Here is a 100,998-nt window from a genome sequence, read left to right on the forward strand (position 1 = left end):
GACGTCCTCAGCCGAGCCGCACTAATCGCCCGAGCTCTTCCGGAACCGCACCTCGCGGCCCGCGGGACTGAGCGCTCATGCGCGCGGTCCGGGCACGAGGATGCCCCCGAGTCACCTCCCCTATGCGCCATGCGGCCCCCAGGGCACGTAGATGAGACCCAGGACACCGTAACGGTGGGCGCCGCCCACCGGTCAGCGGCCAGAGCATGGGGGGCACGCCCGGTCCCGTTCCGAACCCGGAAGCTAAGCCCCATCGCGCCGAGAGTACTGCGGGGCCAGCCCGTGGGAGGCCAGGGCGCCGCTGACCGGTGGACGGCACCGAGCCGTCATCGAAACTGAAGAAGGGGGAGACCTCGCGGCCTCCCCCTTTTTTTGCGTTTTATAGAGAGCTGTAATACAAGAACTCGCCTTCTTTTAGCTTGTCTTACTGTTTGGCTGTATTTTGAGTCCTTCTTTTGTATTTGCGCGATAATAACTCCCATTGGCGTTAGGGAGGACTTGATGTTTACCGTTTTTGTCTTGGGCAATATTGCTTCGGGTAAGTCGACTGCCTGCCGCTATCTCGAATCTCATGGCGCCATGCTTATCGATCTGGACGAGCTTGCAAAATCGCTGTATGTGCCAGGCTCCGATATCGTCAATGCCCTCGCGGAAGAATTTGGCTGGGATATTTTGGATGAGGAAGGCGGCATTCGCCGCAGCATCCTCGCTTCTCGAGCTTTCGCTTCTCTTGATTCGGTCGCACGGCTCAATGGCCTTGTGCACCCCGTTCTCATTGAACAGCTTTCGCTTAGGATTCTCGATCCGGTTTGTTGTACGGTTTCGTCTCCCCGTTACCCCTTTGCGGTGGTCGAGGTTTCTGCCCCGACTGGTTTTGAGGATGCATTTGGCTTGGCTGATGAAATTCTGGTCATCAGCGCCCCTTTGTCAGTTCGTCGCGAGCGCGCTATTCAACGTGGTATGGAGCCATCTGATTTCGATGCCCGTTCTGCTTGCCAGCCCGATGAGTCTGCGCTGTGCAATCTCGCTACAACGGTGATTGATAATGCCGCAGGCGATAATTCGCTCTTTGAGCAGCTTGACTCATGGCTTGCATGCCATGGGTTTATAGACACTGCGAATAAGGAGGATGCCGATGCCTAAGACACGTTTCTTTGCGTGGTATCGCCTTATACCGCTGGCTGCCGTTTTTGCCTTCGGCCTTATCTCATTCGTTTACTCGTGTGCTCCTGCGGCTTTCTTTAAGCCGCTGTATCCCATTGACTACGAGGCGTATGTAAAGCAATCTAGTATTTCGCATAATCTGGATCCGTATCTGGTGTGCGCTGTCATTAAGTCGGAATCGAATTGGGATCCCGAGACTGAGTCGAATCAGGGTGCTCAGGGATTGATGCAGCTGATGCCCGAGACTGCCCAGGATATGATCGCCAAGGGTCTTGTCGACGGTGGGGGGTATTCGGCCGACAACCTTAACGATCCTGCTACGAATATCGAGTTTGGCTGCGCGTACCTCTCGTATCTCTTAACGTATTTCAACGGGTCGACGGATAGCGCTATTGCCGCATATAACGCCGGCATGGGCAATGTGGATGGTTGGGCGCAGCAGAGCACCTCGCTTCACAATGCGATTACCTTCCCCGAGACGCAGGCTTATCTGATTCGCGTCAATAATGCCTGGGTTCGCTATAAGACGCTCTATCCCGATCGGTTCGTATAGGACTAAGCCCACCTCCTGCGTATACTGCAGATGTATGAGTTAGGAGTATCCATGGCGGAATTTGAAGTAGAACGCGTTGGTGGTGAACTTAAGCGCTTTGGCGTTGAGGGCGCTGAGGTGCCGTTTGAAGTCGTTTCTCCCTATGAGCCTGCAGGTTCTCAGCCTAAGGCCATTGAGTCGCTTGTGCAGGGTGTGAGGGACGGAGATCGCTATCAGGTTTTGCTGGGCGTGACTGGTTCGGGCAAGACCTTCACGATGGCTAAGACTATTGAGGCCCTGGGGAAGCCGACGCTGGTCATGGCTCCCAATAAAACGCTCGCCGCTCAGCTTGCGAGCGAGCTCAAAGAGTTCTTTCCCAACAACGCTGTGGTCTACTTTGTCTCGTACTACGACTACTATCAGCCCGAGGCGTATGTGCCGCAAAGCGATACATATATCGAGAAAGACTCCTCGATTAACGAAGAGGTCGAGATGCTGCGACATCAGGCGACCGCCTCGTTGCTCTCTCGACGCGATGTAATCGTCGTTGCTTCGGTGTCCTGTATCTACGGTATCGGCTCTCCCGAGGACTATGCGGGGCTGGCGCCGAATGTCGACAAGAAAGTGCCGCTCGAGCGCGATGACTTTATCCATGCACTTATCGACATTCAATATGATCGCAGTGACTATGACCTAGCGCGCGGCACGTTCCGCGTGCGCGGCGATGTTGTCGACGTGTATCCGCCTTATGCCGAGCATCCGTTGCGGTTTGAGTTCTTTGGCGACGAGGTTGAGCTTATTGCCGAGATCGATGAGGTTACCGGTGAGATGCTTCGTGAGTACGAGGCCATCCCCGTATGGCCGGCATCGCACTACGTGACCGAGAAGCCGAAGGTCAAGGCGGCTCTGAAATCAATCAGTGAAGAGTGCGAGAAGCGTGTGGCCGAGCTCAAGGCGACCGACAAGTTGCTCGAGGCACAGCGTCTGCAGCAGCGCACCGACTATGATCTCGAGATGCTCGAGACCATGGGTTTTTGTAACGGTATCGAGAACTACTCGCGTCATCTGGACGGTCGAAAACCGGGCGAGCCGCCGTTTACCCTGATCGATTACTTCCCTAAGGACATGCTCTGCATCATCGATGAGAGCCATGTGACGGTGCCGCAGATTCGCGGCATGCACGAAGGTGACCGCTCGCGTAAGGTGACGCTGGTGGAACACGGTTTTCGCCTTCCTTCGGCACTCGATAACCGCCCGCTTCGTTTCGATGAGTTTGAGGCAAGGATCCCCCAGTTCATCTACGTTTCGGCCACGCCGGGCGACTACGAGCTGCGGGTGAGCCAGAACGATGTTGAGCAGATTATTCGTCCGACCGGCCTGCTCGATCCCAAGATCGATGTGCGTCCGGTTCGCGGTCAGATTGACGATCTTGAGGACGAGATTCGCGAGCGCGTTGCCCGCAAGGAGCGCGTGCTGGTGACCACGTTGACCAAGCGCATGGCCGAGGACCTGACCGACCATCTGCTTGATGCGGGCATTAAGGTCAATTACATGCATTCTGATACGGCGACAATGGACCGTGTCGAGATCCTGCGAACGCTGCGCGAGGGCAAGATCGATGTTCTCGTTGGCATCAACCTGCTTCGCGAGGGCTTGGATCTTCCCGAGGTCTCACTGGTGGCAATTCTCGATGCCGATAAGGAAGGCTTCTTGCGCAACCGCCGTTCGCTGATTCAGACGATTGGCCGCGCGGCCCGTAACGCCGATGGCGAAGTCATCATGTATGCTGACGTTGTGACCGATTCGATGAAAGAGGCCATCGAGGAGACGCAGCGCCGTCGCGAGATTCAGATGGCATATAACGAAGAGCATGGCATTGTGCCCAAGACGGTGCGCAAGGCCATCAACGACATCTCAAGTTTTATTGCCGAGGCCGAAAAAACCGTGGGTTCCAAGGGACGCTCGAAGGGCGACTCTCTTGGCCATGGCGCATTCTATACGCCCGATGAGTCGGGCGAGGGTGGCGTGCCGGAAACGGTGGCGCCCGAGCAGACACTTGCGGAGCAGTTGGAAGAACTGCCGCATGACGAGCTCGTGCGGATCGTCGAAACCATGGAAGAGGATATGCGTAACGCTTCTGCCGCCATGGACTTTGAGGAGGCGGCGCGCCTGCGCGATGCCGTCGTTCAGATTCGGGCGATGCTCGAGGGTGCGTCTGAGGACGAGACGATCGAGCGCTTACGTTCGCAGGCTCGCAAGGGTTCCACGTTCGCATCGGGCAGAAAACGCCAGGGTGCACGGTTTAAGAAATAGCGAACATGCCCCGAGTTCCCTGCGGAGCTCGGGGCATGCGTCTTTTGCGCGCTGGAATTCGTGCGTTAGAGGTCTGCGATCAGGGCTTCGGCACAACGGATGCCGTCGGTGGCGGCGCTCATGATGCCGCCGGCATATCCAGCTCCCTCACCGCAAGGGTAGAGGCCCGGGGTCGACACGGCATGGCATGTTCGGTCTCGGGTGACGGTGACCGGTGAGCTCGAGCGAGTCTCCACGCCGGTAAGGACAGCATCGGAGCGGTCGTAGCCTCGTAGCTTTTTTCCAAGTAGGGGAAGTCCCAGGCGGAGCGACTCGACGATATGCTGCGGCAGGGCTTCGTCAATTGCCGTCCAGGTCACACCGAGCGGATAGGTGGGCTTTACCTTTCCGGGCGCCTTGCTGGCGCGTCCTGCGAGGAAATCTCCGACGAGCTGTGCCGGTGCGTTCCAGTTGGAACCGCCCAGGCGGTAGGCGGCCGCCTCGCAGGCGCGCTGGAGCTCGATGCCGGCGAGTGGGTCATCGTTGGGAAGGTCCTCAGGCGTGACGTTAACGAGCAGGGCGGCATTTGCGTTGCGTCCGTCGCGGGCATTGAGACTGGCGCCGTTGACGCACAAGTGGCCCTGCTCGGAAGAGGCGGCGACAACCTGCCCGCCGGGACACATGCAAAACGAGAACACGCTGCGGCCGTTGGGAAGATGGGCGACGAGCTTGTAGGGGGCTGCTCCGAGGGCAGGATGTCCCGCCGAGGCTCCGAATTGGGCTCGGTCGATGTCGCGCTGCGGATGCTCGATGCGAACGCCCATGGCAAAGGTCTTTTGTGCGAGGACCACGTTGTGGTCCTTAAGGAGCTCAAAAATATCGCGAGCAGAATGCCCGCAGGCGAGGATGAGGTGCTTTGTCTCGATTAGCTCGCAAGCGGTGTCTTGGGACGATTGGACATCAATACCGGTGATGGCGCCAGACGCGTCGATGCGAATGTCGACGAGCTTCGTTCGATAACGGACGACACCTCCGAGCTGCTCGATGCGCTGGGATATAGCGGTGACGACCGTGGGAAGGATGTCGGAGCCAATGTGCGGCTTGGCATCCCACAGAATATCGCGGGGCGCACCCGCCTCGACGAAGGTTTCGAGGATAAGGCGATGGGCGGGATTTTTGGTTCCCGTATTGAGCTTGCCGTCCGAGAAGGTCCCCGCGCCGCCCAGGCCAAACTGGATATTGCTCTCGGGGTCGAGGATGCGCTCCTTTAGAAAGAGGTCGATCGCCTGCGAGCGGCGAAATGCCGGGTCGCCGCGCTCGATGAGCAAGGGCTTAAGACCTGCTTCGGCGAGCGTAAGCGCAGCGAAAAGGCCGGCGCATCCGGCGCCGACAACGACAGGGCGTTCTTGAGGTGCGTCGGAGGCGGGGGAGGGGAATGAAGGCTCATCGTCTTCTATCGCGCGTACGCGCGAGCGGTCACGCTCGGCAACGCTGTCGACCGCTTCTCGCTCGAGGTGGGGACTAGTCAGCTCAACACGAAAGCTCAGGATAAAATGGACGTCTCGTTTTTTGCGAGCGTCGATTGACTTGCGGTGGAGCTCGATGGACTTGATCTCGGAGTCCTTGCAACGTAGGACGCGCTTGGCGACTCGCTTGCCAACAATGAGACAGGCATTTTCATCGTCGGCTTCATCGAGCGACGCGTTGACTTGGGTGATTTCGATCATCGAGGTCTCCTTAGAGGCAAGAAAGAGGCCGTCCGGTATCCCAGACGGCCCGAATGCGTTTTTGATTATAGACTGCGCGGCTACAGGCTGCTTGCAGCGCGAATGCCCGAGATCCAGGCCCACGCAAGGTTAAAGCCTCCGCAATCGGCGTCGATGTCGAGCGCTTCACCGCAGACGTAAAGCGGGGCGTCGACAACGCTGCGCGCGCGTAGGCTGGGCGTTGAGATGCTCTCGACAGATACGCCACCACGCGTGACCTGCGCTGAGCGCTCCTCGGCTGTTCCCTTGACGAGCAACTTAAAGTGCTTGAGGATCGAGACCAGGTGGATGACATCGTTGGAGCCTGGATGGCACTGCTCGAACGCTGTGCAGACGACGCGGGAGAGTTGCGGGGCGAGCATGCCGTCGAGCCAACGGGGATCGCGGGGCGAAAAGCCGCCGAGCAGCTCAACGCGCCGGTTGAGCGTATCGAGCAACTCGTCTTTGGAGAGGTCGGGGAAAACGTCGAGCAGGATCGTATCGCCGTGCTGGATACGACGAGAGAGGTTGAAGACAGCGACGCCCGAGATACCGAAGGTTCGAAACAGCACTTCACCGTCTTCGTGCCAGAGCTCATTATGATTGCGGGCGAGCGTCAAGCGGGCGCGGACGCGCAGGCCATCCAACGTCTTGAGCGCCGCCCGATCGCCAAAGACCGTTGCCGATACGGGGCAGAGGATGGGGCGCAGCGAAGTGAGGGGGAGGCGAAACGTATCGGCGATACCGGTGGGGTTGCCGCCCGTGGCGATAATTACGGCATGTGCCTGCAGGGCCACGTTCTTGCGAGGGACATCAGCGAGCGCTTTCCGAAGCGAGCGGAGCTCCGATTTTCGGTCGTCGTGCTTTTTTGCCTTGAGCGCCCGCGCTGGACGGTCTATTTGGAGTGCCCAGCCTTCGGAAGCTTTGTGCGCCGAGGCAACGTAGGCTCCGCAGATTAAGGTGATACCTAGGCGGTCGCAAACGTTGAGAAGCGCGTCGCGCACCGATTCGGCGCGAAGGGAGCGCGGGTACAGCCGGCCTTCCTCGGAGGTTGTCATGATACCCAGCGAGGAGAAGAAACCCATAAGCTCTTGTTCGGGCTGGGGGCCCATGACGGATGTGACGAATGCTGGGTGGTTATACCGCTGAGGATCGATCGATTCGTTGGAGAGGTTGCAGCGGCCGTTACCGGTCGCAAGGAGCTTAAGGCCGCAGGCGACATCGCGCTCAACGATGCAGACGCTTTTGCCAACGCGTGCGGCCGTAATGGCGGCGGCGAGGCCTGAAGCCCCGCCGCCGATTACCAGGACGTCATAGAAGGCGCTCGCGTTCACTTAGGCCTCGTCGGTCTCGTGCGGGGTAATAGCCTCGACGGCAGAGACTGCCTTGGGCAACATGCCATCGGGCAGCGCGGTCTCGACCTCGCCCTTATCGCAGGCCTCGGCGAGTGCCGGATTAATGGGAAGCTGCCCCAAGATGTCGAGGTTATAGCGCTCTGCGACCTCGGGGAGCTTGCTCTTGCCAAAGACCTCGATCTTCTTGCCGCAGTCGGGGCACTCAATATAGCTCATGTTCTCGACAATGCCCAGAATGGGGACGTTCATCTTCTCGGCCATGTTGACCGCCTTGGCGACGATCATCGAGACCAGATCCTGCGGGCTCGTGACGATGACGATGCCGTCGACGGGCAGCGACTGGAAGACGGTGAGCGCGACGTCGCCTGTTCCCGGAGGCATGTCGACCAGCAGGTAGTCGATGGGGCCCCACGAGGTCTCGCTCCAGAACTGCCTAATGGCGCCTGCGATGACCGGACCGCGCCAAAGGACGGGGTCGGTCTCGTTTTGGAGCAGCAGGTTGGAGCTCATGACCTTGACGCCGTGCTCGGAGATTTCGGGCAGCATAAGGTTGCCAAGGGCATGGACGTGGCGTCCACTCATACCGAACATCTTGGGGATAGAGGGACCGGTGATGTCGGCATCGAGGACGCCGACCTTGTGGCCGTGACGGGCAAGCTCGGTGGCGATGGCACCGGTGACAAATGACTTGCCGACACCGCCCTTGCCGGAAAGCACGGCGATGACGCGCTTGACCTCGGACAGCGTGTTCTCCACAAATTGCGACGGCGACGTTTGTCCGCCGGCGGCCTGTGCGTGTTCGCAACCCATGTATGACTCCTTTGTATATGCTGGGGCCGGGGCCCCGCGATGTGACACGAGCGTCATTGTACCCTCGTTTGCGAGCGGGAGTCATTTGCGATGCGTTTGGGCCGAGCGTGCTTGCAATACGATGGGCCCAAGCGAATGGGCGGGCTTACTGAACTTTGCTGGCGAACTCGAGGTATTGCATGCGCTGCAGCTTGTCGATCGTCGAGGCGTAGGGGCTGTCTTCCGATTCCAAGTCGTAGCGCAGCCCGTCGGCACCGAGATAGCCGGCGACATTGATGGTGGGCACATCTGACCTTGTCGCAAGCAGGGCCTTTTGGTAATTGGTGAGCGGGGCGCCGATCTTATTAAGGGTAATGGCTGCAATCTCGTTTGCCCCGACGGTGTCGTAGACGTTGAGCTCGGTATTGCCGGCGATCTCATAGTTAGCCCAGACGAGATATGTCGACTGATAGATACGGAAAGCGTGGCTTGCCGTATCTTCCTGAGGGTACAGCTCGTCGTTGAGAGTCGTTGCGGCGCTCGGCTGATGGTCGCCAAAAAAGACAAGAACAACCGGTCTGCCGATGTTGCGGAGCTCGTTGATAAAGTACTCGAGGTCCCGGTCGGATGCGTTGATGCAGGTGAGATAGGTGTTGAGCGCGCTGTTGGCACCTTCGCTGGCTCCCTCGACCCAATAGTTTGTCAGCTCTTCGGCGGGAACGGTGCCATAGTCGTAGCCGCCGTGATTTTGCATCGTGACGTCAAAGATGAACTGCGGCGCTTCGTCGGTTCTAAGCAGGTCGAGTATCTTGTCGTAGGTGGCGTAGTCGCATACGCCGGCATGGTAATAGGGCGCACCTTCGAAATCGCCGATTGAAAGAAAGTCTCCAAAGCCCAGCTGCTGATAGATTTTATCTCGATGGTAGTTGACGGGGTTTTGCGGGTGCATAGCGGTAGTGGTATACCCAAGCTCTTTAAGGTCCTTTGCCAGGCTGTTTACGCCATTCATCTGATACAGCTGATAGGGGATCTTGCCTAATCCGACAAAGGCCGTTGTCGCTCCGGTCAAAAATTCGAATTCGGAGTTCGCCGTTCCGCCACCGGCGACCGAAGCGAGCATGGTGCCGCGAACAAGTGTGTCGGGAAGCGAGCTGTAGAATGCGGGGCCGGAGTACCCGGCCGCCTGGAGCTGCTCAAAGCACGAAAGGTCGCTAAAACTCTCGTTCATGACGGCAACAATCGTCGGCTTGATTTCATTGAACTGGGCAACGGCCGCCGCGCGCTGTTCGCTCGAGCCATATGTGCTGTCGTAGACGGCGGCGAGCTCCTGCTCGATGCTCTGCGCCTCATCGGGCGTATAGTCTTCGGGCTTCTCAATGGGCAACTCGTTGACCATTTCGGTGAACGAAGTGATAAAACCCTGAGACGCATACGTGGTGATGGGCTGCCAACGGTCAAATCCAAAATCCAGCGCCTGCTCCAAGTCGATGTTGGAAAAGCCTGAGAGCCCCACAACGGTCACTAGCAGAAAAGCACAGAGGTTAGCGGCGATAGCGGGGAAGACATGGGTGGGCGTACGGAGCTTTCGCGGTCGGATGAGCGAAAGAAGCCCCAGGGAAATCTCCAGCAGGGCGAGAGAGGTTACGATTCCGGCGGTAAAGGTAAACTCGTATCCCTCGCTCACTTCCATTGCGGTGCCAAGGGCCAAGATATCGCTTGGCAGGATGGCTTCGCCTTTAAACGTTATGACGAAGTGCTCGGCAATGCCAAGGACGCAACAGACGACGGGCACGAGGACCATGACGCCTCCATGACGCTGTCCCAGCAAATAAAGGGAGAGCAGAACCGTCGCGAGCAACCCGACGGAAAACCCGAATGAGTTGGCGGGAATGCGATAGAACGTTTCGTTGCAGGCAATTTCGATTGAAACGAACGAGAGCGCTGAAACAGCGGCGATGACAAGGATGTCGCGGCAAATACAGGCAACCGTTCCCGTCGCAAGGTCGGTTTGGTCGATAAGTCCCGAAACCAAGGGCTCGACAAGAAGCATGACGGCGGCAGCACCGAGCGCCGAATAAGAAAGGACCCATAGGGAGCTGCCCTCATTTACGAGCGATTGATTCGTAATCCATGCAGCTACCACGCCGAGCGGGATGAGGAGCGTCGCGCACCAAAAGACGCGGGCAATGGGTGGCTTTTCGTTGCGTTTGATTGAAAAATACACGCGCACGACGACGGCGGCCACGATAAGGACGGCGATGAATATGGGCAGATTGGCCATGTCGCTCGAAGTGATTTCAAGGGGGATATCTTCGGTCATGGACGTTCCTCTGGTACAGCAAATTAAGTTCAGTATTAGATTACTGTAACCTTTCCACGGCATTTCGAGAAACAAAGCGCCCGATACGCAAAGCTAAAGGTCTGCGAATCTTGTATTACGAACATCTGTGCGCGTCGAGTGCGCTAAACTCATCGGCAGTATGATTCGATGCAATAGGAGGCAAGGAGCTTCCATGTCTGATTCCTCTATCGTTATTCGCGGCGCTCGTGAGCACAACCTCCGTGATATCGATGTTTCCATTCCGCGTGACCAACTCGTGGTCATTACCGGTCTTTCTGGCTCGGGCAAGAGTTCGCTGGCATTCGACACTATCTATGCCGAGGGCCAGCGTCGATACGTCGAGAGCCTTTCGAGTTATGCGCGCCAGTTCTTGGGCCAGATGGACAAACCCGACTTGGATTCAATCGACGGCCTTTCGCCGGCGGTGTCGATCGACCAAAAGACGACATCTAAAAACCCTCGCTCGACGGTTGGCACCGTAACCGAGATTTATGACTATCTGCGTCTGCTGTTCGCCCGTGTGGGCACCCCGCACTGTCCCGAATGCGGCCGCGTCATTGAGCGCCAGACGACCGACCAGGTCGCCGATAAGGTCCTGGCGGCGGGGGAGGGCCGCCGCGCGTTTGTGCTGGCACCGGTGGTGCGCGGGCGAAAAGGCGAATACACCAAGCTGTTTGAGGACCTTCGCGCCGAGGGCTTTAGCCGCGTGCGTGTCGACGGCGAGGTTCGCTCGCTTGATGACCCTATCGATTTGGATAAGAAATTCAAGCACGATATCGAGGTCGTGGTCGACCGCATCGTGATTCGCGAGAACTCGCTGGGCCGTATTGCCGAGTCCGTTGAACAGGCGACTGCGCTGGCGCACGGCAATGTGAACGTATACTTGCTGCCCGACCGCGACGCTCCCGAGGGGACCGAAGGCGAGTTGCTGGAGTATTCGCTGGCGTTAGCGTGCCCGGAGCATGGACACTCCATCGATGACCTGCAGCCGCGTGATTTCTCGTTCAACGCGCCCTATGGCGCGTGCCCCGAGTGCGATGGCCTGGGCTTTAAGAAGACGGTCGATGCCGAGGCCCTAATCGAAGACCCCTCGAAGTCGATCGCCGACGGGGTCTTTGGCAGCCTGTTTGGCAACTCTAACTACTATCCGCAGATTTTCGCTGCGGTCTGCAAACACTTTAAGGTGAGCGTCGATACGCCGTGGGAGGATCTGCCTCCGCGGGTGTGTCGTGCGTTTTTAGACGGCATGGGCGACCGGAAGATCTCGGTCGACTATCAAAAGCTCGATGGGCGCCGCAGCCAGTGGGACACCAAGTTCTCGGGTGTGCGCAATATCCTGTACGAGCGCTATACCGAGACGACGAATGAGAACACCAAGGCGCGCTTGGAGAAGTACATCCGCGAGGAGCCGTGCTCGAGCTGCCACGGCGCTCGTTTGCGCCCCGAGATGCTCGCCGTCACCGTGGGCGGCAAGTCCATTTACGAGGTTTGTTGTCTGTCGTGCCGTGAGTCGCTCGAGTTTTTTGAGGGCCTGGAACTCACCGAGCGCCAACAGTTTATCGGCGGACGCATCGTCAAGGAAATCCTGGAGCGCCTGCGTTTTCTGGTCGATGTCGGACTCGACTATCTGACCCTCGATCGTGCCTCGGCGACGCTTTCCGGAGGCGAGGCCCAGCGCATTCGCCTGGCAACGCAGATCGGCGCCGGCCTCATGGGTGTCCTGTACATTTTGGACGAGCCATCGATTGGCCTCCATCAGCGCGATAACGAGCGCCTGATCAAGACGCTTGAGCGCCTACGCGATATCGGCAATACCGTCATCGTCGTCGAGCATGATGAGGATACGATTCGTGCTGCCGACTATGTGATCGACATGGGCCCCGGCGCGGGCGTGAACGGCGGACACGTAGTCGCGGCGGGAACGCCTGCCGATATCATGGCGTGTCCCGAGTCGATGACGGGCGCTTATCTGACCGGCAAACGAATGATCCGGGTTCCCGATGAGCGCCGCAAGCCCGGTCGCGGCTGCCTTAAGATCACGGGCGCCCGCGCCAACAACCTCAAAAACGTTACCGCCAAGATCGAGTTTGGTACGCTTACGGTCGTTACCGGCGTGTCGGGATCGGGTAAGAGCTCCCTGGTTACCGACACTATCGCACCTGCCCTTACGAATGCCATTCACCGTTCGACGCGCCCTGTGGGTCCGTATAAGAAAATCGAGGGCATCGAGTGTATCGATAAGGTTATCGATATCGACCAGTCGCCGATTGGCCGCACGCCGCGTTCCAACCCTGCTACGTACATTGGCCTGTGGGATGATCTTCGCGCGCTGTTTGCGAGTACGCCGGAGTCGAAGGCGCGCGGCTACTCACCGGGACGTTTCTCCTTTAACGTGAGCGGCGGTCGCTGCGAAGCATGCAAGGGCGACGGACAAATTAAGATCGAGATGCACTTCCTTCCCGATATCTATGTCCCCTGTGAGGTCTGCGGCGGCAAACGCTATAACCGCGAGACGCTTGAGGTCACCTACCGTGGTAAGACCATCTCGGACGTGCTCGACATGAGCGTCACCGAGGCACTGGCCTTCTTTGGGAATATCCCGCAGATTAAGCGCAAGCTCCAGACGCTGTACGATGTAGGCTTGGGCTACGTGAGCCTGGGCCAGCCCGCTACGACGCTCTCGGGCGGCGAGGCGCAGCGTGTGAAGCTCGCCAAGGAGCTTCATCGACGCCAGACGGGCAAGACGTTCTATATTTTGGATGAGCCGACGACCGGCCTTCATTTTGAGGACGTCCGCCAGCTGCTCGATGTGCTGCAGCGCTTGGTCGATGCGGGCAACACGGTGCTGGTGATTGAACACAACCTTGATGTCATCAAGGTTGCCGACCGCCTGATCGATATGGGCCCCGAGGGCGGTAACGGCGGCGGAACCGTCGTGGTTTCGGGCACACCGGAGCAGGTTGCGGACTGTCCGCAGAGTTATACGGGCAAGTTTTTGGCGCCGTTGCTCAGGCGTGACCGGGAGCGTCAGGCTCAACTTGATGCTCAATAAATAGGCGATTCAGTTTATGGGCGCCATCGACTCCTTGTGATTCGATGGCGCTTGCTGTGTCGAAGTGACGTATGCAGCCGAATTGGACATATACTTAATCCTTGCGTCCGAATGCGAGGGAAAGGATATGCCATGGCAAAGGCTGTAAAGACGCCAAAAACCAATGCGATGCGCGAGCTGGAAAGCGCCGGCATTTCCTATGTTCTACATACGTACGAAGACGATGGTGATGAGTCGGCGGGCCTGGGGGTCGCGATTTCGGAGCAGCTTGGCGAGGAGCCCGGACAAGGATTTAAGACCTTGGTCTGCGTGACGCCGTCCAACGACCACGTCGTGTGCTGCATCCCCGTTGCCGACGAGCTCGATCTAAAGTCCGCCGCGCGTGCCGCGGGGGAGAAGTCCTTGGCCATGATGCATGTGAAGGATTTGCTTGCGGCGACTGGCTACGTTCGCGGCGGCTGCAGTCCGGTCGGTATGAAAAAACGCTACCGGACGCTCATTGATGAGACATGTGTCCTTTGGGATACCATTTTTATTTCGGGAGGCAAGCGTGGTTATCAGCTTGAGCTTGCACCTGATGATTTAATTGCATTTTGCGGGGCGACGGTCGCCCCGATTACGAGAGAGGACTGAGCGATGCCGCAGGAAGAATTGAAGTGCGGAGCTCATTTTGCAAAAGAATCTGCGCCTCAGACACCCTCATCCGAAGCTTCTTCGTCGCGAGATGACACTGACGACATGGGCTCGTCGGACTACTCCACGGTTGGTCGTTCCGCCGGGCTTATGACCATCGTGACCATCGTGTCTCGCGTCACCGGTTTTATCCGCACGTGGGCAATGGCGGCCGCTATCGGCATGTCGCTGCTCTCGTCTTCCTATCAGGTCGCCAACAACCTGCCCAATATGCTCTACGAACTCGTGATGGGCGGCATGCTCGTGACGGCGTTTTTGCCCGTGTACATGGGCGTGAGGCGTGAGCAGGGTCGCGAGGCCTCTAACGAGTACGTGGGCAACCTGCTCGGTATTCTGCTATTGGTGCTGGGTGGCATTTCGTTGCTGGGGACCGTGTTCGCCCCGGGCTTTATCTGGACGCAATCGTTCCTTTCGGGTGACGGCGGCAGCATGGATACCGCTGCGTTCATGTTCCGTTTCTTTGCCATCCAGATTCTGTTTTATGGTTTGGGCTCGGTGTTTTCGGGCGTCCTCAACGCACACCGCGACTACTTCTGGTCGACGTTTGCCCCGGTCCTCAACAATGTGATCGTCATTGCGAGCTTTATGGGCTTTGCGCCCGTGTCCGCACAGTTTGGCGAACGTGCCGGCATCATCTTGATTGCGGCCGGTACGACCCTCGGTGTCTTTGTTCAGATGGCATGTCAGATCCCCGCGCTTGGCAAGCACGGCGTGCATCCCCATATCCATATCGACTTTAAGGACCCCGCACTGCGCCAGACGATTGCGCTCGGTATCCCGACGCTGCTCGCCACGGTGTGCATGTTTGTCTCGACTTCTATCACCAACGCTGCTGCGCTGGTGGTCCAGCCCGAGACTGGTCCTTCCGTCATCGCCTATGCGCGCCTGTGGTACACGCTGCCCTACGCGCTGATTGCCGCCTCGCTTTCGACGGCGCTCTATACCGAGCTCTCTCACGACGCACAGGAGAAGGATTACGACAGCGTCCGCACGGGCATTTCGCGTGGCGTCGCCCAGATGCTGTTCTTCCTGATTCCATTCGCGCTGTACCTGATTGTCTTCGCGCGTCCGCTCAACATGATCTACTGCGCTGGCAAGTTCGATGAGTCCGGTGTGGCGCTGGTGTCGGAGTTCCTTATCTACCTGGCACTTTCCCTGCCGCTCTACGGCGTGGTCGTGCTGATGCAGAAGAGCTTCTCTGCCTTGCTCGACATGAAGCCCTATAGCCGCTATTGTCTGTATTCCGCCATCGGCCAGGCCGGCTCGGTTCTGCTGTTTGGCGTTGTGCTGGGCTTCGGTATGCCGGCAATCGCGCTTTCGTATGTCGTCGACTACGTGATCTTGGTCGGTTGCTCGCTGTGGTGGCTGCGTCGTCGTCTGCGTGGTCTTCAGGTTAAATCTATCCTGCATGGCGGTTTCTTTGGCCTTTTGCTCGGTGGCCTGGGTGCTGCCGCAGGCGCCGGCGTCATGTGGGCGCTTGAGCACTTTGTCGGGGCACTTGGCGGCTCGATTCTGATTACTCTTGGCTACGTTTGCGTTGCGGGTGTCGTCTCGCTTGCTGTTACCTTTGGCCTTGCCGTCGTCCTTAAGATGCCCGAGGTCTCGGCACTGATTCGTCGCAAGTAGGTGCGCGTGGCCGGTCACGACAACATTCCAACGCTTGCCGAGCAGGTTTCGCGCGTTCCCACGCAGCCCGGCTGCTACCTTTGGAAAGACGCCAAGGGCGATGTCATCTACGTGGGCAAGGCGAAAAACCTGCGCGCCCGTATGCGTCAGTACGTGACGCTGCAGGACGAGCGCCAGAAGATCCCGCTGATGATGCAGCTGGTGGCGAGCTTTGACTATATCGTGGTGGAGACCGAGCACGAGGCGTTGGTGCTCGAGCGCAATTTGATTGGTCAGTACCATCCGTACTTTAACGTCGACCTCAAGGATGACAAGAGCTACCCCTTTATCGCCATTACAAAGGGCGACCTGTATCCCGCTATCAAATACACGCGTGAGCGTCATAAGCCGGGAACGCGCTATTTTGGACCTTATACCGATAGCCGCGCGGCACGTGAGACGATAGATACGCTGCGCAAGGTTATCCCCATCTGCTCCGCATCCTGTGCGGAGTGGCGTCGTTGTCGCCGTATCGTCGAGTCCCACAAGGGCGAGGAAGACATCGTCAATATGATTTGCGCGCAAAACGGGCGCCCCTGCTTTGACTACCATGTCGGGCGTGGCCCGGGTGCGTGTGTCGGCGCGATTTCCCCGGCAGACTACGCTAAGAACGTCAAGCGTGTCGAGCGCTTTTTGTCGGGTCATCGCAAGGATGTCGTCGATGAGCTGACCTCCGAGATGACGGATGCCGCTGAGGCGCTCGACTTTGAGCGCGCGGCACGCGTCAAACGTCGTTTGGAGGTCATCAGGGGTCTGGACGATCGTCAGCAAGTCGTTTTTCCCTCCAGTGTCGATATCGATGTCATCGGTTTCTATCGCGAGGAGACCATCTCCGCCGCTTGCGTCTTCGTCGTTCGCGAGGGCCGAACAGTTCGCACCTGCGAGTTCATTCTCGACAAGGGTCTTGATGTTGACGAGGAAGAGCTCCAGTCGGGCTTTCTTAAGCGCTATTACGACGAGACGGCTGATATTCCAGCTGAGGTCAACCTTTCCGTCGAGCTTGAGGATGCGGAGGCGCTGGGGGAGTGGCTTGCGGGCAAGCGTGAGCGTTCCTGCCATCTCCATAGGCCGCAGCGTGGCGAAAAGCACCGTCTGCTCGATATGGCATCCAAAAATGCGCGCCATGCCCTCATGCGCTACATGATGCGAACGGGGTACGCTGACGACCGCACCAATCAAGCGCTCCTGGAGCTCGAAAGTGCGTTGGCGCTGCCATCGCCGCCGTTGCGTATCGAGTGCTTCGATATCTCTACACTGCATGGCACCTTTACGGTCGCCTCGATGGTGGTGTTTACCAACGGGCGCGCCGACAAGAGTCAGTATCGTCGTTTTAAAATTCAGGCCGAATTGGACGAGGCAAACGACTTCGTGTCGATGTCCGAGGTTTTGGGACGACGTTATGCTCCCGAGCGCATGGCCGACGAGCGCTTTGGTTCGCGCCCCGATTTGCTCGTTGTCGATGGCGGTAAGCCGCAATTGACCGCTGCAATCAAGCAACTTGAGGCTCTTGGGCTCGATATACCAGTTTGTGGCTTGGCAAAGGCCGATGAGGAGGTTTTCGTGCCTTGGGACGAGACTCCCATCGTGCTGCCGACCGGGTCCGCGTCGCTCTATCTAATTAAACAGGTGCGCGATGAATCGCACCGTTTTGCCATCACGTTCCATCGCGAATTGCGCGATAAAGCCATGACGGTTTCGGTACTCGATGACGTTCCAGGCGTGGGACCCACCAGAAAACGTGCCCTTATGCGCCATTTTGGCTCGATGAAGCGTTTGCGCGCGGCGAGCGAGCAAGAGATCGCGGAAGTTCGAGGCGTTCCTGCCGATGTCGCCAAAGCGGTTCACGAGGCGCTCGTTGCATGGAATGCCGAGCGCGCCGAGGCGGCGGCAAAGCAATCCGAAAACTAAACACGCCTCTAAACAACTGATATACATGATTGCGTGATTTTCAATCATTTATTTCACGGCGATTACCAGCCGATTTCGGGTTTAATTAACGCTAAAACGTTTGACTAGCCATGGTGAACAACCCTGCTATCCTGCGGGTTGACGAAGACTGATATCTCACCTCGTCGATACATACTGTCTGGCGAATCGTTTGTCAATGAATTCGGTGAACGGTAGCAAATACCGTTCAAGCGTATGTATGTATCGGTCGCCGAGCGCGGCACCTCAGTTGGGTTCGTCGGTAGGTAAGGTATATATCGTCCGCAAGTTGCGCGGGGGCACGTCTAGGCGCTCCCGGGTAAGATTCTCTATTGATAGGAGAAGACATGGCCATCATCAACAAGGGTATGTCCAGGCGTTCGTTCCTCGGCCTCACCGGCAGCGTCGCTGCTGTCGCAGGGCTTGGTCTCACCGGCTGCGGTGGCAGCTCTAGCGACGAGGGTTCCGCTTCCGGTTCCACCGATTCCGCCAACCGTGGCGGCGGCGTGATCACCGCTGGTTCCGCTTACGCTCCGTCCAGCTTCGATCCCGCCAGCACCGGCTCCGCTGTGGGCCTGGGTGCTAACTGGCACGTCGTCGAGGGCCTCTACGGCATCGATTACCACGACTACAGCACCTTCAAAGAGCTCGCCACCGACGATCCCAAGTCTGTGGACGACACCACTTTCGAGGTCACCATCCGCAAGGGCGCCAAGTTCTCCGATGGCACCGAGGTCACCGCTGACGATGTCGTTGCCTCCTACACCGCTTGCGCCGCTTCCGCTACCTATGCTCCGTTCTTCCAGCCCTTCGAGTCCATCGAGGCCAAGGACGCCAGCACCGTGACGGTCAAGACCAAGGTCCCCAACTTCTCCCTGCTCAAGGATCGTCTGGCCATCGTCCGCGTTACCCCGGCCACCCAGACCGAGGAGGATCGCGCCAAGCAGCCGATCGGCTCCGGCCCCTGGATGTACGACTCTATCTCCGATACCGAGATCACCCTGGTTCCCAACCCCGAGTACAACGGTGAGTATGCTGCCGAGGATAAGAAGATCCAGTACAGCATCCTGACCGACCCCACCGCTCGCGTTACCGCTCAGCAGGAGGGCTCCACGCTCGTTATGGAGCTCGTTACCGCTGACGCCGTCGACCAGCTCGAGAGCGCCGGCTGCAAGATCGATAACGTTCAGGGTTTCGGCACCCGCTTCATCATGTTCAACGTCGCCAAGGAGCCTTGGAACAACGTCAAGGTCCGTCAGGCTGTCATGTATGCGCTCGACACCGAGAAGATGGTCAGCAACACCTTCGCCGGCCTTGCCACCGCTGCCAGCTGCTACCTGCCCAAGAGCTTCACCAACTATCATGAGGCTTCCACGGTGTACAAGACCGACGCCAAGAAGGCTAAGAAGCTCATCGAGGAGTCTGGCATCACCCCGGGTGCCATCACCCTGCGCACCACCGACAACGAGCAGATTAAGGGCATGGCCGCCCAGGTCAAGAATGACCTCGACGCTCTCGGCTTCGATGTGACCATCCAGACCGATACCTCGCCGGCCACCTACGCTGCCATCGACGGCGGCGAGGCCTACGATATCCTCCTTGCCCCTGGCGATCCTTCCTGCTTCGGCGCCGACCCCGACCTGCTGCTCAACTGGTGGTACGGCGACAACGTCTGGATGCAGACCCGTTGCCCGTGGAAGGAGTCCGCTGAGTGGCAGAAGCTCCACGGTCTCATGGACGAGGCTCTTGCCGCTGAGGGCGATGAGCAGCAGAAGAAGTGGAACGAGTGCTTCGACATCATTGCCGACAACGCCGTTCTGTACCCCGTTGTCCACGTCAAGACCGTCTCCGCTTCCTGGGACGATCCGTCCACTGCGCCCAACGGCGAGGCCCTCGATGGCTTCAAGGGCATCGGTACGACGAGCATGTCCTTCAGGGGCGTTGCGACCGTCAAGGCGTAAGACTCGCTTGAGTCTGTATGCAGGATGTCGGTCGTTGGGACCGTATCCTCATAGTTGAAACAAAGACCCGGGCGACCTCGATGTCGCTCGGGTCTTGTAATGAGTATCCGTACTCATATACCAGTTGGTCCTACCGACAAAAGAAAGGGGAGAGAACGTGAACAACTTGCTACGTTTGATTGGAAGGCGTCTTGTGGCGCTGCCGATCATGGCATTGGGCGTCACCGTCCTGGTGTTCTTCCTTATGTCGTTCTCCAAGACCGACCCCGCCTACACGGCGTTGGGTGACGGTGCCTCGCCCGAGGCGGTTGCCGAGTACCATGAGAAGTATGGTCTGGACGACCCCTGGCCTGTGCGCTACGTGCGCTATATGGGCGATTTGATCCATGGTGACATGGGCACCTATGGTGCTGCTCGCAACTCCGTTGCCAAGCGCATCTCCACGGCCCTGCCCGTCACGATGCAGCTGACCTTCATCGGCCTTGCCATCGGTGCGGTCGTTTCGTTTTTACTCGGCGTCATTGCGGCACTGTATCGCGACAAATGGCCGGACCAAGTGATCCGCGTCTTTTCCATCGCCGGCTTGGCAACCCCGTCGTTCTGGCTTGCCGTTCTGTTGATCCTGCTGTTCTCTTCCTACCTTAAGGTGCTTCCGGCATCGGGTGCTCTGCCTCACTTCACCACGAATCCGGCTGGCTATCTGGGACGTATGATCATGCCCGCTATCGCCTTGGCATTTCCGCTGACGGGTCAGATGACTCGTATCGTGCGTACCGCCATGGTCGAGGAGCTCGATAAGGATTATGTCCGTATGGCTCGCGGCGCCGGCGTTCCCGAGAAGGTCGTCGTCGGCATCAACGTTCTTCGCAATGCGCTGATCACCCCGGTCACCACCCTCGGTCTTAAGATCGGTTACCTCATGGGCGGCGCCGTCGTCATCGAGGTTATCTTCAACCTCCCCGGCATGGGCACCGCGATTCTGCAGGGCGTTCAGGGCAACGAGGCGAACCTGGTTCAGGGCGTCGTTATCGTCGTTGCTCTTGCCTTCATCATCATCAACATCGTGGTTGACATGCTCTACCTGCTCATCAACCCGCGCATCAGGACGGTGTAGATTATGGTAAAGATTCGAGAGAAGCAAACCGAGCAGCTCGAGAAGGCTGCCTCCAAGGGGCTCAAGCTCGGTGGCTGGAAGAAGATGACGCTGTCTTCTAAGATTGCCGCCGTCGTGTTGGTGCTGGTCGCCCTGACTGCGATTCTGGCGCCCCTTCTTGCCCCCTATAGCCCGGTCGAGATTTTTACGGCTCGCCAGGCTCCCGGCAACGGATTTATCTTCGGTACCGACGATAAGGGTCGCGACATTCTGTCGCGCATGCTCTACGGTGGTCGTTACTCGCTGATTATCGGCTTTGGCGCCACTGCCATGGCTCTGGTCTGCGGCTCGGTCGTGGGCGCCCTTGCGGCGGTTTCGCGCAAGGCCGTTTCCGAGACGATCATGCGTATCCTGGACATCATCATGTCCATCCCGGGCATCGCCCTCGCGGCCGTCTTCGTCTCCATCCTGGGCAACTCCGTGCCGTCGATCATCTTCGCCATCGGCTTTATGTACACTCCGCAGATTGCCCGTATCGTGCGCGCCAACATCGTGTCCGAGTACGGCGAGGACTATGTCCGCGCGGTCATCGTTTCCGGCGCCAAGGCTCCGTGGATTTTGATCAAGCATGTTCTGCGTAACTGCATCGCCCCGATCATGGTCTTCACCGTTACCCTGGTCGCCGACGCCATCATCTTCGAGGCCTCGCTGACCTTCATCGGCGCTGGTATCCAGGAGCCCACCGCTACCTGGGGCAACATCCTCGCCGACGCCCGCGGCGGCGTGCTCGCCGGCCGTTGGTGGCAGGCGCTGTTCCCGGGCCTGGCCATCATGATCACCTGCCTGGCGCTCAACATCCTCTCCGAGGGCATTACCGACGCCATGGCCGCTGCTCCCTCCGCCGCCCTGGATCCGACCGATTCCTCCAAGCGTCGCGAGGCCGACCTGCTGGTCTCCGACCCCGTTCGCGCCTACAAGGAGCAGGCCCAGTCCCTCTCCGCTCGCCTTGGCGCCCTGCGCGATGTCGAGCTCAAGCGTGACGATCGCCATGTGCCCGACGAGTCTGTCGAACCGATTCTCTCGGTCCGTGACTTCTGCATTCAGTTTGAGCATCACGGCGATATCAACGTCGTCGACCATGTCAACTTTGACGTCCGTCCTGGTCAGACCATGGGCCTGGTGGGCGAGTCCGGTTGCGGTAAGTCCATCACCACGCTGGCCATCATGGGCCTGACCGACGATGACGAGCACCTTTCCGGCGAGGTCCTCTGGGAGGGCCGCGACCTGCTCAAGATGAGCAAGAAGGAGTGGTTCGGCCTGCGCGGTACCGATATCGCTATGGTCTATCAGGACGCCCTGTCCTCGCTCAACCCCTCCATGCTCATCTCTGCCCAGATGAAGCAGCTCACCAAGCGCGGCGGCACCCGCAGCGCCGAGGAACTCCTGGAGCTCGTGGGCCTCGACCCCAAGCGTACGCTCGAGAGCTACCCGCATGAGCTTTCCGGTGGCCAGCGTCAGCGTGTCCTGATCGCTATGGCCCTTACCCGCGACCCCAAGCTGGTCATCTGCGACGAGCCCACGACCGCTCTGGATGTTACCGTCCAGAAGCAGGTCATCAAGCTGCTCAACGACCTTCAGGCCAAGCTCGGCTTTGCCATGATCTTCGTCTCGCATGACTTGGCGCTGGTCGCCGAGGTCGCCCATAACATCACGGTTATGTACGCCGGTCAGGTTATCGAGCAGGCGCCCACCAAGGAGCTGCTCACTAACCCGATCCACGAGTACACCCGCGGTCTTCTGGGCTCCGTTCTGTCCATCGAGAGCGGTTCGGGCCGTCTGCACCAGGTGCCCGGCGCCGTTCCGAGCCCGCGCGATTTCCCCAAGGGCGATCGCTTCGCGCCCCGCTCGAGCCATCCGCGCATTGGCCTGGACACCCGTCCGGTCTTCAAGCGCGTGCCCGGCACCGAGCACTTCTATTCCGAGCTCCCCGACGAGGTGCTCAAGGCAAATGGTTTGACCCCTCACGCGGAGGTGATGTAGATGAGCGAGACCGCAGTCAACGGCGTCGAGCCGATCATCTTCCTTGATGACGTCCACGTCACCTTTAGGACCCGTACCGGCTCGATTCTGCACCCCAACCTGGTTCACGCCGTCCAGGGTGTAACGATTAGGCTCATGCCCGGTCAGACGATCGGCATCGTCGGCGAGTCCGGTTGCGGTAAGTCCACCACCGCCAACGTCATGTGCGGCCTGCAGGCCCCCACGAGCGGCAAGGTCTACTTTAAGGGCAAGGACGTAACCAAGCGTACCGCCGAGGACCGTCGCCACATGGGCCGTGTCATCTCGGTCGTGTTCCAGAATCCGGCTACGGCGCTCAATCCCCGCATGGTCGTTCGCGAGCAGCTGCTCGACCCCATGCGCGTCCACAACCTGGGTACCGAGGCCGAGCAGGAGAAGCGCGTCAAGGAGCTCCTGGAGCTCACCGGTCTGCCCAGCTCCGCCGCCGAGGTTCTTCCCGGCCAGCTTTCGGGCGGCCAGCGCCAGCGCGTCGCAATTGCCCGTGCCCTGTCGTTGAACCCCGATGCCATCATCGCCGACGAGCCCACCTCGGCTCTGGACGTTTCGGTCCGCGCGCAGATTCTGAACCTGCTGACCGACCTTAAGAAGGAGCTCGGCCTGGCCATGGTGTTCATCAGCCATGACATCCAGACGGTCCGCTATATCTCTGACGACATCATCGTTATGAATGGCGGCAAGATCGTCGAGCAGGGCGAGGCCAAGCAGGTCTTCCAGCACCCTCAGGACCCCTACACCAAGATGCTGCTCGGTGCTGCGCCGTCGCTGCTGCATCCCAAGCTCGGCGAGTAGCCTCGCTTTCCCTCCCGTGCGCCCGGTTCCCTTGCCGGGCGCACCTCCGTTGCGATTTCGAAAGGTTGGGTTCACGAGCCATGCCAAGTGCTCAGGAGCTACAACAGCAATTTGGTGGGTATCGGGGCGCCATGCCCCGTCCATCAGATTTCGATCTCTTTTGGAAGGACCGCATGGCCGAGGCCGACGCCGTCGGGCTTGACTATGCGATCGAGATGGCATCGGTCACCGATGCCGTGACCTGCCAGCTTTTCGACCTCTGGTATACCGGCATGTGTGGCGCTCGCCTGCATGCCAAGTACCTTAAACCCGTCTCGGACGAGCCCGTGCCATTGGTACTTCAGTTCCATGGGTATCCGGGTGCAAGCCGCAGCTGGTTTGAGCAGGCGTCGTTTGCGGGCATGGGCATGGCACTCATCGCCCTCGACTGCCCCGGCCAAGGAGGTCCCTCCGAGGACATTGGTGGATTTGAGGGCACAACGGTCGCGGGCCATATCGTCGCCGGTATCGACGGCGATCCGGCCAACCTCTACTATGTCCGCTTGCACCAAGATATTCGCATCCTGTGCCGCATCGTTCGCGAGCTCGAGGGCATCGATCTTGCCCGTGTGTTTGTGAACGGCGCGTCGCAGGGCGGCGGTTTGGGCATTGCGACCTGTGCACTTAACAGCGAGCTTATCAATCGCGCCGCCATCCTCTATCCCTTCCTGTCGGATTTCCGCCTGGTCTGGGATTTGGATGCCGACGACATTGCCTACGAGGGCCTGCGCTATTGGTCTCGCTGGTTTGACGAGGACTCGACTCGTATCGACGAAGCCTATGCCAAGCTGGCGTACTTCGATTCCAAGAACTTTGCCCCTATGGTCAAATGCCCCGTGCTGTTTGGCACCGGCACAGCCGATACCGTCTGTCCGCCAGCGACGCAGTTTGCGGTCTATAACAACCTGACCTGTGAAAAGCGTCATGAGTTCTTTGAAGGCTTTGGCCACGAGGAGATTCAGGATTTTGACGATCTGATCATTCCGTTTTTCTGCAAGGGAGGGGAGGCTCATGTCTAAGTGCGAGAGCAATGTCAATGAGCTGATTGTCTCCGACCTTGTGGGGATTCCCGGAACGGTCTCGTCAAGGCTCGCTGATTTCCGGGATTGGCGCGGTGATGCTTCTGCGGATGTTTCCGAATTAGAGATAGCCGCTTCGGACCTTGAGGTTTGCGGGCCGAGTATTACGGCGATCGATTTCGCCAATCCGTATGCCCGCTACTCCGAGGTTTCCTTTGAGCTTGGTGGCGATGTGGTCCACGCACGTTTGATCGAGCCTGCCGGTCGCGCCCGAGCATCCGAGCTTGTGCCGCTATGTCTGATGTTTCACGACATCGACCGACCCGTGCGGGGATGGCATCACATGACGAGGTTTGCGGCCATGGGATATGCCGTGCTTGCGCTGGACGATGAGGCGATTGGATCCAGCGAGCTGCAGCAGGGGATTGCCTCTCCTGCTTTTGTCAAGCGCGTCCGTTGGGGTTGCGCGATGGCGAAGGTGGCGCGCAATCTTGATGGCGTGGACCCCGACCGCATCTTTGCATGGGGCGAGGGCCTTGGCGGCGGAGTCGCGCTGGCGGTTTCTGCTCTGGACGAGCGGGGCCTCGCCTGCACGGCGGTTGCCAATCCAATTCCCGGTGGCCTCGAGGCGTTGTCGTCTCGGGTGCGTGGATCGGTGCTCATGGGCACATCGCTCATGGATGCCGTGAGTGATCCCAAGGGCCAGTTTGCCGTATTCAACGGTCTTGAGTGTGACCGGAGGCATATCATCTATGCCAAATACGCTCACGAGCGCATCAACGCGTTTGAAAACGAAGTCATCGACTTTTTTAACCAAACGTTCTACCCGTGTTCTTTGGCCTAGACGGCCTGGACACTGCCAACAAGAGTGGGTGGCATAGGGCCGCCCGCCAGACAACTAAGGAGATTCTTGTGGCAACTCAGAAATTCACCGGCGTTATCCCTCCCGTCGTTGTTCCCGATACCGAAGACCACCAGCTCGACGTTGCCTCCTTTGAGCGCAGCATCAACCGCATGATCGATGCCGGCGTCGATGGCCTGTTCTTCCTGGGCTCTTCGGGCGAGGTCGTTTTCTCCACCGATGAGCGTCGTCGCCAGATCATCGCCGAGGCCGTTCGTATCGTCGACCACCGCGTGCCCGTCCTGGTCGGCATCATCGATACCGAGACCGAGCGCATGATCGAGCACGGTAAGGTCGCTCAGGAGCTGGGCGCCGATGCGCTTGTCGCCACCTGCCCGTTCTATGCCCTGCAGGGCATGACCGAGGTCGAGGAGCACTTCCGCATCCTGCACGAGGAGCTCGACCTGCCCATCTTTGCCTATGACATTCCCGTCTGCGTTCACACCAAGCTCCCCTGGAAGCTCCTTGCCAAGCTCGGCGCCGAGGGCGTCCTTGCTGGCGTCAAGGATTCCTCGGGTGATGACATCTCGTTCCGCTATCTCGTTCAGGAGAACGAGAAGAACGGCCATCCGATGAGCATCCTCACCGGTCACGAGGTTGTTGTCGACGGCGCTTACCTCGGTGGCGCCGACGGTTCTGTCCCGGGCCTTGCCAACGTTGAGCCCGAGGGCTACGTGCGCCAGTGGAAGGCCGCTCAGGCCGGCGACTGGGCTACCGTCAAGGCCGAGCAGGATCGCCTCAATGAGATTTCGCACATCTGGGACGTCACCTCGGGCGTCCAGGGCTATGCCGGTGGCGTCGGCGCCTTCAAGACCGCTATGAACCTCATGGGCATCTTCGACAGCCCGACCATGCCGCGCCCGGTGAAGGCCATGACCGGCGAGAACGTCGAGGCGATTAGGAAGGTCCTTCAGGACAACGGTCTCCTGTAAAGCTTCCCAGGCACCCGACCTCGCCGTTCAACCGTGTGGCCATGACCCATTAGGTCAATGGCCACACGGTTTCTCGGCGATCTCGGACACCTGGAAAACCTTTACTGCGCTGTGACGGCTAGCCTGACGGCGCATTTCCTGTAGTTGTTTTTATCTCCGAAGGAGAGCGACATGGAGAACAAGTACGTCTGCTCTGTCGATATCGGCGGAACTAAAATTGCGACTGCCGTCATGGAGTACCCGGCTGATGGTAGTGTGCCCCATCCCGTTTTTGAGGCCGAGGTTCCTACCGAGGCCCAGGAGGGCGGCGAGGCCGTCTTCCAGCGTATCGAGGCGTCTATCAAGGCCGCTCTTGAGGCGAATCCCGATGTCGAGGTTCTCGGTGTCGGTATCGGTGCCGCAGGCGTCGTCGATCCCAAGACGGGCACCATTGCTTATGCCAATGAGATCATGCCCGGCTGGTCCGGCGTTCAGTTGGGGCCGCGTCTGCGCGAGGACCTTGGTCTTCCCGTTGCCGTTGTGGGCGACGTGCAGGCTCATGCTCTGGGCGAGGCCCACTGGGGCGTCGGCAAGGGCAAGTTCTCCGTCTTGTGCCTGGGAATCGGTACGGGCATCGGTGGCGCATATGTCGAGAACGGCCGCGTGATGCAGGGCTTCCATGGTGCTGCTGGCCATATGGGCCACATCGAGTGCTCGGCTGCCGCCGGCATTCCCTGCGCCTGCGGGCGTTCCGGCCATCTTGAGTCTGTTGCTTCGGGCACCTCGATTGGCCGTATGTACGACGAACGCTTCGGTCGAGTTGACCCCAGCCGTCCTTCGGTCGGTCGCGACGTGAACGACCTGTGTCGTGCTGGCGACGCAAAGGCGACCGAGGTCATCCATGACGCCGGCTTTGCGCTGGGCGCCAGCTTGGGCTCGCTTGCCAATATTCTGGATCCAGAGGTCATCGTGCTTTCGGGCGGCGTAATTCATCAGGGTCCCGATTGGCGTTCGCAGACGTGGAAGGATTCGGTGCACGAGGGCTATGCCAGCCAGGCGCTCGATCCGCTCCAGGACACGCCGATTCTCATCGGGTCTCTGGAGGGCGATGCTCCGCTCATCGGTGCCGCCGAGCATCTTCTCGCTTCGTTAAAGTAAACGTATCTGCTGTAGGAGCCTCCCGAGACAACACGCCTCGGGAGGCTGTTCTGAGAAAGGTTGCAGCCTTATGACCGTCGATCCTTTGATTCAATCCCTGAAGGGTAAGCTCGTCGTGAGCGTTCAGGCGTATATGGGCGAGCCGCTTCGTACGCCCGAGACCATGGCTCAAATGTCTCGCGCTTGCGAACTCGGCGGCGCCGCCGCCATTCGCTGCCAGGGCCTTGCCGACATTGCCGCCATTAAGGGTCGCTGTGAGGTTCCTGTTATTGGCCTATGGAAGGATGGACACGAGGGCGTTTACATCACGCCGACGCTGCGTCACGCCCGCGCCTGCGTTGCTGCTGGTGCCGATATCGTGGCGATCGACGCCACCGATCGTCCGCGCCCCGATGGCAAGACGGTCGAGGATACCTTCCGTCCGCTGCACGAGGAGGGTGTGCTCCTGATGGCGGATTGTGCCACCATCGAGGACATTCGCCGTGCGGTTGATATGGGCTTCGACCTGGTATCTACCACGCTCTCTCACGGTGTCGCCGCCATCGACTGCACCATGGCCGATGGCCCCGACCTGCCGCTCCTGCGTCAGGCGACCGAGGAATTCCCCGGCCTTCCCATCATTTGCGAGGGTCGCGTGCATACGCCCGAGGAGGCTCGCGCCGCGATCGATGCTGGCGCCTGGGCCGTTGTCGTCGGCACCGCCATTACGCACCCCACGAGTATTACAAGTTGGTTCAAGGCTGCGCTTGAGGCGTAAGACAGGCCTCGTATCCGCTCGGGGCGGTATACTCAATAAAGGCAATTGACCGCGCGGGATCCGGGTTGCTGGGTCCCGCGCTTGTTTTCGGGAGGCAGCACATGCAAAAGGGAGATGCCATGGATGCGGCGGAGCGCTCGGAGCGCATCCCCGATATCGTCATCATCACCGGAATGTCCGGATCGGGCCGCACACAGGCCATGCACGTGTTCGAGGACATGGGCTATTTTTGCATTGATAACCTACCTCCGCGTCTCATCGCCCAGCTTGCCGAGCTCGTCGGCATCAATACGGGCGTGGGCAGGCATCTCGCCGTCACCTGCGATTTGCGTAGCCAGGGACTGTTTGACGAGTTGCTCGATGCGGTCGCCGCGCTCGAAGAGCGCGAGATGAGCTGCGACATCGTGTTCCTGGAGGCTTCTGACGAGGTGCTGATTCGTCGCTACAGCGAAAATCGCCGCCGTCATCCCATTGCCAAGCCGGGGGAGACTACGGCCGATGCCATTCAGCGCGAGCGCCTTCAGCTGCAGGGCGTGCGCGATCGAGCCGATATGATTATCGACACGAGCCGCCTGCGCACCTCTGCCCTGCGCAACAAATTGCGCATGGCGTTCTCCGAGTTGTCCGACCAGCAGCTCATGGACGTTCACGTGTTCTCGTTTGGCTTTAAGCACGGTATGCCCGTCGAGGCGGACATTATGATCGACGTTCGCTTCCTGCCCAATCCGTTTTACGATCCCGAGATGCGTACCATGACCGGTCTCGATAAGAAAGTCTCCGACTTTGTTCTGGACCATCCCAAGACCCAGGAGTTCTGGAAGGCCTGGACGCAGCTGCTCGATACGGTGATGCCGGGCTATATCGCGGAGGGTAAGCCGCAGCTTTCTATCGCCATCGGCTGCACGGGCGGACAGCACCGTAGCGTCGCCATTGCCGAGGCCACGGCCCGTTACCTGGAAGGCGCCCAGTATCACGTGAGCATCTCCCACCGCGACCTGTCGCGCGCCAACACGAAGGCATAGGCCTGCATGTCGTTTACCGCCGAGGTGCGCGACGAGCTTGCGCGCTGCGAACCCGAATGTGAATACTGCGATTTGTCGACGCTTGCCGCCCTGACGCGTGTGAGCGGTACGCTCTCGCTTACCGGCTCTGGGCGGTATCGTTTGACAGTTGCGACTGAGACGGGAGCCGTCGCGCGCACGATGATCACGCTGACGCATCGCATCCTTAAGCTCAAAACGGAATTCACCGTTCGTAAATCGGTCTTGCATAAGGTCCGTAACTATCTCATTACCCTGCCCGATCAACCCGACCTGGACAAGGCTCTGGTGCTGCTGGGCATTCTAGACCGCAGGGGAGGGCTCGTTGCTGGTGTTCCCCGACACATCGTTGCCCGTCCCTGCTGCAGGCTTGCCTACATCCGCGGCGCGCTCATCGCGGGCGGCTTCGTGGCCGATCCACGCGGCGATTTTCATTTGGAGATCGCGGTGCAGGGCGAGCAATATGCCAAGGGGCTTTGCGACCTGTTGGGGCAGATTGGGGTCCATGCTCGTGTTAATGCGCGGCGGGGGTCATATGCCGTGTACATTAAGAGCGCCGAGGAAATCGAGCATTTATTAAAGCTGATTGGTGCCAAGCGCAGCGTTGCCGAGATTGAGGAGGCGCGCGCGGTCAAGTTGGTTAAGAACGATGTGAACCGTCGCGTGAACGCCGAGCTCGCCAACCAGACCAGAAGCGCCGGTGCTGCCCAACATCAGCTTGCGCTTATCGATGAGCTCGAGCAGCGCGGCCTTCGCGATGCGCTTCCGGATGCCTTGGCGGTCTTTTGCGACCTGCGCGAGCGCTATCCCGATCTGTCGCTGCGTGATTTAGGGGAGATGGCTGACCCTCCCTTGTCGAAGTCGGCCCTCTACCATCGAGTTTTGAGGCTTGAAAAGCTCATTGAAGCAAATCGGTAGTTTAAAGTATCGACTTATATACGGATTTAGCTGCTATTTTATTCTTTAAAACGTTTTAACGTAAATTTGATTTTCAATTTCGACTATTCTCGTGAAATTCAAGTCAAAAAAAAGGTATATTAGGCGAGTGGTTAGTTTGTGGGCCTCAACGGCGGGCGCTGTAGCTTGCGGGGGCCTTACGAAAGGAGACACAATGGCAGTAAAGGTTGCTATTAACGGCTTCGGTCGCATCGGTCGTCTGGCTTTCCGTCAGATGTTCGGTCATGAGGGCTCCGAGATCGTCGCTATCAACGACCTCACCTCTCCCGATATGCTCGCTTACCTGCTGAAGTACGACTCCACGCAGGGCAACTACGCTCGCGATCACGAGGTCGTTGCTGGCGAGGATTCCATCACCGTTGACGGCAAGGAGATCAAGATCTACAAGGAGGCCGACGCCAACAACCTGCCTTGGGGCGACCTCGACGTCGACGTCGTTCTCGAGTGCACCGGCTTCTACACCAGCAAGGCTAAGGCTCAGGCCCACATCAACGCTGGCGCCAAGAAGGTCGTCATCTCCGCTCCGGCCGGCAGCGATCTGCCCACCATCGTGTACAACGTCAACCACGAGACGCTGACCGCTGAGGACAACATCATCTCCGCTGCTTCCTGCACCACCAACTGCCTCGCCCCGATGGCCAAGGGTCTGAACGACTTCGCTCCCATCGTGTCCGGCATCATGACCACCATTCACGCCTGGACCGGCGACCAGATGCCGCTCGACGGCCCGCAGCGCAAGGGCAACAAGCGTCGTAGCCGCGCCTGCGCCGTCAACATCGTCCCCAACACCACCGGTGCTGCCAAGGCTATCGGCCTGGTTCTCCCCGAGCTCAACGGTAAGCTCATCGGTGCCGCCCAGCGCGTCCCGACGCCGACCGGCTCCATCACCAACCTCTACGCTGTCGTTGACAAGAAGGTCACCGTCGACGAGGTCAACGCCGCTATGAAGGCCTACGCTTCCACCATCTCCGAGACCTTCGGTTACAACGAGGACGACATCGTCTCCACCGACATCATCGGCGAGACCCACGGCTCCATCTTCGACGCCACTCAGACCATGTGCTCTGACCTCGGCAACGGCCAGACCCTCGTTCAGGTCACCTCTTGGTACGACAACGAGAACTCCTACACCTCTCAGATGGTCCGCACCATCAAGTACTTCGAGAAGTTCGTTGCTTAATTTAGCTTTTAGCGAATAGCTCGTTGAGCGTCTAAAGAAGGGCGCGGCCTCATAGGGCTTACACCCTAGGGTCGCGCCCTTTTTATAGGAAATCGTCTGCCGTAATGGGAGGCAGACACGTACGAAAGGTAGAAGCAAACATGGCCTTTACCAAGAAGACCGTCCGCGACATCGATGTCGACGGCAAGCGCGTTCTCGTCCGCGTTGACTTCAACGTGCCTATCAAGGATGGTGTCGTTGGCGACACCACCCGCATCAAGGCTGCCCTGCCCACCATCAACTACCTCGTTGAGCACAACGCTCGCGTCATCCTCATGAGCCACCTCGGCCGTCCCGATGGCACCGGCTTCCAGCCCGAGCTCTCCCTTGAGCCTGTCGCCAAGAAGCTCGCTGAGCTCTCTGGTCTCGATGTTGCCTTTGTCGCCGACACCTACGGCGAGAAGGCTGCTGAGGCTGTTGCCGCCGTCGAGCCGGGCAAGGTCCTCGTTCTCGAGAACGTCCGTTTCGACAAGCGTGAGAAGAAGAACGATCCCGAGATCGCCAAGAAGCTCGCTTCCTATGGTGACGTCTTCGTTCTCGATGCTTTCGGTACCGCTCACCGCGCCCAGGGTTCCGTCGTGGGTCCCGCCGCTTACCTGCCTGCCGTCGCCGGCTTCCTGCTCGAGAAGGAGGTCGACACGCTGACTGGCATCTTCGCCGAGCCCGAGCGCCCCTTCGTCGCTATCGTCGGCGGTTCCAAGGTTTCCTCCAAGATCGGCGTTCTCGATCACCTCATCGACTCCGCTGATACCCTGATCATCGGTGGCGGCATGGCCTACACCTTCTTCCTGGCTCAGGGCCTGACCGTCGGTCAGTCCCTCAAGGAAGAGGACTGGGTCGAGCGCGCTGGCGAGATGCTCAAGAAGGCCGAGGAGAAGGGCGTCAAGATCCTGCTCCCCATCGACAACCGCGTTGCCGATCACTTTGGCGAGGACGCTGTCCCCGAGGTTGTCGCTTCCGACGCTATCCCCGACGATCGTGAGGGCATGGACATCGGCCCCAAGACCGAGGAGCTTTACGCCGAGGCCGTCAAGGGTGCCAAGACCGTGTTCTGGAACGGCCCCATGGGTGTCTTCGAGTTCGACAACTTCGCTCACGGCACCCAGGCTATCGCCGAGGCCGTCGCCGAGGCCGACTGCACCTCGATCATCGGCGGTGGCGACTCTGTCGCGGCTGTCAACAAGTTCAACCTGGCCGACAAGATGAGCTGGATCTCCACCGGTGGTGGCGCTTCCATGGAGCTCGTCGAGGGTAAGGCCCTGCCCGGAGTGGAGGCGCTTCTCGATGCCTAATCGCACCCTTCTTATCGCTGGTAACTGGAAGATGAACAACGACGTCGCTGAGGCCGCCAAGCTCGCCGACGAGCTGGCTCAGGCTCTGCCCGAGGTTCCGGCTGGCGTCGAGGTGCTCGTCTGCCCTCCGACCATTGACATCACCACGGTTCATGACCGCATTCAGGCTGCCCCCATCGCCCTCGGTGCACAGAACGTGTACTGGGAGGCCAAGGGTGCCTTCACCGGTGAGTCCTCTTGCGACATGCTCAAGTCCGCTGGCTGCACCTACTGCATCATCGGCCACTCCGAGCGTCGCGACTACTTCCACGAGACCGACGAGGACCAGAACAAGAAGGCCAAGGCCCTCGTTGCCGCCGGTCTTGTTCCCGTCTTCTGCTGCGGCGAGTCCCTCGAGGTCCGCGAGGCTGGCACCTATGTCGAGCACGTCGTGAACCAGGTCAAGGCTGGCCTTGCTGGTCTTGAGATCACCTGTCCCAAGCAGGTCGTCGTCGCCTACGAGCCCATCTGGGCCATCGGCACCGGAAAGACCGCTACCGCTGAGGACGCCCAGGAGGTCTGCGGCGCTATCCGTGAGACCCTCAAGGAGATGTTTGGCGAGGAGCTCGCCGACGGTATCCGCGTCCTGTACGGTGGTTCCGCTAAGCCCGGCAACATTGCCGAGCTCGTCGCCAAGCCCGACGTTGACGGCGCCCTCGTGGGCGGCGCTTCGCTCAAGGCTGCCGACTTCGCCTCTATGGTCGTCAAGGCAGGCGAGTAGGACATATGGCACAGCGTCATCTTCCTGCACTCCTGATCATCATGGATGGCTGCGGCCTTGCTCCGGCCGATGGCGAGAACGCCGTCGCCGCTGCCAAGACGCCCTTCCTTGATAGCCTGTACGAGAAGTATCCTCACACCACGCTCGGTGCTTCGGGCGAGGACGTGGGCCTTCCCGACGGTCAGATGGGCAACTCCGAGGTAGGCCACCTCAACATCGGTGCCGGCCGCATCGTGTTCCAGGAGCTTTCGCGCATCAACAATGCCATCAAGGACGGCTCCATCGCCAAGAACGAGGTCTTCGTCAAGGCTATGGACGACGTCAAGGCTGACGGCAAGACTCTCCACCTCATGGGCCTTATGAGCCCTGGCGGTGTTCATTCTCACATGAACCACGTCGAGGCTCTGGTCAAGATGGCTGCCCAGCATGGCGTCAAGACCGTTCGCGTCCACGCCTTCATGGATGGCCGCGACGTTGACCCGCAGTCCGGTGCCGGCTACATGAGCGAGTTCTGCGCCTTCCTGGCTAAGATCTCCGAGGAGACCGGTTGCGACGCTCGCGTTGCCACCGTTTCGGGCCGCTATTGGGCCATGGACCGCGACAACCGTTGGGAGCGCATCCAGCGCGCCTACGACGTCATGGTTAACGCGTCCGATGCCGATACCGACCCCGTTGCCGGTATCAAGGCCTACTACGAGAAGGATCCGCGCGGCGACGAGTTCGTCGAGCCTTTCGCGGCCCACAACGAGGGCATCCACGAGGGCGACGCGGCCATCTTCTTCAACTTCCGTCCCGACCGCGCTCGTCAGATGACCCGCGTGTTCACGGACAAGGAGTTCGATGGCTTTGAGCGCGAGCAGATTAAGCTTTCGCACTTCGTGACGATGACCGAGTACGATCCGACGTTTGACGTCGAGGTCGCCTTCCCCAAGACGTTCCCCGAGAACGTCCTGGCCGACGTTATCGCCGCCAATGGCCTGAAGCAGCTGCACACCGCCGAGACCGAGAAGTACGCCCACGTGACGTTCTTCCTCAACGGCGGCATCGAGGAGCCCAAGGAGGGCGAGGAGCGCGTGCTCGTCGCTTCCCCCAAGGTCGCTACCTACGATCTGCAGCCCGAGATGAGCGCTCCCGAGGTTACCGAGAAGCTTGTTGCCGCTATCAACGAGGATCGCGCTGATTTCTACATCGTGAACTTCGCAAACTGCGACATGGTTGGTCACACCGGTGTCTTCGACGCTGCCGTTAAGGCCGTCGAGGCTGTTGACGATGCCCTGTCCAAGGTTGTCCCGGCGATTCTCGCCAAGGGCGGCTTTGCGCTGATTACCGCCGATCACGGCAACGCCGATCACATGTTTGACGTTGCTTCCGACGGTTCCAAGCATCCGTTTACGGCTCACACCACCAACCGTGTGCCGTTCATCATCGTTGATGAGAAGGCGCAGCTCACCGGTATCGAGGACGGCCGTCTTTCCGATATCGCTCCGACCATGCTCACCATGGCTGGCATTGAGCCTTCCGCCGAGATGACGGGTCGCGTACTCGCCACCGAGGCCTAATAGAAAACAAATACCGTTTTCTAGTAAGGGGGTTGTCCGCAACCGGACAACCCCCTTTTTGGTATTTCTGCCATTTCTACCCCGTCCCCAAATGGCAGGTGGGGGAGTGCTGGGGGTTGTGGTACAGTACTGGAGTTTGAATTGTTCTATTAAGGAGCTTATCTATGGGTCCGTTTCAGATTCTTCTGTTTGTCGTTTGGGCTGTCTCTGCCGTGGCGTTGACGATTCTCGTCCTGATGCATTCCGGTAAGGGCACCGGCGTTTCGGATATGATCGCTAGCTCGCTGTATAACTCCAGCTCTGCCACGGGCGTCATGGAGCAGAACCTCGATCGCCTGACCGTCATCATGGCTGTCGTATTTGCCGTGTGTGTCGTTCTGTGCATGTTCTTCTTCCCGCAGGGCATCGTCGGCTACTAAGCATCGGCGTATATACGTTTGTAAAGGGTCCCGCACGTGCGGGACCCTTTTTGTTTACAGACTTGTAACAGAGTCAAAATATCCCCACATACTTCGCCCAACTAAAGAAATTCTCGACCGTTAACCGGAATTAGCCCCAAATCGTGAATAAAATGCGCTACTGTATTGCAAAACGTTGGCCTGTTGTGCATAACCAGCCATAGCAGCGGGCGGCGTTTTGATGGTTCGGATCGGATTGTCTCGACATGTGTCCGACTGAACATTTCTTTGTCCTATCTCATAAGGAGGATGGCATGGCTGATTCTATGTTCCACCAGCCCGTTATGGGTCGTCGCGCCTTTGTCGGCGGTACCCTTGCTGCGAGCTCCATGGCTTTTCTTGCCGCATGCGGCAAGAAGGGCGGCGACGCTTCCGGTTCTGAGTCCGGTTCGACGCTGAACTTCTACATCAACAACCCGGTCTGCATCGACCCCTACAACGTCCAGGAGGATCAGGGCACTCAGGTCGAGTACCAACTGTTTGATGCTCTGACCTCTTACGACGCCGAGAAGGGCAAGATCGTCCCGCTGGCTTGCGAGTCCTTCGAGGCCAACGACGACGCCACCGAGTTCACCTTCAAGATCAAGAAGGCCAAGTTCCACAACGGTGACGACGTTACCTCCAAGTCCTTCAAGCTCGCTTGGGAGCGTCTGGTCAACACCAAGTCGGCCATCGCTACCGAGTACGGTCCTTCCGAGGTCTCCTATCACCTTTCCATGGTCGAGGGCTATGACGATCTACTTGCCGGTAACGCTACCGAGCTCAGCGGTGTTACTTGCCCCGACGATGAGACCCTCGTCGTTAAGCTGTCTTCCGCTTACGCCGACTTCCCCTTCGTCGCCTCTCACCCGGCTCTGTCCCCGGTTCCCGAGTGCGCCGAGTCCGATGTTAAGAGCTTCTACCTTGCCCCGATCGGTAACGGCCCGTTCATGATGGACGGCAAGTGGGAGGATGGTCAGGAGATCAACCTCAAGAAGTTCGACGATTACTATGGCGACAAGGCCAAGATCGATGGCATCCACTTCCAGGTCATCAAGGACGTGGAGACCGCCTACAAGGAGTTCCAGGCCGGTAACCTTGACATCTGCGACGTTCCCGTTGCTCAGATCGACGCTGCCAAGAAGGATCGCGGCGTGTCCAAGGACGGCTACACCATGGGCGACGGCGAGCGCATGCTGCTCGGCGCCGAGCCTTCCACCTACTACCTGACCTGCAACACCACGGCCGAGCCGTTCAACAACGCCGACCTGCGCAGGGGTATCTCCCTGGCCATTAACCGTGAGGCCATCTGCAAGACCATCTTCAAGGGTACCCGTACCCCCGCCGACGGCATTGTTCCTCCGGGCATCGATGGCTACAAGGAGGGCGCATGGGAGTTCTGCGCCTACGACGTCGACAAGGCTAACGAGTACCTCGACAAGGTTGCTCCCGCTGGCGCTAACGGCGATCGTGGCATTAACGTGACCCTTTCCTACAACCAGGACGGTGGCCACAAGGAGATCATGGAGTCCATCATCGGCGACCTCGCCAAGGTCGGCGTTACCGCCGTCTCCGATACTCCTGAGTGGTCTGCGCTGCTCGAGCAGTACCAGAACTTCAACTATCAGTTCGGTCGTCTGGGCTGGATTGCCGACTACCCGATCATGGACAACTTCCTGTATCCGCTGTTCCACTCCGACTCCCTCGGTGGCGACAACCGCTCTGGTTACAACAACCCCGAGTTCGACGCCAAGGTCGACGAGGCCCGTACCACGGTTGACGACGAAGAGCGCGTCGCTAAGATGCAGGAGGCCGACGCAATGGTCGCTGCCGACTGCCCGGTCATCCCGGTGATGTTCTACACGCACACCATCGCTGGCTCCGACCGCGTCAAGTACCTCTACGTTGATCCGCAGAAGCACGCCGAGCTGGGTACCGCCGAGCTCGCCTAAGAGTTTGCAGCTTCCGTGAGGGTCAAGTATTTACGTAGACCTCATGGGAAACATACAGTTCTCCCTAACCTGGGGTAAACTGGCTGATGGTAATTTTGGGATGCCGGTCTGGCGATCGGCATCCCATTTAGGTTAATCCCTAGATAGGGGAGTGGTATGGGTAAGTACATCGTTAAACGTGTGCTTCAGTTCATCCCGGTATTTTTGGGCGTTACGCTGATTCTGTTCGCCCTCCAGAACATCGTGCCGGGAGATCCGATCAAGCTGATCGGTGGAGACAAGGCTCTGTCCCCCGAGGTGGAGCTTCAACTTCGCGTGCGCTATCACCTGGTCCAGGCGGACGAGGACGGCAACGCGATCCTTGACGAGAACGGCGATCCCGTTCCAACGTCGCTTGTGGACCAATACTTGAATTACATGAATGGTCTGCTTCATGGCGATCTGGGCAATTCGTATCAGCGCAAGCTGCCGGTTGCGGAAATCTTTGCTCAGAAGTATCCGTATACGGTTAAACTCGCCGCGTGCGCCATCGTGCTCGAGGCAATCATGGGTATCGGTGCGGGTATCATTTCGGCAGTAAAGCGTTACTCCTTCTGGGATATTTTGGTAACGCTGACCACGTCGATCCTCGTTGCCGTTCCTGCCTTCTGGCTCGGTATGCTGCTGCAGCTGTTCTTTGGCGTCATCCTTAAGGATGCCACCGGCGGCGCTTTCTCCATGCCGATTTCGGGTGCCGGCGGTACCAGCTCTCAGTATCAGGATTGGATGCACTATGTGCTTCCGACCATTACGCTGGCTTCGGTTTCGACCGCCTATGCTGCCCGCATCATGCGCTCGCAGCTGCTCGACGTCATGAACCAGGATTACATCCGCACGGCAAAGGCTAAGGGTCTCTCCAATCGCGCGATCATCATCAAGCATGCGCTTAAGAATGCACTCATCCCCGTCGTTACCTATATTGGTGTCGACTTCGGTGGCATGCTTTCGGGCGCCATCCTGACCGAGACGGTCTTTAACTGGCCCGGTATCGGCTCTGAGGTCTACCGCGCCATCAGCATGCGTGACTGGCCTATCGTTATGGGCGGCGTTACGCTCATCGTTGTCGTCGTTATGGTGATCAACCTGCTCGTCGACATTAGCTATGCATTCCTCGACCCGCGCATCCGCCTTGGCGGTCCGTCGGATAAGGCCTAAGGGAGGTACGTCTCATGCAGGAAACTGATTCTCAGTCTCAGGGGCAGGCTACCGCCACTAAGGCCGCATCTGCTCCCGCTAAGTCCCGCACGATGTGGGGCGACGCTTTTAAGCGTCTTCGTAAGAACAAGCTCGCTGTTATCGGTGTTTGCTGGATCATCATCGTCGTTGTGGTTGCCCTGACCGCCGACCTGTGGGCTAAGCCCTGGCTCGGGTCGCCGACGGCTTCCGACTCGACTACCATGGCCGAGACTTCGTTGCTGGCTCCGTGTGCCGAGCATCCGTTTGGTACCGACGCCCTTGGTCGCGACATTCTCGTCCGCGTTATCTACGGTGCACGCGTTTCGCTGTCCGTCGGCATTATGGCCACCGCCATCTCCACGGTGATCGGATTGGTCATGGGTGCTCTGGCCGGTTTCTACGGCGGAATCTGGGATACGATCATCATGCGCTTTGCGGATATCTTCCTAGCGTTCCCGTACGTGCTGTTCGTCGTCGCCATGATCGCCGTTATCGGCCGTGGTCTTCAGAATGTCTTTATCGCCATCGGTATTCTCGGCTGGCCTTCTATTGCACGCGTCTTCCGATCCGCGATCCTGACGGTCAAGGAAAACGACTATGTTGACGCTGCGCGCGCGATGGGTGCATCCGATGCTCGTATCGTCGTGCGTCACATCTTCCCGAACTCCGTTGCCTCCATCGTGGTCTACGCGACCATGAACATTGGTGGTGCCATTTTGACCGAGTCCGCTCTGTCCTTCCTCGGCATGGGCGTTATTCCGCCTACGCCTTCGTGGGGCTCCATGATTCAGGACGGTCAGCAGTATCTTCTGACTGCTCCCTGGATGATGATCATGCCCGGTCTGGCAATTCTCTCGACGGTGCTCGCCTTCACCCTGCTGGGTGACGGTCTGCGTGACGCCCTCGACGTCAAGATGAAGGACGCATAAGGATGAAGAAGAATAAGAACTATGTGGACCTGAAGGACCAGCCGGTTCCCGAGGGCCAGCATCTGCTCGAGGTCGATGACCTTAAGATGTATTTCCACACCGAGGATGGCGTCGTTCGCGCTGTCGACGGTGTTTCCTACACGCTCGATCGCGGCGAGACCCTGGGTGTCGTCGGTGAGTCCGGCTCCGGTAAGTCCGTGACCGCCATGACCATCATGGGTCTTATCTCGATGCCTCCGGGAAAGATTGAGGGCGGCGACGTTCGCTATCGCGGTCGTTCTATCCTCGAGATGACCGAGGAAGAGATGCAGCACATTCGCGGTAACGATATCGCGATGATCTTCCAGGATCCTATGACCTCCTTGAACCCGGTCTATAAGATCGGCAAGCAGGTGGGCGAGGGCCTTCGTCTGCACCGTGGCTACTCCAAGCAGGAGGCGCTCAAGCGCGCCACCGAGCTTTTGGACCTCGTGGGTATCCCCGAGCCCGAGAAGCGCGTCAATGAGTATCCGCACCAGTTCTCCGGCGGTATGCGTCAGCGCGTCATGATTGCTATGGCCCTTGCCTGCGATCCCGATATCCTGATTGCCGACGAGCCCACGACGGCTCTGGACGTTACCATTCAGGCTCAGATTATCGAGCTCATGCAGGAGATGCAGCAGAAGAACGGCAACGCCATTATCATGATTACCCATGACCTGGGCGTTGTCGCCGATATGGCCGACAAAATCATGGTTATGTACGCCGGCCGTCCCGTCGAGTTCGGTACTGCCGAGGAAATCTTCTACGAGAGCCGCCACCCCTACACCTGGGGCCTTATCCGCTCCATCCCGGAGCAGGCCATCGAGGAGAAGAAGCCGCTAACGCCGATTCACGGCAACCCGCCTTCGCTCATGAACTTGCCTGAGGGCTGCGTATTCTCTCCTCGTTGCCCCTATGCGACGGACAAGTGCCGCAAGCAGCGCCCCGAGCGCGTTGTCACCGAGTCCGGTCACTATTCTGCGTGCCATTATTCCGGTGACCCCGAGTTCCTCAAGAACGCCCCTGAGACGTCCCGCACGCGCAAAGATTCCAAGAAGGGAGGCGAGGCGTAAATGGCAGACAATAACGAGCGCACTCCGCTGCTGAAGGTCGAGCACCTTTCTAAGGAGTTCCCCGCAGAGTCCGGCATGTTCGCCAAGCGCTTCTCTAAGCGTGTCGTCTCTGCTGTGAATGACATTTCGTTCGAGATTTATCCGGGCGAGACCTTTGGCCTGGTCGGCGAGTCTGGTTGCGGTAAGTCCACCACGGGCCGCACCATCATGCGTCTGACCAAGCCGACGGCAGGTAAGGTGTTCTTCCAGGGCAAAGATGTTGCCGAGATGAGCAAGCATGAGATCAAGGACATGCGTCGTGAGATGCAGTTTATCTTCCAGGATCCTTATGCTTCGCTCAACCCTCGTATGACGATTGGTGAGATCGTCTCCGAGCCCATGACCATTCATGGTGTGGGCACCAAGGAAGAGCGTATCGAGCGCGTCCGTGAGCTGCTGGATGTCGTCGGTCTGAACCCCGAGCACATCAACCGCTATCCGCATGAGTTCTCGGGCGGCCAGCGTCAGCGTGTCGGCATCGCCCGCGCTTTTGCGCTGAAGCCCAAGCTGATTATCTGTGACGAGCCGGTATCCGCTCTGGATGTTTCCATTCAGGCCCAGGTTCTGAACCTGCTTAAGGAACTGCAGGACAAGTTTGGTACGGCGTATCTCTTTATCGCCCACGACCTGTCCGTCGTGCAGCACATCTCCGATCGCGTTGCCGTTATGTATCTGGGTAAGATGGTCGAGGTTTCGGATTGGAAGACGCTCTATAGCGAGCCTCACCATCCGTACACGCAGTCGCTGCTGTCTGCCGTGCCGGTGCCCGATCCGGATATCCAGAAGACCCGCAAACGCATCATCCTCGCTGGCGACCCGCCGTCGCCGCTGGATCCGCCGACCGGCTGCCGTTTCCACACGCGCTGCCCGATCGCGCAGGGCATCTGCTCCGAGAAGCTTCCTGAGTTTAAGGAAGTTGCCCCGGGCCACTGCTGCGCCTGCCACTTCGCGGAGCCGTTCCCGATCAAGGAATCGCACATCGACCTGTAGCCGGTTGTTATCGTCCGGGCCCGTGCTGGACTTAGTTTTCAGAACGTCCTCGACCATGGAAACCCCCTTATCCTGCTCCTTCGGAGCTGCGGATAAGGGGGTTTCCTGGTCTGCGGAATGTTCTGAAAACTAAGTCCAGCACGGGCCCTGTGTTACCACTGTAGAGGGGTGAGATTCCTTGATCGCTCACTTAATCTAATAGGAAATTGAGGGAGGCCGGAGCTTTAGCTCCGGCCTCCCCATATAAGGGCTCGGCTTTGCCGAGCCACCAAATTTGCATCAGCCCCAGAACATGTTTGAGAACTGTGCCTGGAGTATGTGTTGGTAGGCCCCGAATCGGTGCTGCCTCCCGGCGCATTCCGCAGGGGGAGCGATATTTTGCAGCACGAAGTGCGCAGCAAAATATCGCTCATGCCCGAGGACGTGCCGGGAGGCAGCACCGATTCGGGGCCGGACATGCGGATCTACCTGCGCAATTACAAATTCGTAAACTTTTTTGAAAAAAGTGCTTGCACAGTTCTCGAATCATAGGTTATTATCTTCCTCGTTGAACGCGCGGGTCCAACAAAACGAAGCGCGAATCAACAACATAGCATGTCGGAGTGGCGGAATTGGCAGACGCGCTAGCTTGAGGTGCTAGTGACCGCTTTTTGGTCATGCGGGTTCAAGTCCCGCCTCCGACACCATCGCATTTGAGAAGCCTCTTCGGAGGCTTTTTTGTTACCGATAGACGGTGGGGTCCACGATGGAAACGCTTGAACGCAACGAGTGGGCAGACGTTGCCCAACTAGTCGAGATCACGAGCGATGCTGTCATCATCTGCGAGCTCGACGGAACCATTCTGCATGTGAATAATCGCTTACTTGGTTTTATGTGCGAGGAACGCGCCGACGTCATCGGTGGAGATGTTAAAGACGTCCTGTACTCGTCCTCTTTTGAACGTGCGACGGAACATCGTCTGCCATTTGAAACTGATGGCTCCGAGAACGAACTGATGCTCAAACTGAGTGACGGCTCTTTTATTCCCGTCTTGGTTCGTGCGGGCTCCGTAACGCCTCCACGCATCTTTGGGCGCCGCGCACCACGTGTCCTGGTGGCGCTTCACAGTATCGAGGAACAGTATTCTCACGACCGGCAACTCAAGCGTGCGTTATCGGAGCTTAGAGTGGCGAACAAGCGTCTCTCTGGCACGCTCTCGGTCATTATGAGCACTGTGGGCTCCGATGAGTTACCCAGCCTGCTTGATACCGTTTTGAACCAGCTTGTAGGAACGCTCGATGCTTCGGGTGCCGCTATCTATTTTTCTGAGAGCGGCGGCTTTAAGCTTCGCGGTGTTTCCAAGGAGCTGCTCGACAGCTACCTGCCCGAGTTTTTGCCGTATGGCGCTGGCATTCCGACGTATGTTCTTCGCGAGTCGCGTGCTTGTCGCTTGTCGATTCAACAGGACCTTGAGGGCGATAAGGCCGCCTCCGGTATGTTCATGGACCTGGATAATCGTTCTAAGCACCTGTTGCGCATGCAGGATATGCCTCCGTACCGCAGTGAAATCTGTCTTCCCGTTTTTTACGGTACGCAGATCCTTGGCGTGCTGGAAGTTGGTTGGAAACGCCCCCAGGCACCGCTCGCCTATGACGTTAATGTGCTCGAGGTCATTTGCGATTACCTGTCTATCCAGCTGGTCGGCATGGCATCGAGCCTTCGCTCCCGTCGCACGGCCGAGCTTGGTCGTTCCCTCAATGTGCTGCGTGATGAGTTGTTTACCTTTCTAGACGATTCCGCCGCGGCTACCCAGGCGGTGTCGTCCGAGATCTGCAATATGCTCAACTGCCATTTTTGCCCTGTTGAGTATGACGCCAGTCTGGATTCCTACGTCATAGATTTTGAAGGCGGCAGTCGCGTTGCTTTGCCGGACGATCCCGAGAAGTTTTTCTTTTCCACGACGGCGCCAGCGGCACGTCTGGGGGCTGCCCCTGATGGCTTTGAGGCATCTGTTTTGGGCGGCACGAGTGCCGAGGACCTTAAACACGTCCGTATAACTCGCGTTGACGAATCGATGCCTATGGGAGGCTGGCTTAGAGCGCATGGCCTGCCTTGCCAGGGTCTCTACGTCGACGCCGGCATCGAGGCGGGGCGCCCACGCCCTGAGGGCGATGGCAAGCACAGTAACGACGCAATCGTTCCTGCTTCTGTTGCGAAGGGGCCGACGACGCGTGCGCTGCTGCTTCGTGATGGTAGCCAAGAGCCGATTGATGACCTTGAATATGACTACTTGGTGCACTTGGCTCATGACTTTGAACTGATCTATGAAGGCGAATCTCAAAAGCGTGAGGAGCGCCATATCGCTCAGACCCTCCAGATTGGCATGAGAAATTCACTGGGGGATGTTCCGGGAATCGCCGCCGATTCGGTGTACCTGTCGGCCACGAACTCGGCGTTGGTCGGCGGCGATTTCTATACGCTCATCCGTCTTCCCGACGATTGCGCCGTCATGATTCTGGGCGATGTGTCTGGCAAAGGCATTGAGGCTGCATCGATGTCCGCACTCGTCAAGACGGCCCTGACGGCATATGCCTGGGAGGGCGCTGGACCGGCCCGCATGGCACGCTCCCTTAACAGCATGCTTATGGGCTTTTCGAGGGTCGAGACGTTCGTGACGGCCTTTATCGCCAAGATTGACCTTAAAGCCGGACGCGCAACGTATTGTTCGGCGGGCCATCCTCCGACCATGGTCATCAGGCCAGAGTCGATGCCGCTGGGTGGCGGCGAGGCTCGTGGGGGAGAGGTCGAGCTGCTTGGATGCCAATCGGGGGTAATCGGTGCCTTTGAGAGCATGGTGTACGAGACAGGCGTGTTTACGTTCGCTCCTGGTGACATGCTATTTATGTACACCGACGGAACAATCGAAGCGCGTGACCGCTCGGGTGCTTTCTTTGGCGAGCAGCGCCTTCGCGACCTTCTGCTCTCTGTCTCGGGTGAGGGCGTGTCGGGCATTTGCGGCAAGGTCTTGGGCGAGCTTGACCGATTTACCGAATCGGCGCTGGACGATGACATTGCATTGGTGTCCCTTGAGTTTTTACGGGGTCGTTCATAGACGACGCTGGGCGGGCTGAATCCGTACGGTTGGGGAAACGAATGCATCGAGTGGGCTTTTTTGGGGAACCATGGTCGTATGAATGAGTGGAATGACATAGCGGTTTTGACGCCACCAGGCGATATCGACATCGCCACGGTGCCTGCGCTGCGTCGGCGGTTGGATGCTTTGATTGGCCGCGGCGTGCGTCGTGTCGTCATCAACTGTCAGGCTGTTAGCTTTATCGATTCGACGGGCTTGGCATTCCTGCTTACGCGCGCTCGTGAGCTCATGAGGCGAGAAGGCCTGCTTTCGCTCGTCAATGCATCGGGTGAAGTTGTTCGCTTTTTGGAGATTGCTCGTCTTGTCGATATCCTTCATGTCGCGGGGCCGGCACGGGAGTCTATTCCCGCCATTCCGGTGGGGGAGCTGCCTCGCTGGAGTAAGAGCGTCGAGGTCCGTCAGGGTATCGAGAATCTTCCATACTACCGACATCGCATCGCCGAACTCCTTGAATCGCTTCCGTTGCGCCGTGACGAGCGCTACGATGTCGCATTGGCGTCGGGGGAGGCGCTGGGTAATGCCTATGACCATGCGGGCGGTATCGGGTGCGTCCTGACGGTTCAGGCCTATGGCGATCGCGTTGTGGTTGAGGTACTTGATCGAGGTGTCGGCTATTCTATCGATGAAACGAGCGAACCGGTCGCATCAGAGGAGCGCGGCCGTGGTATCAAGCTTATGCGTATGCTCGTCGATAACGTGGAGGTTGCTCGTCGTACGGACGGCGCCGGCACGCGCGTGCAGATGGTGAAGCTGTTTAGCGGAGCGCTGGAGTCGTGTGCCTAGCCAATCGCTTAAGCGCGTTTAGCTACTAAGAACATGCGGCAGACAAGTTTTTTGAAAAAAGTACTTGCGTCTTTTGGACAACTCGCGTAAATTAATAACCCGCAAGCGGACATGGCTCAGTTGGTAGAGCACAACCTTGCCAAGGTTGGGGTCGCGGGTTCGAGCCCCGTTGTCCGCTCCATTGCATTTCCGGATCGTTTAGGCGGTCCTTTTTCGGCGAAGTGGCCAAGTGGTAAGGCAGAGGCCTGCAAAGCCTTTACCCCCGGTTCGAATCCGGGCTTCGCCTCCAAGCAACATCCGGGCGCTCCGGCGCCCGTTTTGTTTTACATATGCGGACATGGCTCAGTTGGTAGAGCACAACCTTGCCAAGGTTGGGGTCGCGGGTTCGAGCCCCGTTGTCCGCTCCAAACGCAGCAGCCCGACTACTACGGTAGCCGGGCTTTTTCGTACCCATCGCTTGGGCTCGAACCCGAGAGGGAGCGAGCGTTAAGCAAACGCGGAGCGTTTGTAGCGAGCTGGCGAGGACGCCGGCAGGCGGCCGAAGCCGGTGCGGATCCGCGAAGCGGATGCGCGGACGCCCCGTTGTCCGCTCCAACTATCTTACGCGGTTCTAACGAACCGCGTTTTTTGTTGACGCTGCGCGAGCCCCGGGTACCCCATCTTGCCCCTTAATCGTCGGTCGCGTACATAAAGTACGCTTCCCTCCTCTTTCGCGGCAACCTGGGGCACCCGGAGCCCGCTCGCTGTCGTGGCCGGGGGAGTGGGTCTTCCGTTCTTTTCACTAATCGGTCGATTCGTCCCGGGAGGTTCGAACCCGAGAGGGAGCGAGCGTTTTGGGGCGTGGCTGTGGCGTTGTTTGCCGCGAATGTCCGCTTTGGGCGTATCATCGTGGGCATCTCGCAAAACCTCGTTGCAAGGGAGTCGCACCCCATGGCTACAGAAAAGTCCTCTTCGCGCCCATGGATGTCCGATGCCGCGATTTATCAAATCTACCCGCGCTCGTTTAAGGATTCGACTGGTTCGGGTCTGGGCGATATCGCGGGCATTACCCAGCAGATGGACTATCTTGAGCGGCTGGGTATCGAGGCCATCTGGCTGAGCCCGTTTTACCCATCGCCTCTCGTCGATGGCGGCTATGATGTGGCGGACTACTGCGATGTCGACCCACGTCTCGGGTCGCTTGACGACTTCGATGACATGATCACTGCGGCTCACGCGCACGGCATCAAGGTCATCGTCGACATCGTGCCCAACCATTCGTCCAACCAGCACCCCTGGTTCAAAGCCGCTCTTGCCGCCGGCCCCGGATCGCCCGAGCGCGCCCGTTATATCTTCCGTGATGGTCGCGGCGAGCATGGCGAGCTGCCTCCCACCAATTGGAATGCCAACTTTGGCGGCCCCGCCTGGACGCGCGTCGCGGACGGTCAGTGGTATCTGCACATGTTTACGCCCGAGCAGCCGGACTTTGACTGGTCGTGCCCCGAGGTTCATGCGTTCTTTTGCGACGTCCTGGCGTTTTGGAGCGATCGAGGCGTCGATGGCTTTCGCATTGATGTGGCGCACGGTCTCGCCAAGGATCTCGACCGCGATGACCTCGACCGGTGGCATCTCGCCGAGGGCGATGACATGGTTGACGACGGCACCCATCCGCTGTGGGACCGCAACGAGGTCCACGAGATCTATCGCGAGTGGCGCCGCGTGTTCGACCGCTATGATCCGCCACGCAGCGCCGTTGCCGAGGCGTGGGTGCTGCCCGAGCGCCAGTATCTCTACGCGCGTCCCAGCGAGCTTGGCCAGACATTCAACTTTGAGTTTGCCAAGGCCACTTGGACCTATGATGACATGCACGCTGCAATCGAGGAGGGCTTGAAGGCAGCTATAGAATCCGATTCCGCCTCGACCTGGGTGCTCTCCAACCACGACGTGCCGCGCGTGGCGACGCGCTATGCCCTGCCGCAGATCAAGGCGACGCGCTACCACCAGATTGCGCTCGACTGGCTCTTACGCGACGGGTCGTCTTATGACGAGGACCGTGAACTCGGCGAGCGCCGCGCGCGGGCGGCCCTTTTGCTCGAGCTGGCGCTTCCGGGCTCGGCATACGTGTATCAGGGTGAGGAGCTCGGCCTTTTTGAGGTGGCCGATATCCCGTGGGCCGCACTCGAAGATCCTACTGCGACCAATACGCACGGACCGAAGCGCGAGAAGGGGCGCGACGGCTGCCGTGTGCCCCTGCCGTGGGTGGCGGCGGACGATCCCGCGCAGGGCGGATCGTTTGGGTTTTCACCGGCGGACGCCGATGCGGCGCCCCATCTGCTGCAGCCTGCATGGTTTTCCGATTACGCTGCCGATAGGGAAGAAGCGGACCCGACATCGATGCTTGCGCTCTATCGTGACGCCCTCTGGCTGCGGCGCAAGCTGCGCGGGTGCGCCAACGATCTTAAGTGGCTTGATCTTGACGGACGCACCGGCCTTGCGGATGGTGCCGAGGGCGCTGAGGGTGGCGTCATCGCCTATCGCCGCGACAACGGCTGGGCGTGTGTGACGAACTTCGGTGCAGCACCCGTGGAGCTGCCGGCGGGCAGGGTCCTGCTCACCTCATCACCGCTTGTAGACGGCAGGCTCGCGCAGGACAGTTCTGCCTGGATCATGCTCGCTGAGTTGTAGGGGCCTCTTGCGGCGAGTTTGCGTTTGCCTGTGCTTTCCGTGGTGGCTGATGTCTTTGCGAGGTTCGCGAGGGCGTCGCAAAACTTTTCAAAAAAAGTTCTTGCATAGGATGCGGGTATCACGTAAGATTAATCCTCGTAAGCGGACATGGCTCAGTTGGTAGAGCACAACCTTGCCAAGGTTGGGGTCGCGGGTTCGAGCCCCGTTGTCCGCTCCATTTGGGCGTTTAGCTCAGGGGGAGAGCGCTTCCCTGACACGGAAGAGGTCAGAAGTTCAAATCTTCTAACGCCCACCAAATGTTCGCAGCCCAGAGGCTATGTCCTCTGGGCTGTTTTGTTTTGGTCGCCAAATGGGTCGCCAAATCGTCGGCAAAAGGTACCTCGATTCATGAAAGAGCGGTTCTGAGCGTCAGTTTAGCCTTGTCATCTCAATCGAGTGGGGTTGACCATTTTGAACATAACCGTGCACCTCGTTGACGTTTCTGCGATCGATCCCGGCGAGACCGTTGATATGGCATCAATCGCGGGACGTTATGCCTCGCGTGCCTCCAATGGTGATCTCCCCATTGCGTCTCGGAGGGAAGCTGCGGGCGTGGGTCTGCTGCTTCGCGACGCCCTGGGTGTCTTCGACGACACCCAGCTTGCGCGTTCTGCTTTCGGCAAGATCGAGCTTGCGGATGGGGAGGCCCCCTCTATTTCCATTTCACATGGCGGAAGCGTGGCCGTCCTCGCTGTTTCCGATGTTGCTCGGTCGGTCGGAGGACCTATTGGCGTGGATATCGAGGCGGTCGATGAGATTGTACCTATTGCGGTTGAGCGTATGGCGAGCTCAAGGGAACGGGCGTGGATTGACGCTGCGGCAGATTCGCAGGAACGCGCCTTTCGGCTGTGTCGGGTTTGGACGCGTATCGAAGCCGTCCTGAAAGCGGAGGGGTCCGGCTTTTCAATCGATCCCCGCAAAGACGGGTTGCCGAGCGGATGGTTTACTTCCTCGGTGGTGTTTGGCCAGTGTGTCATCTCTTGTGCAGCGCGTTCTATGCCCCATATCGCCATTGAGGAGCATGCCTTTCGGGTAGCATAGTAGCCAATCGCCAACAGGGGAGGCCTTCTATGTCACTGAACGCTAAAAACGATATTGCTTCGCGGATCGAAGGCGCCGTCTTTGAACTTATGGCGACAACGCCTGTGCAATCGATTAAGGTCACCGACGTACTCCGTCTTGCCCATACATCAAAATCAACCTTCTATCGTTGTTACCGCTCTGTCGATGATGTGGTCAAGCGCTTTGAAGATGAGCTGCTCCAGAACATGCAAGACATTAACGACGTTGCCCTTGAGGCTCGTTTTGGTGATGCGCAGCTTGATCCCACGCCCACGATGATCAAGCGCATGGAAATCCTCAAGGCCAATCGCTCGAAAGTCCTGGCGCTTAACAGCGATAACGGTGATCCCGTGTTTGCACACAAGGCAACGATCTTCATGCATGACTATTTTCGCGATCGTTTGCGGCCGACGTTTTCAGATGAGACGGACCTCGATCTGTATCTTGCTTTTGCGCTTGCGGGCCACCATAACCTCATCCAGTATTGGCTCGAAGTCCGGCCTGACCTTGAGGCACGAACCGTTGCCGCCGCGCTCAATCGCATGTTCTACGCACCGCTCTTTGTCGACGATGCATCGCGCCATTGGCATCCGCGGATCCCTGATTTCGATAATACGCTCGGATGAACGGTCGCTATTTACGGGTAAATGGTTAGATCTATGGCGGTGTCATAATGATTTGCCGAATCCTTGCATTATTGATAAGACCATTTACCTGCTATTTGGAACGTTTTTGCCCTATGGGTCTCAAATGATGGGACACATAGGGCCTTTTTGTCCCATACGTCCTGTCTTGCCCCTCGTAAACTAAAGTCACGTTCAAGAGAACCACTGCAGTAGTTCAACGTGTGACGGCACAGAAAAGCCGCGAGCGCTCTCTCACCTTCGCTCGCGGCTGGACTGCGCCATCACTCCGTACACCTTCACATGATTAGGATGTGATATTCAGTGGTTACGCTCGGAAAGAACATGCGCAGCGTCTCGATTGTAGGCGTGGGCTGCACCCCGTTCAAGGATTTTGAGGAACATCCCGAGACCCAGGGTATTGGCGAGGGCGAGGCGTTTGGCTATGCGGCCCTCGAGGCAATTACCGATGCCGGTCTTGAGCCCCGCGATATCGACTTTTTCTATCACGGCAGCGCCAATCCCTATCTCGTTGGCGATTGCATTACCCCCAACATGCAGGTTGCCGATTGGTTTGGCGTTCGCGCCAAGGGTTCCGTCCATCATTCCGAGGCTTGCTGCACGGGCTACGTCGCCCTTGAGCAGGCCGTGATGGCAGTCGCCTCCGGTGCCTACGATGTCGTCCTTACGGGTGCCTGCGATTTGGCTTCGACCCTTCCCGTTGAGCATATGCCCTCGCATATTCGCCAGGACTTTACGCTCGACGTCATGATTCCCTCGCTCGATAAGATCTATGACCGCGCGTATGGTCGCCCGCTCGATGGCGCCTTTGGCGTGTCGTTCGACAACTGGATCAACGAGTATTCGATGCAGTACGACCTTACCGCCGATCAGATCGATGACGCCCTGAACGGCCTTACCAAGAGCCTTCGCCGCGGTGCCGTCCTGAATCCCCTTGCGTGGTATGAGACCACGGTCGAGGAGGATGCGAAGGCAGCTGGGTTCGATACCGCCGACGAGTATCTCAAGAGCATGTACAACCCGCGCGTTACGCAGTACCTGCGCGTTACCGGCTTTGAGAAGAAGTGCGACGGTGCCGCCGCTGTTGTCGTGATGCCCACGGAGAAGGCCAAAGCCATGGGCATGCCGTATGCGCCTATTGAGGTGCTGGGTACGGGCGCCTCTGCCGTCGAAGCCGGCCTGCTTCACAACGAGCACTGGGCTACCGAGCTTGCTGCCAAGCAGGTCTACGACCTTACCGGCGTGAGCCCCGATGAGATCGACCTGTTTATGTGCAATGACTTCTTCCTGGCTTCCGAGATCGTCTCGGCCGAGGAGTGCGGCTATATTCCGCGCGGCGAGGCTTGGAAGTATGCGATCGATGGCCGCACCGCTTTTGACGGCGATAAGCCCATCAACCCGCACGGTGGCCGTTGCAACTTCGGCCACGCTCATGGCGCATCCGGTATCGCCGATATCGTCGAGGCCGTCAAGCAGATGCGCGGCGTCGCCGGTGCAACCCAGATGAAGAAGATTCCTGAGACGGCCTTCCTGCGCGGTTTTGGCGGTTCTCAGAATGTGCGCTGCCAGATTCTTCGTACCGTCGCCTAAGCGACCGCGGTTTTCGATTTCCCATAAGGAGTATTCTCATGCAACTCAAAGATATGGAGCCCGTGGTCAAGAAGTTCTACACGGGTCTTGAAGAGGGCATCTATTGGGCACGTCAGTGCCCCGAGTGCGGAGCCGTCGAGTTTCCGCCTCACCTTGCCTGCAATGCCTGCGGCTACCACAAGACCGATTGGGTCCAGGTTTCCGGTCACGGCCATCTGATCGATTTTACCCTGCCTGGTCCGCAGAACGACAAGCCCTACCTCAAGGAGTATGGCAAGTACGCCTACGGCGCCGTCGATATTGACGAGGGTTCTCAGTACACCTACGTCATCTACGGCATTACCAAGAAGAAGGCCCCCGAGATCCGCGCCAAGCTCATGGCGGGCGAGACCGTGGGCGTCCATGCCAAGGTCATCGACCGACCGGGCTACAAAGAGCTCACGTTCGAGCTTGACGACTAGGCTTTCACACTAGGCTTTCACCCCTATAACAATTCGCTTCCTCTCTTAGGCCACGGCGGGACCCATGTCTCCAGCCCGCCGTGGCTACCCCTCTTTTTAATTAGAAAGGCGCCATCATGAACGAAGAACTCACTCAGCAGATCTGCGATTTTGCCAAGTCCGCTTACAACTATGACGGTGATGTGACCCCCGAGACGACGTTTGAGACCCTGGGCAAGGGCTCGATGAAGATGATCGCCCTGACCTCCATGATCGAGAACGAGCTCGATGCCGAGGTCCCCGTTCGCGAGGTCATGGTCATGAAGACCGTCGGCGAGCTTATCGAGCGCACTGCCGAAGAGATGGAGTAGCTGCCATGGACCTGATGCAGACCCTGCGCGAGCGGGCTGCCGCCAAGCCTATGCGCGTTGCTTTTCCCGAGGGCGAAAACGAGACCATGATGCAGGCGGTCGCAAAGATCGCCGCCGAGCATCTTGCCGAATGCGTGCTGGTCGGCGACGGCAGTAAGCTCAAGGAGCTTGCCGACGAGCGTGGTATCTCCCTTGACGGCATCGAGATTGTCGATGTGACCGACGAGGAGGCGAACGCCGCTTGCTGCGAGCGCTATCTTTCGCATCCGGATTGCAAGTTTAAGCCCAAGGGCGCCGCGCGCCGTATGACGCGTCCGCTTGAGCGCGCCCTGATTTTGCAGGTACTCGGCGATGTCGACGTAATGTTCGCCGGCATCGATAACGCCACGGGCGATATTATCCTGGCGGGACAGACTATCGTCGGCCTTGTCGATGGCGTCGATACCGTAAGCTCTTGCGGCATTGCCGATATTCCCAACTGGACTGGCGGCGAAGGCGGCCTTTTGGCTTTTGGCGATTCTGCCGTTTGCGTTGACCCCACGAGCGAGGAGCTTGCCTCAATCGCGATTTCGTCGAGCGAAACGGTGCGCTCGCTGACCGGATGGGATATCCGTTGCGCGCTGCTTTCGCATTCGACTGACGGCTCGATGGATAACGAGCTTGTCGACAAGGTACGCCGCGCTCGCGAGATTGCCAACGATCGCCGTCCCGACCTTGCCATCGATGGCGAGTTCCAGTTTGATTCGGCGATTAACCCCAAGGTTGCGGCCAAGAAGGTACATCGTGAGTCCGCTGTTGCGGGACAGGCCAACGTGGTCATCTGGCCTGATATCAACGTGGGCAATATCGGCGTCAAGATCATCCAGAACCTGACCGGCGCCAATGCTTACGGCCCCATGCTTCAGGGCTTCAAGAAGATCGTGTGCGATTGCTCGCGCTCTGCGCCCGTCGACGAGATCGTCGGCAACGTGGTGATGAGCTGCGTGCGCGCCCAGGCGCTTAAGGAGGCTTAGGGTATGTCCGATAAAAAGACTCCCTGGCGCGTCCTGGTAATCAACCCGGGTTCCACTTCCACAAAGGTGGGCGTTTTTGAGGGTGACGAGTGCAAGCTCAGCAAGAACGTTGCACACGACGCGAAGGACCTCGCCCAGTTCGATGGGGTTTCGGCTCAGATGCCGTATCGCTGCGATCTGATTCTTGGAGCACTGGATGAGGCGGGCCTGAAGCTCGAGGACTTTGATGCATTTGTCGGTCGCGGCGGCGGCTTGCTTTCGCTGCCCGGCGGCACGTATGCCATCAATGAGGTCATGCTCGAGCATGCCCGCGTCGGTGCGAACGGCATTCAGCACCCGGCGCAGCTGGGTCCCCAGATTGCCCATGAGTTCGCTTCAAAGACGGGCAAGCCCTCTTTTGTGGTGAATCCTCCCGATACCGATGAGCTATGCGACCTCGCACGTATGACGGGCATTAAGGGCGTGTATCGAAACGTGCACCTGCACGCCCTTAATCTTAAAGAGACCGCCATCCGCTATGCGGCAAAGCTCGGTCGCGCATATGACGAGTGTAACTTTATTGTTTGTCATATCGGCGGTGGCATTTCGATCTCTGCTCACCTTAAGGGCAAGATGGTCGACGGCAACGACATCGTCGGCGGCGAGGGCCCCATGGCGCCGACGCGCTGTGGCTCGGTCCCCGCAATCGAGGTCGCGAAGTATACGGCGGAACATGGCCTCGACGTTGCCCGCGCCCATTGCATGAAGACCGGTGGCTTCGTTGACCTTTTGGGTACGTCCGATGCCATCGAGGTGTGTGAACGTGCCGCTGCGGGCGATAAGGCTGCAGCACGCGCTTGGGATGCAATGGTTTACCAAATCTGCAAGTGGATTGGCGAGATGGCCTGCGTGCTGAAGGGCGACGTCGACGGCATCTTGCTCGGAGGCGGCATGGTCCACAGCAAGGAGCTCGTTGCCTCGATTGAGGAATGCTGCTCTTGGATCGCTCCCGTATCGGCTTATCCCGGCGAGTTTGAGCTCGAGGCGATGGCGTCTGGCGCCTGCCGCGTGCTCGATGGTGTCGAGGAAGCGCTCGTGTACAGCGGAGAACCCGTGTTCACCGGATTCAACGACTAATAGTGCTGTGTTTGGGGCGGCCGCTGGTGATGTCTGGCCGCTCCGACCCTTTTCTTTAAGTGTAAGGATGGATCATGGATAAAACCAAGATCAAGTACCTGGTGGGCATTTACGCAGCCGCCATGTGCATCATGGGCATGCTCGTGCCCGTCCCTATCGTGGCCTCTGTTGCGGCGGCATTTCCCAACGAAAACATCGCTGCCGTCCAGATGATCATCGGCATCATCCCGTTGATGATGGCGTTGTCCGCCATGCTCGTCTCTTCACAGCTTGCCTCTCGCGTGTCCAAGAAGAAGACGACGCTCGTCGGTCACATTATCGTGATGCTGGCAGGCGCCTCGGTGCTGGTGTTCCACGACTCGCTCGGCCAAGTCTTAGCGGCTTCTGCTGTCATGGGCCTTGGTCTCGGCGCCGTGCAGAATTCAACGGACGCTCTTATCGCGGATTACTTTGGCGGAAAGCAGCGCTCGTTTGTCATGGGCATCTACTCCACTTTTGTTGCACTGGGCGGCATTATCTGGACGATGGTTTCCGGCATCTTGGGTTCTGCCGAGTGGTTCCACAGCTATGCGGCGTACTTCATCATGATCATTTTCATCGTAATCGAGGCTGTTTGCCTTCCTGAGGGTCGTCTTGAGCCCAAGCGCAAGGTCAACGTGTTTGCCAATATGCCTAAAGAGGTCGCGATTATCACGCTCATGAGCTTTGTGTTCGTACTTACGTTCCAGCTCTTCAGCTCCAACGTTTCGCTGCTTGTTGTAGGTCGCGGCTTTGGCGGTACCGTGGAGGCCGGTCTTGCCTCTACCGTTATGACCGTTGCCGGTATTGCGGCTGGTCTTTTGGTCGGTCCGCTGTTTGCCAAGTTTAAGAACCTGGCTATGCCGATCGCGTGGGGCGTGACGCTCGTCGGCCTGGGCCTGACGCTGGTTGCGCCCGCCTTTATGGTGCTGTGCGTTGCGGGTTTTGTCGTTGCGCTGGGCAAGGAGACCTACGTGCCGCTGGAGGGCAATTTTGCCGCCGGCAACTCTGCCCCCGAGGGACGTGCGTTTAACCTCGCCATTGGCATGGCAGGTATCAACTTTGGCATGGCATTGTCTCCCATTGTGTTTGAGGCCGTGACGTCGCCGTTTGGTGCAACGATTGACCAGAAGTTCATCGCCGGCATGATCGTCTGTGCGGCTTGTGTCGTCTTTGGCGCCATTAAGTATCGCAAGCTCACCCCGGCCCAGCTTGCCGAGGCCGAGAAGATGGCGGCCGGCGGCGAGGCGGAGTAGCCGCTCGAGTAGTTGCTTTGCCGTACATCATGTTTTATCGGGGCCGCCGACATATGCCGGCGGCCCTCTTTCTATCAATGACTTTGAAAGGCTTACGGCTATGAAGTTACCTGTCAGGCGCGTTATCGGTATTCTCAACGGCTTCTTTAACCCGCTATTGCTCTGCGCGTTTCTCCCCATCATTGAAGGGGCGCCTGGCTTGGATCTGACGGGCCCCACGGGCTTTTGGGGACAACTCATCGTGGCCACGGTGATCGCCGAGGTTCTGAGCGCACTCCCGCTGTTTGGCAAAACGGTTGGTATGTGCCTGGACTTTTTTGGTTTTGAGCAGGGGAGTGCATCACACAAGATCGCCGGTACGGTCATCGGTGCCACGCTCCTTTTTATGGTGATCGGTTTTGGCGAGATTGCCTTCCAGGGAGGATTCGGAACGATTGAAGGCCGTACGTTCTTCGCGCGTTGGGCCGGCCTCGTCACAAAGGGATGGGCCTTTGTGGTTATCGCCGGCGTGCTGCTCGATCCCTTTACAGCGGCTCTCGGCCGCATGATGGTTCGCGAAGAGAGGTAATAGATCCTCGCCTATCGAATGCCGGCGGACGGGGCGCCGGGGCTGTAGTCTTCCGAGCGTTTACAGTCCTGTCGCTCTGTCCGCCGGCATTCGACCGCAACATGTTGGTCAAGCATAATCTTTTGGATTCTTTTGGCGTGAGCGGCTTGGTTTTGGTAGGATTTGTCGGCGGCGCGGTTGAGGGGGTTTCAAAACTGCCGTGCAGGTAGTCGAGCTGATAACGTTTTAGCACTCTGCCAAGAGCCCTTCATTTTTAATGCGTTTGCAAAATGACTAATTGCTTTGACCTGCTGAAACACTATATGTTGTGTTTGACCTAAAAAAAGAATACAGGATATAGATGCCTCTTTGTCGTATGATAGATGGCGGACAGAGAACGAAGACCTTAACTGCCTCTTTTGAACGTGTCCTTGAGCCGCTTGATCGGCTTCTGGGAATGTCCGCATGGAGGCTTATGGTTTATCGAGAACACAGATTGCGCGACGGCGCCGCAAGACAGGGACAGGCCCTGCCGGGCATCGTTTGGCTCTGAAGCGCAATGAGGCTACGATGCGAAAGAGGCAAGAGGATGAAGATCATCAAGCGCAGCGGCACCGAGGTTGTCTTTGACATCGATAAGATCGTCAATGCCATCCGCGCCGCCAACTTGGAGGTCGAGGAGAGCTCTCGTCTAACCGACCGCCAGGTGGTTTACGCGGCACAAAACGTCGCCGAGGCATGCGAGAACGCGGGCCACACCGTTTCGGTCGAGGAGATCCAGGATTTGGTCGAGGACGAGATCATGCGTCTCGACTGCTACGAGGTTGCCCGCCACTACATCATCTATCGCTATGTTCAGAGCCTGAAGCGCCAGAAGAACACGACCGACGACAAGATTTTGTCGCTGATCGAGTGCAATAACGAAGAGGTCAAGCAGGAGAACTCTAACAAGAACCCGACCGTCAATTCCGTCCAGCGTGACTATATGGCCGGCGAGATTTCCAAGGACCTGACTCAGCGTGTGCTGCTGCCCCAGGAGATCGTGGATGCCCACAATGAGGGCCTGATCCACTTCCACGATTCCGACTACTTTGCCCAGCACATGCATAACTGCGACCTGGTGAACCTGGAGGACATGCTCCAGAACGGCACCGTTATCTCGGGCACGCTGATCGAGAAGCCGCACAGCTTCTCGACTGCCTGCAACATCGCGACGCAGATTATCGCCCAGGTTGCTTCCTCCCAGTACGGCGGCCAGTCTATTTCGCTGACCCATCTCGCCCCCTTTGTTGAGGTGAGCCGTCAAAAGATTCGCGGCGAGGTTGCTCGCGAGCTCGAGGAGCTCGGTGTTTCGGCATCTGCCGAAAAGGTCCGTGAGGTCGTTGAGGACCGTCTGCGTGACGAGATCCGTCGCGGCGTCCAGACGATTCAGTATCAGGTCGTGACCCTTATGACCACAAACGGCCAGGCGCCGTTTGTGACGGTCTTTATGTATCTCAACGAGGCTCGCTCAGCGCAGGAGAAGCACGACCTTGCCATGATTGTGGAGGAGACGCTTCGTCAGCGCTATGAGGGCGTTAAGAACGAAGCCGGTGTGTGGATTACCCCGGCATTCCCCAAGCTTATCTATGTACTCGAGGACGATAACGTTCACGAGAATTCCCCGTACTTCTACCTGACCCAGCTGGCTGCCAAGTGCACCGCCAAGCGCATGGTGCCCGACTACATCTCCGAGAAGAAGATGCGCGAGCTCAAGCTGTCTAAGGGCGAGACCGCCGGCAACGGCGATTGCTACACCTGCATGGGTTGCCGTAGTTTCCTGACGCCCGACCGTTCGGGCAACGGCTTTAACAATGTCGCCAACGCGCTGAACTATGACCCGACCAAGCCTAAGTACTATGGTCGCTTTAACCAGGGTGTTGTGACCATCAACCTGCCCGATGTCGCGCTGAGCTCGCATCAGGACATGGACAAGTTCTGGAAGATCTTCGATGAGCGCCTTGAGCTGTGCCATCGTGCCCTGCTGTGCCGTCATGAGCGCCTGATGGGCACGCTTTCGGATGCCGCACCGATTCTGTGGCAGTACGGCGCCCTGGCGCGTCTGAAGAAGGGCGAGACGATCGATAAGCTGCTCGTGGGCGGCTATTCCACCATCAGCCTGGGGTATGCCGGCCTGTATGAGTGCGTCAAGTACATGACGGGCCACAGCCACACCGAGAAGGAGGGCACGCCCTTTGCCATGGCCGTCATGCAGCGCATGAACGACAAGTGCGCCGAGTGGAAGGCCGAAAGCGATATTGACTTCTCGCTGTACGGTACCCCGCTTGAGTCGACGACCTACAAGTTCGCCAAGTGCCTGCAGCGTCGTTTTGGCATCATCCCGGGCGTGACGGACAAGGGCTACATCACCAACAGCTACCACGTCCACGTGTCCGAGGAGATCGACGCATTCGACAAGCTCAAGTTCGAGGGCATGTTCCAGCAGCTTTCGCCGGGCGGTGCCATTTCCTACGTCGAGGTTCCCAACATGCAGGACAACCTCAAGGCTGTCATCCGCGTGATGCAGTACATCTACGACAACATCATGTACGCCGAGCTCAACACCAAGAGCGACTACTGCCAGGTGTGCGGCTACGATGGCGAGATCAAGATTGTCGAGGATGACGGCAAGCTGGTGTGGGAGTGCCCCAGCTGCGGCAACCGCGACCAGGAGAAGATGAATGTCGCCCGTCGCACGTGCGGCTACATCGGTACCCAGTTCTGGAACCAGGGTCGAACCGAGGAGATCCGCGACCGCGTGCTGCATCTCTAATACCGCTCCGGGGCTGAACCGAGAGGGCCGCTTGGGCATTTGCTCGCTATTTCGGACAGTCCTGCGCAAGACGAAGGCCACATTAAGTGGCCTTCTTTGCGTGCGGAACTCATATCGAGCAAAAGCCCAAGCGGCCCTCTCGGCTCAGCCAAGTTGACGTAGCTGAGATGCAGCGCGCGGTCTGCTCACTCCTCGAAGTTCTTAGCGGAAATAATTCGAGCTGCAGCTGCGATTTACTTGCGATAGCGGTTGAGCCGCAACCCAGTTTTTATTGGACCTCGAACCCTATGCTCGATGTTCGCTTCGTTCATTGAGTTACCCTTTGCATGAGGCCGGGACATATCGTCCCGCCCGCAGTTTCGCAGGCCGAAGGCCGAGAATGTTTGAGGACGGGATGATATGCCCCGGCCTCCCGGGAGAGTTACCTATGAACTACGCGAACATTAAGTATTTCGACATTGCTGATGGGGAAGGCGTTCGTACTTCTCTGTTTGTGAGCGGGTGCCGTCGTGGGTGCAAGAATTGCTTTAACTCTGTTGCGTGGGACTTTGCTGCGGGCGAGCCCTTTGATCGTGCCGTCGAGGACAAGATTATCGAGAGCCTCGATCATCCCTTTATTGACGGCCTGACGATTCTGGGTGGGGAGCCCATGGAACCCGAGAACCAGGCGGGGCTCGTTGAGTTTGTCGAGCGTGTTCGTGCCGCTTATCCTGCGGGGTCAGGAAAGACCATTTGGTGTTTTACCGGCGACGTGCTCGAGGAGCTTATGCCGGGTGGTCGTCACCATACTGAGGTGACGGACCGTATCCTTGCCTGCCTCGACATGTTGGTGGATGGCCCGTTTGTTCAGGATCTTTATGATATCTCGTTGCGCTTTAGGGGCTCGAGTAACCAGCGTGTGATCGATATGAACGCTACGCGCGACCGCGCTGTGCGTGAGGGCGTTGCGCTTTGCGACGCTGTGCAGCTTTGGCGGGACGATCCAGTCTATTCGACCCATACTATGTAGCTTGTGGTCGATGCCGGAGGGCGTGGTACCATAGCGCGAACGTGAAATCGGAAAAGTGAGGCCCAGATGGTCGATCAGGAAAAAGTCGAGGCCGCCATTAAGCTGTTGCTTGAGGGCATAGGCGAGGACCCAACTCGTGAGGGCCTGCTGGAGACCCCGGCGCGCGTTGCCCGTATGTATGGTGAGATCGCCGGCGGCATGGACCAGAGTGCCGAGGAGCACCTGTCCAAAACCTTTGCCGTCGCTTCGAACGATTTGGTTATCGAGCGCGACATTACGTTCTACTCGCTGTGCGAACATCATCTGCTGCCGTTTTATGGCAAGGCCGCCATTGGTTATATCCCTAACGGTCGGGTGGCTGGGCTTTCCAAGCTCGCCCGCACGGTTGAGGTTTATGCCCGCCGTCTTCAGCTGCAGGAGCAACTGTGCACACAGGTTGCCGATGCCCTCATGGATTATCTCGCTCCCCAGGGAGCGATTGTGTTGATGGAGGCCGAGCATATGTGCATGACGATGCGTGGCGTGCAAAAGCCCGGCACCAAGACCGTGACGCTTGCTCGCCGCGGCGTCTTTGAGACCGATCCCGCGCTCGAGGAGCGTTTCTTTAGGATGCTGGGCCGCTAACCATGAGAGTCGTCAACGACTTTACATCGAAGACCGATGAGGGGACGTCGCGTCGCGGCTTTATGGCTTCGGGCCTGGCCCCCTTTGGTGCCATGCCTCGCATTGATTACATTTGTGCCAACGGGCTGTTCCGGCGGCACCTGGGCAACATCGTACAGTTGGAATCGGGGCGCATCTTCTGCCGCCACGGTATTGACCATCTGCTCGATGTCGCTCGCATTATGTGGATCAAGAATCTCGAGGAGCAGCTCGAATTTGACCGCGAGGTCATCTACGCCACGGCACTTCTTCACGATATCGGCAAAGATGAACAGTATGAATTGGGTATATCCCATGATGTTGCAAGCGAACGCGTCGCTGATGCGATTCTCGGCGGCATGCCCGATGACGTGGCGTTTGAGCCGGCCGATGCCGCAGCCATTAAGACGGCCATTCTGGGCCATCGAAAGCTGCGCGTGAACAGCCAACCGCTTGAGCGTCTGCTCTATGCGGCCGACAAAGCGTCGCGCGCCTGCTTTGCATGCCCCGCGCGCAATGCTTGCAACTGGAGCGATGATAAAAAGAACCTGTCGATTCGCGTGTAGTTAGTTTGCGCGGTCGGGGTTCTAAACGAAGGAGACGATCGCGATGAGTAACAAGAAACTGCCCGAGAATGCAACCAAGACTGAAGGCGCCGAGCTCGCCCGCCGTGGAAGGGGCGAAATATCCACCGCAACGGCGGTGCCCCATGTGAGCTATGACGATTTGCGCCATGCCGATCGTATTGTCATTGACGGCCTTGAGGTTTTTGCCAACCACGGCGTGTATCCCGAGGAGAACGCGCTGGGCCAGAAGTTCATCGTGTCCTTGGTGCTCTATGCCGACCTGCGTGCAGCGGGGGAGCACGATAACCTGGACGCCTCGATTGACTATGGCTCGGTGTGCCACGATGTCGATGGCTATCTGCGCGAGCATACGTTTAAGCTCATCGAGGCTGCAGCCGAGGGTGTGGCCTCGATGCTGCTACGTCGTTACCCCCTGCTGCTTGGCGTGCGTGTTAAGCTCGATAAGCCTTGGGCGCCCGTCGGTCTTCCCCTGGCAAGCTGCGGCGTCGAGATCGAGCGCGTGCGCTAACCGACGCTAGAGCTCGTTGGCGGGCGGTTTTTTGAGCCGCTGCGACAGAACCCTATTGTTGGGACAGTACGTGTCGAGCAGGGCATGGAACCGCTGATTGTGGCTTGGCTCGAGCAAATGGACGAGCTCGTGGGCGACAACCATGTCAAGGCACTCGACGGGGTAGGCGGCAAGTTCGCGTGCAATGCGAATGGTGCCGGTTTTGGGCGTGCATGAGCCCCAGCGCGTTTTCATGCTGCGTACGGAAACGCGGGAAATGGCGACACCCATTGCGATTTCGTATGCGTGCACCATATCGCGCAGCGCCGATATGACTTCGGACGTATAGAGCTGGTCGATGTGGATCTGGAGTTCTTTGGGCGTTAGGCCGTCGAGGGCTGTGCGCTGCTTTGCCTGCGTGCACCCACTTGGCTCGTCGGTACCCATAAAACTTGCGAAGGTAGCCTGCTTGGGCCGCGGTGCGGGTGGCTCAAAGTTGTGATCGAGTGCATCCTGAACGGTGATGGGTTTGCCCCAAAGCGCAATGATGGACGAGGGACTGAGCGGCTCTCGCGCCGTCGCCTGACGTTGCTCGCGCTGGGCAAGTCGGCTGATAATCCAGGCGCTGTTGCGCTTCACAAACGCTTCGATACGCTCGCGGCTGGCGCCGAGCGGTGCACTGGCGTGGACCTCACCGCTCGATGTGACGCGTAGGTTGAAGTTCTTGACGCGCTTTTTGGTAACGATGACGGGGATGGGCGTCCCATCCGGTCGGGATGCGGAAATCGTAAACTGCTGCGTCAAAAGCGGTCCTTCAGATTGGGGATGGGCCGGCATGTCGACCGTTCGGCATGCCGGCCCGCTCAAGGGATGTGAAATTAATAACGCTCAAAGAAGGCAAGCGCGTTGTCGCTGCAGAGCTTCTGCATCACGGTCTTGCCAAAGTGCTTGGAGAGCATGTTCTGGAACTCGGGCATCTTGCTGGCATCGGAGAGGAAGGCGGGCACCGTGGCACCGTCCCAGTCGCCGCCGAGCGCGATGACGTCCTCGCCGCCCAGGTCGAGCCAGTGCTCGATATGTGCCGCTAGCTGGTCGAAGGTGACGTCTGCGGCGGTCTTGTCGGTTGCGTCGTTGAAAAGGAACTCGCTGCAGTAGTTGAGGCCGACGATACCGCCCATGTCGCGAATGGTGCGGAACTGGTCGTCGGTAAGGTTGCGTTTGACGCCGCAAACCGCACGGGAGTTGGAGTGGCTGGCGACGAAGGGACGTGTGGCGTGGGCGACAACCTCGTCAAAGCACTCATCGTTGAGGTGGGAGACGTCAAGCACCATGCCGGCGTGCTCCATCTGCGTAAGTGCCTCGATGCCGGCGGCGGTGAGGCCGACGTGGGTATCGTGTCCGCTCGCGAGCGGTCCCTGCGCATTCCAGCTGAGCGATGACATGAGTACGCCCAAGCTCTTGAGCACCTCGATCAGCGCGGGGTCCTCGGCAAAGAACGTGGCGTTTTCGATGGTGTGGATGCAGGCGACCTTGCCGTCTTTGAGCGCGGGGCGAATGTCTGCGGCGCTGCGCACGTTGACCATGCGGTCGTGGTTGAGCATTGCCTGGCCGCTCATATGCGCCATGATCTGCGCCTGGAAGCGCGCGGCGTGGGCGGTGGGAATCTCGTCGGGGACAAACGTGGCGAAGCACTGTGCCCATGGCGTGTTGCCGATCTTTGCGAGCGAGATGGCGCAGGCGTTGCCCTCGATGAGGTCGAAATCTTGCGGATGCGTTTCGTCGCCGGGGAAATAACCGTCGGTGCCGGCGGTAAAGCGCAGGTCGAGATCGAGCGTGGCCCAGCCGATGCGGTCGGCGGTGTCGCAGTGTAGGTCAAATACGGGATATGCCATGGTTCCTCCGGTTGCAGCGTTTCTTTGCAAACTGTCATTGAATTGTATGACTAGGGTATAGTTAGCGCCATATGTTCACGGCGGCCCGCGTTGTGCGCCGCCCTTATCACGGAGGTTACCATGTCCAACCAGGGCAAGAAGGTCAAGACCCATTATCGCGGCACGCTCGATGACGGCACGCAGTTCGATAGCTCCTACGATCGCGGCGAGCCGCTGGAGTTCACCTGCGGCGCCGGTCAGATGATCAAGGGCTTCGACGCCGCTGTTGTCGACATGCAGGTGGGCGAGAAGAAGACCGTGCACATCCCGGCTGCCGATGCCTACGGCGAGCACAATCCCGAGATGGTTATTACCTTCCCGGCCGAACAGGTTCCCAACATCGAGCAGATCGAGAAGGGCATGAAGCTTTTCCTGTCCACGCCGAGCGGTATGCCCGTCCCCGCCGTGGTCATCGACGTTACGTCCGAGGCCGTGACGCTCGACGCCAACCACGAGCTGGCCGGCAAGGACCTCAACTTTGATATCGAGCTCGTCGAGGTCGAGGGTTAGAGTATGCCCGAGCGCTTGGTTTCGACGACATGCTTGGGAAATCTCAACGATCCGTCCTATGAACTCCTGCTCCGCCGGAATTTGGGCGGCGTCTTTGAAGTTGACGAGCTACTGCTCGATTGGGACCAGGCTGACACGCGCGCGTTTGTGGGTGTGACGGAGCTGGGGCGCACGGTCGATGTTCGGCTGGATGCTGCCGACGGCGGTCGTCTTACCGACGGCGACGTGCTCGCCATCGACCGTTCGGGCATGGTGCCCGTGGCGGTTGTCGTGCGCCTGCGCAGTGCCGAGGTTTATTTGGTCGAAGTCGACCGCATGGACCCGATTGCGCTCGCGCATGCGTGCTGGGAGATCGGCAATATGCACGCGCCGCTTTTCCGAGGCGATTCGGACGAGTATACCGTGCGCATGTATACGCCGGTGCAGCCTGTTTTGGGCCGCATGCTCCGGGGCGTCGAGGGCGTTCGGCTCTCGGTGGTTACCCGTGAACTCGATGCGGACCGGCGCTTTGCGTCGAGTGCGGCGGATGCCGTTGTGAGTATGGCTCCCGACTTTACGATCGTAAAAAAGGCGCGCGGTTAACGTGCGTATGAGTAAGACGGACTTTGAGAGGCAGCTATTCAAAGTCCGTCTTACTGTTGATGAGGTGCTTTGGGGGGAAAGCATATGGGTCTTGAGGGGATCAAGCTGATTGCATGCGATTTGGACGGCACGTTGCTGCATCCGGGGGAGCACGAGCCGCGTTCCGAGGCCTTTGAGCTCATCGATGAACTGCATCGTCGCGGCATTGTGTTTATGCCGGCGAGCGGTCGTCAATATGCGAGCTTGCGCCATCTGTTTGCCCCGGTGGCCGATGAGCTCGCCTATGTGTGCGAAAACGGAGCCCTGGTGATGAGCGAGGGACGTGCCGTTGTCAAGCGTTCCATGAAGCGTAGCCTTGCTATGGATGTCGCGAATGCCGTGGTTGCGTATCCCCATGCCGACGTGACCCTTTCGTGTGAGGGACATCTCTACACCATGAGCGGCAACGATGCGTTCGTCGACCATTTGCGCTATGAGGTCCACTGCGATGTGGCGGTGGTCGACCGCCCCGAGGACATCGACGAGGACGTCATTAAGATTGCCTTCCAGACGCCCGAGGCGGATCAGCCGGCGGCCCTGGAGTATTTCGAGCGCCTCTTTAGCGACCGTGTCGACGTGATGACGTCGGGAACCGAGTGGACGGACTTTATCGGCTTTGATTCGGGCAAGGGTTCCGCGCTTGCCGATTACGGTCGCGCCTTGGGTATTTCGCCCTATGAGATGATGGCGTTTGGCGATAACGAAAACGATCGCGACATGCTCAACGTCGTGGGCCATCCCTATCTGATGGAGAACTGCAACCCCACCATGCGCGACATCAACGACCGCGTCCGTTACGTGCACACGGTCGAAGAAGAGCTGCGTCGCCTGCTTGCCGAGTAGGCACGTCCCAAACATCTACCGGCAGTCGGGGCAGAGACCCTCGAAGATGGTGTAGTGCGACGTGACGTGCCAGCCGATTTGCTCGGACGCCTTGGCGTCGAGCTGGGCATCGAAGGGGAGCGGTACGTCGATGACGCGGCTGCACGAGGTGCAGATGATATGTGCGTGCGGCTCGATGGTGCGATCGAAGCGGCTGCCGCCCGGCGTCTTAATAGAGAGAATCTCCCCTGCGTCGGCTAAGAGATTGAGGTTGCGGTAGACCGTGCCGCGGCTGATCTTGTCATCCTGTTCGCGTACGGCGTTGTAGACTTCGTCGGCGGTGGGATGGTTATAGCTTTGGCGCACAGCGTCAAGAACCAGCTTTCGCTGCCTGGTATTCCTTCTTTGCACCGCCATGCGCCTCGCCTCTTTTCTATCAACGGTCGTAGATAAATGATACCGTATTTAGCACACAATACTAATAACGAGGAATGAAACCGTCTTCATTCGTAAGTGGGGCTTGGGCTTGGGCGTCTACAAGGCGAAAACGTGTCCCCATGCGCTCGTAGGAGGCATGAAGCGCCTCGAGTTGAGACACGATGTTTGTCGGCGTGCCTTGTAGCTCCATCTCAACCGAGCCGTCTTCCATATTGCGCACCCAGCCGGTGAGGGAGCGCGCCTGCGCGAGGTTGGTGTTGGTGAAGCGGAAACCGACGCCCTGGACCTGCCCTTCCCACCGCAGGAAATAGCGCTGCGGGGCGTCTTGAGTGGCCTCGTCACTTGCGAGCACGGTGAGCCTACGGCGCAGCTCGAGCTCGACGCCAGAAGGCTTTTGGGGTTCGCGGCTGCCGCCGGCGACGCCCGAGAAAAGCTTGTCGAAAAAACCCATCGCTATGCCTGCTTGCCTGCGTCGGCCGGGAAGGCGATACCCGCCTGCTGACGCACGGCATCCATGATACGCAGCGACACGAGCGTGACATCGCGGTAGTGGCCGAGCTCGTGGCGTCCCGCCGGGGTCTCCCAAATCTCTTCCTTAACGTTATCGATGCCGCCGATGGCGCTGATAAAGTCTGTGAGTTCGTATTCCATAGTGTTGCTCGATTTGGGAAGGTCGAGCACGCGGCTGTTGTCGCCCTGTTCGCGCGGTGCCTCGGTCGCCGAGCCGCGTACGACGTCGCCGCGATAGTCGATGCGGACGTTGCGGGGCGTGGACAGATGGTCGATCTGGATAGTGCCACGCTCGCCTTCGATCTGCGAGGGCAGCAGGTCATTCGTTATTTTGGAGTGCGCAAGCTCGACGGAGATACGGCCACCGCCGTAGCTGGCGAGGATGGAACCGCAGCCGTCGATGGGGCCGTGTGTGAGCTCTTGCGTTGAGGGGTCAAGCAGCGTGGTCATGCTGGTGAGACCGGAGGGCATGCCGAAGATCTCGACCATGGGCTCGACGGTGTAGACGCCGATGTCCATGAGGGAGCCCGAGGCCATGTGGCAGTCGAAGATATTGGTGGCGCGCCCCGCGAGAACCTCGTTGTAGCGCGAAGAATACTTGCCAAAGCGCAACGATGCACGACGAATGGGCGCAATCTCGCCCAGGGCGTCCTCGATGGCGTGGAAGGCGGGGTCATGGAGCGGGCGCATGGCCTCGAGGGCTACGACGCCCGCCGCCTCGGCTGCGCGAAAGACCTCGAACGCCTGCGCCTCGGTGGCACAAAAAGGCTTTTCGACGATGACGTGCTTGCCGCCTGCGATACAGGCGAGCGCCTGCTCGTAGTGGAGCGCATTGGGGCTGCCGATGTAGACGGCATCGACGTCGGCGGCTGCCGCAAGCTCATCGAGTGAAGTAAAGTTTCGCTCGCCACCGCGCTCGGCGGTAAAGGCGGCACCGCGATTGGCATCGCGTGAAAGCGTGCCCACAAACGCGGCTTGGTCGTTGGCGTTGACGACTTGGATAAAGTCGTCGGTGATCATGGATGTGCCGATGGTCGCGATGCGCAGCATACGTCCCCCTTGCGTTGTTTGGTCTACAGGATGAGTGTAGCGCGTGGGGATATAAAGCTGCGCGAAAACGCTATTACAGGTCGCTCTCGTTAAAGCCGGCGTCGATATCGAGGTTGCTGCCGTCGGCCGCCGTGGTGGCGAGCTCATCGCAGCGCTCGTTGAGCTCGTGACCGGCGTGACCCTTAACCCAGATGAACTCAACCTTGTGCTTGCTTTTGGCGGTGAGTAGGCGCTCCCACAGGTCGCGGTTCTTGACGGGTTGCTTGTTGGCGGTTTTCCATCCGCGCTTTTTCCAGCCGTCGATCCAGTGCTTGTTAAAGGCGTTGACGACATACTGCGAATCGGAATGGACTTCGACCTCGCAAGGGCGGTTGAGCGCCTCGAGCGCCACGATGACCGCCATGAGTTCCATGCGGTTGTTGGTGGTCTTGGCATAGCCGCGCGAAAGCTCGGAGGTGAAGGTCTTGCCGGCGGGGTTGGTGTATTTGAGCACGGCGCCGTAGCCGCCGCGTCCCGGATTTGATCGGGCCGAGCCGTCGGTATAGATGATGACCTTCACGGGCTTCCTTTCGTTGAGTGCATTTCGTGTGAGTGACCATTGTAGCGCCATGCCCGCCGGGGGCCAGCAATCTACGATTTCTACCCCGTCTTCCGACTGTTAGTTGGCATGGATGATGCGGTTGAGCTCGTCGAGGTATTGCTGCAAGAGGAGAGAGGGCTTGCGCTCGTCGTGCATGATGTAGCCAACGTGCATCGTTGGGGCGTCTGCTAGCGGGATCGATGCCATGCCCCATTGCATTTCATTGGAGAGGACACCGGTCGACAGGGTGTAACCGTTCGACGTGATAAGTAAGTTAGTAAGTGTTCCGCGGTCCGAGATTCGTATGTTGCGGTCGCAAGGGATATAGCTAAAAGGTTCCTCGGCGTAATAGAAGGAGTTTGAGGTTCCCTGCTCAAAGCTGTAGCGCGTATAGGGCGTGAGGTCGGCAAGGGACAGCTGCGGGCGGCGTGCGAGCGGGTGGCGCTCGCTAACGAAGACGTGGACCGTCGCGTCGAATAGGGGATGGAAGCTTGCGCGGGCATCGGCGAAGGCCTTCTGCAGAACGCGGGCGTTAAAGTCATCCAGATACAGAATGCCGATATCGCTGCGAAACGCACGGACGTCATCGATGATCTGCGATGTGGTGGTCTCGCGCATGATGAACTCGAACTTGCTGTCGCGGCAGCGCTCGACTACGTTGACAAAGGCCTCGACCGAAAAGGCGTAGTGCTGGGCGGAAATGGCGAGGCGGGCTTGCGGGGTGCCACCGTCCTCGTAGCGTGCCTCGAGCATGTCGGCCTGCTCTACGACCTGGCGCGCATAGCCCAAAAGCTCGGTGCCGTCGTTGGTGAGCGTGACGCCGCGGCTGGAGCGCGTAAAGATCTCCAGATGGAGCTCTTGTTCTAGGCTTTTGACGGCGTTTGAGATGTTGGACTGAGCGGTATAGAGGCGCTGAGCTGCGGCGTTGATTGAGCCGGACTCTGCCACGGCGATAAGAAAACGAAGCTGCTGGAGTGTCATCGGTGCCCGTCCTTTCGATAGCTATCTAAAAAACCGATAACAGGTTAGCGCTTTTAAGTGATTGACCGAGTGAAACAATGCTCGTACTATTCAAAACACACAAAGGCGGTAGGTAATTAAGCTGACCACGGAACCGGGATGTCAAAAGGAGGACCGCATATGAACTGCTTACCAAGACGAATGCCGGGCTCCTGTTTGCGCCCGTCGGCGTGATCAGGAGACAGCGACTTACTTCTCTCTTATTTATTTACTTTCGTTCGATCAAGGAGATCATCATGAGCCAGTTCATCAACAACCCCGAGCACACCTTTGGTTTCGATACCCTGCAGCTTCATGTTGGCCAGGAGAGCGCCGACCCCGCATCCGACTCCCGCGCCGTGCCTATCTACCAGACCACGAGCTATGTGTTCCGCAACTCCCAGCACGCCGCCGATCGCTTTGGTCTTGCCGACGCCGGTAACATCTACGGCCGTCTGACCAACTCCACCCAGGGCGTCTTTGAGGACCGTATCGCCGCGCTCGAGGGTGGCGTGGCCGGTCTTGCCGTCGCCTCCGGTGCCGCTGCCATCACCTATACCCTGCAGGCTCTTGCCCAGGCTGGTGACCACGTGGTGGCTCAGAAGACCATCTACGGCGGTTCCTACAACCTGCTCGAGCATACGCTCTCCCAGTTTGGCGTCGAGACCACGTTTGTCGATGCTCATAACCTGGAAGAGGTTGAGGGTGCCATCAAGGACAACACCACGGTCATCTATCTCGAGACGCTCGGCAACCCCAACTCTGACATCCCCAACATCGACGTCATCTCCGAGATCGCCAAGAAGCACGGTCTGCCGGTTGTCGTCGACAACACTTTCGGCACCCCGTATCTGTTCCGTCCGCTGGAGCATGGCGCCAACATCGTTGTCCACTCCGCAACCAAGTTCATCGGCGGCCACGGCACCTCGCTGGGCGGTGTGATCGTCGACGGCGGTAACTTCGATTGGAAGGCGAGCGGAAAGTACGCCCAGATCGCTGAGCCCAACCCCTCCTACCATGGCGTCTCGTTTGCCGAGGCTGCCGGTCCCGCCGCCTTCGCAACCTATGTCCGCGCCATCCTGCTGCGTGACGAGGGTGCCTGCATCAGCCCGTTCAACGCCTGGGTCCTGCTCCAGGGCACCGAGACCCTGTCGCTGCGCGTTGACCGTCATGTCGAGAACACCAAGAAGGTCGTTGAGTTCCTTGCCGGCGACAGCCACGTTGCCAAGGTGAACCACCCGAGCCTGCCTGAGCACCCCGATCACGAGCTCTATCAGAAGTACTTCCCCAACGGCGGCGCTTCGATCTTCACCTTTGAGATTAAGGGTGGCCAGGAGGCTGCCTGGAAGTTCATCGATCATCTGCAGGTGTTCTCGCTGCTCGCCAACGTGGCCGACGTCAAGTCGCTCGTCGTGCACCCGGCTACCACCACGCACTCCCAGCTCTCTGCCGAGGAGCTCGCCGAGCAGAACATCACGCCCTCCACGATCCGTCTTTCCATCGGTACCGAGAACGCCGAGGACATCATTTGGGATCTGAAGCAGGCCTTCGCCGTGCTGGACGAGTAAGGCGACTTGTGCAAGGACCCCTTGCGACTCGATAGGTATAACTGCATAAATGCCTGCTCAAGGCGCCTGCGCAAGCAATGGTTGCGCAGGCGTCTTTTTTGCATAGGAAGGGCGCTATTACAGGGTTTTTGGCATGCTTTATGCATTTGAGTTGTGGAAAACTCCTGTTGAGAGGATGTGAGTTTTACGCAATTGACGTGCGCCTTTTGAGTAAAACCTCAGGTCGCGATTTGCTCGAGGTACTATGCAGCGCGATCGAATCACACGCAGCTCAAACGCAGCAAAAACGCACTACGGAGGTTTCCAGCTACATGAGGATCGATTCACGAAAACCGAAAGCCGCTGCCCTTTCCGCCGCTCTGACCGTGGCACTTTTGGCAGGCGCCGGCGCAACTGATGCCCACGCGGCAACACTGTCCGATACGGTTGGATCTACGCCGTCCGAGGCGACGCTGGTACAGCCCGTTGATTATCGCGGCGATGGTTATGGTTCCATGCAGGAGTGGAACGCCTCGATGGAGGCCAAGCGCGATTCCCTTGAGATGCGCGCTCAGATCATTATGAATATGTATGGCGACTATGCTACCGATGACGAGCGCGCTGTGCTGCAGGGTTGTATCGACGGTGCGGGTAGTCTGTTGACGATGGGGGAGGTCGACACGAAGTCGACCGAGCTCGATGAGCTGCGCACTGCGCTTGAGAATGCCAAGCGCGAAGCGCTCGAGGCCGCCGCAGCCGAGGCCGAGGCCGCCGAGGCCGCCCAGGCTTCGTATTACAACGCCTGCTCCGGCTTGTCTTACACGTCTGCTGCGTATTACGCGAACGGCTCGGGTCTGACGCGCTCGAGCGGCGTCAATAACTATAACGGCCGCCGCGAGACTTATTACAGCAGCAACGTGTTGTATCACCACCGCACGGGCGAATGGACGCAGGATTCCGAGGGCTTTTGGCGCGATTCCGATGGCTACTACGTCGTTGCCGCGGGCGATAAGGCCCAAGGCTCCACGTTTACCGGTTCCAAGGGCGAGTGCAAGGTCTATGACTCCGGCTGCGCTGCCGGAACCACCGACTACTATACCGGTTGGTAATCTGCCATCAGAGCAAAATAGGCACATGATGGGCGGGCGTCTTTGCTGAGCTTTTAGGCAACGTAAAGCCGCCCTTTCTTTATGTGCGTTTGAGTTAACAGAGCCCTTACCGTGGCGGTACGCTGGGCGTATGCATGCGGGGCACACTGGTTCATGAGAAATAAGGTCTTTCTCGTGGAGGAAGTGGTCTCATGAACGCTCGAGATATCGCTATCGCCGCCGTCGCATTGGTACTTGGCTGTCTTGGCCCTACAGCTGCGTTTGTCGCAGGCATGCAGGGCTCGTGCGGGGCTGCTCCTATTGTGGTCGGCGCGCTCATCGCAGCAGCGCTGCTGGGAAGTGCGGGCGTGACCCTTTGCCGCGATGACGAGGACGAGACGCCGCAGGTGCGGCGCTAGCCGTTGTGAAGCTGGTTTTGCCCATAGATGAAGAAGGAAGCCGCCGCAAGGGGAGTGCCCTTTGCGGCGGTTTTTGCTATTGAGACTGTTGGATGCGGTACGGCGGCGTTACCAGCTGGCCTCGATTTCGCGGATGCGCGAATAGAGCCATTCGTTTTGCGGCACCTGGATACCGTGCTTGGCCGCGAGGCGGCAGATGGTACCCGCAAATTCCTCGACCTCGGTTCTGCGTTGAGCGATGCGGTCTTGCGCCATCGAGGGCATGCCGGCGGGATCGAGCCCTTTTATGAGACGCACCATCTGCGTTAGGTCTGCCTCGGTGAGCTCGATGCCCTCGGCATTGGCGACTGCAAGCGTCTCGCGCATGGCGGAGACAAAACTGCGGAGCTGCTCGGAGCCCTGCTCCGTAGCGCTTCCGTAGGTGCCGCCGTAGGCCATACAGGTCTGGTTGATGCCGTCGTTGAGCATGAGTTTGGCCCACATGCGATGTGCGATGTCGTGCTCGACGGTATGGGCGATGCCGCAACGCGTGTAGAGCTCGTCGATGGCGATAACGGTTGCGGGGTCGGTGCCCGCTGCCGCACCAAAGCGGATCTCGCCGGCATTGGTATAGGTGAGCTCCCCGTTGAGGAATACGGCGTCCATGCCCTGGCAGATACCAAGGACGGTGTGCTCCCAGCCAAAGCGCTCGGCAATCTTCTGCTCGCTCGTGATGCCGTTGCACAGCGACGCGATCAGCGTGTCGGGTCCCACGACGCTTTCCAGGGTTTTGAGCGCCACATCGAGCCCGGTTGTCTTGACCGTGAGGATGACCAGGTCGACGGGCGTCGCCTCGCTCGCGCGGACGGACTTGAGCGCGCAGGGCTTGCCGTTGACGGTGAGCGCATCACCCGCGTGGCGCTCAAAGCGCGCGTCGTCCATAACGTATTCGACGGCGTCGTTGCCGAGCGCTTGGGCGATCATGCTGCCGTAGAGCAGGCCCACGCCGCCCTTGCCGATGAAGGCGACCTTGTTGATCTGCATGTGAATCATCTCCCCATAAAAAGGCGCCCGCGTATGGGGCGCCTGATGGATTGTATGCCGCCGGGCCATGTCGCGTGCACCGGATGGCCGTATTTAGAAGAACAAACGCATGGGAACTTATGACGCGGGGCAGACCGCAAAGACACGTGCGGGATATCCGACGCCATCACGCACCTTGGGGAAGGTGCAGAAGATGACGGCGCCCGTGGCGGGAAGCTCGTCTAGATGGTCCATGACCTCGATCTGATAGCGGTCGACCGAGAGGATGTACTGTTCGCCGGGGTAGGGGTAGGCGTCCTCACGCGTGGTCACGCTCGCCGGGTCGGTGTCAGCCGGCTCGTGGCCGATGGCGCCGATGTCGCGCTCTTCAACGAGCCACTTGATGGCGCCGAGGTCCCAGCCGGGGTAGTGGGGCTGGCCGTCCTCGTCCTTGTTCTCGAGGTCGGCGAGCTTGGACCAGTCGGAGCGGAAGGCGACGAAAGCGTCCTCGGGAATGCGACCGTGCTCATCCTCCCAGGCTTTGAGGTCCTCGATGGTCAGGATAAAGTCGGGATTCGCGGCGCACTCCTCATGCTTGTCGATCACGCAGAGCGGATGCATAAACTCGATGGGTTCAATCTCTCCAAGGGAACGACCCTCGACATGGAAGTGGCGCGGCGCGTCGACGTGGGTGCCGTACTGCGAGGCGACCGAATACTGGAAGCAACGCATGGGCGCGAGCATGTCCTCGGGCGTGCCGGGCAGGTAGTCGAAGAGCTTGGTGGACTCAAATGGCTTAAAGCCAAACCAGTGCGGGGTGTCGCATGAGAGCGTGTGGGTGAGGTCGACCCAGCGATAATCGTTGCTTTTGAGCTGGGAGGCGAGGTTCCAAAGGTCGAGCGCGGGCATGGGCGGCTCCTTTCATCGGGCTTTTTGCTGATGTTAAAGCGGTGCCGTGACAGCTCGATTTCTGCTGCGTTACGATACGTTCTCGATTGCGATTCCACGATGTTTCGGCCGCGTGACCATTGTGTTTCGTCTTGCCGGGGTGCTGATGGCGAAAGGAGGGGCCGTGCAATACCGCGTTGACCCCAAAAGTGGTAACCGAATATCCGCTCTGGGTCTGGGCTGCATGAGATTTCCCGGTGCGCCGGGACACCCCGATGCGAAGACATCCGATGCCATCATTTCCCGTGCGGTGGAGCAGGGGATTAATTATCTGGATACCGCGTATCTCTATCCCGGTAACGAGGTGTGCGTGGGCGCCTCACTTGAGCGCTTGGGGCTGCGCGACCGGGTGTTGCTGGCGACTAAGTTGCCGCACGCTTCGTGCAAATGTGCGGAGGATTTCGACCGCTTTTTTGACGAGCAGCTGCACCGTTTGCGGACCGACCATATTGACTACTACCTTATGCACAACATCACTTCGCCCGCCCAGTGGGAGCGCGTGGTGGCGTTGGGCATCGAAGACTGGATTGCGCACCAAAAGGCTGCGGGGCGTATTCGCCAGATAGGTTTTTCGTATCACGGCAGTGCGGCGGACTTCCTGACGATGCTCGACGCGTATGACTGGGATTTTTGCCAGATTCAGTACAACTACGCTGGAGAGCGCTACCAAGCGGGAACGGCGGGACTTATAGCAGCCGCCGAGCGCGGGCTCGCGGTGTTTGTGATGGAACCGCTTTTGGGCGGACGCCTGGCGGGCAAGCTGCCTCCGCGGGCCCGCGCCGTGCTCGATGACGTACGCGATCCGTACCTGAAGACGCCGGCTGCTTGGGGCCTTTCGTGGGTGTGGAACCATCCTCAAGTCACGATGCTGCTTTCGGGCATGACCGATACCGCGCAGGTGGACGAGAACGCGGTGCTGGCCGATCGGGCCCTGCCGGATTCGATGACAGCCGCTCAGCTCGATACCATCGCACGCGTGCTGGCGGAGTTTGAAAAATCGAATCGCGTGCCCTGCACGGGATGCGGCTACTGCATGCCATGTCCCAAGGGTATTAACATTCCCGGCTGCTTTGCCGCTTACAACGCGAGCTATGCGCACAGCTGGTTTACGGGGCTGTCGCAATACTTTACGGCGAGCGCGGTGCGCACGAGCGAGCCCAAGCTCGTGAGCAATTGCGTCAAGTGCGGCAAATGTGCGCGTCACTGCCCGCAACACATCGATATCCCCGAGCGTCTCGACGACGCGCGCCGACGTTTCCAGCCTGGCCCCGTAACGGCCGCGCTTAAAGTCTTCAGCAAAACTCGCTCCTCATGACCCTTTTATATCTTGTGATGGAATAGTTCCTGTTTGCGGCAGAATAGGGCGATAGCAGGAACTATTTCGTCGCAACTGAAGGGGGCTGTCGTGGGCCATCGGGATTCATGTGATGATTTGCGCGAGGTTCGTTGGGGCGTTTTGGGCGCTGGGCACATTTCGCATCGATTTGCATCGTCGCTCAAGGAGGTGGACGGGGCGCGGCTTGTGGCTGCCGCCGGTCGCGCCCCTTCGCATGTTGAGGAGTTTTGGAGGGCGTTTTCGATTGATGCCGCGCACAGCTATGCCACGACTGACGATAGCGGCGATGCGGCTTATGATGCGCTGATTGCCGACCCCGATGTCGACGCAATCTACTTGGCTCTTCCACATGGCATGCATGCGCATTGGGTCTGTCGGGCACTGCGCGCGGGAAAGGCCGTGCTGTGCGAAAAACCGGCCGTTTTGAGTGAGGAAGAGGCTCTATCGATTGCCTCCACCTCTCGCGAGCGCGGCGTACTGTTTATGGAGGCGATGAAGAATCGGTTTTGTCCGATGCATACTCGCGTGAAGGGTTTGCTTACGTCGGGCGAGCTTGGCCGTATCGTCTCGATCGAAAGCGTGCAAAAACTCGATTATGGTCAGCCGCCTTCGAGTTATCTGCTCGATCCGTTGCAGGGTGGCTGTCTATATGACATGGGCTGCTACGCGGTCGGGTGGTTTGAGGATCTTCTTGCGGGTGCGTGCGATGTTTCGTCTCGTGAAGTTCGCTGGCGTGACGTATCGGGTGGCCGCGTGGATTGGGCCGATGAGATCCATATGAGTGTCGGCGGTATACCCATTCATATGGTGTGCGACGGCAAAGCAGCATATGAAAGCCGCTTAATGATTGCCTGCGAACGGGGTTCGGTGGAAATCGAGCGCCTCCATCGCCCCGAGCTCGCCCATGTGAAGTACTCCGACGGACGAATGCTCGAAATTAATGCCCCGTTTGAGGTCGATGATTTCTACGGCGAAATTCAGCATGCGACGCAGCTCGTCCAGACGGGAGAGCTTGAAAGCCCCGTTATGCCTCTTGCCGCCACGCAGCGCTGCGCGCAGATTATCGATGCGATTCGCTTGACGCTCTAGGCTGCGGTGCTGGTGCTCAAGGGGGCTCGGCGGACCTTGCCCCTGATGCCCCTTTTATATCTTGCGGTGGAATACGGTCTGTTTGCGCCAAAATAAGGCACCAATAGACCGTATTTCACCGCAACTGATGAGGGGGAGTTGGAGATGCTAACGATCGGGTGTCATCTTTCGACGACGAAGGGCTATCGGGCAATGGGGGAGACGGCGTTGTCCATTGGTGCCAATACCTTTGCGTTCTTTACGCGCAACCCGCGCGGTGGCAAGGCAAAAGACCTTGACATGGATGACGTGGCGGCTCTGCGCGAGCTTATGGCGCAAAACGACTTTGGACCGCTAGTGGCGCATGCCCCGTATACCTATAACCCCTGCTCCGCTAAGGAGCGGGCGCGGGAGTTTGCCTTGGAGGCTATGGCGGAAGATTTGCAGCGTCTGGAAGCACTGCCCGGCAACTACTACAACTTCCATCCCGGTGCGCATGTGGGACAGGGGGCAGACGCCGGCATTCAGATGATTGTCGACACGCTGTGCCAGGTGATGTTTGAGGGACAGCAGACGACGGTATTGCTTGAGACCATGGCGGGCAAGGGCACCGAGGTGGGCCGTAGCTTTGAAGAGCTGGCGCGCATTATCGAGGGCGTTGCCGCCAAGTGCCCGGAGCTGTCCGATAAGCTGGGCGTTTGTTTGGACACCTGCCATGTGAGCGATGCTGGCTACGACATCATCCATGACCTGGACGGCGTACTCGACGAGTTCGACCGCGTGGTGGGTATCGAGCGCTTGCGCGCCGTGCATATCAATGACTCCAAGAACCCCTGCGGCGCCCATAAGGATCGCCACGAGTGCATCGGCAAGGGCTACCTGGGTAGTGAAGAGTTTGGCGGCGGTATGCAGGTTATGCAGAATATTGTATCGAATAGCCGCTTGCGTGCACTTCCATTTATTTTGGAGACGCCGAACGAACTTGCAGGTTATGTAGCTGAAATCAAACTGCTAAGGTCATTGCAGCAGTAATGACTGTCACAAAGTAGAGTATTCCATTCACGTTATGGGTTTGTTTCAATCAGTTTTCTAATTGCGGATTCTTCCAAGCGGGTGCATAATAACCCTCAGTTTTTGCAGGCCCCTGAATCACGTGGGGTCATTGGAAGGAGACTGATTATGAAGCTCAAGAAGCTTGGCGCATTTGCCGCCACGGGCGCCATGGCACTCGCCCTCGCACTGACGGGCTGCGGCTCGTCCAACGCCACCTCTGGTTCCGATGCCGGTTCCAGCAGCTCTGACGACGCGAAGGTCGAGAAGGTCGATGGCTCCAAGGAGTACGCGCTCGTCAAGGACGGTACGCTGACCGTCGGCACCTCTGCCGAGTACGCTCCGTTTGAGTACAAGGACGACAACGGCGACTACCAGGGCTTTGACCTTGAGCTCATCAAGGCTATCGGTGACAAGCTGGGTCTGGATGTCGAGTACGTCAACAACGACTTCGACACGCTCGTCCCCGGCGTTGCTTCGGGCGCCAAGTATGACGTTTCCATCGCGGCTATCACCGACACGCCCGAGCGTGAGAAGGAAGTCGCTTTCTCCGATTCCTACTACATGGACGATCAGGCTATCGTGACCAAGGTCGATAACACCGACATCACGGCCGACAACTACAGCGAGAAGCTCAACAACGCCGACGCTACCATCATCGTCCAGTCTGGATCGACCGCCGAGGCCTTTGCCCAGGAGAACTTCCCCAAGGCCAAGATCGTCCCCTACAAGGACGCCACCGAGTGCTTCAGCGCCCTGCAGTCCGATAAGGGCGATGCCGTAGTCACCAACCGCTCCGTTGCCAGCCAGCTGACCGCCGAGCAGTTCAACACCTGCCAGACCATCAAGCAGGTCAGCACCGGCGAGGAGTACGCCATCGCCATCAACCAGGGCAACACCAAGCTCAAGGACGACATCAACCAGGCCATCAAGGACCTGACCGACGACGGTACCGTTGACGCCCTCATGGCTAAGTACAACATCAAGTAAAATAGTCACTTGATTGCGCGCGGGCCCTTTCCGTTTTGCGGAGAGGGCCTTTGCGCTTTTCTTGACGGAGAGCGTTTCCGTCTCGTTTTGCCGGCAACTTCTACGATAGGAGCCACCTTGTCTCGACTGAACAAAGGAGCCGCGGAGCAGCGTTTTCCACTGCCCGCCTTGCTCAAAAAGCTAGCCTGCGTCATGGCCGTGGCGCTCGCGCTGGTGTGCGCGGGGGCATATGCGCCCACGACCGCCCAGGCGCTTGAGACCGCAAAGATCACCGCCCGACCCAATACCGGTTCGGGCAGCGCTGTGGTCGGCGGCACCGAGACGCGAATTACCTGGGAAGTTCAGGCCGATGCCGACGAGGAGCTGAGCGGTCTTTCGCTGACGTTTGTCGACGGCACGACGTTTGGTGCCGATGACACGCGATTGACGATGCTCTCGGGCGATGACCTCATGGACCGTACGCCCATGAAGCCTACGTGCAAGGTCGACGGCCAGACGCTCAAGATCGATTTTGGCGAGACGGCTCCGGCCGGCGGCTATTTTCGTGTCGAGGTCTACGGCGTGACCTTCCCCGTCGAGGGCGGCGACGAGGCTTTTAGCGGCACCTACACGTTGGCTGACGGTTCAACCAAGAAGATCTCCAAGATTCCTTCCGTCGAGATTAAGGGCGTGACGGCATTCGATAACTTCCTGGCCGACCTTAAGGAGCAGCCGTGGGTCGAGGCATGGAATTCCAACATGTTCCTTCGCCTGTTCCTGAACCCGGTCATTTTGGTTCAGAGCCTGCCGATCGTCTTCAAAGGCTTCCTCATGTCGCTCTCGATCGTGCTCGTGGCATTTCCGTTGGCCATTCCCTTTGGCTTTGCCTTGTCACTCATGCGCATCTCCAAGTCGCGCATCCTGCGTTGCCTTGCCGGCATCTATGTGAATATCATCCGCGGTACGCCGGCGTTCCTGCAGATCTACATCGCGTTCTTTGGCCTGCCGCTGGCCGGCGTCAAGGTTGACGATTATGTGCTGGGCGTCATCGTCATGGCCATGAACTCGTCCGCCTACCTGTGCGAGATCTTCCGCGCCGGTATTCAGTCGATCCCCAAGGGCCAGAACGAGGCCGCGCGCTCGCTGGGCATGAACGCCTTCCAGACGCTGCTCTACGTTATGATTCCGCAGACGTTCCGCAATGTCCTGCCTACGCTGACCAGCGAGTTTATCCTGCTTTACAAGGATACGTCGCTGCTCGCGGCCGTGGGCGTGGTCGAGATCGTCATGAACGCCCGTACCATCGTGGCCACGACGGGTTCCATTACGCCGTATGTGGTTGCCGCGCTGTTCTACCTGGTCATCACCCTGCCGCTTGCTCGCTTGGTGAGCGGTCTTGAGGCGAGGCTTCTGGGGACGGCCGAAACCAAGAAGAAGCGTCCCGCCAAGAGCGCTGGACAGGTCGTCGCGACGCCCGCCGACCACATCGCCGGTCTGTAAGGAGGTCCTATCATGAGCGAAACCAATAACTCGAACGAGGTCGTCGTCAGCATCAAGAACCTCCAGAAGGCCTTCGGCGATAACGTGGTCCTGCGCGACATCGATCTGGATGTGCACAAGGGCGAGGTCGTCGTAGTCCTGGGTCCTTCGGGCTCGGGCAAGTCGACGATGCTTCGCTGCATCAATCGCCTGGAGCATCCCACGAGCGGCTCGATCGTCGTTGAGGGCGTGGACGTTTGCGCCAAGGGCGTCGACCTTAACAAGGTACGTACGCATCTGGGTATGGTGTTCCAGCAGTTCAATTTGTTCCCGCACCTGTCAGTCAAAAAGAACGTCATGCTCGCACAGCAAAAGGTACTCAAGCGCAGCAAGGAAGAGGCCGAGAAGATTGCCGTCGAGGAGCTGACCAAGGTCGGTCTTGCCGAGCGCATCGACTTTATGCCGAGCCAGCTCTCGGGCGGTCAGCAGCAGCGCGTGGCGATCGCCCGCGCCCTGTCGATGAACCCTCACGTCATGCTCTTTGACGAGGCCACGTCGGCGCTCGACCCCGAGCTTGTTCGCGACGTCCTGGGCGTCATGCGCGACCTGGCACGTGATGGCATGACTATGATCGTGGTGACGCACGAGATGGGCTTTGCCCGCGACGTCGCCGACCGCGTCGTCTTTATGGACGGTGGCGTTATCGTGGAAGAGGGTACGCCGAGCGAGGTCTTCGACCACCCCAAGAGCGAGCGCACCAAGGCGTTCTTGGGCAATATCTCGTAGCGGCGCGTCGAAATTGTCGATATAACAAACGGGGATCGGATAGTATCCGGCCCCCGTTTTTGTTTGGGCATGAGCGACTGTTGTTGTGCGGTGCTCGGCTGTTAGTTGCCTTGCGACTTTCTGGCGGCTTCGTTAGGCCAGCTCCGCTCCCAGGGCCTTGCAGGCCGCCTCGCCCTCATCGTCGGGCGCATCGTAGCAAATGACGGAGTCCACGACGTTGACGCCGGCCTCGTCGGCGTCGGCCTTCCAGTTGTCCATCCACTCGCCCTCGGCCCACGAATAGGAGCCAAAGAGGACGACCTTCTTGTCGCCGAGGGTCTCCTTGACCTCGTCCCACATAGGCTGAAACTCGTCATACTCAAGCTCCTCGGAGCCCATGGCGGGGCAGCCGAAGGCGAAGGCATCATATTCGGCGGCCTTGTCGGCAGAGAAGTCGGCGCAGGGGATGACCTCAGTCTCGGCCCCCGCGGACGTGGCGCTTTCGGCGACGAGGTTTGCCATGGCCTCGGTATTGCCCGTGCCGCTCCAGTAGACGACGGCGATCTTGCTCATGTTTTGTCCTTTCGGTCGTGCGGCGCTTGCCGCGGCTTGTACGTTCTATCGGGTTGCCTGGGCAAGTTGCGCCAGGCTGCAGCCCTGCTGATAGATAAAAGTGAAGTATTGGGTGCAGGCACGGTAGGCATCAAACGTCGCAAGCGCCTGCTCGACATTTGCGTAGACCTTCCAGGCCCCAAAGACCTTGTAGTTCTCGCCGCGCTGGACGATAAACTCGTGCACGTCGTCGTAGGGATATCCAAGGAAGTAGCCTATTTCGTGCGGAAACTCGCAGGTGCAGTCTTTGCTGCAGCTAGCTTGCTGGGGTAGTGCGCATCGAGTCTGGCTGCAGGCGCATTCCGCGACGTTATTGCTCGCGAGCGTGATGCGTGATGCCAAATGCACAAGGCATGCCGAAAGGTCTCTCGTGTCGTAGCCTTCCGAGGTGAGCGCCGTTTGGACGCGAGGGTCTGCGAAATAGGTGGTGAGGTTTTTGGCTTGGTACGCGTACACGAGCGCTCCGCAGGGCCGCCAGACCAAAACACTCAGGTGGATGCCGAGCGGGTCAAGCTCGCGATTGCACTGGGCGATAACGTTGAGCAGGCGTGCTCGGCGTTCTGCAATGGTTTCGGTTGTGGTCGAGCCGTCCCCGTGGGCGTAGGTGCCTGGATAGGTAAAGAGCGATGCCGGCTTGATGCCCGCGAGCGTGGGAGAGCAGTTGCGCACGACTGCCGCCTGAAACGTTGGGATGTCTATGGTTCGAGTCACGGCGCTCCTTACGGATCTAAACTGTTAGCCTAGGAAAACTTATACACGAAAGTAAGCCATGGTCAACAAAAAAGTTTGAAGAGGGAAACTAATTGACCGAACAGACATGATTTTGGGTTAAGATGGGGGCACCCCATGGGGGTATCTAGATAGTGCTACTTGAAAGGGGAGCGCATGAGTGACTTGCTCAACCCTGCGAATCTCATCGTGCTGGCCGTCATTGCCGTCGGCATGTTTTTTGGACTGCGTCGCATTGCCGCTTCGACACACGGGAAGAGTTGCTGCAGCGATGGTACGAGCGGCAAGAAGGCCAAAAAGGTTGTTGTGGTGGATACCGATGCATCGCACTATCCCTATAGCGATGAGCTGCTCATCGGCGGCATGAACTGTGACGGCTGCGCTCAGAACGTAGCCAATGCCCTCAATGCGCTGGATGGCGTGTGGGCAACGGTGACGTATGCGGACCACACGGCACGCGTGCGCTCTAAGCAGCCGGTTGATCGTGATGTCCTCGAGACGGCCGTGAAAGACGCGGGCTACTACGTCATGACTCTGTAAGCGCCGCCCTGGATGCGCTTCCTTGGCTAGGCTCGTCCGCGCAGTTCGATGTCTTGGATGTCGTCGAAGTCGATGGCGATGTCTCGGAGTTTGAGGAGCTTGAAGGCGGGGAGCGCCTCGTCGAGGATGCCGGTGCGGCTGCGATAGCCGTATGTATCGTAATAGGTGACACGAATCAAGTCGCCACGTTTGAGACCCTCGAGCTTTTTAGAAAGCGCGAGGGCTTTTTCTTCCGTGAGCTCACGTTTTGGCTCGACGGTGATTTCCTGCTTGCGCACGAGTTCGTAGTATCCCGTGAGGGCGGCAAAGGGCATAAACTGTGCGGCGCGGTTGGCGCGCACGGCACCGTTGGCAGTGAGCTTGGGGTCGGCGGCGCGGCGTCTGCCCTCGGGGTCCGCCAGGCGCTCGAAGGCGGTCGGCGGGCGCACGGGCTGCTGCTTGGGTTTAGGCACGATGTCCTCCAACTTGGCCGTTGCGTTCGCGCGCGGTGGCGCCGGCGGTAAAGCTTAATCCCTTGACGAGCGCGTTCTTGCCGTACTTGCCTTTCACGGCCAGGACGGCGCGCGCCAGGTCGCGCTCGCGCTCATCGGCCTCGATATCGCTGAACAGATCGATGGTGGCAAATTCCTCGGGCATGAGGTTGCCAAATCCCAGGTTGATGCGCTTGACCGGTCGTTTGGGATCGACTGTTTGTGCCCAAAGGTCATCGAAATACCCCATGATTTTCTTAAACGAATTAGTGCGCTCGGGCAGCTTTCGCGAGGCGTTGGAGTGCGCAAAGAGCGCGGCATAGCCACCACGCGGTTTGCCGCCGTGTTCGCCCACAAAGATGCCATCGATTGCCTGCGCTTCGCGCACCAGACGACGCCTTTCGTCATCGCGCTGGACGGGCTTGGGAGCACGGGGCGCGAGCTCGGGGCCGGCGGTTGCGGTGGGTTCGATGCTCGATGTGCTCGAGCGCAGGTGCCCGCAGCCGTCTATATACTGCGCCGTGCCGCTGGCGTTGAGCCGGCGTATGTCGGCGCGCTCGCTTGCATAGCCCACAAAGAGCGAGATGCTGTCGCACACCACGTGCTTGTCGACTAGATCCAACACGGCGTTGTCGACCATTTCGCGCAAGACGGTGTAGGCCTGCTCGTAGGCATAGCCCTTCGAGAGCACCTGTCCTGTGGTGGTCGAGGTCGCTTGCGGGCGATAGGCTTGGATATCGGCGATGGTTGTCGGCTCGCGCCCGAAGGCGTGGTCGATGAGATATTCGGCATTGACGCCGAGTTCGTCGTAGAGCAGGTTCTCGTCGAGTGCGGCGACGCCCATCAGGTCGTAGACGCCGTATTTCTCGAGACGGGCCGCCACGCCGGGGCCGATGCCCCAGATGTCGGTGATGGGGCGATGGGGCCAGATCTCCTTGCGAAAGATCTCGTCGTCGAGTACGCCAATGCGGCTGGCTACGTGCTTGGCGGTGATGTCGAGCGCTACCTTGGCCTGGAATAGGTTGGGGCCGATGCCGACCGTCGCCGTGATGCCGGTGCGCGCCAAGACCTCGTCGCGCAGCGTGCAGGCGAACCCTTCCGCATCGGTGTGATAGAGGTCCAGATAGGGCGTCACGTCGATAAAGCATTCGTCGATGGAGTAGACGTGAATGTCTTGCGGACTCACGTATTCCAGATAGATGCCGTAGATTTTCGCCGACACCTCCATGTAGTGCTGCATGCGCGGTACGGCCTTGATGCAGTCGATGCCGTCGGGAATCTCGAACAGACGGCAGCGGTTGTGTATCCCAAGGTCCTTCATAGCCTGTGTGATGGCGAGGCAGATGGTCGTGCGCCCGCGCGATTCGTCGGCAACGACCAGGCATGTAGTGAGTGGGTCGAGTCCGCGGTCGACGCACTCGACACTGGCGTAAAACGTCTTGAGGTCGATGCAGATGTAGGTGTGCTGCTCGTGCGCCATCCGTGCCTCCCATCAAACACATGTTCTTATCGAATACCTGTTCGATAATACCTGCTCGACCGGACACCGTCAAAACCTGTCCCTATTTGGCAGGTATGGTCGTGCGGTTGCATCGGGTTTTTAACGCAGCCCTAAAGAGCGCGAAACAGCTCGGAAAAGCTCGCTTCGTAGCATGAGCCTATTGAACGATACCGCCTATACGCACGGAAGGGTTGTGGGAAAGATGGTCAATTATGGGTTTGGTATGCCGACGCGCCTTGTTGCGGATGGAGATGTGGCTCGCTGGTGCGGGCGATTGGTCGCTCACTACGGTGGCACCAAGGCGCTGGTTGTACTGGGCGGTGACAAGCATACGCGCGATGAGCTCGTCTCGGCAGCACTCGGCTCGCTTGATCGAGCTCTGCTCGAACGCGTGCTTTTTCGCTGCGGCTCGGTTGAAGGCGACGGGGGAGACGAGCTGATCGACGAGGCCGTGGCCCTGGCGACCGATGAGGGCGTGGACTTTGTCCTGGCGATCGGCGATGCCGATACGGCGGGCTTTGCGCGCGAACTCGCTCGTCGCATGGCCGTACTCGATGCCGGCGAAGACGGTTTTGCCCCTTATGGATGTATCGTCTCGGAGGGCAAAGTGCCTGCCGTCGTGGGGGCCGGCGAGGTTCCCGTTTTTGCCATCATCGCGCCCGAACTGCTGGAGGGCATCGGGTCTCCTCTGCGTGAGTTGCTCGGTAGCGTCTGCGCTGCGGCCTAATATTTGGCATAAAGGGATAGGTTATTTTTGATTGGTAAAGCGTTTGACCTGCCAAATTAAACCTGTCCCTTTTTGGTCGGTTGCCGTTTGGGGGCCGATTGGCAACGCTCGCTGATTATAGTCTTGACCTGCGCTAGAATAGTGGCATCTGAATGTCCGGGCGCATGGAGGCGTGCGCCCGTATGCTGAGGAGGACTCTATGGCAACTGTTGCCGCACCTATCGATGCTACGTCGACTGCCGCTTGGAAGGCGCTCGAGGCCCATCAGGAGAAGCTCGAGGCCGAGGGTATCGACCTCAAGGCCTGGTTCGCCGCCGATGCCGAGCGCGTGAACAAGCTGAGCTTTGACGCCGGTGACCTGCACTTCGACCTGTCCAAGAACCTGGTGACTGATGAGACCGTCAAGCTGCTGTGCGATCTTGCCCGCGAGGTGAAGCTCGAGGAGCGCCGCGACGCCATGTTCTCCGGCGAGCACATCAACACCACCGAGGACCGTGCCGTCCTGCACACCGCGCTTCGCCGTCCGGCAAGCGAGAAGGGCCAGCTCATCGTTGACGGCCAGGATGTCGTCGCCGACGTGCACGAGGTCCTCGACCGCATGTACGCCTTTGCCGAGCGCGTGCGCTCCGGTGAGTGGAAGGGCGTTACCGGCAAGAAGATCGAGCACCTGGTGTCCATCGGCATCGGCGGCTCCGACCTGGGCCCGGTCATGGCCTACGAGGCCCTGCGTCCCTATGCCGACGCCGGTATCGACTGCCGCTACATCTCCAACATCGACCCCAACGACCAGGCCGAGAAACTCAAGGGTCTGGACCCCGAGACCACGCTCGTGATCATCGTTTCCAAGACCTTCACCACGCTCGAGACGCTTACCAACGCTCGCGAGGTCAAGACTTGGATGCTCGAGCAGCTCAAGGCCCAGGGCGCCATCGACGGCTCCGATGAGCAGAACGCCGAGGCTGTGGCCAAGCACTTTGTCGCCGTCTCCACCGCGCTCGACAAGGTCGAGGCCTTCGGCATCGACCCGGCCAACGCCTTTGGCTTCTGGAACTGGGTCGGCGGCCGTTACTCCGTTGACTCCGCCGTGGGCCTGTCCCTGATTGTCGTGCTCGGTCCCGAGCGCTTCCAGCAGTTCCTCGAGGGCTTCCATGCCATCGACGAGTACTTCTGCAACACTCCGCTCGAGAACAACGCCGTTGCGCTGATGGGCCTGCTCAACGTCTGGTACGTCAACTTCTTCGGCTCCAAGAGCCATGCCGTGCTGCCGTACTGCCAGTACCTGCATCGCTTCCCGGCTTACCTGCAGCAGCTCACCATGGAGTCCAACGGCAAGCACGTCCGCTGGGATGGCAGTGCTGTGACCTCCGATACCGGTGAGATTTTCTGGGGCGAGCCCGGCACCAACGGCCAGCACGCGTTCTATCAGCTGCTGCATCAGGGCACCGTGGTGGTTCCGGCCGACTTTATCGCCTTCGCCAACACTGCTAACCCGGCGACCGACGGTGGCCAGGACGTCCATGAGCTGTTCCTGGGCAACTTCCTCGCTCAGACCAAGGCGCTTGCCTTTGGTAAGACGGCTGACGAGGTCCGTGCCGAGGGCACGCCCGAGCAGATCGTCCCGGCTCGCTGCTTTGAGGGCAACCGCCCGACGACCTCGATCTTCGGCGACACGCTGACCCCGTTCGCGCTTGGTGAGCTCATCGCCCTGTATGAGCACATCGTGTTTGTCGAGGGCACGGTCTGGGGTATCGACTCTTACGACCAGTGGGGCGTCGAGCTGGGCAAGCAGCTTGCCAAGCAGATCACGCCTGCCTTCCACGACGACGCTGCCAAGGACGAGCAGGATGCTTCGACCCAGGCGCTCATCGAGTTCTATCGCGCTCACCGCAAGTAGTCTTTGCCTGCTGAGCTAGCTCATTTAAAAAAGGGCCCGTATCCGTTGGGATGCGGGCCCTTTGCTATGTGCCATTTGTCCGCAATCGTCTTGTGTTTTGCATTCGTCCTCAATTAATCCGTATGAGGGATGCCCGCCTCGGATATGATGGAGCGCGATAAAAACAATGCAAGGAGGCATATATGGCAATCAAAGCCATCGCGATGGATATCGACGGTACGCTCACCAACGACCAAAAGGTCATCAGCCCGCGCACGCGCGAGAAGTTGCTCGCGGCGCAGGAGTCGGGCATTAAGCTCATCTTGGCTTCGGGCCGCCCCGCATGGGGGCTGCATGCCTTGGCGCAGGAGCTCGACCTTCAAAACCACGATGGCCTGCTGGTCGCCTTTAACGGTGCGCATGTGGTCGACGCCCAAACCGACGAGGTGCTGTTTGACCAGGCTATGCCGGTCGACGAGCTGCACCGTCTGCTCGACCACCTGCGCAACTTTGACGTGATTCCCATGATCTCGCTCGGTCGCGACCTGCATGTCGTGGACTCGTATCGTTGCATGATCACGTTGCCGGACGGTTCGCAGAAGAACATCGTCAAGTATGAGCGCGACGCGTGCGATCTTAAGATTCGCGAGGTCGAGAGCCTTCATGAAGTCGCGGATGCTTACCCCGTAGACAAACTGCTCACCGCGGGCGATCCGGTCTATCTGCAGGCGCATCACGAGGAGATGTACGCGCCCTTTACCGAGACGCTTTCGGGCATGTTCACGGCCGATTGGTACTTTGAGTTTACGGCGCCCGGTATCGATAAGGCCCGCGCGCTGCAGGGCGCTCTGCCCAAGCTGGGTATCGATGCCAGTGAGGTCGTTTCGTTTGGCGACGGTCAGAACGATAAGTCCATGATCGAGTGGGCCGGCACCGGTGTCGCCATGGGCAACGCCGTCGATGAGGTCAAGGCCGTGGCCCAGATGGTGACCGCCGATAACAACGAAGACGGCATCGCGGTGGCACTCGATAGGCTGCTGGGTTAGAATCGCCGATAGTGCATGGTTCGGGCGTCCGCTTGCGGGCGCCTTTTTGTTAGGGAGGGTGCCGTGTCCGCATTTCCGTTCGACGCCGTTATCTTTGACATGGACGGTGTCATCGTCGATACCGAGTATTATTACCTGGGGGAGACCGCTGCGTTTGCCAAAGAGCTTGGGCTGAACCTGACCCAAGAGGAGTTGAACGGGCAGGTTGGTACCTCGCACCAGTTCTTCTTGCATATGCTGGTCGATTGGTTTGAGCGCGCCGGAAAGGGACACTTTACCGGCGAGGAGGCGCTGGCCCGCTGGGATGAGTGGGCGCATAAACGCCCGCGCGATTATCAGACCTTGATCAATCCGGGCGCCGTGGAGACGATTCGCGAGCTCCCGCGTCGCGGCGTTCGCGTGGCGCTGGCCAGTTCGTCTCCCATGGACAGCATCGAGGAAGTGCTCGATGCGTGCGGCCTGTCGGATGCCTTTGAGTACGTGGTGAGCGGCGAGCAGTTTAAGGAGAGCAAGCCCGAACCCGATATTTACCTGCATGCGCTGGATCTGCTGGGATTGCCTGCGGACCGTTGCTGCTGCGTCGAGGACTCCGTCCCTGGCATCACTGCCGGCAAGCGAGCGGGTCTGACGGTGATCGCCAAGCGCGAGGAGCGCTTCGGCTTTAGCCAGGATGCCGCTGACAAGATCATCGACCAGCTGCCGGAGCTGCTGGAGCTTGCGTAGGACTGGCGATGCGTAATCCGCACCGATTATTGATTCCATATTTGCTAGGGGAGGGCAAATGCCATCGACTGAAGGGTTGACCGACGGAAAAGCGGCAATCCCGCTATATCAACAGGTTATCGATATCATCAAAAATGACATCAATTCTGGTACCTATAAGGCGGGCGCTCGGATACCGAATGAATTCGAATTGGCCGAAAGCTACAAAGTTGGTCGCGTTACCGTTCGGCGGGCCATTGAGGAGCTCGTGCAGCAGGGCTACCTAACCAAGCAGCAGGGGAGGGGCACGTTTGTAAACGCCCCCAAGCTCAAGCGTAAAATCCGCCAGAAGGACGACGTTCAGAGTTTTTCGGACGCCTGCCGCGTCAACGAGATGGAGCCCGGGGCGCGTATTGTCTCAAGAAAAGTGTTGCCGGCCGATGCTACCGAAGCGCAGTTTTTTGGCGTTCCCGCTGGGTCGGAGCTGATCTGCATCGAACGCGTGCGCACCGCCGATGGCATCCCCGTGATGCTCGAGAACAACACGTACGTTTATGAAGACAACGCCTTTTTGGCGAAGGCGGACCTTACCGATCAATCAATTTTCGAGGTCGTGCGCGAACAGACGGGTCGCGGGCCTGCTCGCACCGAGCCGTGCACGCTTGAGATCGCGTGTGCGTCACCCGAAGTCGCCCGGCTGCTGTCCGTTCCCACGGGAGAGCCTCTGTTTTATATGGAGGCATATTTCTATGACGAGCAGCAGCGGCCGTTTATCATCGGCCGACAGCGGATTGTAGGATCGCGCTACGTTTTTGATATTTAGGACGTTGATCAAGAGAACGCCCGGCAGGCTAAATTGCCTGCCGGGCGTTTTTGCCGTTCGCCGCCGTTGAACGACCGTTCACCCGAGTCCTCGTAATCTGTCCGAAATATCCTTGAAGTGCTAAAAACACGCTGATAATCTATAGAACGTCATAGGACGTTTGCATTGCGCGAACGTTAAAGCGAGACACGATAAGGTCTCGGGTTCTTTGGAGGTATCTATGTCAGATACGAAGGCGAAGAAGACAAACAGACGTTTCAAATTCAAATTACCGCACGTCTATACGATCATGTTCTTGCTGATCGTGGTTTTTGCAGTTTTAACCTGGGTCGTTCCTTCTGGCCAATACCAGCGCAAGACGATCTCGACTGCGGCAGGCGAGCGCGAAGTCGCCGTTGCCGGAACCTATGAACAGGTCGATAAGAACTATACCGATTCCGAGACCGGCGAGACCGTTAACCTGGGCCAAGATATCTTTGCGGTCCTGCAGGCGCCTACTAAGGGTATTCAAGAGGCCGCCGACGTCGTTGCGTTCGTCTTGCTGATCGGCGGCTCGTTCGCGATCATCACCAAGACCAACGCGCTTAACGCCGGTATGAGCCGCGTGATTAAAAAGCTCAAAAACAAAGACATCCTCATCATTCCTATTACCATGACGCTGTTGTCCATTTGCGGCACCACGTTTGGCATGTCTGAGGAAGCCCTGCCGTTCTATGCCATCTTCATCCCCATCATGATGGGCATCGGATATGACTCCATGACGGCATTTATCATCTGCTTCCTCGGTCCCAACTTGGGCTACTGCGCCTCGACGATTGACCCGTTCAACGTTTTGATCGCGCAGGGCATCATTGGCATCGAGGGCAACCCGCAGCTGTGGTTGCGTGCCGTTGCATGGGTTATTTTCACCGCCGCCGGCATCGCATGGGCCATGCGTTATGCCATGCGCGTCAAGAAGAACCCCAAGTCGTCCGTTACGTTCGAGGACGACAAACTCAAGCGCATTGAGTTCTCCGTGACCGATGCTTCCATCGAGGAAGAGTTCACCACTCGCCAGAAGCTCGTGCTGATTGATTTTGCCGGTGGTATGGCGCTTATCGTGTGGGGTCTTGTTACGCAGGGCTGGTATATGAACGAGATCTCTGCCGTGTTCCTTGGCATGGGGCTGCTCGCCGGTATCCTGGGCGGTCTTGACCAGCAGACCATCGCCGATGAGTTCGTTAAGGGTCTTGCCGACTTTGCCTACGCAGCCGTCGTTATCGGTATCGCTCGCGGCATTCTGGTCATCGCCGAGGGCGGCATGATTATCGACACCATCCTTCAGGCACTTGCCACTCTGCTTGCTGGAGCCCCTGCCGCCGTGTACACCACGTTCATGTACGTTGTCCTTGGCCTCCTGTCCTTCCTGGTTCCTTCGAGCTCCGGCCTGGCCGCGCTTACCATGCCTGTCATGGGTCCTTTGACCGAGCTTATGGGCCTCAACCCCGAAGCCGCCGTAACGGCGCTGCAGTTTGCCAACCAGACCATTAACACCATTAGCCCCGTGGCAGGTATGACGGTGGCGGGCCTTGCCGTGGCAAAGATCTCGTTTGGCCAATGGTGGAAGACCATCTGGAAGTTCTTCATCTTCATGGTCGTGTTTGGCTTGGTCATTACCGCCATCTCCGGCATGCTTCCGGCGTAAGGAGGTCGCGATGTCCGATCGTTTGACGGTGCTGACGTCCAAGAGCGTCTTCACCGGTACGGAAGACCAGCCGTTTGAAGGTTTTGTCGCGGTACGCGGCAATCGGATTGAAGCCGTCGGTAGCGCTGGCGAGGCAGACTCGTTTCTCGCCCAGGCAGATGAGGTGATCGATTGTGGCGACAGAACGGTCATGCCTGGCTTGGTCGATGTGCATACGTTCTATACGGGCTGGGCGTTGCGGAGCTTGGGAGCCGACTTATCCGAAGCCTCTGACGTCGACGAAGTGGTAGCGCTTCTGCGTTTGTGGAAGGATGTCCATCTCGATTGTGCCGCCGCCTTTGGGCACGACCTTCCCGCATCGCTCGCCGAAGGCGCCGAGAATGAAAAAACGGCGGCAGCGCTCGACGACGCCTTCGGAGACGTTCCTGTTGTTTGCTTTACTCCGGGTGCCGAGACGTGCGTTCTCAACGCCGCCGCCAGCGAGCGCTATGGTTTTACGCCCGAGGCCTGCTACGCCGAGAAGACCTGGCGTATGATGCGGGACTTCCTGGCGCTTCCCGAGGTACGCGCCGGGTATTCTGATTACATGGCGATGCTGAACGCTCGCGGTGTCACGGCTATCAAAGAGATGGCCTTCGACGACTATTACGGATTTGCCGACGAGATGGCGCGTCGTGAGGAATCTGGCGAGATGACGGTTCGCGTCTCCATGATGTCGCAGCCGGTGGGCGCCGGGGCGAATCTGTCCTATGCTCGTGCGGCGCGCGATCGCTTCCAGGGACCGTTTGTTCGTTTCTCGGGCTTCAACCGTATGACCGATCGTGGCGTGTGGGCAGGACTTGCCGAGATGATCGATCCTTATGAGGAGACGGCCGATGCAGGGGCTGCCGGCAAGACGGTTGTCGAGGAGCCCGAGTGGGGTTTGATTGAGGACGAGCTGCGCGCGATTGATGCCGAGGGCTTCCGTTACTCGCTTCATTGTCAGGGTGACGGCGCCGTTCGCCACACCGTTGCGCTGTATGCTTCGCTGCCGCGAGATGAACACGGAGTCATGCTTCGACGCCATGCGATTACCGACCTCGAGAACTCTGATCCGGAAGACCTTGCCCTGTTTGGCAAGCTGGGCGGAATCTGCGAGGTCTACCCCCAGATCCTCACGCTCGATAAACGCGAGGACTGCCTGTCGATGATGCGTCGGCAGATCGGCGAGGTCCGACTGCTGCACAGCTGGAACCGTCGCGGTATGGAAGACGCGGGGTGCACGGTGTGCTGTGGCACCGACCTCCCGCTCTTGATTCCGAGCTTGGGCGAATCAGTATTTAGCGCATGCGGCGGTTTCTTTGCCGACGGTTTGTCCGTGAATGAGGGCAATGCGCTGACGATTGCCGAGCTCCTTCGTGCGTGGACGGCAGGGGGCGCATATGACCTCATGCGCGAGGATGAGCTGGGGACGCTCGAGGCCGGTAAGCTTGCCGACATCTGTGTGCTCGATCGCGATGTGTTTGGCCTTGACTACCATGATGCTTGTGACCTTGCTGTTGATATGACCATGTCGGACGGACGTATCGTGTTCGACCGAAATAAGGAGGTTTAGCATGCCTGAAACCAAACCGACGCTGCGTCGCGAGCAGATCGCGGGCATGAACATCCACTACATCATGTGGTCGCTCGACTATTTTTTGGATACGCAACAGCGCCTGGGCTTTGAGTCCATCGAGCTGTGGTGCGCCGAGCCCCATGTGACGCTCGATCACACTGGGTATTTTGAGGCCGAGGTTCTGGCGAAAAAGGCCGCCGACCGTGGTCTGCGCTATCGGACGCTCTGTCCCGAGAACGTGGTCTACCCATGGCAGTATTGCGCTCGTAAGCCGCTCCATGAGCAGCGGAGCCTGGCGTACTTCAAGCATGGCATCGAGCTTGCCGAGGTGCTGGGATGCGACTGCATGTCCGTAAACTCGGGTTGGGGTGACTGGGACGAGGATCGCGAAGAGGCGTGGAAGCGCAGTCGCGAGCACCTATCCATCTTGGCGGAGTATGCCGGCGAGCACGGTCTGGTGCTAACGATGGAGAGCCTGCGTCCCGAGGAGAGTAACCTTGTGACGACCGTCGCCGACGCCAAGCGCATGATTGATGAGGTCGCGAGTCCGTATCTGCAGCCTATGGTCGATACGACCGCAATGGGCGTTGCGGGCGAGACACTCGAGGACTGGTTTACCGCATTTGGCGACGGTGCGATCCACGAGATGCACTTCATCGACGGCGACCCCTATGGCCATCTGGTCTGGGGCGACGGCAAGCACGATATGGATGCCTTCGTCGCCACGCTCAACGCCCATGATTTCGATGGCATGTTGGGTCAGGAAATCACGGACGGTCGTTACTACGATGACCCGGCGGCGGCAGATGCCAAGAACATGGCCGCCTTCGAGAAGTATCTGATTGACTAATTAGGAATCATGCTCGGCGATGCCGTTTACACCAGGCATCGCCGAGTAAACGAGAAAGGAATTGAGCATGAACGCACACGACCTCATTAAAGAAGCAATCGCCGAGAAGGGTAAGTTTGACAGCGTCTACTGGATTGCCTGCGGCGGCTCCATGATCGACTTGATTCCGGCTCATGAGCTCCTGCAGCGCGAGGCGACGACGTTCACCTCGTATATCTATACGGCCCGTGAGTTCGACATCATGCGTCCCCGTCGCCTGGGCGAGAAGTCTCTGGTCATTGCCTGCAGTCACAGCGGCAATACCCCCGAGGTCGTCGAGGGCTGCGAGATTGCCCTTGCCGCGGGCGCGACGGTGATCGCGCAGACCGATAACGCCGGTTCCAAGATCGATAATGGCAAGTGGGTCACCTGGGTGTACCCGTGGGGCGAGGGCGTTCCGCAGGCCGAAGTCCCTGCCGGCATCTCGCTGTCGCTCGCGGCCGAGCTGCTCGACCAGCAGGAGGGCTACGCCGATCTCGCCGACATGTATGCCGGTATTGCCGAAATGGATAAGATTTTGCCTCCCGCACGCGAAAAGGTAAATGCTGAGCTGGGCGATCGTTTTGCCAAGCTTTGCCAGGAGCATGAGTTCTTCTATATCCTGGGCAGCGGTCCCAACTTTAGCCAGACGTACGGCTTCGCCATCTGCTCGCTCATGGAGATGCAGTGGCAGCACTGCAGCTATATCCACTCTGCCGAGTACTTCCATGGCCCCTTCGAGGCTACCCAGGATGGCGTCTTCTACTTCTTGCAGATGGGCTCGAGCGAGTGCCGTCCTATGGACGAGCGCGCCCTGGCGTTCCTCGAGACCCATACCGACACGCTGATGGTGCTTGATGCCAAGGAGTACGGTATGGAGGCCGTGCCGGCGAGCGTTCGTTCCTATCTGGATCCGGTGCTGTTCTACGCTATGAACTGCGAGCTGCGTGCAGCGCGCGGCAAGGTGTTCGATCACGACCCCGATTTCCGCCGCTACATGGGCGTTGTTGAGTACTAGGAAGGATAGATACCATGGCTTTTAACGTTAATGCGCTCGGGTTTGGTGACAACGTCGTCGACCGTTATGAGCATATCCATACCATGTATCCCGGCGGCAATGCGGTGAATTTTGCCGTTTACGCCAAGAAGTGCGGCGCTGAGCGCTCTGCATATATGGGCATCTTTGGTAACGATGCCGCTGCCGAGCATGTGATTGCAAGTCTCGAGGACGAGGACATCGAGCTCGATAAGTGCGAGCAGCTCATTGGCGAAAACGGTGCGGCACGTGTGACCGTCATCGACGGCGACCGCGTATTCCTCGGCTCCAACGAGGGCGGCATCCGTGGCGATGCGCGCTATGTGCTCGATCGCTTTGATCTGGCATACATGAAGCAGTTCGACGTAGTCCACTCGGGCAACTACTGCTTTACCGAGCGCGAGCTCCCCAAGCTGAAGGCTGCGGGCATCACCGTATCGTTTGACTTCTCGGACGATTCCACCGATGAATACTATGAGCAGATTGCCCCGTTTGTCGACTTCGCCTTCTTTAGCGCCGCGGACGCTGCGAGCGAGGATGAGATTCGCGAGCGCCTCGCTTGGGTTAAGAACTTGGGCCCGCGCTTTGTGTCCGCAACGGCGGGCGCCGAGGGCTGCATCGCCTATGACGGCGAGCGCTACTATCGTCAGCTGGCAAAGCCCGTAACGGACATGAAGGACACCATGGGAGCCGGGGACTCGTTCCTGACTTCATTCCTGATGTGCTACCTCGATTCCGCCAAGCGCGGCGAGGACGGACCTGAGGCCATTGAGCGTGCGCTCGATTTTGCGGCAGGTTTTGCCTCGACCGTGTGCAGCATGGAGGGCTCTTGGGGTCACGGAGCTCCGATCGCCGAGTAGCCTGAGAAAGCGCTGGGCGGCTTGGGGCTGAGGCCTTGGCCGCCTGACGCGAGATTACATCGGAATTCGGATAGGGGCTCACCTTGGGTGGGCCCCTTTTTGATTGCTGGAGAAGACTATGGATATCAAAGCATGTGCAGCTGGCTTTTGCTGTGCGGACGTGTACCAAAACATCGGCGTGTTCTATCCGACTGGCAATGGCATCGACTGGGGTATCCACCTGGCGCGAATGGGCATATCGGTATCTGCGGTGTCGGTCGTCGGAAAGGACGAGTACGGAGACAAGATGCGCGAGGCGCTGGCTGCCGAGGGGTTCGACATCTCGCATCTTCGCGTGGAGGACGGCGATACCTCGGTGATGCTCATGGCGTTGAAGGACGGCGTCGACCGCGTACATCTCGAGGCGATTGACGGTGTTATGGAAACGTACCGGCCAAACGATGATGACCGGGCTTTTATCCTGGAGCACGATGTCATCCATACCGACCTGTTTGGAAACTGCTTAGACCTACTGCCCGAATGGCACGAAACGGGCAAGACCGTCGTCATGGACTTTTCGGTGTTCAGTCAAGATCCCGAATACGCCTGTGAGAACCATTTTCCTTACGTTGACTATGCCTTTATGTCGTTTGAGGAGGATAGCGCGGAGCTGCGCGACTGGGTGCGCCATGTGCAGGAGCTGGGCCCGCGCGTGGCAGTCGCCACACTTGGCGAGAAGGGAAGCATCGCCTATGACGGTGAGCGCTTCTATGAATGTGGGATCGTGCCGGCCGAGAAGGTTGTCAATACCGTGGGCGCCGGCGACTCGTATATCGCCGGATTCACCAAGGGTGTACTGGATGGGCTTGACGTGCCGGCGTGCATGCATGCCGGTGCCGAGCTTTCGTCCCGAGTCATTGGGTCGTTCGAACCGTACTAGGAATAAAAGCCTGGAAAGGAGTGCAAGATGGTAATCGATATGCTGGTCCAGCCCATGCTCTACGGCGAGATCTATACGCCAGGCGACGAGCCAGACGGCTTTGGTTTTTGGGAGCGTGAGTTTGGCATGGGGCACATGGGCCCCATGGACTGGGATGAGCTCGTGGCCGAAATGGATGTCTGCGATGTGCGGAAAAGCGTGCTCATGCCGCTCGATGTGACCACGGCGTGCGGCGGGCACTTTGGCACCAACGACCAGGTTGCCGCGCTTGTTGCCGCGCACCCCGATCGCCTATGGGGATTCGCGAGCGTGGACCCGCAAGTGAGTGGCGCCGCCGATGAGCTGGAGCGCGCCTTTACCGAGCTGGGGGCCAAGGGGCTCTGCCTGCATCCGGCAAAGCAAGGTTTTGCGCCCGATGATGCCGTGGCCGAGCCGCTCTACAAGCTCTGTGAGCGCTACAACAAGCCGGTGGTTTTCCATGCCGGTATGTCCTGGGAGCCGGGTGCGGAGCTTTCGCGAAGCCACCCGCTTGCGTTTGAGCACACCATCGCAACGCATCCGGATGTGCGCTTTAACCTGACGCACTTTGGCTGGCCCTGGGTGCGCGAAACCGTGGCGATGCTGCTCAAGTATCCCAATTGCTATACGGACGCCTCTATTACCTATATCGATTCGCCCGAAGAAATGATGCAGCGGCTCTTCACCGTCGATATGGGACCGCTGTGGTATGAGCGTGCCCTGTCTCATCAGGTGATGTTTGCCAGCAATACGCCACGCTTCCGCGCCTTCAAGCTCAAGCGGGCGCTTGATACTGTGCCCATGCGCGATGAGGCGCGGGAGAATCTGTATTCCGGTACGGCGCTGCGTTTTCTGAAAGGTGATGAGTGACATGGTGACACTCGAGACATTGAGCTATCTATCGACGGCGCCCGACCAGTTCATCGATATCACAGAAGATGTGCATGCCGCCATCGAGCGTAGTGCGGTGACCGATGGACTGGCAGCGATTATTTTGTCGCATACGACTTGCGGCATCGTGGTGAACGAGGGGCTTCCGTGCGTGGAGACCGATCTCATGGAGACGCTCGATCGCATTGCCCCGCCCGATGCCCCCTATGCGCATGCTCATTTCTTGCCGAGCTATGGTGCCACGGGCAATAACTCCTGTGGTCATATCAAGAGCATGATTTGCGGCAATAGCTGCTTCTTCCCCGTTCAAGACGGCCACATTGTATGTGGCGGGGCCCAGAACATCTACCTTGCGGAGTTCGATGGACCTCAGAAGCGAAAAGTGTTCGTTGAGGTGCTGGGCGAGTAGCAGTTGATGTCTGTGAGTCGGCGAGCTAAAGGAGATTGACCATGTCGTTTATGGCTTCGATGTTTGGGACCGAGAAACCGGTAATTGGCATGCTGCATCTGCAGCCGCTGCCTGGCGATCCTCTGTATTATCCGGGCGGCAGCGTTTCGTGCGTGATCGATGCCGCCAAGCGCGATCTCGAAGCGCTGCAGTCGGGTGGTGTGGACGGCATTCTGATCACCAATGAGCTGTCGATGCCCTACGAGCAGCATGTGTCGGCAGTGACCCTTGCCGCTATGGGGCATGTCATCGGAGCTCTTGCCGCAGATTTCTCGACCCCTTGGGGTGCAGAGGCTATTTATGACGGCGATGCCACGATCGAGCTGTGCGCCGCCGTTGAGGCACAGTTTACACGCTGCAATTTCTGCGGTGCCTGGGCTGGCGATCTTGGCCTGATCAATCGTGACTTTGCGCACACCATGCGCCGCCGTGCCGCCCTGCGTCTGGATGACCTAAAGATGTTCCATTTCATCACAAGCGAGGGCGAGGTGTACCTTAACGACCGATCGACTCCCGATATTGCCGATTCGCTGGTATTCAACTGCCTACCCGACGCCCTTGTTATTGGCGGGTCTGCTGCCGGGCGCGGCGCTTCGGGCGAGCTTGCCGACGAGGTGCGCGTCCGTGTTGGCGATGTGCCGGTGGTATGTGGAACGGGATGTCGCGAGAATACCGTTGCAGACGTGTTTTCGCATTATGATGGCGCGTTTGTCGGTACCTGCCTCAAGCGAGACGGCAAGCTCGACGCCCCTGTCGAAGCCGAACGGGTCGCGCGGTTCATGGCTGCCGCCCGTGCCGCGAGAGGGGAGTGAGCGGCATGCCGTACTATCTTGGCATCGACATTGGAACGAGTGCGTCCAAGGGCGTGTTAATTGATGCGGAGTGTCAAATTGTGGCGCAGGCATCTTGTCAACATGAGACCGAGAACCCTCAGGATGGTTGGTATCAGCACGATGCAGAAGCGATTTGGTGGGGTGATTTTTGCCGGCTGTCTCGCGAGCTTATCGAGCGCGCGGGCATCGAGGCGAACCAGATCCGCTGCGTAGGGTTGTCGGCTTTGGGCTGTGATTGCGTGCCGGTCGATGAAGATTGCCACGCCTTGGCTCCGGCAATTCTCTACGGGGTCGATGCTCGCTCGAAGCCGCAGATTGACGAGCTTCTTTCCGAATATGGTCCCGATCGCGCTCGCCAGCTCTTTGGACACGATCCGTGTTCGTCGGATATCGCCCCTAAGGTCCTTTGGTTTAAGGAGAATATGCCCGAGGTCCATGAGCGGGCGGCGAAGTTTCTTACGGCTTCGTCCTATCTATGCGCCAAGCTTACCGGCAGGTTTACGATCGACCGTTACCTTGCCGAGGATTTCCTTCCCTTATACGATCGTGAGACGTGGCAGGTTAATGAGCGCGGGTGCGCGCGGTTCTGCCGTCCCGACCAGATGACCGAAGTCATGGCGGCGACCGATATCGCCGGCGTAATCACGGATCGGGCGGCGGTTGAAACCGGTCTTGCCAGGGATACGCCGGTGCTTGTCGGAACAGGCGATTCGGGCGCCGAGGCGATTTCTACTGGAGTGTTCTGCCCCGGGGACATGATGGTGCAACTCGGGAGCACGGCCTACTTTATCTATTTGGCGGACCATATGGTCGATGACGCTCGTCTATGGCCAGGGACATTCATCATCCCCGGAACCTACGGCATCTGCGCCGGGACCAATACAGCAGGTGCGTTGACGGCGTGGTTGCGACGCGAGTTGTACCGCGATGTCATGGATGCCGAACACTCCGGCGGCCCCGATGCCTATGAGGTCATGGCGCACGATGCCGGGCAGGTAGGTCCTGGAGCAGATGGCCTGCTGTGTCTTCCATACTTTGCGGGCGAGCGCACCCCGCTCAACGATCCCGAGGCGCGTGGCGTGTTCTTCGGTCTGACCGAAAGGCATACCCGGGGCCATATGGTCCGCGCGGCTTTGGAAGGGATCGCCTACACTGTTGCGGCTCATGTCGACATCATCGAGCGCGAGCACGGGCTTCCCATCGAGCGCATCATGCTCGTGGGCGGCGGAACTAAGAATCCGGTATGGATGCAGGCGATTGCCGATGTCTGCGGTCGTGAGGTCTCGGTTGCGAAGGTTACGGTGGGCGCATGTTTTGGCGATGCTCTTATGGCGGCACTTGCTGGCGGCGCCTATTCATCATGGGGTGAGCTTGCCCGGGTTCTTGGGGTCGCGCAAACGATCGAGCCTGATATGGACGCTCATGAGCTGTACGCATCGCGCCGCCATATCTTTGATGAGCTATATGCGCGAAATTGCGACCTTATGCACGAATTGGTGTAGCGCCGTCGAATTGCCCCACGCTCTTATGGGGGCTGCGTTGTGCGATTCGCATGTTCCTTGAGGGTCGTGGGCAAAAAATGCCAAATATGAGTACTGTCACAAATTTAGTAGCAGCAAAATTTGGCTCTTGAGGTCCAAGTTGAGTGTCTGCGGAGGTAGCGCGCAGAGATGTGGTGTAAGAGGCGGGGCATGCCCCGCCTCTTCCCTTTCTTGAAAGGGAGGGGACACCG

The 100,998-nt window shown here is 58.9% G+C and carries 90 protein-coding genes, 6 tRNA genes and 1 rRNA gene; 80 read left to right on the forward strand and 17 right to left on the reverse strand.

The window, feature by feature from the left end:
• Nucleotides 1-191 precede the first annotated feature (191 nt).
• The 4 genes from rrf (at nucleotide 192) to uvrB (ending at nucleotide 4,009) form a co-directional block, all read left to right on the forward strand.
• A 5S ribosomal RNA gene (rrf, locus tag AB5Z14_RS04350) occupies nucleotides 192-307 on the forward strand.
• A 194-nt stretch (nucleotides 308-501) separates the two neighbouring features.
• The gene (gene coaE / locus AB5Z14_RS04355) at nucleotides 502-1,143 is read left to right on the forward strand and encodes a dephospho-CoA kinase (RefSeq protein ID WP_368130461.1); all 642 of its coding nucleotides are present in this window, start codon (nucleotides 502-504) and stop codon (nucleotides 1,141-1,143) included.
• Entirely contained in the window at nucleotides 1,136-1,717 is a 582-nt protein-coding gene (locus AB5Z14_RS04360; RefSeq protein WP_368130462.1) for a lytic transglycosylase domain-containing protein, read from the forward strand. Before coaE ends, AB5Z14_RS04360 begins: the two co-directional genes overlap by 8 nt.
• Nucleotides 1,718-1,768: 51 nt before the next feature.
• Nucleotides 1,769-4,009, forward strand: coding sequence for an excinuclease ABC subunit UvrB (gene uvrB / locus AB5Z14_RS04365; protein ID WP_368130463.1), 2,241 nt, complete (start codon nucleotides 1,769-1,771; stop codon nucleotides 4,007-4,009).
• Between the two features lie 65 nt (nucleotides 4,010-4,074).
• Here uvrB and AB5Z14_RS04370 read toward each other — a convergent pair whose 3' ends face one another.
• The 4 genes from AB5Z14_RS04370 to AB5Z14_RS04385 form a co-directional block, all read right to left on the reverse strand.
• A complete protein-coding gene (locus AB5Z14_RS04370; RefSeq protein WP_253056479.1) occupies nucleotides 4,075-5,715 on the reverse strand; it encodes an NAD(P)/FAD-dependent oxidoreductase in 1,641 nt (546 codons plus the stop codon).
• A gap of 80 nt (nucleotides 5,716-5,795) precedes the next feature.
• Nucleotides 5,796-7,067, reverse strand: a complete 1,272-nt coding sequence (locus tag AB5Z14_RS04375) for an NAD(P)/FAD-dependent oxidoreductase (protein ID WP_117564881.1) — start codon at nucleotides 7,065-7,067, stop codon at nucleotides 5,796-5,798.
• Entirely contained in the window at nucleotides 7,068-7,898 is an 831-nt protein-coding gene (locus AB5Z14_RS04380; RefSeq protein ID WP_368130464.1) for an Mrp/NBP35 family ATP-binding protein, read from the reverse strand.
• Between the two features lie 145 nt (nucleotides 7,899-8,043).
• The gene (locus AB5Z14_RS04385; protein WP_368130465.1) at nucleotides 8,044-10,197 is read right to left on the reverse strand and encodes an LTA synthase family protein; all 2,154 of its coding nucleotides are present in this window, start codon (nucleotides 10,195-10,197) and stop codon (nucleotides 8,044-8,046) included.
• Nucleotides 10,198-10,390: 193 nt separating this feature from the next.
• On the opposite strand from AB5Z14_RS04385, the gene uvrA reads away from it, so the two are divergent.
• The 48 genes from uvrA (at nucleotide 10,391) to folB (ending at nucleotide 61,978) form a co-directional block, all read left to right on the forward strand.
• Nucleotides 10,391-13,270, forward strand: coding sequence for an excinuclease ABC subunit UvrA (uvrA, locus tag AB5Z14_RS04390; RefSeq protein ID WP_368130466.1), 2,880 nt, complete (start codon nucleotides 10,391-10,393; stop codon nucleotides 13,268-13,270).
• Nucleotides 13,271-13,402: 132 nt separating this feature from the next.
• Complete coding sequence (gene ybaK / locus AB5Z14_RS04395) at nucleotides 13,403-13,903, forward strand: Cys-tRNA(Pro) deacylase (protein WP_089573609.1); 501 nt, start codon at nucleotides 13,403-13,405, stop codon at nucleotides 13,901-13,903.
• 105 nt (nucleotides 13,904-14,008) lie between these two features.
• On the forward strand, nucleotides 14,009-15,589 hold the full coding sequence (murJ, locus tag AB5Z14_RS04400; RefSeq protein WP_368130468.1) for a murein biosynthesis integral membrane protein MurJ: 1,581 nt from the start codon (nucleotides 14,009-14,011) through the stop codon (nucleotides 15,587-15,589).
• A 6-nt stretch (nucleotides 15,590-15,595) separates the two neighbouring features.
• Complete coding sequence (uvrC, locus tag AB5Z14_RS04405; RefSeq protein ID WP_368130469.1) at nucleotides 15,596-17,536, forward strand: excinuclease ABC subunit UvrC; 1,941 nt, start codon at nucleotides 15,596-15,598, stop codon at nucleotides 17,534-17,536.
• Between the two features lie 365 nt (nucleotides 17,537-17,901).
• Nucleotides 17,902-19,515, forward strand: coding sequence for an ABC transporter substrate-binding protein (locus tag AB5Z14_RS04410; RefSeq protein ID WP_117655648.1), 1,614 nt, complete (start codon nucleotides 17,902-17,904; stop codon nucleotides 19,513-19,515).
• A 157-nt stretch (nucleotides 19,516-19,672) separates the two neighbouring features.
• Nucleotides 19,673-20,629: an ABC transporter permease gene (locus AB5Z14_RS04415; RefSeq protein ID WP_055251823.1), complete on the forward strand. Its 957-nt coding sequence runs from the start codon at nucleotides 19,673-19,675 to the stop codon at nucleotides 20,627-20,629.
• A 3-nt stretch (nucleotides 20,630-20,632) separates the two neighbouring features.
• The gene (locus tag AB5Z14_RS04420) at nucleotides 20,633-22,648 is read left to right on the forward strand and encodes a dipeptide/oligopeptide/nickel ABC transporter permease/ATP-binding protein (RefSeq protein ID WP_035138893.1); all 2,016 of its coding nucleotides are present in this window, start codon (nucleotides 20,633-20,635) and stop codon (nucleotides 22,646-22,648) included.
• Nucleotides 22,649-23,476 carry an ABC transporter ATP-binding protein gene (locus tag AB5Z14_RS04425; RefSeq protein WP_089573612.1) on the forward strand — a complete coding sequence of 276 codons (828 nt, stop codon included), beginning with the start codon at nucleotides 22,649-22,651 and terminating at the stop codon, nucleotides 23,474-23,476.
• An 80-nt stretch (nucleotides 23,477-23,556) separates the two neighbouring features.
• On the forward strand, nucleotides 23,557-24,534 hold the full coding sequence (locus tag AB5Z14_RS04430; RefSeq protein WP_368130471.1) for an acetylxylan esterase: 978 nt from the start codon (nucleotides 23,557-23,559) through the stop codon (nucleotides 24,532-24,534).
• The gene (locus AB5Z14_RS04435) at nucleotides 24,527-25,378 is read left to right on the forward strand and encodes an acetylxylan esterase (protein WP_117786311.1); all 852 of its coding nucleotides are present in this window, start codon (nucleotides 24,527-24,529) and stop codon (nucleotides 25,376-25,378) included. Before AB5Z14_RS04430 ends, AB5Z14_RS04435 begins: the two co-directional genes overlap by 8 nt.
• A gap of 68 nt (nucleotides 25,379-25,446) precedes the next feature.
• A complete protein-coding gene (locus tag AB5Z14_RS04440; RefSeq protein ID WP_089573615.1) occupies nucleotides 25,447-26,367 on the forward strand; it encodes a dihydrodipicolinate synthase family protein in 921 nt (306 codons plus the stop codon).
• Between the two features lie 171 nt (nucleotides 26,368-26,538).
• Nucleotides 26,539-27,504 carry an ROK family protein gene (locus tag AB5Z14_RS04445; protein ID WP_368130473.1) on the forward strand — a complete coding sequence of 322 codons (966 nt, stop codon included), beginning with the start codon at nucleotides 26,539-26,541 and terminating at the stop codon, nucleotides 27,502-27,504.
• A gap of 70 nt (nucleotides 27,505-27,574) precedes the next feature.
• The gene (locus AB5Z14_RS04450; RefSeq protein WP_022094877.1) at nucleotides 27,575-28,261 is read left to right on the forward strand and encodes an N-acetylmannosamine-6-phosphate 2-epimerase; all 687 of its coding nucleotides are present in this window, start codon (nucleotides 27,575-27,577) and stop codon (nucleotides 28,259-28,261) included.
• Between the two features lie 101 nt (nucleotides 28,262-28,362).
• Nucleotides 28,363-29,283 (forward strand): RNase adapter RapZ, encoded by a 921-nt coding sequence (gene rapZ, locus AB5Z14_RS04455; protein WP_022094878.1) that lies wholly within the window; start codon nucleotides 28,363-28,365, stop codon nucleotides 29,281-29,283.
• A 6-nt stretch (nucleotides 29,284-29,289) separates the two neighbouring features.
• Nucleotides 29,290-30,219, forward strand: coding sequence for a DNA-binding protein WhiA (whiA, locus tag AB5Z14_RS04460; RefSeq protein WP_117820739.1), 930 nt, complete (start codon nucleotides 29,290-29,292; stop codon nucleotides 30,217-30,219).
• Nucleotides 30,220-30,412: 193 nt separating this feature from the next.
• Nucleotides 30,413-31,438 carry a type I glyceraldehyde-3-phosphate dehydrogenase gene (gene gap / locus AB5Z14_RS04465; RefSeq protein ID WP_099431436.1) on the forward strand — a complete coding sequence of 342 codons (1,026 nt, stop codon included), beginning with the start codon at nucleotides 30,413-30,415 and terminating at the stop codon, nucleotides 31,436-31,438.
• Nucleotides 31,439-31,578: 140 nt separating this feature from the next.
• Nucleotides 31,579-32,769 (forward strand): phosphoglycerate kinase, encoded by a 1,191-nt coding sequence (locus AB5Z14_RS04470; protein WP_117564871.1) that lies wholly within the window; start codon nucleotides 31,579-31,581, stop codon nucleotides 32,767-32,769.
• A complete protein-coding gene (tpiA, locus tag AB5Z14_RS04475; protein WP_089572945.1) occupies nucleotides 32,762-33,529 on the forward strand; it encodes a triose-phosphate isomerase in 768 nt (255 codons plus the stop codon). Before AB5Z14_RS04470 ends, tpiA begins: the two co-directional genes overlap by 8 nt.
• 5 nt (nucleotides 33,530-33,534) lie before the next feature.
• Entirely contained in the window at nucleotides 33,535-35,088 is a 1,554-nt protein-coding gene (gene gpmI, locus AB5Z14_RS04480) for a 2,3-bisphosphoglycerate-independent phosphoglycerate mutase (RefSeq protein ID WP_117635933.1), read from the forward strand.
• Nucleotides 35,089-35,252: 164 nt separating this feature from the next.
• Complete coding sequence (gene secG / locus AB5Z14_RS04485; RefSeq protein ID WP_006236144.1) at nucleotides 35,253-35,507, forward strand: preprotein translocase subunit SecG; 255 nt, start codon at nucleotides 35,253-35,255, stop codon at nucleotides 35,505-35,507.
• Nucleotides 35,508-35,800: 293 nt separating this feature from the next.
• Nucleotides 35,801-37,477 carry a peptide ABC transporter substrate-binding protein gene (locus AB5Z14_RS04490; protein WP_240126053.1) on the forward strand — a complete coding sequence of 559 codons (1,677 nt, stop codon included), beginning with the start codon at nucleotides 35,801-35,803 and terminating at the stop codon, nucleotides 37,475-37,477.
• 156 nt (nucleotides 37,478-37,633) lie between these two features.
• Nucleotides 37,634-38,671, forward strand: a complete 1,038-nt coding sequence (locus AB5Z14_RS04495) for an ABC transporter permease (protein WP_368130474.1) — start codon at nucleotides 37,634-37,636, stop codon at nucleotides 38,669-38,671.
• 14 nt (nucleotides 38,672-38,685) lie between these two features.
• The gene (locus tag AB5Z14_RS04500) at nucleotides 38,686-39,621 is read left to right on the forward strand and encodes an ABC transporter permease (RefSeq protein ID WP_161116039.1); all 936 of its coding nucleotides are present in this window, start codon (nucleotides 38,686-38,688) and stop codon (nucleotides 39,619-39,621) included.
• A 2-nt stretch (nucleotides 39,622-39,623) separates the two neighbouring features.
• Nucleotides 39,624-40,715, forward strand: coding sequence for an ABC transporter ATP-binding protein (locus AB5Z14_RS04505; RefSeq protein ID WP_117766059.1), 1,092 nt, complete (start codon nucleotides 39,624-39,626; stop codon nucleotides 40,713-40,715).
• On the forward strand, nucleotides 40,716-41,744 hold the full coding sequence (locus AB5Z14_RS04510; RefSeq protein ID WP_006236139.1) for an ABC transporter ATP-binding protein: 1,029 nt from the start codon (nucleotides 40,716-40,718) through the stop codon (nucleotides 41,742-41,744).
• A 596-nt stretch (nucleotides 41,745-42,340) separates the two neighbouring features.
• Nucleotides 42,341-42,430, forward strand: a tRNA-Leu gene (locus AB5Z14_RS04515).
• A 59-nt stretch (nucleotides 42,431-42,489) separates the two neighbouring features.
• Nucleotides 42,490-44,835 (forward strand): GAF domain-containing SpoIIE family protein phosphatase, encoded by a 2,346-nt coding sequence (locus AB5Z14_RS04520; RefSeq protein ID WP_368130476.1) that lies wholly within the window; start codon nucleotides 42,490-42,492, stop codon nucleotides 44,833-44,835.
• A gap of 78 nt (nucleotides 44,836-44,913) precedes the next feature.
• Nucleotides 44,914-45,660, forward strand: coding sequence for an anti-sigma factor antagonist (locus tag AB5Z14_RS04525; RefSeq protein ID WP_035138879.1), 747 nt, complete (start codon nucleotides 44,914-44,916; stop codon nucleotides 45,658-45,660).
• A gap of 105 nt (nucleotides 45,661-45,765) precedes the next feature.
• Nucleotides 45,766-45,841, forward strand: a tRNA-Gly gene (locus AB5Z14_RS04530).
• Between the two features lie 34 nt (nucleotides 45,842-45,875).
• Nucleotides 45,876-45,949, forward strand: a tRNA-Cys gene (locus tag AB5Z14_RS04535).
• A 42-nt stretch (nucleotides 45,950-45,991) separates the two neighbouring features.
• A tRNA-Gly gene (locus AB5Z14_RS04540) sits at nucleotides 45,992-46,067 on the forward strand.
• A 523-nt stretch (nucleotides 46,068-46,590) separates the two neighbouring features.
• Complete coding sequence (locus AB5Z14_RS04545; RefSeq protein WP_368130477.1) at nucleotides 46,591-48,324, forward strand: glycoside hydrolase family 13 protein; 1,734 nt, start codon at nucleotides 46,591-46,593, stop codon at nucleotides 48,322-48,324.
• 141 nt (nucleotides 48,325-48,465) lie between these two features.
• Nucleotides 48,466-48,541 (forward strand) — tRNA-Gly (locus tag AB5Z14_RS04550).
• 3 nt (nucleotides 48,542-48,544) lie between these two features.
• Nucleotides 48,545-48,619, forward strand: a tRNA-Val gene (locus tag AB5Z14_RS04555).
• A gap of 296 nt (nucleotides 48,620-48,915) precedes the next feature.
• Entirely contained in the window at nucleotides 48,916-49,404 is a 489-nt protein-coding gene (locus AB5Z14_RS04560; RefSeq protein WP_158551577.1) for a 4'-phosphopantetheinyl transferase family protein, read from the forward strand.
• A gap of 29 nt (nucleotides 49,405-49,433) precedes the next feature.
• A complete protein-coding gene (locus tag AB5Z14_RS04565) occupies nucleotides 49,434-50,051 on the forward strand; it encodes a TetR/AcrR family transcriptional regulator C-terminal domain-containing protein (RefSeq protein ID WP_368130478.1) in 618 nt (205 codons plus the stop codon).
• A gap of 321 nt (nucleotides 50,052-50,372) precedes the next feature.
• The gene (locus AB5Z14_RS04570) at nucleotides 50,373-51,659 is read left to right on the forward strand and encodes a thiolase family protein (RefSeq protein WP_368130479.1); all 1,287 of its coding nucleotides are present in this window, start codon (nucleotides 50,373-50,375) and stop codon (nucleotides 51,657-51,659) included.
• Between the two features lie 38 nt (nucleotides 51,660-51,697).
• On the forward strand, nucleotides 51,698-52,120 hold the full coding sequence (locus AB5Z14_RS04575) for a Zn-ribbon domain-containing OB-fold protein (protein ID WP_117583871.1): 423 nt from the start codon (nucleotides 51,698-51,700) through the stop codon (nucleotides 52,118-52,120).
• 116 nt (nucleotides 52,121-52,236) lie between these two features.
• Nucleotides 52,237-52,470 (forward strand): acyl carrier protein, encoded by a 234-nt coding sequence (locus AB5Z14_RS04580; RefSeq protein WP_117779247.1) that lies wholly within the window; start codon nucleotides 52,237-52,239, stop codon nucleotides 52,468-52,470.
• A gap of 5 nt (nucleotides 52,471-52,475) precedes the next feature.
• Nucleotides 52,476-53,483, forward strand: coding sequence for a phosphate acyltransferase (locus AB5Z14_RS04585; RefSeq protein ID WP_117779248.1), 1,008 nt, complete (start codon nucleotides 52,476-52,478; stop codon nucleotides 53,481-53,483).
• Nucleotides 53,484-53,486: 3 nt separating this feature from the next.
• The gene (buk, locus tag AB5Z14_RS04590) at nucleotides 53,487-54,599 is read left to right on the forward strand and encodes a butyrate kinase (RefSeq protein WP_368130480.1); all 1,113 of its coding nucleotides are present in this window, start codon (nucleotides 53,487-53,489) and stop codon (nucleotides 54,597-54,599) included.
• 74 nt (nucleotides 54,600-54,673) lie between these two features.
• Entirely contained in the window at nucleotides 54,674-55,873 is a 1,200-nt protein-coding gene (locus AB5Z14_RS04595; protein WP_117655267.1) for an MFS transporter, read from the forward strand.
• Between the two features lie 100 nt (nucleotides 55,874-55,973).
• Nucleotides 55,974-56,441, forward strand: coding sequence for a hypothetical protein (locus AB5Z14_RS04600; protein ID WP_117583875.1), 468 nt, complete (start codon nucleotides 55,974-55,976; stop codon nucleotides 56,439-56,441).
• A 568-nt stretch (nucleotides 56,442-57,009) separates the two neighbouring features.
• On the forward strand, nucleotides 57,010-59,232 hold the full coding sequence (nrdD, locus tag AB5Z14_RS04605) for an anaerobic ribonucleoside-triphosphate reductase (protein WP_117779251.1): 2,223 nt from the start codon (nucleotides 57,010-57,012) through the stop codon (nucleotides 59,230-59,232).
• A gap of 427 nt (nucleotides 59,233-59,659) precedes the next feature.
• Nucleotides 59,660-60,241 (forward strand): anaerobic ribonucleoside-triphosphate reductase activating protein, encoded by a 582-nt coding sequence (nrdG, locus tag AB5Z14_RS04610; RefSeq protein ID WP_117637451.1) that lies wholly within the window; start codon nucleotides 59,660-59,662, stop codon nucleotides 60,239-60,241.
• A gap of 66 nt (nucleotides 60,242-60,307) precedes the next feature.
• A complete protein-coding gene (folE, locus tag AB5Z14_RS04615; protein WP_055251394.1) occupies nucleotides 60,308-60,865 on the forward strand; it encodes a GTP cyclohydrolase I FolE in 558 nt (185 codons plus the stop codon).
• Nucleotides 60,866-60,867: 2 nt separating this feature from the next.
• Nucleotides 60,868-61,449: an HD domain-containing protein gene (locus AB5Z14_RS04620; protein WP_368130481.1), complete on the forward strand. Its 582-nt coding sequence runs from the start codon at nucleotides 60,868-60,870 to the stop codon at nucleotides 61,447-61,449.
• 43 nt (nucleotides 61,450-61,492) lie between these two features.
• Nucleotides 61,493-61,978 carry a dihydroneopterin aldolase gene (folB, locus tag AB5Z14_RS04625; protein ID WP_368130482.1) on the forward strand — a complete coding sequence of 162 codons (486 nt, stop codon included), beginning with the start codon at nucleotides 61,493-61,495 and terminating at the stop codon, nucleotides 61,976-61,978.
• Between the two features lie 6 nt (nucleotides 61,979-61,984).
• On the opposite strand, the gene AB5Z14_RS04630 is transcribed toward folB, so the two are convergent.
• Both AB5Z14_RS04630 and AB5Z14_RS04635 read right to left on the reverse strand, forming a co-directional pair.
• Nucleotides 61,985-62,761: a M48 family metallopeptidase gene (locus AB5Z14_RS04630; protein ID WP_368130484.1), complete on the reverse strand. Its 777-nt coding sequence runs from the start codon at nucleotides 62,759-62,761 to the stop codon at nucleotides 61,985-61,987.
• A gap of 74 nt (nucleotides 62,762-62,835) precedes the next feature.
• Nucleotides 62,836-63,849 carry a dipeptidase gene (locus AB5Z14_RS04635; RefSeq protein WP_368130485.1) on the reverse strand — a complete coding sequence of 338 codons (1,014 nt, stop codon included), beginning with the start codon at nucleotides 63,847-63,849 and terminating at the stop codon, nucleotides 62,836-62,838.
• Nucleotides 63,850-63,969: 120 nt separating this feature from the next.
• On the opposite strand from AB5Z14_RS04635, the gene AB5Z14_RS04640 reads away from it, so the two are divergent.
• The 3 genes from AB5Z14_RS04640 (at nucleotide 63,970) to AB5Z14_RS04650 (ending at nucleotide 65,862) form a co-directional block, all read left to right on the forward strand.
• Nucleotides 63,970-64,398: an FKBP-type peptidyl-prolyl cis-trans isomerase gene (locus AB5Z14_RS04640; RefSeq protein WP_117766192.1), complete on the forward strand. Its 429-nt coding sequence runs from the start codon at nucleotides 63,970-63,972 to the stop codon at nucleotides 64,396-64,398.
• Nucleotides 64,399-64,401: 3 nt separating this feature from the next.
• Complete coding sequence (locus AB5Z14_RS04645; RefSeq protein WP_368130486.1) at nucleotides 64,402-64,980, forward strand: urease accessory protein UreE; 579 nt, start codon at nucleotides 64,402-64,404, stop codon at nucleotides 64,978-64,980.
• Between the two features lie 84 nt (nucleotides 64,981-65,064).
• Complete coding sequence (locus AB5Z14_RS04650) at nucleotides 65,065-65,862, forward strand: HAD-IIB family hydrolase (protein WP_368130487.1); 798 nt, start codon at nucleotides 65,065-65,067, stop codon at nucleotides 65,860-65,862.
• A 15-nt stretch (nucleotides 65,863-65,877) separates the two neighbouring features.
• On the opposite strand, the gene AB5Z14_RS04655 is transcribed toward AB5Z14_RS04650, so the two are convergent.
• The 5 genes from AB5Z14_RS04655 to AB5Z14_RS04675 all read right to left on the reverse strand — a co-directional run bounded on the left by AB5Z14_RS04655 (nucleotide 65,878) and on the right by AB5Z14_RS04675 (nucleotide 69,400).
• Entirely contained in the window at nucleotides 65,878-66,258 is a 381-nt protein-coding gene (locus AB5Z14_RS04655; protein ID WP_368130488.1) for a Fur family transcriptional regulator, read from the reverse strand.
• A gap of 61 nt (nucleotides 66,259-66,319) precedes the next feature.
• Nucleotides 66,320-66,730, reverse strand: a complete 411-nt coding sequence (locus AB5Z14_RS04660) for an acylphosphatase (RefSeq protein WP_271743427.1) — start codon at nucleotides 66,728-66,730, stop codon at nucleotides 66,320-66,322.
• Nucleotides 66,731-66,732: 2 nt separating this feature from the next.
• Nucleotides 66,733-67,839: a Gfo/Idh/MocA family protein gene (locus AB5Z14_RS04665; RefSeq protein WP_055251408.1), complete on the reverse strand. Its 1,107-nt coding sequence runs from the start codon at nucleotides 67,837-67,839 to the stop codon at nucleotides 66,733-66,735.
• A 73-nt stretch (nucleotides 67,840-67,912) separates the two neighbouring features.
• The gene (gene rnhA / locus AB5Z14_RS04670; protein WP_368130489.1) at nucleotides 67,913-68,449 is read right to left on the reverse strand and encodes a ribonuclease HI; all 537 of its coding nucleotides are present in this window, start codon (nucleotides 68,447-68,449) and stop codon (nucleotides 67,913-67,915) included.
• 48 nt (nucleotides 68,450-68,497) lie between these two features.
• The gene (locus AB5Z14_RS04675) at nucleotides 68,498-69,400 is read right to left on the reverse strand and encodes a LysR family transcriptional regulator (RefSeq protein WP_055251412.1); all 903 of its coding nucleotides are present in this window, start codon (nucleotides 69,398-69,400) and stop codon (nucleotides 68,498-68,500) included.
• 275 nt (nucleotides 69,401-69,675) lie between these two features.
• Between AB5Z14_RS04675 and AB5Z14_RS04680 the strand changes: the two genes are divergently transcribed.
• The 3 genes from AB5Z14_RS04680 (at nucleotide 69,676) to AB5Z14_RS04690 (ending at nucleotide 72,472) form a co-directional block, all read left to right on the forward strand.
• The gene (locus tag AB5Z14_RS04680; protein ID WP_368130490.1) at nucleotides 69,676-70,986 is read left to right on the forward strand and encodes an O-acetylhomoserine aminocarboxypropyltransferase/cysteine synthase family protein; all 1,311 of its coding nucleotides are present in this window, start codon (nucleotides 69,676-69,678) and stop codon (nucleotides 70,984-70,986) included.
• Between the two features lie 311 nt (nucleotides 70,987-71,297).
• Complete coding sequence (locus tag AB5Z14_RS04685) at nucleotides 71,298-72,074, forward strand: hypothetical protein (protein ID WP_117637461.1); 777 nt, start codon at nucleotides 71,298-71,300, stop codon at nucleotides 72,072-72,074.
• A gap of 191 nt (nucleotides 72,075-72,265) precedes the next feature.
• Nucleotides 72,266-72,472: a hypothetical protein gene (locus AB5Z14_RS04690; protein ID WP_117564436.1), complete on the forward strand. Its 207-nt coding sequence runs from the start codon at nucleotides 72,266-72,268 to the stop codon at nucleotides 72,470-72,472.
• A gap of 108 nt (nucleotides 72,473-72,580) precedes the next feature.
• Here AB5Z14_RS04690 and AB5Z14_RS04695 read toward each other — a convergent pair whose 3' ends face one another.
• A complete protein-coding gene (locus AB5Z14_RS04695) occupies nucleotides 72,581-73,495 on the reverse strand; it encodes a ketopantoate reductase family protein (protein ID WP_229057805.1) in 915 nt (304 codons plus the stop codon).
• A 117-nt stretch (nucleotides 73,496-73,612) separates the two neighbouring features.
• Nucleotides 73,613-74,383, reverse strand: a complete 771-nt coding sequence (locus AB5Z14_RS04700; protein WP_117646577.1) for a cyclase family protein — start codon at nucleotides 74,381-74,383, stop codon at nucleotides 73,613-73,615.
• A 163-nt stretch (nucleotides 74,384-74,546) separates the two neighbouring features.
• On the opposite strand from AB5Z14_RS04700, the gene AB5Z14_RS04705 reads away from it, so the two are divergent.
• The 6 genes from AB5Z14_RS04705 to AB5Z14_RS04730 all read left to right on the forward strand — a co-directional run bounded on the left by AB5Z14_RS04705 (nucleotide 74,547) and on the right by AB5Z14_RS04730 (nucleotide 81,110).
• A complete protein-coding gene (locus AB5Z14_RS04705) occupies nucleotides 74,547-75,737 on the forward strand; it encodes an aldo/keto reductase (protein WP_368130492.1) in 1,191 nt (396 codons plus the stop codon).
• A gap of 90 nt (nucleotides 75,738-75,827) precedes the next feature.
• Nucleotides 75,828-76,847, forward strand: coding sequence for a Gfo/Idh/MocA family protein (locus tag AB5Z14_RS04710; RefSeq protein ID WP_368130493.1), 1,020 nt, complete (start codon nucleotides 75,828-75,830; stop codon nucleotides 76,845-76,847).
• A gap of 144 nt (nucleotides 76,848-76,991) precedes the next feature.
• On the forward strand, nucleotides 76,992-77,858 hold the full coding sequence (locus AB5Z14_RS04715) for a deoxyribonuclease IV (RefSeq protein WP_271743432.1): 867 nt from the start codon (nucleotides 76,992-76,994) through the stop codon (nucleotides 77,856-77,858).
• Between the two features lie 147 nt (nucleotides 77,859-78,005).
• Nucleotides 78,006-78,866, forward strand: a complete 861-nt coding sequence (locus AB5Z14_RS04720) for an ABC transporter substrate-binding protein (protein ID WP_368130494.1) — start codon at nucleotides 78,006-78,008, stop codon at nucleotides 78,864-78,866.
• 117 nt (nucleotides 78,867-78,983) lie between these two features.
• A complete protein-coding gene (locus AB5Z14_RS04725; RefSeq protein ID WP_233553013.1) occupies nucleotides 78,984-80,345 on the forward strand; it encodes an ABC transporter permease subunit in 1,362 nt (453 codons plus the stop codon).
• Nucleotides 80,346-80,357: 12 nt separating this feature from the next.
• The gene (locus AB5Z14_RS04730) at nucleotides 80,358-81,110 is read left to right on the forward strand and encodes an amino acid ABC transporter ATP-binding protein (protein WP_055251428.1); all 753 of its coding nucleotides are present in this window, start codon (nucleotides 80,358-80,360) and stop codon (nucleotides 81,108-81,110) included.
• 132 nt (nucleotides 81,111-81,242) lie between these two features.
• Here AB5Z14_RS04730 and AB5Z14_RS04735 read toward each other — a convergent pair whose 3' ends face one another.
• Entirely contained in the window at nucleotides 81,243-81,662 is a 420-nt protein-coding gene (locus AB5Z14_RS04735) for a flavodoxin (protein WP_117564429.1), read from the reverse strand.
• A 45-nt stretch (nucleotides 81,663-81,707) separates the two neighbouring features.
• Complete coding sequence (locus AB5Z14_RS04740) at nucleotides 81,708-82,412, reverse strand: DUF3793 family protein (RefSeq protein WP_271743434.1); 705 nt, start codon at nucleotides 82,410-82,412, stop codon at nucleotides 81,708-81,710.
• Between the two features lie 174 nt (nucleotides 82,413-82,586).
• Between AB5Z14_RS04740 and AB5Z14_RS04745 the strand changes: the two genes are divergently transcribed.
• Entirely contained in the window at nucleotides 82,587-82,970 is a 384-nt protein-coding gene (locus AB5Z14_RS04745; RefSeq protein WP_368130495.1) for a heavy-metal-associated domain-containing protein, read from the forward strand.
• 26 nt (nucleotides 82,971-82,996) lie between these two features.
• On the opposite strand, the gene AB5Z14_RS04750 is transcribed toward AB5Z14_RS04745, so the two are convergent.
• Both AB5Z14_RS04750 and AB5Z14_RS04755 read right to left on the reverse strand, forming a co-directional pair.
• Nucleotides 82,997-83,422: a hypothetical protein gene (locus AB5Z14_RS04750; protein ID WP_233540813.1), complete on the reverse strand. Its 426-nt coding sequence runs from the start codon at nucleotides 83,420-83,422 to the stop codon at nucleotides 82,997-82,999.
• A complete protein-coding gene (locus tag AB5Z14_RS04755) occupies nucleotides 83,415-84,920 on the reverse strand; it encodes a Y-family DNA polymerase (RefSeq protein ID WP_368130496.1) in 1,506 nt (501 codons plus the stop codon). Before AB5Z14_RS04755 ends, AB5Z14_RS04750 begins: the two co-directional genes overlap by 8 nt.
• 223 nt (nucleotides 84,921-85,143) lie before the next feature.
• On the opposite strand from AB5Z14_RS04755, the gene AB5Z14_RS04760 reads away from it, so the two are divergent.
• The 15 genes from AB5Z14_RS04760 to AB5Z14_RS04830 all read left to right on the forward strand — a co-directional run bounded on the left by AB5Z14_RS04760 (nucleotide 85,144) and on the right by AB5Z14_RS04830 (nucleotide 100,768).
• A complete protein-coding gene (locus AB5Z14_RS04760) occupies nucleotides 85,144-85,668 on the forward strand; it encodes an iron-containing alcohol dehydrogenase (RefSeq protein WP_158567795.1) in 525 nt (174 codons plus the stop codon).
• 199 nt (nucleotides 85,669-85,867) lie between these two features.
• The gene (gene pgi, locus AB5Z14_RS04765) at nucleotides 85,868-87,562 is read left to right on the forward strand and encodes a glucose-6-phosphate isomerase (protein ID WP_368130497.1); all 1,695 of its coding nucleotides are present in this window, start codon (nucleotides 85,868-85,870) and stop codon (nucleotides 87,560-87,562) included.
• A 182-nt stretch (nucleotides 87,563-87,744) separates the two neighbouring features.
• Nucleotides 87,745-88,587, forward strand: coding sequence for a Cof-type HAD-IIB family hydrolase (locus AB5Z14_RS04770; RefSeq protein WP_368130498.1), 843 nt, complete (start codon nucleotides 87,745-87,747; stop codon nucleotides 88,585-88,587).
• 63 nt (nucleotides 88,588-88,650) lie between these two features.
• On the forward strand, nucleotides 88,651-89,310 hold the full coding sequence (locus AB5Z14_RS04775; protein ID WP_368130499.1) for an HAD family hydrolase: 660 nt from the start codon (nucleotides 88,651-88,653) through the stop codon (nucleotides 89,308-89,310).
• Nucleotides 89,311-89,368: 58 nt separating this feature from the next.
• Nucleotides 89,369-90,112: a GntR family transcriptional regulator gene (locus tag AB5Z14_RS04780; protein ID WP_195622410.1), complete on the forward strand. Its 744-nt coding sequence runs from the start codon at nucleotides 89,369-89,371 to the stop codon at nucleotides 90,110-90,112.
• 220 nt (nucleotides 90,113-90,332) lie between these two features.
• Nucleotides 90,333-91,796: a YfcC family protein gene (locus AB5Z14_RS04785; protein WP_316369889.1), complete on the forward strand. Its 1,464-nt coding sequence runs from the start codon at nucleotides 90,333-90,335 to the stop codon at nucleotides 91,794-91,796.
• Between the two features lie 10 nt (nucleotides 91,797-91,806).
• The gene (locus AB5Z14_RS04790; RefSeq protein ID WP_368130500.1) at nucleotides 91,807-93,390 is read left to right on the forward strand and encodes an amidohydrolase; all 1,584 of its coding nucleotides are present in this window, start codon (nucleotides 91,807-91,809) and stop codon (nucleotides 93,388-93,390) included.
• 1 nt (nucleotide 93,391) lies between these two features.
• Nucleotides 93,392-94,243 carry a sugar phosphate isomerase/epimerase family protein gene (locus AB5Z14_RS04795; RefSeq protein ID WP_368130501.1) on the forward strand — a complete coding sequence of 284 codons (852 nt, stop codon included), beginning with the start codon at nucleotides 93,392-93,394 and terminating at the stop codon, nucleotides 94,241-94,243.
• 67 nt (nucleotides 94,244-94,310) lie between these two features.
• Nucleotides 94,311-95,279 carry an SIS domain-containing protein gene (locus AB5Z14_RS04800; protein WP_368130502.1) on the forward strand — a complete coding sequence of 323 codons (969 nt, stop codon included), beginning with the start codon at nucleotides 94,311-94,313 and terminating at the stop codon, nucleotides 95,277-95,279.
• A 14-nt stretch (nucleotides 95,280-95,293) separates the two neighbouring features.
• On the forward strand, nucleotides 95,294-96,157 hold the full coding sequence (locus tag AB5Z14_RS04805; protein ID WP_368130503.1) for a PfkB family carbohydrate kinase: 864 nt from the start codon (nucleotides 95,294-95,296) through the stop codon (nucleotides 96,155-96,157).
• 118 nt (nucleotides 96,158-96,275) lie between these two features.
• Complete coding sequence (frlD, locus tag AB5Z14_RS04810) at nucleotides 96,276-97,076, forward strand: fructoselysine 6-kinase (RefSeq protein ID WP_368130505.1); 801 nt, start codon at nucleotides 96,276-96,278, stop codon at nucleotides 97,074-97,076.
• Nucleotides 97,077-97,103: 27 nt separating this feature from the next.
• Nucleotides 97,104-97,964: an amidohydrolase family protein gene (locus AB5Z14_RS04815; protein WP_195622404.1), complete on the forward strand. Its 861-nt coding sequence runs from the start codon at nucleotides 97,104-97,106 to the stop codon at nucleotides 97,962-97,964.
• On the forward strand, nucleotides 97,957-98,394 hold the full coding sequence (locus tag AB5Z14_RS04820) for a secondary thiamine-phosphate synthase enzyme YjbQ (protein WP_368130506.1): 438 nt from the start codon (nucleotides 97,957-97,959) through the stop codon (nucleotides 98,392-98,394). The genes AB5Z14_RS04815 and AB5Z14_RS04820 overlap by 8 nt, the downstream gene beginning before the upstream one ends.
• 41 nt (nucleotides 98,395-98,435) lie before the next feature.
• Nucleotides 98,436-99,245 carry a BtpA/SgcQ family protein gene (locus tag AB5Z14_RS04825; RefSeq protein WP_368130508.1) on the forward strand — a complete coding sequence of 270 codons (810 nt, stop codon included), beginning with the start codon at nucleotides 98,436-98,438 and terminating at the stop codon, nucleotides 99,243-99,245.
• Between the two features lie 5 nt (nucleotides 99,246-99,250).
• Complete coding sequence (locus AB5Z14_RS04830) at nucleotides 99,251-100,768, forward strand: FGGY-family carbohydrate kinase (RefSeq protein ID WP_368130510.1); 1,518 nt, start codon at nucleotides 99,251-99,253, stop codon at nucleotides 100,766-100,768.
• Nucleotides 100,769-100,998: the final 230 nt, after the last annotated feature.

This window comes from Collinsella aerofaciens, from assembly GCF_040910265.1.
Lineage (GTDB): Bacteria > Actinomycetota > Coriobacteriia > Coriobacteriales > Coriobacteriaceae > Collinsella > Collinsella aerofaciens_BK.

Excerpts from the sequence above, each read along its gene's own strand:
- coaE (WP_368130461.1), top strand. The coding sequence starts at position 502 with ATGTTTACCGTTTTTGTCTTGGGCAATATTGCTTCGGGTAAGTCGACT.
- AB5Z14_RS04360 (WP_368130462.1), top strand. The coding sequence starts at position 1,136 with ATGCCTAAGACACGTTTCTTTGCGTGGTATCGCCTTATACCGCTGGCT.
- uvrB (WP_368130463.1), top strand. The coding sequence starts at position 1,769 with ATGGCGGAATTTGAAGTAGAACGCGTTGGTGGTGAACTTAAGCGCTTT.
- AB5Z14_RS04370 (WP_253056479.1), bottom strand. The coding sequence starts at position 5,715 with ATGATCGAAATCACCCAAGTCAACGCGTCGCTCGATGAAGCCGACGAT.
- AB5Z14_RS04380 (WP_368130464.1), bottom strand. The coding sequence starts at position 7,898 with ATGGGTTGCGAACACGCACAGGCCGCCGGCGGACAAACGTCGCCGTCG.
- AB5Z14_RS04385 (WP_368130465.1), bottom strand. The coding sequence starts at position 10,197 with ATGACCGAAGATATCCCCCTTGAAATCACTTCGAGCGACATGGCCAAT.
- uvrA (WP_368130466.1), top strand. The coding sequence starts at position 10,391 with ATGTCTGATTCCTCTATCGTTATTCGCGGCGCTCGTGAGCACAACCTC.
- ybaK (WP_089573609.1), top strand. The coding sequence starts at position 13,403 with ATGGCAAAGGCTGTAAAGACGCCAAAAACCAATGCGATGCGCGAGCTG.
- murJ (WP_368130468.1), top strand. The coding sequence starts at position 14,009 with ATGGGCTCGTCGGACTACTCCACGGTTGGTCGTTCCGCCGGGCTTATG.
- AB5Z14_RS04410 (WP_117655648.1), top strand. The coding sequence starts at position 17,902 with ATGGCCATCATCAACAAGGGTATGTCCAGGCGTTCGTTCCTCGGCCTC.
- AB5Z14_RS04420 (WP_035138893.1), top strand. The coding sequence starts at position 20,633 with ATGGTAAAGATTCGAGAGAAGCAAACCGAGCAGCTCGAGAAGGCTGCC.
- AB5Z14_RS04425 (WP_089573612.1), top strand. The coding sequence starts at position 22,649 with ATGAGCGAGACCGCAGTCAACGGCGTCGAGCCGATCATCTTCCTTGAT.
- AB5Z14_RS04430 (WP_368130471.1), top strand. The coding sequence starts at position 23,557 with ATGCCAAGTGCTCAGGAGCTACAACAGCAATTTGGTGGGTATCGGGGC.
- AB5Z14_RS04435 (WP_117786311.1), top strand. The coding sequence starts at position 24,527 with ATGTCTAAGTGCGAGAGCAATGTCAATGAGCTGATTGTCTCCGACCTT.
- AB5Z14_RS04445 (WP_368130473.1), top strand. The coding sequence starts at position 26,539 with ATGGAGAACAAGTACGTCTGCTCTGTCGATATCGGCGGAACTAAAATT.
- AB5Z14_RS04450 (WP_022094877.1), top strand. The coding sequence starts at position 27,575 with ATGACCGTCGATCCTTTGATTCAATCCCTGAAGGGTAAGCTCGTCGTG.
- rapZ (WP_022094878.1), top strand. The coding sequence starts at position 28,363 with ATGCAAAAGGGAGATGCCATGGATGCGGCGGAGCGCTCGGAGCGCATC.
- whiA (WP_117820739.1), top strand. The coding sequence starts at position 29,290 with ATGTCGTTTACCGCCGAGGTGCGCGACGAGCTTGCGCGCTGCGAACCC.
- gap (WP_099431436.1), top strand. The coding sequence starts at position 30,413 with ATGGCAGTAAAGGTTGCTATTAACGGCTTCGGTCGCATCGGTCGTCTG.
- AB5Z14_RS04470 (WP_117564871.1), top strand. The coding sequence starts at position 31,579 with ATGGCCTTTACCAAGAAGACCGTCCGCGACATCGATGTCGACGGCAAG.
- tpiA (WP_089572945.1), top strand. The coding sequence starts at position 32,762 with ATGCCTAATCGCACCCTTCTTATCGCTGGTAACTGGAAGATGAACAAC.
- gpmI (WP_117635933.1), top strand. The coding sequence starts at position 33,535 with ATGGCACAGCGTCATCTTCCTGCACTCCTGATCATCATGGATGGCTGC.
- secG (WP_006236144.1), top strand. The coding sequence starts at position 35,253 with ATGGGTCCGTTTCAGATTCTTCTGTTTGTCGTTTGGGCTGTCTCTGCC.
- AB5Z14_RS04490 (WP_240126053.1), top strand. The coding sequence starts at position 35,801 with ATGGCTGATTCTATGTTCCACCAGCCCGTTATGGGTCGTCGCGCCTTT.
- AB5Z14_RS04495 (WP_368130474.1), top strand. The coding sequence starts at position 37,634 with ATGGGTAAGTACATCGTTAAACGTGTGCTTCAGTTCATCCCGGTATTT.
- AB5Z14_RS04500 (WP_161116039.1), top strand. The coding sequence starts at position 38,686 with ATGCAGGAAACTGATTCTCAGTCTCAGGGGCAGGCTACCGCCACTAAG.
- AB5Z14_RS04505 (WP_117766059.1), top strand. The coding sequence starts at position 39,624 with ATGAAGAAGAATAAGAACTATGTGGACCTGAAGGACCAGCCGGTTCCC.
- AB5Z14_RS04510 (WP_006236139.1), top strand. The coding sequence starts at position 40,716 with ATGGCAGACAATAACGAGCGCACTCCGCTGCTGAAGGTCGAGCACCTT.
- AB5Z14_RS04520 (WP_368130476.1), top strand. The coding sequence starts at position 42,490 with ATGGAAACGCTTGAACGCAACGAGTGGGCAGACGTTGCCCAACTAGTC.
- AB5Z14_RS04525 (WP_035138879.1), top strand. The coding sequence starts at position 44,914 with ATGAATGAGTGGAATGACATAGCGGTTTTGACGCCACCAGGCGATATC.
- AB5Z14_RS04545 (WP_368130477.1), top strand. The coding sequence starts at position 46,591 with ATGGCTACAGAAAAGTCCTCTTCGCGCCCATGGATGTCCGATGCCGCG.
- AB5Z14_RS04565 (WP_368130478.1), top strand. The coding sequence starts at position 49,434 with ATGTCACTGAACGCTAAAAACGATATTGCTTCGCGGATCGAAGGCGCC.
- AB5Z14_RS04575 (WP_117583871.1), top strand. The coding sequence starts at position 51,698 with ATGCAACTCAAAGATATGGAGCCCGTGGTCAAGAAGTTCTACACGGGT.
- AB5Z14_RS04580 (WP_117779247.1), top strand. The coding sequence starts at position 52,237 with ATGAACGAAGAACTCACTCAGCAGATCTGCGATTTTGCCAAGTCCGCT.
- AB5Z14_RS04585 (WP_117779248.1), top strand. The coding sequence starts at position 52,476 with ATGGACCTGATGCAGACCCTGCGCGAGCGGGCTGCCGCCAAGCCTATG.
- buk (WP_368130480.1), top strand. The coding sequence starts at position 53,487 with ATGTCCGATAAAAAGACTCCCTGGCGCGTCCTGGTAATCAACCCGGGT.
- AB5Z14_RS04595 (WP_117655267.1), top strand. The coding sequence starts at position 54,674 with ATGGATAAAACCAAGATCAAGTACCTGGTGGGCATTTACGCAGCCGCC.
- AB5Z14_RS04600 (WP_117583875.1), top strand. The coding sequence starts at position 55,974 with ATGAAGTTACCTGTCAGGCGCGTTATCGGTATTCTCAACGGCTTCTTT.
- nrdD (WP_117779251.1), top strand. The coding sequence starts at position 57,010 with ATGAAGATCATCAAGCGCAGCGGCACCGAGGTTGTCTTTGACATCGAT.
- nrdG (WP_117637451.1), top strand. The coding sequence starts at position 59,660 with ATGAACTACGCGAACATTAAGTATTTCGACATTGCTGATGGGGAAGGC.
- folE (WP_055251394.1), top strand. The coding sequence starts at position 60,308 with ATGGTCGATCAGGAAAAAGTCGAGGCCGCCATTAAGCTGTTGCTTGAG.
- AB5Z14_RS04620 (WP_368130481.1), top strand. The coding sequence starts at position 60,868 with ATGAGAGTCGTCAACGACTTTACATCGAAGACCGATGAGGGGACGTCG.
- folB (WP_368130482.1), top strand. The coding sequence starts at position 61,493 with ATGAGTAACAAGAAACTGCCCGAGAATGCAACCAAGACTGAAGGCGCC.
- AB5Z14_RS04635 (WP_368130485.1), bottom strand. The coding sequence starts at position 63,849 with ATGGCATATCCCGTATTTGACCTACACTGCGACACCGCCGACCGCATC.
- AB5Z14_RS04640 (WP_117766192.1), top strand. The coding sequence starts at position 63,970 with ATGTCCAACCAGGGCAAGAAGGTCAAGACCCATTATCGCGGCACGCTC.
- AB5Z14_RS04645 (WP_368130486.1), top strand. The coding sequence starts at position 64,402 with ATGCCCGAGCGCTTGGTTTCGACGACATGCTTGGGAAATCTCAACGAT.
- AB5Z14_RS04650 (WP_368130487.1), top strand. The coding sequence starts at position 65,065 with ATGGGTCTTGAGGGGATCAAGCTGATTGCATGCGATTTGGACGGCACG.
- AB5Z14_RS04655 (WP_368130488.1), bottom strand. The coding sequence starts at position 66,258 with ATGGCGGTGCAAAGAAGGAATACCAGGCAGCGAAAGCTGGTTCTTGAC.
- AB5Z14_RS04660 (WP_271743427.1), bottom strand. The coding sequence starts at position 66,730 with ATGGGTTTTTTCGACAAGCTTTTCTCGGGCGTCGCCGGCGGCAGCCGC.
- AB5Z14_RS04665 (WP_055251408.1), bottom strand. The coding sequence starts at position 67,839 with ATGCTGCGCATCGCGACCATCGGCACATCCATGATCACCGACGACTTT.
- rnhA (WP_368130489.1), bottom strand. The coding sequence starts at position 68,449 with ATGGCGCTACAATGGTCACTCACACGAAATGCACTCAACGAAAGGAAG.
- AB5Z14_RS04675 (WP_055251412.1), bottom strand. The coding sequence starts at position 69,400 with ATGACACTCCAGCAGCTTCGTTTTCTTATCGCCGTGGCAGAGTCCGGC.
- AB5Z14_RS04680 (WP_368130490.1), top strand. The coding sequence starts at position 69,676 with ATGAGCCAGTTCATCAACAACCCCGAGCACACCTTTGGTTTCGATACC.
- AB5Z14_RS04685 (WP_117637461.1), top strand. The coding sequence starts at position 71,298 with ATGAGGATCGATTCACGAAAACCGAAAGCCGCTGCCCTTTCCGCCGCT.
- AB5Z14_RS04690 (WP_117564436.1), top strand. The coding sequence starts at position 72,266 with ATGAACGCTCGAGATATCGCTATCGCCGCCGTCGCATTGGTACTTGGC.
- AB5Z14_RS04695 (WP_229057805.1), bottom strand. The coding sequence starts at position 73,495 with ATGCAGATCAACAAGGTCGCCTTCATCGGCAAGGGCGGCGTGGGCCTG.
- AB5Z14_RS04700 (WP_117646577.1), bottom strand. The coding sequence starts at position 74,383 with ATGCCCGCGCTCGACCTTTGGAACCTCGCCTCCCAGCTCAAAAGCAAC.
- AB5Z14_RS04715 (WP_271743432.1), top strand. The coding sequence starts at position 76,992 with ATGCTAACGATCGGGTGTCATCTTTCGACGACGAAGGGCTATCGGGCA.
- AB5Z14_RS04720 (WP_368130494.1), top strand. The coding sequence starts at position 78,006 with ATGAAGCTCAAGAAGCTTGGCGCATTTGCCGCCACGGGCGCCATGGCA.
- AB5Z14_RS04730 (WP_055251428.1), top strand. The coding sequence starts at position 80,358 with ATGAGCGAAACCAATAACTCGAACGAGGTCGTCGTCAGCATCAAGAAC.
- AB5Z14_RS04735 (WP_117564429.1), bottom strand. The coding sequence starts at position 81,662 with ATGAGCAAGATCGCCGTCGTCTACTGGAGCGGCACGGGCAATACCGAG.
- AB5Z14_RS04745 (WP_368130495.1), top strand. The coding sequence starts at position 82,587 with ATGAGTGACTTGCTCAACCCTGCGAATCTCATCGTGCTGGCCGTCATT.
- AB5Z14_RS04755 (WP_368130496.1), bottom strand. The coding sequence starts at position 84,920 with ATGGCGCACGAGCAGCACACCTACATCTGCATCGACCTCAAGACGTTT.
- AB5Z14_RS04760 (WP_158567795.1), top strand. The coding sequence starts at position 85,144 with ATGGTCAATTATGGGTTTGGTATGCCGACGCGCCTTGTTGCGGATGGA.
- pgi (WP_368130497.1), top strand. The coding sequence starts at position 85,868 with ATGGCAACTGTTGCCGCACCTATCGATGCTACGTCGACTGCCGCTTGG.
- AB5Z14_RS04770 (WP_368130498.1), top strand. The coding sequence starts at position 87,745 with ATGGCAATCAAAGCCATCGCGATGGATATCGACGGTACGCTCACCAAC.
- AB5Z14_RS04780 (WP_195622410.1), top strand. The coding sequence starts at position 89,369 with ATGCCATCGACTGAAGGGTTGACCGACGGAAAAGCGGCAATCCCGCTA.
- AB5Z14_RS04785 (WP_316369889.1), top strand. The coding sequence starts at position 90,333 with ATGTCAGATACGAAGGCGAAGAAGACAAACAGACGTTTCAAATTCAAA.
- AB5Z14_RS04790 (WP_368130500.1), top strand. The coding sequence starts at position 91,807 with ATGTCCGATCGTTTGACGGTGCTGACGTCCAAGAGCGTCTTCACCGGT.
- AB5Z14_RS04795 (WP_368130501.1), top strand. The coding sequence starts at position 93,392 with ATGCCTGAAACCAAACCGACGCTGCGTCGCGAGCAGATCGCGGGCATG.
- AB5Z14_RS04800 (WP_368130502.1), top strand. The coding sequence starts at position 94,311 with ATGAACGCACACGACCTCATTAAAGAAGCAATCGCCGAGAAGGGTAAG.
- AB5Z14_RS04805 (WP_368130503.1), top strand. The coding sequence starts at position 95,294 with ATGGCTTTTAACGTTAATGCGCTCGGGTTTGGTGACAACGTCGTCGAC.
- frlD (WP_368130505.1), top strand. The coding sequence starts at position 96,276 with ATGGATATCAAAGCATGTGCAGCTGGCTTTTGCTGTGCGGACGTGTAC.
- AB5Z14_RS04815 (WP_195622404.1), top strand. The coding sequence starts at position 97,104 with ATGGTAATCGATATGCTGGTCCAGCCCATGCTCTACGGCGAGATCTAT.
- AB5Z14_RS04820 (WP_368130506.1), top strand. The coding sequence starts at position 97,957 with ATGAGTGACATGGTGACACTCGAGACATTGAGCTATCTATCGACGGCG.
- AB5Z14_RS04825 (WP_368130508.1), top strand. The coding sequence starts at position 98,436 with ATGTCGTTTATGGCTTCGATGTTTGGGACCGAGAAACCGGTAATTGGC.
- AB5Z14_RS04830 (WP_368130510.1), top strand. The coding sequence starts at position 99,251 with ATGCCGTACTATCTTGGCATCGACATTGGAACGAGTGCGTCCAAGGGC.